Source organism: Stenotrophomonas sp. ATCM1_4 (assembly GCF_004348115.1).
In the GTDB taxonomy this organism is placed as follows: Bacteria; Pseudomonadota; Gammaproteobacteria; order Xanthomonadales; family Xanthomonadaceae; genus Stenotrophomonas; species Stenotrophomonas capsici.
In genome coordinates, this window is sequence record NZ_QPFB01000001.1 from 586,670 (window position 1) to 696,496 (window position 109,827).

The following is a 109,827-nucleotide window of genomic DNA, read 5'->3' on the forward strand; positions in this document are numbered from 1 at the left end:
TGGACAAGATGGAGGCGCTGCTGGAAACCCTGCTGGCGCTGGATTCGATCACCAAGAAGAACGGTTTCCTCGAATCCACCGTCTGATAGCTGCTTGAACCGATGGCCCGTGTTTCACGGGCCATCGGCGTTTCAGGGCCCGGCAGCGGGCCGCTTTCACCCGAAAGCAACGCCTCGCGCCGGCCTTCCCATCGTTTAAACTGCCCCGCAGTTTTACGAAACCCGTCGAATTCAGACTCAACCAACGAGCCTATCCCCCAGATCATGACCACTATCGCCAAGATCCACGCCCGTGAAATCCTCGACAGCCGTGGCAACCCCACGCTGGAAGCCGAAGTCACCCTGGCCGACGGCTCCTTCGGCCGTGCTGCCGTGCCCTCGGGTGCCTCCACCGGCACCAAGGAAGCCGTGGAACTGCGCGATGGTGACAAGACCCGTTACCTGGGCAAGGGCGTGCGCAACGCGGTGGCCAACATCAACGGCACCATCGCCACGGCACTGGCCGGCTTCGATGCCGACGACCAGCAGGGCCTTGACCGTCGTCTGATCGATCTGGACGGTACCGAGAACAAGGGCCGCCTGGGTGCCAACGCGCTGCTGGGTGTTTCGATGGCCGCCGCGCATGCCGCCGCCGCCTCGAAGAAGCAGGCGCTGTGGCAGTACCTGGCCGGCAAGACCGGCGCCACGCCGTCGCTGCCGGTGCCGATGATGAACATCATCAACGGCGGTGCGCATGCCGACAACAACGTGGACTTCCAGGAGTTCATGGTGCTGCCGGTCGGCTTCAGCTCGTTCAGCGAGTCGTTGCGCGCCGGCACCGAAATCTTCCATGCACTGAAGTCGGTGCTGAAGGGCCATGGCCTGAGCACGGCAGTCGGCGATGAAGGCGGTTTCGCACCGGATTTCCGCAGCAACGTCGAGGCACTGGACACCATCCTGGAAGCCATCGGCAAGGCCGGCTACACCGCCGGCGAAGACATCCTGCTGGGTCTGGACGTGGCGTCCAGCGAGTTCTACGAGAACGGCAAGTACAATCTGGTCGGCGAGAACAAGCGCCTGACCTCCGAGCAGTTCGTCGACTTCCTGGCCGACTGGACCAGCCAGTACCCGATCATCACCATCGAGGACGGCCTGGCCGAGAACGACTGGGCAGGCTGGAAGCTGCTGACCCAGCGCATCGGCAACAAGGTGCAGCTGGTCGGTGACGACCTGTTCGTGACCAACCCTAAGATCTTCGCCGAAGGCATCGAGTCGGGCACCGCCAACGCCATCCTGATCAAGGTCAACCAGATCGGCACCCTGACCGAGACCCTGGAAGCCATCGCGATGGCCGACAAGGCGCATTACGCCGCCATCGTCTCGCATCGCTCGGGCGAAACCGAAGACACCACCATCGCCGACATCGCCGTGGCCACCACTGCCACCCAGATCAAGACCGGCTCGCTGTGCCGCAGCGATCGCGTGGCCAAGTACAACCAGCTGCTGCGCATCGAGGAAGCCCTCGGTGCCGGCGCGCGTTACGCCGGCCGTGACGCGTTCGTGTCGCTGAAGCGCTGACGCTGATGCGCAACTGGCGCTGGCTGCTGCTGGTGCTCGCGGTACTGCTGGGTTTGCTGCAGTACCGCTTCTGGTTCGGCCCGGGCAATTCGGGTGAAGTAATGATGCTCGAAGCCCAGGTCGCCAACCAGAAGCGGGACAACGACGGCCTGCAGCAGCGCAACGATGCGCTTGCTGCCGAGGTCAAGGACCTGAAGGAAGGCGAGGCGGCCATCGAAGAGCGCGCGCGTAGCGAGCTGGGCATGATCAAGCCCGGCGAGAAGTTCTACCGCGTGGTGGAGGACGCCCCCGTGGCCGCGCCGGTCGCACCGGCTGCGCCGCCCCCGGCGGCGACCGCGGTCGAGCATGGAACGGAGCCGGTGCCATGATGACCCAGGTCTGGGCGGTGGTTCCGGCAGCCGGCCGTGGCACCCGCTTCGGCGGCCCGGTGCCCAAGCAGTACCTGCTGGCCGACGGCGAGCCGTTGTTGGCGCATACGCTGCATGCCCTGCTGTCCCATCCCGGGGTGGCCGGGGTGATGGTGGCCATTGCCGAGAACGATGTCGATTGGCCGGGCTGGACCTCCTTTGCCGACAAACCGGTGCTCACCTGCGTCGGCGGCGATACCCGCGCCGCGTCGGTGCTGGCGGGGCTGCAGGCCTTGCCGGACAGCGTGCGCGCCGATGACTTCGTGCTGGTGCATGACGCCGCGCGTCCCAACCTGGACGCGGTGGATCTGACCCGCCTGCTGGAAGTCGGCCGTGCCGATCCGGTGGGTGCCATCCTCGCCGCACCGGTGCGCGACACCCTCAAGCGGGCCGGCGACGATGGCGGCATCGACCGTACCGAGCCGCGCGAACGCCTGTGGCGCGCGCTGACCCCGCAGTTGTTCCGACGCCACCAGTTGAGCCGGGCGTTGATCGACGCCGCCACTGCCGGCATCGACGTCACCGATGAGGCGATGGCGATGGAACGGCAGGGTGTGCGTCCGTTGCTGGTGGAAGGGGCCGAGGGCAACTTCAAGGTCACCACGCCGGCCGATCTGGCCCGCTTCGAGTTCGAGCTGTCGCGTCGCGGCAGCTGATATCCCCGCTCGGCGCGCTGCGCCGGCACAGTTCTGACGTACGGTATTGCCATGAATGCTTCCACTCCGTTTCCGCCCATCCGCATTGGACAGGGCTACGACGTCCATGCCTTCGGCCAAGGCGACCACATCATGCTGGGCGGCGTGCGCGTGCCGCACCGTTGCGGCGTGCTCGCCCACAGCGATGGCGACGTGATCCTGCACGCGCTGTGCGATGCCATGCTGGGCGCGCTGGCGCTGGGCGATATCGGCGTGCACTTCCCGCCGTCGGATGACCGTTGGAAGGGCGCGGACAGCAGCCGCTTCGTCAGCCACTGCAATGCGCTGCTGGCCGAACGTGGCTGGCAGGTCGGCAACGCCGACATCACCGTGATCTGCGAACGGCCCAAGGTCGGGCCGCATGCGCTGGCCATGCGCGAGATGGTGGCGCAGCTGCTGGGCATCACGCTGGACCGGGTCAGCATCAAGGCCACCACCAGCGAGAAGCTGGGCTTCACTGGTCGTGAGGAAGGCATCGCCGCGCAGGCGACGGTGCTGTTGGTGGCGCTGTGACCGCGCTGCCGCTGGCGTTCGGTGCGCCGCTGTTGACGGCCTCGATCCGCAGCACGCCGGAGGATTTCCAGGTGGACGAGCTGCCGGCGTTCGAAGCCACCGGCGAGGGGGAACACCTGCTGCTCGACATCCGCAAGCGCGGCGCCAATACCGTTGCCGTCGCCAAGCAGCTGGCGCAGTGGGCCGGCCTGCCGGAAATGGCGGTCAGCTATGCCGGGCAGAAGGATCGCCACGCGGTGACCACGCAGCGCTTCAGCGTGCACCTGCCCAAGCGGGTCGCCCCCGATCTGGCGGCATTGGCGTCCGACGACGTGCAGGTGTTGGCCTCGACCTGGCACAACCGCAAGCTGCAGCGCGGCGCGTTGGCGGGCAACCGGTTCAAGCTGGTGCTGCGTGACCTGCAGGGTGATGCGGCGGCCATCGATGAGCGCCTGCGACTGATCGCCGCACGTGGCTTGCCCAACTGGTTCGGTGAACAGCGCTTCGGTCGCGATGGCGGCAACGTGCCGGCCGCGCTGCAGATGTTTGCCGGACGTCGCGTGCGCAAGGACCAGCGTTCGATGCTGCTGTCGGCCGCGCGCTCGGCCTTGTTCAACCGCGTCCTGGCCGCGCGCGTGGAGCAGGGTAACTGGGACACGCCGTTGGACGGTGAGGTATGGATGCTGGACGGCAGCCGCTCGGTGTTCGGCCCGGAACCGATGAGTGATGTATTGGCCGAGCGCCTGGCGCGTTTCGATATCCATCCCAGCGCGCCGCTGTGGGGCGTCGGCGAGCTGCGTTCCACCGATGCCGCGCGTGCCCTGGAAGAACAGGCGCTGTCCGACGACCAGGCGCTGGCATTGCGGGCCGGGCTTGAAGAAGCCGGCTTGAAACAGGAACGTCGTGCCCTGCGCTTGCGTCCGGCATTGATGCAGCACCAGTGGCTGGCCGCGGACGTGCTCGAACTGTCGTTCGCGCTGCCGCCGGGCTGCTACGCCACAGCGGTGCTGCACGAACTGGGCCAGACCAACGACGCCAGCCGCGCGGAATAACCCCGCCGGTAGCAGCGGCCTCGGCCGCGAAGCCGATGAAAGCGCCGTCGCTCGGATTGCCGGTACCTGTCAGCGATGGGCCAACAACACCAACACCGCCCCGGTGCCGCCCTGTGCCGCCGGGGCGGAATGGAAGGCCAGCACGTCGTTGCGCTGGCGCAGCAGGCGGTCCACCAGGTTCTTCAGCACCGGCGCGCCGCCATCGGCCTGAAGGCCCTTGCCGTGGATGATGCGCACGCAGCCGTGTTCATGGTCGCGCGCTTCGCCCAGGAACTGACGCAACAACCCTTCGGCCTGGGCGGCAGTGGCTCCGTGCAGGTCCAGTTCGTCCTGCACCGAGTACTGGCCGCGCTTGAGTCGCTGGAACATCCGCGCCGGCAGGTTGTCACGCCGGTAGCTGGCGGTGTCGCCGGCTTCCAGGGGCGCGCTGGAGCGCAGCAGCCGGGCGAACTCGCCCAACGCCTCCGATTCATCCTGTTCAGCCATGCGTGCGCGCGGCTTCGGGCGCGGCTTGCCGGTGGCCGGTGTCTCCACTGGCCGCATCGGCGTCACTTCGCCGATGGCCGAGCGGAACAGGGCGCTGTCATCTTCATCTTCGGGGTACGACATGCGCACAGCGTAACCTGCGGCATGTATCCGGCAAATGGCAGGGTAAGTGGCCGGGCGCATTCCGGTATCATGGCCCTTCAGGTCGGCCAGCCTGGCGCCAGGCGCAGGATGGTCCGGCGGTTGCGGCGCGCAGGGGGCGCCGCGTGTTGATCCAGTGATCCAGGTCTTTAATGCGCGTACTTGTAAGCAATGACGACGGTGTGGACGCCCCCGGCATCAAGATGCTCGCCGAGGAGCTCCGCAATGCAGGGCATGAAGTCACCGTGGTGGCCCCGGACCGTGACCGTTCCGGCGCCTCCAACTCGCTCACCCTCGACCAGCCGGTACGGCTGCGTCGCATCGACCATTACACCTGCGCGGTGGCCGGCACGCCGACCGACTGCGTCCACCTTGCGCTGACCGGCATGCTCGAATACGAGCCGGACATCGTCGTGTCGGGCATCAACAATGCCGCCAACCTCGGCGACGACGTGATCTATTCCGGGACCGTGTCCGCGGCGATGGAGGGGCGCTTCCTCGGCCTGCCGTCGGTGGCCGTCTCGCTGGTCACCCACAAGCACGAGGCCAAGCACTTCCGCAGCGCGGCACGTGCGGCGGTGGAGATCGTGGCGCGGTTGATCGCTGATCCATTGCCGGCCGACACCATCCTCAACGTCAACGTGCCGGACCTGGCCTGGGAAGATATCCGTGGCTTCGAGGTCACTCGCTTGGGCAACCGCCATCGTGCCGAGGCCTGCGTGCCGGCGACCGACCCGCGCGGCAACACCGTGTACTGGATCGGCCCGGCGGGCAGCGAGCAGGATGCCGGGCCCGGCACCGATTTCCACGCCGTGCGCACCGGGCATATCTCGATCACCCCGATCCAGGTGGACCTGACCCGCTACGAGGCACTGGAGAAGGTCGCCGGCTGGGTGGGCGGGCTCACCGAATCGCTGGGGAAGGCGGAATGACCCCGCGCCTGCGCCTGCAGCCGGAGGCAGTCGGGATCGGCATGACCTCCCAGCGCGTGCGCGACCGCCTGGTCGACCGCCTGCGCGAAGCCGGCATCGTCAACGAAGCTGCCCTCAACGCGGTGCGCGTCGTGCCCCGTCATCTGTTCATCGATGAAGCGCTGGCCTCACGCGCCTATGAGGACACCGCACTGCCGATCGGCCATGGCCAGACCATCTCCCAGCCCTGGGTCGTGGCGCGCATGACCGAGGCGGTGCTGGCGGTGGAGCCCAGGACCGTTCTGGAGGTCGGCACCGGTTCGGGTTACCAGGCCGCCATCCTGGCCGCGCTGGGGCTGGAGGTGTTCACCGTGGAGCGTATTGGCGACCTGCTGCGGCAGGCCCGCAAGCGCTTCCGCCAGCTGGGCATGAACGTGCGCAGCAAGCATGATGACGGCCGTATCGGGTGGCCCGAGCATGGTCCGTATGACGCCATCGTGGTGACCGCCGCCGCGCCGGCGCTGGTGGACGCGCTGATCGACCAGTTGGCCGTGGGTGGCCGGTTGGTCGCGCCGGTGGGCGGTGCGGGCGGACAGGTGTTGTTGCAGTTGACCCGGCAGGCCGATGGCACCATCGCCCAGGAAGAACTGGCGCCGGTGAGCTTCGTGCCCCTGCTGTCGGGCATGTTGGATTGAACCGGGAACAAGGACTGCAATGAAGATCTTCGGGCCGTTGTACGACCGCGCGATGCGCTGGGCCAACCACGAGCGCGCGCCGACCTACCTGACGGTGCTCAGCTTCGTCGAGGCGATCATCTTCCCGGTGATGCCGGAGGTGATGCTGATGCCGATGTGCGTGGCGCAGCCGCGCAAGGGCTGGTGGTTCGCCACGCTGAGCCTGATCGGCTCGATGGCCGGTGCCCTGGTCGGTTACGCGCTGGGCCATTACGCCTTCGAGGTGCTCAAGCCGGTCTTCGAGTGGATGGGCATGCTGCCGGCGATCGAGTCGGGCATCGCCACGCTGCAGGAAAAGATGATCGAATCGCCATGGGCGGTGTTCACTTTCCTGGTGCTGGGTGGTTTCATGCCCATTCCGATGAAGGTCTTCACATGGGCCTCGGGTATCGTGGGCGTACCGCTGCCGCAGTACGTGTTGAGCATGCTGGTCGGGCGCGGCAAGCGCGTGTACCTGTTGGCGGCGGTAATCCGCTTCGGTGGCGCGCGCGCGGTCGAGGCGCTGCGTCGTTGGATCGAACCATTGGGCTGGATTGCCACCGTGCTGGTGGTGGGCCTGGTGGGCTGGCTGGTCTGGAGAGCGAAATTCGCATGAATGCAAAGAAGTTGGGCAAGGGGATCCGCGGTGCGGCGGCAGTGGCGATGGTCATCGCGCTGGCGGCCTGCGGTACGGCCACGGTGGTCAAGAAGCCGGCAGGTGGCTCGTCCGCGGGCGCCGCGTCGACCACGCCGCGTACCTCGGTGCCGCGGCCGGGACAGACGGTGACGGTACGCCGCGGCGATACGTTGTTCGGCCTGGCCCGCATCAACAACATCACCCCGAGTGACCTGGCTGCGTGGAACGGCCTGTCCAATCCCAACACGATCTACCCCGGGCAGACCCTGAAGCTGTATCCGCAGGGCAGCGGCACCGCCGCCACGCGGCCGTCCGGCAGCGGTTCGGCCACGACCACGACGCGCCCGCCGACCCCGACGGCGCCGGTCACGGCGCCGGTCAACAGCGGCATCAGCTGGCGTTGGCCGGCCGACGGCGCGCTGGTCGGGCGTTTCGTGGCCGGCGAGACCACCAAGCAGGGCGTTGATATCGCCGGTTCCAGCGGGCAGGCCGTGCGTGCGGCCGGTCCGGGCGTGGTGGTGTACTCCGGCGCCGGGCTGGTCGGTTACGGCGAGCTGATCATCATCAAGCACAACGACCAGTGGCTGTCGGCTTATGGTCACAACCGCAAGCGCCTGGTCAACGAAGGGCAGAGCGTGAAGGCCGGCGACCAGATCGCCGAGATGGGCCGCACCGGCACCTCGCGCGACATGCTGCACTTCGAAATCCGCTACAACGGCAAGCCGGTCGACCCGCTGCAGTACCTGCCCAGCCGCTGATGCATCGCCGTCGGCCGGGATGAAGTGCAGAACGCTCCCGGCTGTTTGGTATCGACGCGATCAAACAAAAAGCCCGATGCGATGCATCGGGCTTTTTGCGTTGGGCGAGCGCTGGGCGATGGGCGAACGCTCAGGCGGCGGGTTCCAGGATGAACGCGACCACGACCTTGCGGTTCTCGCCGGCCAGCACATTGAAGGTGCGGGCGGCGGAGGCATTGTTCATCACCTCGATGCCGATGCCGCGGGTCAGGCAAGCCGCCATCACCGCCGGGGCGGGGAACACTTGCTTCTCGCCGGTGGCCAGGATCACCAGCTCCGGGTCCTGCGCCAGCGCGGCATCCAGGTGCTCGGGCGTCAGTGTTCTGGCGGAGGTGACCGGCCAGTTCTCGATCAGCTGGTTGGGGGCCAGCACGAAGCTGTGCTGCAGGGTCTGGTCGTTTACCCGGGCCTGGTGGCCATCGGCCGATCGCAGGGAGTAGGTGTAGTCCGGCAGTTCACGGCTGAGCAACATGTGGGCAATCCTCGGCGGTCAGCCGCGGGGCAGCACGATCTGGCGCTTTTCCTTGGCCGGGCGGTACAGCACGGCGACGAAGCCGATGCGCTGCACCAGCGCGCTGCCGCTGGCCTGGACCAGTTCGGCGACGATGGCTTCACGGGCTTCGCGGTCCTCGGCGCCCACCTTTACCTTGATCAGCTCGTGGCGTTCCAGCACTTCGTCCAGCTCCGCCAGGAAGGCGGGAGTAACCCCCTTGCCGCCGATCTGCAGTAGTGCTTTCAGATCGTGCGCCACGCCGCGCAGGAATCGGTTTTGGGCCGGGGTCAGGACAATGGACATGCAGGAATACGGGTTATCAAGGGGGTTCAGGGTATCATGACCACCCCTGTAAGCCCCATTCTCGATGCCTTCCCATAGCAAGAGCAGCCAGCGCTGGCTGAAAGAACACTTTTCCGATCCCTTTGTGAAAAAGGCACAAAAGGAGGGGATGCGCTCGCGTGCGGCCTACAAGCTGGAAGAGCTGCTGGAGCGCGACCGCCTGCTCAAGCCGAACATGGTGGTGGTCGACCTCGGTGCCGCCCCGGGTGGTTGGTCTCAGCAGGTGCGGAGACAGATGGGCGACACCGGCCGGGTCCTGGCCCTGGACATCCTGGAGATGCCGCCGCTGGCCGGGGTTGAGTTCCTTCACGGTGACTTCAGGGAAGAAACCGTCCTATCCCAGTTTGAAGCCATGCTGGGGAATCAGCCGGTAGACCTTGTGCTGTCGGATATGGCCCCCAATAAGAGTGGCATGGATGCGGTCGACCAGCCGCGGATGATGCACCTGGCCGAGTTGGCGATGGATTTCGCCGACAACCACCTCAAGCGGGGTGGGGCGTTCCTGATCAAGCTGTTCCAGGGCGTTGGCTTTGATGACTACGTGCGCGAGATGCGCCGGCGTTATGACAAGGTGTCCATCCGCAAGCCGGAGGCCTCGCGCAAGCGTTCGCCCGAGGTGTATGCCCTGGGCCAAGGCAAGCGCAAGCAGATCAAGTAAGCTCAACCATACGACCGCGTTAAGAAATTAGAGGGACATCGGAGCCGATGAGGATGAACGACCTGACCAAGAACCTCCTGCTTTGGGTGGTTGTCGCCGTCGTGCTGATGGTGGTGTTCCAGAGCTTCGCCCCGCGCGGCGGAGCCGTTGCTGCAGGCGATGCGCGCAATTACACGCAGTTCCTGCAGGAAGTGGACTCGGGCCGGATCAAGTCGGTCGAGTACACCGACAAGACCACGCTCACCACCAACCACCTGCGTTTCAAGCGCTCCGACGGCTCGGAGGGCCAGCTGTTCGCACCGGCCGACCCGAAGCTGCTGGACCAGCTGTATTCCAAGAACGTCGAAGTGGCACGCCAGGAGCCGGCCACCGGCCCGGGCTTCTGGGGTCTGGTGCTGCAGTTCCTGCCGGTGCTGCTGTTGATCGGCTTCTGGATCTTCATGATGCGCCAGATGCAGGGCGGTGGCGGTGGTGCCAAGGGCGCGATGTCCTTCGGCAAGTCGCGCGCCAAGCTGCAGGGCGAGGACCAGATCAAGGTCACCTTCGCCGACGTCGCCGGTTGCGACGAGGCCAAGGAGGAAGTCGGCGAGCTGGTCGAGTTCCTGCGTGACCCGACCAAGTTCACCAAGCTGGGCGGCAAGATCCCGCGCGGCGTGCTGATGGTGGGCCCGCCGGGTACCGGCAAGACGCTGCTGGCCAAGGCCATCGCCGGCGAGGCCAAGGTGCCGTTCTTCGCGATCTCCGGTTCGGACTTCGTCGAGATGTTCGTTGGCGTCGGCGCCAGCCGCGTGCGTGACATGTTCGAGCAGGCCAAGAAGCATGCGCCGTGCATCATCTTCATCGACGAAATCGATGCCGTCGGCCGCCATCGCGGCTCCGGTATGGGCGGTGGCCACGATGAGCGCGAGCAGACCCTGAACCAGATGCTGGTCGAGATGGACGGCTTCGAGGGCGGTGAGGGTGTGATCGTGATCGCCGCCACCAACCGTCCGGACGTGCTGGACAAGGCGCTGCTGCGCCCGGGCCGCTTCGATCGCCAGGTCATGGTTGGCCTGCCCGACATCAAAGGCCGCGAGCAGATCCTGCGCGTGCACCTGCGCAAGGTGCCGGCCGCCGATGACGTGCGTCCGGAAGTGCTGGCACGGGGTACCCCGGGCTTCTCCGGTGCGGACCTGGCCAACCTGATCAATGAAGGCGCCCTGTTTGCGGCTCGTCGCAACAAGCAGGAAGTCGACATGAAGGACTTCGAGGACGCCAAGGACAAGATCTACATGGGTCCGGAGCGTCGCAGCATGGTCATGCGCGAGGATGAGCGTCGCAACACCGCTTATCACGAGTCCGGCCACGCCGTGGTGGCGATGTCGCTGCCCAAGGCCGACCCGGTCCACAAGGTGACGATCATGCCGCGCGGCTGGGCATTGGGCGTGACCTGGCAGCTGCCGGAGCACGACCACATCAGCAAGTACAAGGACCGCATGCTGGAAGAGCTGGCGATCCTGTTTGGTGGCCGCATTGCCGAGGAGATCTTCGTCGGCCAGATGTCCACCGGCGCGTCCAACGACTTCGAGCGTGCGACCAAGCTGGCCCGCGGCATGGTCACCAAGTACGGCATGTCCGATGTGCTGGGCACCATGGTCTACGCCGATGACGAAGGCGGCTATGGCATGCACAACAAGACCATTTCCGAGGCCACTCAGCAGAAGGTGGACGCGGAGATCCGTCGCATCCTCGACGAGCAGTACGCCGTTGCCTACAAGATCCTGGAAGAAAAGCGCGACGTGGTCGAGGCCATGACCGCGGCGCTGCTGGAATGGGAAACCATCGACGCCGAGCAGGTGAAGGCGCTGATGGAAGGCCGCGAGCCGTCGCCGCCGGCCGGTTGGGTGGCCAAGGGTGGCAACAACGACCGCACCGGTGACGGCAAGGGCGGCGACGACCAGCGCCCGGTGACGCCGATCACCGACCCGGCCGGCCAGCACTGACCGTCCAGCGATGAGCGTGACGAAACGGGCCGGCCTTCCGGCCCGTTTCCGTTTGCGGCCGCCCCGCGCTGGGCGAGAATAGGCGCGACTCCTGTTATCCCGGTACCGACATGAACACCCCCAAGCCGCAGCAGCCACCACCGCTCAACATGCCGGAAATGGTCATCGCGACCGTGGCCGGCGTTGCCTTCGGGGTGAAGACCGGCAACTACCTGACCGGCATCTTCGTCGGCGTGGTGCTGGGCGTGGTGTTGAGCCTGATCGGCAACAGGATCCGTTCGAGGAACAAGCGCTGATGTTCGATATCGCCCCCATGCTCGATTGCGCCGGCCGCAAGCTGCGGTTGGACCGCCCGCAGGTGATGGGCATCGTCAACGTCACCCCGGATTCGTTCTCTGATGGCGGCCAGCACTTCAGCGTGGACGCCGCGGTCGAACACGCGCTGGCGCTGGTGGAGCAGGGTGCGGACCTGCTCGATATCGGGGGAGAGTCGACCCGCCCGGGTGCCACGCCGGTATCGGTGCAGGAGGAAATCGATCGCGTCGCGCCGGTGATCGCCGCGCTGTACGAACGTACCGGGGTGCCGCTGAGCGTGGATACCTTCAAGCCGGAGGTGATGCGGGCGGCGCTGGCGGTCGGTGCCGGGATGGTCAATGACGTGCAGGCGCTGCAGCAGCCCAGGGCGATGGATGCAGTGGCCGGCGCCGGCGCAGCGGTGGTGCTGATGCATGCGGTGGGTGGGCCGTACGCGGCGGGGCAGGCGCAGGCCTATGACGACATCGCCGGTGACGTCCAGCGCTTCCTTGCCGAGCGCGTGTTCGCCGCGGAGATGGCGGGGGTTGCCCGTAACCGGCTGGTGGTCGATCCGGGCTATGGCTTCAACAAGGACACCGCGCAGAATTTCGCGCTGCTGGCGGCCCAGGAACGCCTGCTGACGCTCGGCGTGCCGGTGCTGGCAGGCTTCTCGCGCAAGCGCTGCATCGGCGATGTGACCGGGCGTGCGCTGGCGGCCGAGCGGGTTGCCGGTTCGTTGGCGGCGCACCTGCTGGCGGTCCAGCGCGGCGCAAAGATCGTGCGCGTGCATGACGTCGCCGCGACCGTGGATGCATTGAAAGTACTGGCTGCAGTCGATGCGGTGCCGGTGTCGCGAGCCGACACGCCGGCGATGCCGCGTTGGCCGGACGAGGATTGATGGCCGTCGACCAGCGGCCCTTGGCCATCGCCCTGATGGGCCCGACCGCCTCTGGCAAGACCGCGGCGGCGATCGCCCTGGCCAAGGCGAATGGCGGCGAGATCGTCAGCGTCGACTCGGCGCTGGTCTACCGTGGCCTGGAGATCGGCGCAGCCAAGCCGGATGCCGCAGAGCAGGCGGGCATTCCCCATCACCTGCTGGACCTGCGCGATCCGTGGCAGACGTACTCGGCGGCGGAGTTCGCCGCCGATGCCGCGGCCGCGGTGCGTGACATTGTCGCGCGCGGCAAGCTGCCGATCCTCGCCGGTGGAACGGGGTTGTACTTCCGGGCGTTGCTGCAGGGGTTGTCGCCGATGCCCGAGGCGGATCCGGCCATGCGCGCGCAGATCACCGCCGAGGCCGGGGAAGCGGGGTGGGCAGCCTTGCACGCGCAACTGGCGGGGATCGACCCGGTGGCCGCGCGACGCATCCATGCCACCGACCCGCAGCGCATCCAGCGGGCACTGGAGGTCTATCGCCTGACCGGCAAGCCGATCAGCTACTGGCAGGCCCAGCCCGGCATCGCCCGCTTGCCGGTGCGGGTGCTCAAGCTGGTGCTGTCACCGGCGGACCGCTCGGTGCTGCACCAACGCATCGAGCAGCGCTTCGACCTGATGCTCCAGCACGGTTTCCTTGACGAGGTGCGTGGGCTGCGGGCCTTGCCACAGATGGCGCAGGTGCCCTTGCCGCTGGACCTGCCGGCCATTCGCGCGGTCGGCTATCGCCAGGCCTGGCAGTTCCTGGACGGGCAGGGCAGCGTGGCCGAGTTCCGTGACAAGGGGGTCTTCGCCACCCGCCAACTGGCCAAGCGCCAGTTGACCTGGTTGCGTGGCGAACTGGATGCCCGCTGGTTTGACCCGCAACACGAAATGGACCGCCTGCGGAACGCGGTTTCGCTGTTTTTGGGAAACTGAGAGGCCCCCGGCCGGTGTTACCATCGAGGTTCCGGATCGGCAGGGGAGTGCCGGCCATCCGGCCCATAAGAACAATAACGAGGAGTAGACGATGTCCAAGGGGCAGTCTTTGCAGGATCCGTTTCTGAACGCATTGCGCCGCGAGCGCGTGCCGGTTTCGGTGTACCTGGTCAATGGCATCAAGTTGCAGGGCACGATCGAATCGTTCGATCAGTTCGTGGTGCTGCTGCGCAATACCGTCAGCCAGATGGTCTACAAGCACGCCATCTCCACCGTGGTGCCGGCGCGCAACGTCAAGGTTGGCCCGGGCGGTGGTTACGTGCAGTCCGCCGACAGCAGTTCCCAGGCAGGCGATGACGACAACGAATAAGCAGGTGGCGGCGCATGTTTGACCGCTCGAAACGGGGCGAACATGCGTTGCTGATCCAGCCGCATGCAGGGCGGCTGGAAGAGGATGTGCTGGAGGAATTCACCGATCTGGCCCGCTCCGCCGGCGCCAGCATCGCGGCGACCATCGCCGCGCGCATGGATCGGCCCAACCCCTCCACGCTGATCGGCAGCGGCAAACTGGACGAGGTGAAGGCTGCGGCCGACGCCACCGGCGCCGACCTGGTGCTGGTGAACCATCAGCTCACCCCCGTGCAGGAGCGCAATCTGGAGCGGTTCCTGGAACGGCGCGTGATCGATCGTACCGGCCTGATCCTGGACATCTTCGCCCAGCGTGCGCACAGCCATGAAGGCAAGCTGCAGGTCGAGCTGGCGCAGTTGCGTCATCTGGCCACCCGGCTGGTCCGCGGCTGGACCCACCTGGAGCGCCAGCGTGGCGGTTCCATCGGTCTGCGTGGCCCGGGCGAAACCCAGCTGGAAACCGACCGCCGCCTGCTGCAGAAGCGGGTGGAGCAACTGCAGAAGCGCCTGGAAAAGGTCGAAGTGCAGCGCACCCAGATGCGTCGCGCGCGCGTGCGCAGCGAAATGCCGCGCGTGGCGCTGGTGGGCTACACCAACGCCGGCAAGTCCACGCTGTTCAATGCACTGACCGGTGCGGGTGCGTATGCGGCGGACCAGTTGTTCGCCACGCTCGACCCGACCGTGCGGCGCATCGCGCTGCCCGGCGGCAAGGCGATGCTGGCCGACACCGTGGGTTTCGTCCGCGATCTGCCGCACGAACTGGTCGCGGCCTTCCGTTCGACCCTGTCCGAGGCGCGCGAAGCGGACTTCCTGCTGCACCTGGTCGATGCGGCCGATCCGCTGCGCGAGGAGCGCATCGCGCAGGTCGACGAGGTGCTGCAGGCGGTGGGTGCCGGCGAGCTGCCGCAGTTGCTGGTATTCAACAAGATCGACCGGATCGAAGGTGCCGAGGTGCGTCATGACGCGCAGGACGGCGTGCCGGATGAGTCTCGCCGCGAGCGCGTCTGGATTTCGGCGCGCGACGGACGCGGGCTGGAATTGCTGCAATCCGTGCTGGGCCGCCGGCTCGGCCTGCAGCACGTGACCGGCACGATCCGGCTGCCGCCCAGTGCAGGCCGCCTGCGTTCGCGCCTGCATCAGCTGGAGGTGATCCGCAGCGAGCAGGCCGACGATGAGGGCTGGTTGATCGAAGTAGACCTGCCCATTGCGGAGGCGGAGAAACTGGCGGCCGGCGCCGACGGTGCGGTGATCCGCGCATTGTTGCCGGAGCCGGAACCGGAGTGGTGACATCGAAGGGCCGCCAAGTGGCCCTTCTGCCATCCAGGGCTCGGCAAAGGGGCGCATCCGGCGATGATTTGCGTTACAACGCTGTCATCCCCCACGGACGTTCCCATGAGCATTCCCACCGACTTCGACCTGGACCAGCTGGCCGCCCAGCTAGGTGAGCGCCTGCGCGCGGCGCGTGATCACGTGGTCACCGCCGAGAGCTGCACCGGTGGCTGGATCGCCAAGGCCATGACCGGCGTTGCGGGCTCGTCGGACTGGTTCGACAGCGGCATGGTCGTCTACAGCTACGAGGCCAAGCAGGCACTGTTGGGCGTCAGTCCGCAGACGCTGGAAAGCCATGGCGCGGTCAGTCGCGAAACCGTGATCGAGATGGTTTCCGGCGCACTGGTGCGCTCGGGTGCAAGCGTGGCCGTGGCGGTGACCGGCATCGCGGGGCCGGGTGGCGGCAGCGAGGACAAGCCGGTTGGCACCGTGTGGATCGGCTGGAAGCGTCGTGGGGGCTACACCCGCGCCGAGTTGTTCCATTTCGAGGGTGACCGCGAAGCCGTGCGACGGCAGACCGTGGGCGCCGCGCTGCGCGGCCTGGAAACCCTGTGAGGGTATTCAGGCAGGGATGAAGTCCTGGCCGGCCGGAACGTCGTGGCGGTTCAGCCAACTGAACTCCTGCCCTGTTGACGGCGGCTTTTGTTAGTAGCAATACTACTAACCATGAACCTGACCGATACCCAGCAGGCCATCCTCGACCTGATCGCCGAGCGCATCGAAGCCGAGGGCGTGCCCCCATCGCAGACCGAGATCGCACGTGCCTTTGGCTTCAAGGGCGTGCGCTCGGCCCAATATCACCTGGATGCCCTGGAAGCGGCCGGCGCCATCGAGCGCGTGCCGGGTCGGGCGCGTGGTATCCGCGTGGTACGCCCCTCGGCCGGGACAGACGCCGCCGTGCCGGCCCTGCCTGCCGCCAACGACCAGATCCTGCGCTTGCCGGTGCTGGGGCGCGTGGCCGCGGGTCTGCCGATCGGCGCGGACATCGGCTCGGATGACTTCGTGGTGCTGGACAAGGTGTTCTTCTCGCCGGCGCCGGACTACCTGCTCAAGGTGCAGGGCGATTCGATGATCGACGAGGGCATCTTCGATGGCGACCTGATCGGCGTGCACCGCACCCGTGACGCGCGCTCGGGCCAGATCGTGGTGGCGCGGATCGATGAGGAGATCACGGTCAAGCTGCTCAAGATCGCCAAGGACCGCATCCGCCTGCTGCCCCGCAATCCCGACTACGCGCCGATCGAAGTGCTGCCCGACCAGGACTTCTCGATCGAAGGCCTGTATTGCGGCCTGCTCCGGCCGAACCGCTGATGGGGACGGATTGCGCAGCCATAACCACCTGTTTTTCTTACGTTAGAGGGCTGGTTGTGCTGCTGCCGGTATCCTTGCCGGCCCAATAATTTTGTCGTCTCGCCGCCAGTCTCAGCCTTTGCGATACGACACCCCTACAGTGGACCCCATGACGAAATCTACGAAATCAACGACGAGGACGAACCCGATGGACGAGAACAAGAAGCGCGCGCTCGCCGCTGCACTGGGCCAGATCGAAAAGCAGTTCGGCAAGGGTTCGGTGATGCGCATGGGTGACCGTGTGGTCGAGCCCGTCGAGGCCATCCCGACCGGCTCGCTGATGCTGGATATCGCGCTGGGCATTGGTGGCCTGCCGAAGGGCCGCGTCGTTGAGATCTACGGCCCGGAGTCCTCCGGCAAGACCACCCTGACCCTGCAGGCCATCGCCGAGTGCCAGAAGCTGGGCGGCACCGCCGCCTTCATCGACGCCGAGCACGCGCTGGACCCCATCTACGCCGCCAAGCTGGGCGTGAACGTGGATGACCTGCTGCTGTCCCAGCCCGATACCGGTGAACAGGCACTTGAAATCGCCGACATGCTGGTGCGTTCGGGCTCGGTGGACATCCTGGTGATCGACTCGGTGGCTGCACTGACCCCGAAGGCGGAAATCGAAGGCGAGATGGGCGACCAGCTGCCGGGCCTGCAGGCCCGCCTGATGAGCCAGGCGCTGCGCAAGCTGACCGGCAATATCAAGCGTTCCAACACGCTGGTGATCTTCATCAACCAGCTGCGCATGAAGATCGGCGTGATGATGCCGGGCCAGAGCCCGGAAACCACCACCGGCGGCAATGCGTTGAAGTTCTACGCCTCGGTGCGCCTGGATATCCGTCGCATCGGCGCGATCAAGAAGGGTGACGAGATCATCGGCAACCAGACCAAGATCAAGGTGGTCAAGAACAAGCTGGCCCCGCCGTTCAAGCAGGTCATCACCGAGATCCTCTATGGCGAGGGCATTTCGCGCGAAGGCGAGCTGATCGACATGGGCGTGGACGCCAAGCTCGTCGAGAAGGCGGGTGCCTGGTACAGCTACGGCGACGAGCGCATCGGCCAGGGCAAGGACAACGCCCGTGGTTACCTGCGCGACAACCCGCAGGTCGCCGCGCGCCTGGAAGCCGAGCTGCGCGAGAAGTTCCAGCCGTCCGAAGCTGCGCGTGAAGAAGGCGACGACGAGCAGGACGAGGAATGAGTTTCCCGTGGGGGCGGGCGGCGCATCGTCAGTGACGTCGTCCCGCTCCCGCGGCATTTTATCCAGGAGCCGTTGTGCCAGGGATGGCGCCATCCTGGAGGGTGATGGACGCAATGAGCGAGTTTGAGGAGCCAGCGGCCGGCAAGGGCAAGCGCCGCCGTGAGCAGACCCCCTTGCAGCGGGCGCTGGGCCTGCTGGTGCGCCGCGAGCATTCGCGCAAGGAGCTTGGCCGCAAGCTGAAGGCCCGGGGCATCGAGGCCGAAGCGGTGGACGCCGCCGTGAACCGGCTGGCCGAGGAGGGCTGGCAGGACGATACCCGCTTCGCCGAAGCGCTGGTCCGCAACCGGGCCAATACCGGCTATGGGCCGTTGCATATCCGGGCCGAACTGGGCACCCATGGGTTGAGCGGGGAGCAGATCGAGGCCGCGATGGCCACGTTCGAGGGCGATTGGGCGGAGAACGCCCGTGAGCTGGTATGCCGCCGTTTTGGCGAGGACGGCCCGCAGGAACTGCCGCAACGGCGCAAGGCCGCCGATCTGTTGGCCCGGCGCGGGTTTGACGGCAGCTGTATCCGCAGCGCTACCCGATACGATCCAGAGGACTGAGAGGGCTGGGCCTGATACCCTTTCAGGGTTTCGGTTGTCCCGAATTCCCGTGCCCGCCAGGGTGGTCGGGACCCGTCTGCCAGCTTATTGCCAGTCCCCATGAATACACCTGTCAAATTCACTACCTCCCAGATCCGCAGCGATTTCCTCGAATTCTTCAAGAGCAAGGGCCACACCATCGTGCCGTCGGCGCCGCTGGTGCCGGGCAATGACCCGACCCTGCTGTTCACCAACTCCGGCATGGTGCAGTTCAAGGACGTGTTCCTGGGGGCGGAAAAGCGCAGCTACGTGCGCGCGGCCGACGTCCAGCGCTGCCTGCGTGCCGGTGGCAAGCACAACGACCTCGACTCGGTGGGCTACACCGCCCGTCACCACACGTTCTTCGAGATGCTGGGCAACTGGTCCTTCGGTGACTACTTCAAGAAGGAAGCCATCGCTTGGGCGTGGGAACTGCTGACCCAGGTCTGGAAGCTGCCGGCCGAGCGCCTGCTGGTCACCGTCTATCACACCGACGACGAAGCCCATGCGCTGTGGCGTGACATGGTGGGCATCCCGGAAGAGCGCATCGTGCGCATCGGCGACAACAAGGGTGCACCGTACGCGTCGGACAACTTCTGGCAGATGGCCGACACCGGCCCGTGTGGCCCCTGCACCGAGATCTTCTACGACCACGGTGCGCATATCGCCGGTGGTCCCCCGGGCTCGCCGGACGAGGATGGCGACCGCTTCATCGAGATCTGGAACCTGGTGTTCATGCAGTTCGACCGCCAGCCTGACGGCTCGCTGCAGCCATTGCCGGCGCCGTGCGTGGATACCGGCATGGGCCTGGAGCGCCTGGCGGCGATCCTGCAGCATGTGCATACCAATTATGAAATCGACCTGTTCCAGGCGTTGATCCGCAAGGCCGCCGAGCTGACCGGCACGGCCGACCTGGAGAACAAGTCGTTGCGCGTGATCGCCGATCACATCCGCGCCTGTTCGTTCCTGATCGTCGATGGCGTGCTGCCGTCGAACGAAGGCCGTGGTTACGTCCTGCGCCGCATCATCCGTCGCGCATTGCGCCATGGGTGGATGCTGGGCGTGCGCCAGCCGTTCTTCAGCAAACTGGTGCCGACCCTGGTCGAGCAGATGGGCGAGGCCTATCCGGAGCTGCCGGCACAGGTCGATACGGTCGTGCGTGCCCTGCAGGCCGAGGAGGAGCGCTTTGCCGAAACCCTCGACGCCGGCATGAAGATCTTCGACGACGTCGCCGCCAAGGTGAGCGATGGGGTGATCCCGGGCGTGGATGCGTTCCGCCTGTACGACACGTACGGCTTCCCGCTTGACCTCACCCAGGACATCGCGCGCGAGCGTGACCTGACCGTGGACACCGACGGCTTCGACGCCGCAATGGAAGACCAGCGCCGCAAGGGCCGTGAAGCCGGCAAGTTCGGCGGTGGCGTGACGCTGTCCGCCGAACTGGTCGCTACGCTGAAGCCGACCGTGTTCCTGGGGTACGACCGCCTGCAGGCTGATGGCCTGACCGTGGTCGCGCTGCTCAAGGATGGCCGTCCGGTGGAGAGCGTCCAGGCCGGTGATGAGGTCATCGTGCTGACTGACCAGACCCCGTTCTACGCCGAGTCCGGTGGCCAGGTCGGTGATACCGGCACGCTGGTGGGCAACGGCTTGCAGATCGCCGTCGGCGACACGCAGAAGTTCGCGGGCCAGTTCCACGGCCATGTCGGTACGTTGAAGCAGGGTGCCCTGAAGATCGGCGACGTGCTGGCCGGGCAGGTGGATGCCCAGCGTCGTGGCGCCACCATTCTCAATCACTCCGCTACCCACCTGTTGCATGCGGCCCTGCGCGAAGTGCTGGGTACCCATGTGCAGCAGAAGGGCTCGCTGGTGGCGCCGGATCGCCTGCGCTTCGACTTCTCGCACTTCCAGCCGATCACGGCCGAAGAGCTGGCTGTCATCGAGCGCAAGGTCAACGAGCAGGTGCGTGCCAACAATGCGGCCGAAGTGCACAACATGGGCATGCAGGAAGCGTTGGATTTCGGTGCGATGGCGCTGTTCGGCGAGAAGTACGGCGAGCACGTGCGTGTCCTGAAGATGGGCGAGTACTCGACCGAACTGTGCGGCGGCACGCACGTGTCGCGCACCGGTGACATCGGCCTGTTCAAGATCACCTCCGAAGGCGGTGTGTCCTCGGGCGTGCGCCGCATCGAGGCGGTGACCGGGCAGGGCGCGCTGGACTACGTGGCCGACGAGGAGCAGCGCCTGCATGATGCGGCCCAGTTGCTGGGCGGCAGTGCAGGGGACGTGGTGGACAAGATCCGCCAGCTGGGCGAGCGCCAGAAGAAGCTGGAGCGCGAGCTGGAAGCACTCAAGGCCAAGGTGGCCTCCGGTGCGACCGAGGACCTGGGCGCCTCGGCCATCGAGGTTGGCGGCGTGAAGGTGCTTGCCGCCCGCCTGGAAGGCTTTGACGCCAAGGCCCTGCGCGACGCCATGGACCGCCTCAAGCAGCAGTTGGGCGACGCGGTGATCCTGCTGGCGGGCGTGCAGGACGGCAAGGCGGCGCTGGTCGCCGGTGTGAACGGCGCCGCACTGGGCAAGGTCAAGGCCGGGGAACTGCTCTCCCATGTCGCCGGTCAGATCGGAGGCAAGGGCGGCGGCCGTCCAGACATGGCCCAGGGTGGCGGTGAGGATGGTCCGAAGCTCGTGTCGGCCCTTGACGGTGTGCTGGCGTGGATAAAGCCGCATTTGACCTGAACATGAACAGAAATCTGCCTTGAAGGTCTTTGCGCCCTGCCGTTAACATTGGGAGTCTTTTCCCTTTGTCGTGGGGCGCATCGCTTCAAAGCGCGCCAATGCCGGCGGGAAGCCCCCCGGTTCCATGGAGATTCGCAAAAATGTTGATCCTGACTCGCCGTGTAGGCGAAACCCTGATGATTGGCGACTCGGTCAGCGTGACCGTGCTCGGTGTCAAGGGCAACCAGGTACGTATCGGTATCACCGCGCCGAAGGATGTGGCAGTGCATCGCGAGGAGATTTTCCAGCGCATCCAGCGTGGCGATGATGCGGGTGCATCGGGAAGTGAAGAAACTTCCGAATAAGGGTTTACCTTTCACCTCGTTTAACGTTATTCTTCGCGCCCCGCTACGGAATACGCAGCGGGCAAGAAAAACGGAGTGATGCCCGAGAGGCCGAAGGGGCTCCCCTGCTAAGGGAGTATAGGGTCAAAAGCTCTATCGAGGGTTCGAATCCCTCTCACTCCGCCAAGTGTTGAACTAAGCCGCTGATTACAGCGGCTTTTTTCATGCCGCGAGATCCTGCCCCATGTTTTGCCCCATGTTCGGCGACCAGGCGTTTCCTGCTGCAACTGCGAGGATGAAGGCGTCGATTTCGGGCTGGAACCACAGCGACTTCGTGCCGATCTTGCGCGGCTTGGGGAACTCGCCGCGGGCCATCATGCGGTAGATGGTGGCCGTGCTGATGCCGACCTTCTGCTTCACTTCCTTCAGTGGCAGCAGCGCGATCTCGTCAGCCATGTTGCTCTCCTTCCAGCGCCGCGCGGGCGCTCTTGATTCGGTCTTCGTTGGCCAGCGCCTGGGCGCGCAGCCGGATGATCTCGTCGGCGGCCGTGGCCAGCTGCTCGCGCAGCAGGTCCTTGGGCGGCTGCTTCATCCGCTTGGCCGGCTTGGGGAATAGCTGCTGGGTGGTCACCGTGGCTTCCTCGCAAATGGCCGCATGATCTTCTTCGCCTCTTCCAGGTCGCCGCGGGCGAGCGCGATCACGGCCAAGCCGCGCGCCTCCCACATGCGGCGGGTACGTGGCCGGGCCTTGTCCAGGTTGACCCCGGCCTTGCGGGCCAGGTCGTGACCGATGGCAATGTGGTCGATCGCTTCAGCGGCGCTCATACGGCATACCTCGGCATTGGCCGCACAGGCCCGAACCACATGCGCATGCAGTTGTTCAGCTCAACCTGCACCGGGTCGGGGTGGACCGGCGGCAGGGGAGCGCGGAGCCGGCGCTGGTCGTTGATGCAGACGGCACAGGTGCGCGCGCGGCCCTGGCGCCCCTTGCTCGGGAAGGCCAGATCGGGGAGCAGGCGTTGGCATGCGTTGCAGTTACGCATTCGCAGCCCCCTTCGCGCCCGTCGCCATGGCCCGGGACAGCATCCGCACCAGCCGGTCATAGACCAGGGCGAGGCGGGGATCCTCGGACCAATGCCAGTGATGCCATCCATCTGTCTCGTCTCCACGTTCAGTCGGATACTTGCGCTCCATCAGCGCCCGGGCTTCGGCGCGGACAGCAGCACGCTTGGACAGGTAGCGACGCCCTGCGGTAGGTGCGCGATAGACGGTCACCTTGATCGGCTCAACTCGCATCCTTCACCCCCTGCGGGCGGGCGGCGAGCAGCGTTGCCCACAGCGCCCTGAGTTCAGCCCTGCCGAGGCCGGTTTGCCTGTTCGCGTTTCGCAGCTGCTCGTCAGTCAACTCAACCGGAACCGCCGTCCATGCTGCCGGCGCGGTAGCGGAACCGTCACAGTTCTGGCGTACACCGGAGGCATGCTCCAGTGCATCCGCTGCCACGAGACGTTCACCGGCTTCTCCGAGGTCGAGCCCAACATCGACAGCTTCGGGATGCACTTCATGTGCCCCGAGTGCGGGCGACGGAACAACCTGCGGACTGTCGGCCACGATGGCGACACGGTGCTGATTGAGCAGTGCGGCCCGGCAATCATTCCAACCCCGGTTGTAGATCGCTGAATCGGCCTGCTCCTGCCGCGACTCGTCTGCGCGCAATGGCTCAGTGACCCGAGCTGCAGGCACCTCCGGCGCGGCGCGCAGGGCGGCGGCGGCCTCGCGTAGCAGTGTCGGCAGTTCCTTTTCGCCTAGCATTCCGTAGGCCGAGGCGGTCGTATCAAGGCGGGATGCCAACTCCCTGGCGCGCTGCTGGTCATTCACGGGACACCTCCCATCCAGTTGTCCGCAGGTATGCGGCCATCAGCTTCTCGATGCATGCTCGGCATGCGAGTGGCTTCTGCGGCCCGTAAGGGATTTTCAGCTTCCAACTTGCGTCCAGGGTCGTGGGGCCAACGTCGCGATATCCGCCGTTCACAGTGATGGACATATCGCCCTCGTTTGCATCGCACTCCTGCTGACACAGGTCACAGGTGCAGACAGTGACGGTCTTCGTTTCAATCGCCATCCGACACCCCCGCGCCGTGGCTGGTGGGCTGCTTGTTGCGCTGTGCATGTGGACGTGGGTCCGTCCAACCATGTCGCATTGCAACTGCGGAAATTCCCTCAGCCTTCTGGATAGTCACGGCGTCTGCACCTTGGCGTGCAAGATCGGACGCCAGCCTGTCAGCACGTCGTGCAATGTCGCGGAAGCCCGCGTGCGTCCAGCCGCTCACGACCCCACCTCGGCGCTGGTGGCCTGCTTGGCGGCTTGCCATGCGTCCCATGCGGTATCCGTGACTTGGATGCAGTAGGCACCGGAAAGAGCGTGGCGTGCGAGGTAGCCCGGGCAGCTGAGGCGGCGATGCTTCTCTGCCCATGACTCAAAACGCGCCCGCTCGTCGCTGCCGCCCTTGGGGCTGGCGTCGATCACTGCAGCAGCAAGCATGTGCAGCCGGTCGTCCGGCTCTGCTATCCAGGTGTTGCCGTTCGGCGCTGAAATCACGATCACGTCAGCCCCGGAAGGGCGCTCAAATGCCCAACCCTCCAGGTCGTTCCCCGGCGCTGCGGGGGCGCTTGCCTTCAGCTTGGCGATGGCTGCAAGGATCGGCTCAGCGCCACCCTGTTCCGGATCTACGCCGAGTTCCCGAGACACTTCCGCAAGAGCCGAACATGCGTCGATGAACATGCGCTTGTAGCTCGCGCCATCAAAGTCTCCATCAACCGGCGCTGCGGCGACGGGGGCATGCTCTTGCATGGCGGCGATCGCAGCCTGTGCAATCTCGGCCACATGGTCGCCATCATCCGCGACCGGGTGGAAGTCGCCCGGCCCCATGGTTCCGTAGCTCCATGCCGACCATGTGCGGTTGCAGTAGTAGACGCCGGAACCGATGGCAGCGGCCACCGCGTCCAGAACAGACTCGGGGATTTCACCCTGCGCTGCCGCGGGCTTGTTGTCGTGGCTCATGCTGCTTGCTCCTCCAGGGCGGTCAGGTCGATCTCGTCCACGCGGTCGCGCAGGTCGCGCTTTGCCTGGCGCAGGACCTTGGCGATGTGTGCGGGCTCGGCGTCGGTGAAGAACGCGCGCTCGATCTGGTGCGGCTTGCGCCGGTGGTCGCGGCGCCAGAGCCGGTAGATCACTGCCGAGCCGTCGACAGTCGGGAAGCGCGCCCAGGTCAGGCCATGGCCCTTGCCGGGCGCGCGGCGGGTGAATCGGTTGCGGTCAGCCATTGCTCTGCTCCTTCAGCCGCGCAATGAGCGCATTGACGTTCCTGTGGCCGTAGACCATCCGTGGTGGCCTGCCGCTGCCCTTGACGAACAACTGAGCCTTGCCGCCGCTCGGCCACCAATCGACGCGGGTCTTGCCGAACTGACGGCGGTAGTGCCATTCGGTCAGTTGCTCCCAGCCCGAGGTATCGGCCTGTTCAAGCATTTCAGCGCGGTGTTGCTTGGTCGCAGCCTTCATCGTTGCGAAGGTTTCGCCCATGTCACCCATTGCTCTGCTCCAGCAAGAATTGCGGATCGATCGACCAACCGGCCTCGCGTGCAGCACGCAGGCGGAGCTCGTTGGCGTCGAATTCGTCCAGGGAGAGGGCGGTGATTGCGCCCTCGACGTGATGCGGCTGCAGCGGCCGCTCGGTGCGCTGGAAGATGCGCCACACGCTGAACCGCTTGCAGTTCCATGCAGTGGCCAGCGAGTCCAGCGTCCGGCCGGCGTCGTGCAGATGGCGGCGCAGGATGTCTCGCGCCGTGATGTGCGCGGGCTGCGGCTGACGCAGTGCGGCGAGCGTGCCGGCGGTTCGGTAGGTGGCGCGCTGCATGATCAGGCGGCCTCCTGCTTCAACTGTTGCTCGAATCCATCGACTATCGACCTGAAGATGGCCAGGTCGTCCTGCAGCTTCTCGATGTAGGCGTCGTCGCGCTCGAACCGGCGCCACCACAGCTGCCGGCCCACGGAGGCCAGGGCGGGGCAGTACAGGCCGATGTGCCACCACTTGCGGCCGGTGAGCCACATGCAGCCCTGGGCCTGCTCGAACACCTCGCTGGCATCGTTGTCGATGTGGAAGGCGCGCAGCTTCTCGGGGTTGATGAAGCACTTGTATTCGGAGCCGCCGTCCTCGCCGATGAATCCGTCGGCGGAGCAGCCATAGGCGCCGTCGTCACTGAGGACGAAGCCGGCACGCTGGACGATCAGGCCCGACTGCACCTCATGCTCGGCGCGAGCGGCCGGTTCCAGCTCGTGGCCGCGGCGCATGGCGAACGTCTCGAAGCCCTCGTCCAGCGGCTCCCCGCTGATGCGTTCGATGGCCAGGCGGAAGGCGTAGTTCTTGGCCACCTCGCCGAAGTCGCCGACGGGCTCGCCGGCCAGGGCGCGTTCGATGATCGCGGACTTGGGCAGCACCTTGTAGCCCGCGCGCTCTGCTGCGATCTTCTCCGACACGCCAGACAGCACCGCTTCTACGTAGGCCTTCTGGCGGTCGTCCAGCTCGCCCACACGCGTGCGAGCCGTGGCGAACATGCTGGCGGTGATCACGCCGGCGCGCGCGCGGTGCCACGCCTCGCTACCCTGGTCGCAGTTGACGAGGATCACAGCGGCACCTCTTCGGCGGCAATGCCACCACCCGCGACGCCTTCGGCACCGGCATTCATCGCGATGGCCTTCAGCGCCTCGTGGCCACTGGTGCCGATCATGGCGCGCTGCTCTTTCGAGAGCCGGCCCCATGCGCCCTGGTACTCGTCCAGGCCGGCTTTGGCGAAGGCCTGCAGGCTTGCATAGAGCTTGCGGCGCTCTTCGGTGTCTTCCGGCTCGGCCGGCGCTTGGCGGGCGATGGCACCGGCAGTGGGTGGGCGGCGCTCAGCGCGGATCGTCTCGCCCTCGATGATGTCCTTGCCTTCCATTTCCTCGGCAGTTGGCTGGGAGCCGACCGCTTCGGGGAACGCCTTACGCAACGCCTGCGCCTCGGCGCATTTGGCCAGCTGCCCGAACGCGCGCTTCTCCCACATGGCGTTGGGGGTGCCATCGCTCTTTGAGGCGTAGTTCTCCAGCCAGTATTCCTTGACCGAAAACTCGACAACCTGGCTTCCCAGCAGCTTGCGCACGGTGACGCGGCACCACTCCGGGTACTGCAGCTGGAACGGCTTCAGCGTCTTCTGCCGGCGACCGTTGGCACCATCCACCCAGACCTCGCGATCCATCTCCATCGTGCGGATCGGGCCGAACTCGGGCTCACTGCAGCCGGCGTATTGGCCAGTGCGCGCGGCGTTGATCCGGTAAAGACCGATACCCGGCATGACAACATCGCGGTCTTCCTTGATGTCCCAGCCATCCGCATTCTTGCGGCCGGTCGAAACCTTCATCGGCACGATGTGTACCGGCTTGGTCATGGGGTCCAGCCCTGCAGCTTGGCAATAGCTCAGGACCATCTCGATGGAGTCATCGCTGGCGCCCGGGTAGAGGCTGGATTTCAGTGCGCGGCGGATTGCTTCGGCCTGCTCGCCGGTGATCAGTGCGCCACCATTGGCGCGGGTGGTCATCTGGTTCATGGCGACCTCAGTAGCGGATGGCAACGGCCGGGACCTTGCCCTGCACGATGGCGGTGATAGCGGTGGCGGCTGCCTCTTCGGACAGGCCTGCAGCGACCAGCGCGGCGACGGCGGCGCGGTTGATGGTCCGGCGGTGCTCAACATCAGCGGCGCGGGCTTCGTCAGCCTTGCGCTGCGCCTCGGCTGCGGCCTGGCGCTCGCGCTCGGCACGGTCGGCTTCTTCCTGGGTGCGGCGCTCGGCAGCGGCGACGGCTTCCGCCTTCTCGCGCTCCGCGCGCTCCGCCGCATCCTTGGCGCGCTGTTCGGCCTCGGCAGCCTCACGGATTGCACGTTCCTTCGCTTCGCTGGCCTCGCGCTCGGCGCGCTCCACCGCTTCGGCCGCTTCGCGCTTTGCCTTCTCGGCGGCTTCGGCCTGCAGGCGAGTCTCGCGTTCCACGCGCTCACGCTCGGCCTGTTCGGCGGCGACACGCTTCCGCTCAGCCTCTTCAGCGGCGCGGACAGCTTCCTCACGGGCGCGAATCTCATCTTCCTTGCGGGCGATTTCGGCCAGGCGCGCAGCCTCTGCTTCGGCGCGGGCGCGCTCTTCAGCGTCCTTGCGCTCCTGCTCGATGCGCTCCTGATCCGCCTCCCAGTCGGTCAGCGGCTTGCGAACCTCGTCGCGCAGTGCGTCCAGAGTGTCGCGGGCCTTCTTCCGGGCTGCGTCGATTTCGCCGGTCTGCTTCTTCAGGTCGGCCACCAGGGCCTTGCCGGCGTCGTCAATGGCAGTCTTCGAGCGTGCGACCTTGTAGGCGACAGACGCGATTTCCCTGCGGCTGGCAACGGTGCTGAGATCAGGAACCAGAGTCACGGCCTCGGCGCGGATGCGCGCCAGCAGGTCATCGAGCTTGCCGCCGGTGAACACTTCGATGGCGTTGACGGATTCCAGGGGAATGAGGGATTCGGACATGGCAGTTCCTTCGCGGATGACGGCCGGCACTGCCGGCGCGTTGGGAATGAGGTGCCGGCATTGCCCGGCCGGCGCGGGTGCGGAACTGGAGGGGAGGCCAGTTGCCGCGGTACCGCCCGAAGGGGGCGGGCGGATTCAGAGATCAGGCGGCCAGGTCGGTCTGCTGTGCAGCAGCCTTCGGCGGGGTCAGGGTCAGGAGCACGTCCTCGCGGATCAGTGCTTCGGACAGCTCGGCCAGCTCGTCGGGCGTAACGTTCGCGGAAGCGGTGAACGACAGGCCGACGCTGCCGCCTTCCTTGGGCTCGATCACAAAGCGCTTCAGCTTCACGTCGACCAGCACGATGGGATCCACGCCTTCCAGCAGGCCGTCGATCTGCAGCTCGTAGCCGGTGAACTCGTGCGCCAGCTTCAGCGGCTCCAGGCTCGGGAACTTCACTGCCGACAGCGGCGTGTCACCGATGGGCAGGTCCTGCTGCTCGCCCTTGCCGGGCTTGCGGAACAGGGCTTCCTTCAACCCCTTCTCGATGCTGTCCAGCAGGCCGTTGCCGGCGCTCGTGGTGAACTTGATGTCGACCGCCAGCTCGCGTTCCTCGCCATGGCGCTCGATGCGCTGGTTGACGTTGGCGATGGCCGAGTCGTGCTTTTCCAGTTGGAACATGGGTATTGCCTCGGTAGGGCCGGCCGCGCCGGCGGGGATCAGCGGATGTCGCGCTTGCGCTGGGCCGGGAAGCCACCGCGCGGGCGGATGAAGGAGGTCTGGTGCGGGCGAATGCGACGCCACTGCTTGCGGGTGTGCTTGATGACCAGGAACAGGAACACCAGCACCACCACAGCGATCGGCAGCAGCAACGAGTCGGCGTGGACCTTCACCGCGCGACGCAACATGTCGGCGAAGAAGGTCATCAACGCGGCGTAGAGGCAGAGCCGGATCACTGGTCGTCCTCCTGCGCGCACACGCCTTCAGCGGCTTCGAGCACGTCCAGCGGGTCGGGCGCCTTGATCGGCGGCAGGCCGCGCTGCATGGCGGCGATGAAGTCCATGTCGTCCATCACGCGGCACCCCCCACGCGGACCAGCAGCGCCACCAGCGCGCCCAGCACCAGCGCAGCGGCGCCGGCGAACAGGGCCAGGTCGAACATCACGCGCCGGCAGCTCATGCAGCACCGCCCGGGCCAACGGGGCCAGGCCGGTAGCTGTTGCGGACTTCCCAAGCCTTGCGGCGCAGCGCACCAGCGATGTCGTTGCCGTCGCGGCCCTCGGCCTGCTCGTGGACGATGCTGCGGATGACCAGCTTGTCGTCCCAGCCAACCTTGCGGGCAGCGTCACGGGCGGTCTGGAAAGGACGGAGCGAGAGGATGACGGCGCTCATTCGGCACCTCGCACGCGGGAGAGGGCGGAGCGCAGGCGATCAACGTCTGAATTGAATACAGACGATGTGAGGCGTGCCTGCTCAATGGCTTTGCGTTCGAGCCTGCCGGCCGCCTCAATCAGCTCGGCGACGGCTGCGCGGGCTTCCTTTGATTCACGGAAAGCCTGCTGCGATTCCGGCTTGGCGCGACCATTCCAGCTCAGCGCAAGCTCTGCATCACGATCCATCACCTCCAGCACATCCACCGCGCTCATGCGTAGACCCTCGCCAGCTGTTCGGCAGCAGCGCCGCGCGACAGCCACGGCTGGTCTTCAACCCGGGCATCGATCAGCGCGTCGGCGAAGTTCTCGCGGGCCTCAGTGAACAGCCGGGCGAACTCGATGGCGTCGCCGGAATCCAGCGCGGCGGCCAGAGCTTCGTGATCGGAGGTGGTCAGGTCGCCCAGTAGCTCCGAGAACAGGGCAGGGCTGGCCAGCAGGGGAGCCTTGGCCTTCTGCAGGCATTCGGCAGCTTCCCGGCGCGCAATGGCCGGGTCTTCCTGGAACTCGAACTGGCGAGCCGCTGAGTGCTGGCGGTCGCTGTAGGTCTGGTGGAGAGCCATGTCTCTTGCCCCGTGGATGGCCCGGGTGGGCCGACGGGGTAAGACTATGGCATCCCATAATTACGTGTCAATGGGATTCCATAGATATTTTTCAAAAAGAAACCCGGCTTAGCCGGGCAGGGGTCAGGTGAAGCGATGAATCCAGTATCGCCATTGCCTTGGCAGAGCCTGCTGGAGCTGCATGCAGACGACGAATACAACGATGGCTGTCGTCAGGCCCGCCGCCCACCCAACCCACATGCGTCCGCTTACCCGGGCTGCCCATTGGCCCGCCCATATCCCTGACACTACCGGAATCACAAAGGCAGCGCTCACCAGCAGGACTGCGGTGAATGAGGGCATGACGCTGTCGATTCCGTCCCGCATGGAACCCGCTATAGAGCCAACAAGGATCAGGGCAATCCACGCCAATCCGAGGGTTGCCCATACCTTCCAATGCCCATGGCGACTCATCCTTCCCAGCTCCCGATCCACCGGACACGGCCAATGACCTCAATGGGATGTCGCGGGCTGTCCATGCGCTTGGGTTTCTTCCAGTTGTGATCGCCGCGCGGGTTATCCGACTTGAAAAACACCAAGTCATCAATGATCTCGCATCGTTTCACCTGGTACTCCTTCGCCGCACCGCCGCCGTCCACCATGACGACGTAGAGCTGCCCATCACGCGGCCGGGTGTCGCTGGTGTCGAACAGGATGGCGTCGCCGCTGTGGATCCGCGGCTCCATTGAATCGCCACGGCCGTACATGACTGCCAAAGCGTTGGGGCGCAGCCGTTTACGGGCCAGTGAGTCGGCGCGGAACTTCAGCTTGTGGGTTTCGGCGTACTCCTGCGCCTCCGGGCCGCCACCCAGGCCAATGGCTTGGGCGTAGCCGCGGATATCGGACCAGTCGCCATCGTCGGGTGCGCCGGTATCGCCCGCGTCCTTCTGGCCCTTCCCGGTCTGTAGCCAGCGAATGGAAACGCCTAGCGCGTCCGCGATCTGCGGCAACTGGGTGGTGCCTGCCTGGTCGTTGTTCTCGATGCCGGCAAGGGTGGGGTACTTGATGTTGGCAGCCTCCGCCAACTGCGGGCGGCTCATGCCGCGCAGCTTGCGCGCTTCCTTAATACGGTCGCCTATGGTCATAGCGGCGAGCATTACGGAAAACCATTATGGGATGCCGTTGACATGCATCTATGGGATGCCAGAGAATGCCGGCAACCCATAGGACACCCCACATGGAAATCACCTGGGCAGATCGCATCAAGGCATTGGAGGGGCGTGGTTGGTCCCTGACCGACATTGGCCGAGCCATCGGCAAGTCGCCGCAGACCGTCAGTGACATCAAGCAGGGCCGCACCCGCGAGCCGGGCGGCATGGCTGCTGTGCAGTTGCATCACCTCTACTCCACCGGGGCAAAGCCGCCGGTCAAAGACGTTGCCGCCTGACATGGCCACCTCAGCGCCCCGGGAACGGCACAACGTCGCCGGGCACGGTGGGGCGCTCCCGTTTGCGCGGCTCGACCAGACGCGCATGCACCCGATCACCACGGCGGCTGATCACGTAGATCCGGCCGCACATCCGCTGCAGCGTCACGACGTTGGCTCCTGCTCTCTGAACTGATTTACGCACCGGCTCAATCCTTTGGGGTTGGGCCCTTATTCCGCCCCACGGGGCTTGGCAACGATAGGCAACACATGGCAACCACTGGAAACCAAACGGAATTGAGGCTGGCCTTCGGCGTGCACCACGCCCCGAAGAACGCCCCATCGCAGATCGTCCGGCAAATCGAATCGGCAGCCCACGCGCTGGCCGTGATGATCCGCGCCGGCCACCACAAGCTCGACTACGTGGCTGCCTGCATCGGCAAGTCACGGTCCTACGTCTCGCGGATGCAGAACGGCGCCCGCCCGATCCCCGACAAGCTGGTAGGCCCGCTGTGTGCCGCCACCGGCTCCAACCTCCTGCGCCAGTTCCTCAACCTGCAGGCCGCCCTGGACGGCATCTGCGAGGTAGAGCGCCTGGCCGACCTGATGAGGGCCGCCAATGAAGAACCGAGCCGAGTACGTGAGCCGGCTGGCCGAGTGCGCGCGTCTGGCGCAGTCCGGCAAGCCGCTTACCCCCGCGGAACTGAGCGAGCACCTGTCCCGCTGCGCGGCCGAGCAAGCCCGGGCGGAAGTCCGGCGCTCGGCTACTACGCAGCCTGACCTGCTGAGGAATCACTGATGGCGCGTATCCGATCCATCAAACCCGAGTTCTGGTCCAGTGAGCAGGTGATGGAATGCTCGCCGATGGCTCGGCTGATGTTCATCGGCCTGTGGAATTTCTGCGATGACGCCGGCAACCACGTTGCCAGTGCCAAGACCATCAAGGCCGAAATCTTCCCCGGCGACGACATTCCCTCGTCGGATGTTCAGGGACTACTCGACGAGCTATCGTCGAATGGCCTGATCGTCTTCTACACCAACGATTCCAAGGAATTGCTGCACGTCACCGGATGGAAGAAGCACCAGAAAATCGACAAGCCGACCTACAGGCATCCACCTTTCTCTCTTGATGCTCGGCGAGCCCTCGACGAGCCCTCACCCCCGGAGTGGAGTGGAGTGGAGGGGAATGGAGAGGAAGGGAAAGATCTATCCTCGCTTCGCTCGGATTCGTCCGACGCCGACGGCGTGGACCTGCTTGGCGACGGGCCAGGGCAGGGCGATAAGCCGGACCTGAAAACCCGCAAGGCCGACCGCATCCGCCAGATCGCCGAGGACGCCCAAGCTGAGTTCAACGCGATCCTGGCCAAGCCGCACGGCCTGCTGTCCAAGTGCACGGTGCTGAACAAGCCACGGCTGAAGGCCGTCGAGAACTCGTTGCCGACCGTGCGCCAGCTCTGCCTGCGGCTGTTCGGCAGCGAGCGGGTGACGCGGCAGTTCTGGAAGCTCTACTTCGAGACCGCGGCGGACGATGAGTTCTATTCCGGGCGCGTCAAGGGCGGCCCTGGTCACGAGAACTACGAGCCCGACTTCGAGTTGCTCATGCGCGAGAAGACCATCGCCAAGCTCGCCGACCGCGCTCTGTCCGAGGTGACCGCATGAGCGCCGCCCGTGACGAGGTGAGCCGTCTGTCGGCCCTGTACGGCGACCAGCAGCAGCTGCGCCTGCCACCGCAGAGCATCGAGGCCGAGCAATCCGTGCTGGGCAGCCTGCTGACCGGTGCGAAGGTGCTGGAACGGGTAGCCGATGTGGTCAAGCCGGAGGACTTCTACCGCCGCGACCACCAGCAGATTTTCCGCGCAGTGCTGGATTTGGTGGAGAAGGGGCAGCCGCACGATGCGGTGACCGTAGGCGAATGGTTCGAGTCACGCGGCAAGTTGGAGCTGGTGGGGGATGGCGCGTATCTACTGGAGCTGACCGCAACCCAACACTCCACCGCCAACGTGCGGGCCTATGCCGAGATCGTGGCCGAGAAGGCCAAGATGCGCGCCCTGATCGACGCCGGCCACGACCTGATCGATGCCGCCTACAGCCCCGAGGGCCGCAGCGCCTTGGATCTCGTAGGGCAGGCGCAGTCCCGCATCGGTGGCCTGCTGGACAACGAGCCGTGCGACCTGGAGCCAGTGGCGCCGGTGATGGCCCGGGTGTTCGAGCAGCTGTCGAACGCTTCTGCCAACGGCGAGGGCATCACCGGGCTGTCGACCGGCTTGGAGGACCTCGATGGGCTGCTGGACGGTCTGCTGGGCGGGCGCCTGTACGTGTTGGCAGCCCGGCCGAAGATGGGCAAGACCACGCTGGCGCAGAACATTTCTGAGGTGATCGCGCTGGTCGCCAAGCGGTCGGTGGCGTTCTTCAGCTTCGAGATGAAGCCCGAGGAGCTGGGCAAGCGAATGCTGGCCAACCTCGCCGGTGTGAGCGGCGGCAAACTGCGCTCGGGCAAGCTGGACGACGTCGACTGGTCGAACGTCACCCAGTGGACGCGCAAGATTGGCGAGGCCAACCTGCGCATCAGCCGCCCGCGCATCGCCAAAGTGCAGCACGTCTGCGCCCAGGTGCGGCGCATGAAGGCACAGGACCCGGCGTTGTCACTGGTGGTGATCGACTACCTGCAGCTGATGCACGTCTCCGGCGACAACCGTGCCGCCGGCATCGGAGACATCACCCGGGCGCTGAAGCTGCTGGCCAGCGAGCTCGACATCGCGGTGCTGCTGCTGAGCCAGTTGAACCGCGACGTGGAGAAGCGCAACGGTGACAAGCGTCCCATCGTGGCCGACCTGCGCGACTCTGGCTCGATCGAGCAGGATGCGGATGCGGTGATCTTCATCTACCGCGACGAGGTCTATCACAAGGACAGCCGGTGGGAAGGCACGGCCGAGCTGATCGTGGCCATCCAGCGCGACGGCGCGCCGGGCATGGCCCGCGCGGCCTACGCCCCGGAGTACTTCCGCTTCTCGAACCTGCCGGAATGGTGGGAACCCAAGCAGTCGAGTGCTACGGCAGCAGTCGGCGGACCCGCGCCGAGGGCTCGCCGAGGCCTCGCCGCTGCACTGCATCGTGGAGACGAGGAATGACCCTCACCCCTGCAGCAAAGAAGATCCGCGCCAAGCGCGCCCGGCGGCCGGTGTACTCGGTCCTGCTACGCGCCGTGATCCTGGAAACCGGCGAGGAACGCGCGGGCTGGTTTGCGGCGCATCCGATGGACCAGCGCCTGTGCAAGGACCGCGGGTATCGGGTGGGCAATGAGTACCGCCTGGATATCAAGGAAGGCCGGGCCGGTTGGCAGCATCGCCTCATCCACAAGATTGGCGGCCTGATGGTCGACAACGTCGAGGGGTGGGAGCAGCTGGATTGCCACAGTGCAGTGAAGCAGCTGCAGCTCGAATCAGGCGTCTGCTGCGAAATGGTGGAAATGGACGCCACGCCGGTGATCGCCGCGGTGCTGGATGCCTGCGAGCAGCTACTGGGGGCCGGGGCCAAGAAGGTGCTGTCCGCCGTGCTGCCGGTCATCAAGACCATCCCGGTGAAGCGGGCCGAAAGCCTGGCCTTCGATGAGATGGAGCAGGACCGCTTTCAGCTCCTGTTCGATGGCATCACCGAGCACATCGGCAAGCGCTACAGCCACGTGATGCTCGACGCGGTGCGCGCCGAGTTCTGGAAGATGGCCGGGACCAACAGGAGGGCCGTCGCGTGATGGAATCCCCAGACGAAAGGCAGAAGCGCCTGCAGGGCTACGATCCGAGCACGCCTCGGTGTGCCACTTGCCTGTACTTCCGCCGCGAGCCGCACACCCTGTACCGCATGGTGGAGAAGCTCACGCGGAACGGCAAGATCCGCATCCGTAAGGAACCGGTGCGCAAGCACCCAGTGCACAACCCGGTGGTGGACCGCTGCTCCTTCGGCAACTTCATCACCCGCCCGCAGGCTGCCTGCGATGAGTGGCGGAACAGCGAAGGCGAGTGCATCGCCAAGGCTGGCGAGTGATGCGCACCAAGAACGCCAAGGCCATCAGCCCGGCAGAGCGCACGCACCTAGAGGCCGTGAAGGGGCTGCCGTGCAGCATCTGCGATGCGCCGCCGCCCAGTGACGCCCACCACATCAACCAGGGCCAGCACTTCACGACCGTGGCCCTGTGCAAGGACTGCCACCAGGGCAGCTTCAACGGCTGGCATGGCCAGAAGCGCATGTGGACGGTCATGAAGATGGACGAACTTGCCGCGCTGGACGTGACCCTGCGCCGGCTCAACCAGAGGAATGCAGCATGATCCAGCGACACCAGTTGTTCCGGCACGAGCCGCACAACGATATCTTCGGCGACTGCCACCGGACAGCACTTGGCTGCCTGCTGGATCTGGAGCCATGGCAGGTTCCTCACTTCGCCCAGCTCGCAAACACGGTGCCGGGATACGAATGGGAGGCTGGGCAGGCTGAGTTTCTGGCGTCAATGGGGCTTTGCTCCGCCGATGTCCTGTTCGGCGGGGATGGTCCTATTGAAGGGGTCTTCGACTTCATGCAGTCGCGTAACCCCAAGGCCTATTACCTGCTTGGCGGGCGCAGTCCACGCGGCACCAACCACACCGTCGTTTGCTGCGGCGGTGGCTACGCATGGGATCCGCATCCGGATGGAGGCTTCCTCGTCGGCCCCTTGTCCAACGGGTTCTACGAAATCACGTTCCTGATGCCATTGGCGATGCAGCTACAGGAGGCGGCATGAGCGCCTTGCGCCTGACTTTCGGAATCGACCCGGGCCTGACCGGCGCCATCGTGACCCTGCTGGACGGCGTGGCCGGCCCGATGATCGACATGCCGACCCGCCGCGTGGATGGTTGGGGCGAGATCGACGCCCGGGCCCTGGCCGTCTTCATTCGCGAGCAGCGCACCGCGCACCCCGGGGCCTACGTCTCGGCCTGCGTCGAGAAGGTCGGCGCCATGCCGGGTGACGGCGGCACCAGCGCCTTCCGGTTCGGCGAGACCAGCGGCGGCATCCGCTTCACGCTGGACGTGCTGGGCGTGCCGTACACCCGCGCCATCCCGGCGGTATGGAAGCGGCAGTTTGCCTTGATCGGCAAGGACAAGGATGCCGCCCGGCAGCTATGCCTGCAGCGGTTCCCCGAGGTCGCGCACATGCTGACCCGGAAGAAGGACAACGGCCGGGCCGATGCACTGCTGATCGCGCTGTATGGGGAGCAGCAGGTTGGAGGGCGGGAGTCTGCCGCGGCTCTGCAGCCTCGCGCGTGCGCGCGCGTTTGCGGCGAGGAAGCGGCCTGACATGCGGAGGCTGGCGACCGACCCCGACCGCGTCGACTGGTTCCAGGTCTTGGTAGACCTGGGCCGGTGTGGCGTCCCTGCGTCCTCGGCTGCCGCCGCCATTGGCATATCGAAGACGACGGTATGGGGCTGGAAGCAGGGGGCCGAGCCCAAGTTTGCTGACGGCGAGAAGCTGGTGGCGCTTTGGGCGGGGATCACCGGCAAGCCGGCTGAGGCAGTGCCACGGCTGGGGCAGGTGTAGGGGGAAATGTTCGGGAACCCGTACCCGGCTGGCGGCAACACTCGCCGCGTCCCTTCGGAGATTCCCCAATGCCCGCACCCGCAGACCTTCAGCCGCAGACCCCGGGCGAATCCCCGGCCACTCCAGCGATCGAGCAGGGCGCAGCCCAGCAGCCCGCAGAACAGTCCCCGCCGCCGGCTGCCGAGTCGCAACCCACGCACGAGCAGGAGGCCGAGCGCCTTGCCCGCGGCGAGATGATGACCCTGATCAACGGCAACCTGCCCGAGTTGATCGCCTCGCTGGGCAAGTGGACGCCGGACCAGCTACAGCAACTGCGCGAGCTGGAGGCCCTGGCCAAAAACCGCAGCACGGCACTCAACGCCATCGATGCAGAGCTGGCCAAGCACAACGGCCAGCCGCCGGCTGCCGAGGAAGCGGCCGCTCCCGCGGTCAGTGGCCCTGTCCGCACCGATACCCAGCCTGCGCCGGTGCTGACCGATGCCGGCTGGGTCGTTCCCGAGCCCACCCCGAAGGCCTGAAGCCCATGTGCGGATCCCGCAAAGCCCCCAAGGTGGTCGAGCGCGATGTGGAAGCCGAGCAGCGCCAGGCTGAGGCGAAAGCCGCCACCGAGTCCAATCTGGAACTGGCCGCGCGCCGGAAGCGCCGCCGCGAATCCTCGCTCATGACCCTCGGTGCCGCCGGCATGTCGCGTAGCGCCGGCACTCCGTCGCTGCTGGCCGGAGCCGTCGGCAAGTCCTCCCTGGGCGGTGGCTGATGAGTTCCGGTGCCCGCATCTGTAAGCGCCTCAACGAGCTGAGGTCCAAGCGCCAGATCCATGAGCGGGTCTGGCGCGAGTGCTTCGAGCTGACCTATCCGCTGCGTGCTGATGGCTTCGACGGCCAACAGCTGGACGCCCAGCAGGGGCTGCGCAAGCGCGGCGAGATCCTGGACAGCACCGGTACCGACGGCTGCCGCATCTTGGCCTCGGGGATCATGTCGGGCCTGACCCCGGCCAACTCGCGTTGGTTCGAGCTGGACGTGGACGGCTCGGAGCAGGAGGACCAGCGCTGGCTCGGCGAGTCTGCCGACACCATCTGGCTGAACATCCACCAGTCCAACTTCGACGCCGAGGGCTTCGAGGGATGCCTGGATGCTGTAGCCGCGGGCTGGTTCGTGCTGTACATCGATGAGGCGCCGGAGGGTGGATATGCCTTCCAGCAGTGGGCCATCTCGGGCTGCTTCGTCAGCAGCACCCGTGCAGACGGCCTGGTCGACACCATCTACCGCGAGCACAAGCTGACCGCCGAGGCAGTGGTGGCGCAGTTCGGCGAGGACAACGTCAGCGAGCGCACGCGCAAGCTGGCCAAGGACAAGCCGCAGGAGATGGTGCGGCTGGTCCACGCCATCGAGCCGCGGGCCGTGCATGTGGTTGGCGCCCGCCTGGCCAAGAACCTGCCGTTCGCCTCGACCGTCGTGGAGGCTGAGACCGGCCAGGTCATCCGCGAGTCCGGTTATCACGAGTTCCCATGCGTGGTTCCGCGCTGGATGCGCATCCCAAACAGCTGCTACGGCGTGGGGCCGGCGTTCGACGCGCTGCCCGACCTGAAGATGCTCAACGAGCTGAAGGCTATGCAACTCGCCGCCGCGGATATTGCCGTCGCCGGCATGTGGATCGCCGAGGACGATGGCGTCCTGAACCCGCGCACGGTGAAGGTGGGGCCGCGCAAGATCATCGTGGCCAACTCCGTCGACTCGATGAAGCCGCTGCAGACCGGCAGCAACTTCGAGTTGGCCGAGTTCATGGTGAGCCAGCTGCAGGCCGCCATCCGCAAGATCCTGATGGCCGACCAGCTGCAGCCGCAGGACGGCCCGGCCATGACGGCCACGGAGGTGCACGTCCGGGTGGAGCTGATCCGCCAGCTGCTGGGGCCGATCTACGGTCGGCTGCAGGCCGAGTACCTGAAACCGCTGGTCACCCGCTGCTTCGGCATCGCTTACCGGGCCGGGGTGCTGGGCCAGGCGCCACAGTCGCTGCAGGACCGCGAGTTCTCGGTGAAATACGTCAGCCCTTTGGCGCGCGCGCAGCGGCTGGAGGAAGTGACCGCCATCGAACGGCTGTACCTGAACCTCGGGGCCATCGCCCAGGCAGCGCAGGACCCCAGCGTGTTCGACCAGGTGAACACCCCTGAAGCGGTACGTATCACCGCCGACGGGCTTGGGGTGCCGAAAGCCGTCATGCGCACGCCGGATGAAGTGCTGGAGGTCCAGCAGCGCAAGCAGGAGGCCGCCCAGCAGGCCCGGCAACAGCAGGGGATGGAGCAGGTGGCCATGGCTGCCGCGCAACAGGCCACTGGTCAGCAGGCCGCAGCATGACCGACCGCGAGCGCGTCGACCCGCACATGTATGCCCGGGTGTTCGAGAGCCATGCAGAGGGCGCGCTGATCCTCGAAGACCTGGTGCGCCGATTCCATCGGCCCGCCCAACTGGAGGGCGGCATTGATGCAGTCCTCAAAACCTACCACCGCGAGGGCGCCCGCTCTGTGGTGGACCACATCGTCAGCATGATCAACCGAGCCAACGGAGTAGACCCCAATGAACATGATGAGCAACAGCCATGAAAACGACGGCGCGGCCGCCGGTGGTGGTGCCGATGCCGCAGCCGCAGCTGCCGCCGCAGCGCAGGCCGCGGGAAACAATGCCTCGCTACTCGAACAAGGGGCGGGAAAGGAAACCGACTGGCTTCCGTCGAAGTTCCGGGTGAACGTGGCGGGTAGCGACCAGCTCGACCTGGACGCATCTGCCCGCAAGCTGGCCACCAGTTACGCCGAGTTGGAGAAGACCCGCCCCAGCGGCACCGTGCCGGCCACCGCAGGTGAGTACAAGCTGGAAGTGCCGAAGGACGCCGAGGGCAAGGAACTGGTGCAGGGCGTTGACCTGGAAGACTTCATGGCTGACCCGCTGTTCAAGGGCTTGTCCGAGAAGGCGCACGCCTTGGGTATCAGCAACGAGACCATGCAGTTCTTCGTCGGCGAGTACCTGCAGTTCATGCCGGCGCTGCTGGAGGCCAACGGCCAGATCAGCAGTGAGGACGCAGCCAAGGCGCTGCGCGCAGTGTGGACCGACGACGCCGAGTTCAATTCTGGCCTGCAGCGAGCCGCCCGCGCGGCGCAGGGCTTCGGCGCCGAGCCGGGCAAGCCGGGCAGCTTCGACAACCTGATGGCGAAGTTTGGTAACGATCCTGACTTCCTGGCGTTCGCCGCTCGCATCGGTGCCGAAATGGGCGAGGACAAGCCTATCAACGCCGACCCGGCCGCCGAGCAGGACTGGCAGGCGCAGGTGGATGAGATCCGCGCCAACCCGGCGTACATGGATGCCAAGCACCCGCAGCACAAGCAGCTGTCGCAGAAGATGGAGCAGCTGTACCAGCGGCGCTACGGCACGCGGCAGCAGCAGCTGGGTGCATCCGCGACCCGCTGACCATCGGACAAGGAAGGCCGGAGCCCCGCCAAGTGCGGGGCTTTTTCATGCCAGCAAATAGTCGGGAATCCGAACGCAGCCCCCACGCATGCTGCCGCCATCGGCCCGGGGTGGCACCCGGACAACCGCACAAGCCCGCGCACGTCGCCAGCGAACGCACGGCCCTGAAAGGGACAACCGGGCAGGCACGAGACCCATTCACCCCTTCGGAGCCCATATGAGCCAGCAGATCACCGAAGCCTTCGTGCAGCAGTTCGCGGACAATTTCCGGCACGTCGCGCAGCAGATGCCGTCCCGCCTTGAATCGTGCGTCACCATCGAATCGGGCATCGTCGGCATGTCCAAGTCCATCAACCTCCTGGGTCAGCGCACCGCCCAGCGCCGCCTGGTTCGCCACGGCGATACCCCGATCAACGACCAGATCCACGGCACGCGCTTTGTCGACCTGTACGACTGGGAAGACGGCGACATGATCGATGACCTGGACAAGGTCCGCATGCTGATCGACCCGACCAGCGACTATGTGCGCGCCATGGTCTCGGCCTTCAACCGCTCGAAGGACGATGTGGTCATCTCGGCGATGCGCGGCGCCTCGCGCGCCACCAGTGGCAGCATCATCCTGCCGGCGTCGCAGAAGGTGGCGGTGAACGCCTCGGGTCTGACCAAGGCCAAGATCATCCAGGCCAAGAAGATGTTCCGCCAGAACGAGGCGGACGAAGAGAACGGCGAAGAGCTGTACTTCGCCTACACCGCGCAGATGATGGCGGATGTGCTGTCCGACACCACCCTGACCAGCGCCGACTTCCTGGCCGTCCAGATGCTCCAGAACGGCACCATGAAGGGCAAGTGGATGGGCTTCAACTGGGTACCGACCGAACGCCTGCACAAGGAAAGCACCACCCGCTACGGCCTGGCGTGGGCGAAGTCCGGCGTGACCCTCGGCATCGGCAAGGACACCACCACCGAAGTCGGAAAGGACCCGGGCAAGGGTTTCAACACCCGCGTGTACGGCAAGCAGGCCATCGGCGCCGTGCGCTCCGAGGAAGTGAAGGTGGTTGAGGTCGCCTGCCAGGAGACCTGATCCATCTGGGGCGGCTTCGGCCGCCTCGCTTTCTCGCTTCCAGCCAACCCCAAATTTCAAGAGGTCCATACCATGGCCGTAGTGAACAAGCTGGCCGCCGCACTCGCGCAGCGCGACGGCATCCCCTCCCAGACCAACTCCACCCAGGCGTCCACGAAGGTCGCCACCGGTCGCGTCAAGGAATCCATCGGCGTCATTGCTGTGGCCAACGGTGACAGCGCAGCCAGCGTCCTGCGTCTGTTCTCGGTGCATTCGAGCTGGCGTGTCAGTGCTCTGCTGCTGTCCTCCACCGCGATCACCGGTGCCGCCGCTGATATCGGCCTGTACGACCTGCCGACCCGCAACGCTGGCGCGGTCGTGGATGCCGATCTGTTTGCCTCGGCGGCCGACCTGGCCACCGCGCAGAACAGCACGAACGTCCTGATCGAATCGGGCACCGTCACCCCGGACAAGCTGGAATGGCCGCTGTGGCGTGTGTTGGGCCTGGCCGCCGATCCGGGCGTCTACTACGACGTGGCCGCCACCTTGACCGCAGGTGCAACCGCCGCCGGCAGCATTGCCCTGAAGGGCCACCTGATCGACGGCAACTGACCCCGGAGCAGAACCCGGACAGCACCGTTCCACCATCCGGGCGCCGCGTGCGCCCGGTTTTGTTTGAGGCCAACCGATGACCAACCCCGTCGAAATCTGTTCCAACGCGCTGATGATCCTTGGCGCCAAGCCGATCGCGTCCTTCAACGAGGCGGAGGGTATGGGGTCGAACCTCGACCGGGCAAAGCTGGCTTCCAACCTGTACCCGCAGGTACGTAAGGCCATCCTGCGCGGGCACTACTGGAATTGCACCGCCCGTCGTGTCCTGCTGTCCCCCGACTCCGCGGCGCCGGCGTTCGGCTACGCCAACCGCTTCATGCTCCCCGGTGACTGGCTGCGCACCTGGGCCGTGGGCGACGAGCGCAACCGCCAGCGTGTCGCCTACCGCACAGAAGGTCGCTACCTGCTGTCGGATGAGGTGGTTATGCCGTTGCTGTACGGCGCCGACACGTCCGAGGAACAGTGGGACCCGCTGCTGGTGGACGTGATGACTGCGGCGATGGCTGCCCGGATGGCCTATCCGATCACGGCCAGCACCAGCGTGGAGGAAATGCGCCAAGGCGAGCTGCAGGCGCTGCTGCGCGAGGCAAGGGCCGTCGATGGCATGGACGATCCGCCAGAGACGCTGGGCGACTTCCCGCTGCTGCGCAGCCGCGTGCTGGGGTGACCGATGAAGATCACCCCCATTCAAACGAACTTCACCGCCGGCGAGCTGACGCCGAAGCTCTACGGTCGCGGCGACATCGACCGCTACCACAACGGCGCCGAGGCGCTGGAGAACGTAATCATCCTGGTGCAGGGCGGTGTTCGCTCCCGCTATGGCCTGCGCTTCACCGCGCAGGCCAAGCACCACGACAAGGACGCGGAGCTGATCCCCTACGTATTCAATCGCCAGCAGCGCTACATGCTGGAACTGGGCGACGCCTACCTGCGCGTTTACTTAGACAACGGTGCGCAGGTGCAGCAGGAAACCTCACCGGGCGTGTTCGTCCCCTACGAAGTCCAGACCGACTACGCCGAAGCGGACCTGTCCACCATCGAGTTCGTGCAGCGCGGTGACACCATGTTCCTGTTCCACGAGGCGTACCCGACACGGCGCCTGCGCCGGTTCGGCGATGCTTCGTGGGTGCTGGACGACGTGCCGTGGGTAGCCCAGCCATTCGCCGAGATCGGAGTCCGGCCGACTGCAGACATCGCCATCAGCGACTCCTCTGTGGGCACCGGGCGCACCATCACCGCCGCCAGTTCGGTGTTCCTGGCCGCCGACGTGGGCCGCGACATCGAAGCGGTGGGTGGATTGGGGCGCATCACGGCTGTCGCCGGCACCACCGCCACAGTCGACGTGCTGGCACCGTTCGCTACGACCAGCTATGCCGCGGGGGAATGGCTGATCTCCGGCAGCCCCATGGCCACCATCACCCCAAGCGCCGAGAAGCCCGTGGGGCAGGCGATTACCCTCACGCTGGACAAAGCCGGGTTCCGTGCCAGTGATGTGGGCAGCTGGATCGACATGAGCAGCGGGTTGGTGCGCATCACCGGCGTGACCAGTGCGACGAGCGCCACCGGCGTCATCCACCGCGAGATGGCCGCTCCGGTCGCTGTTCCGCCGCTGGCGTGGCTGCTGCAGGCGCAGGTGTGGGGTGGGGCCAACGGCTACCCGCGAACCGGCACGTTCTTTGAGCAGCGGCTGTGGCTGGGCGGTTCTCCCGGCTTCCCGCAGACCGTGTGGGGCTCGCGCATCGGTGAGTATCTCGACTTCGAGCTGGGCACCAACGACGATGACGCGGTTTCGTTCATCTTGGCCAGCGACCAGCAGAACCAAATCCTGCACCTGTCGCAGCTGCGCATCCTCCTGGCGCTGACCAATGGCGGCGAGTTCACCCTGCAGGGGAGCTTGGACAAGCCGATCACCCCGACCAACGTGCAGATCCGCAGCCAGTCGGCCTTCGGCTCCAGCGTGATCTCGCCCGAGCGCGTGGGCAATGAGCTGCTGTTCGTGCAGCGCGCCGGCCGAAAGATCCGCGCCCTGTCGGCCGACCGCATCGATTCCGACCAGTACGGCGCCCCGGAGCTGACGGTGCTGGCCGACCACATGACTGCCGCCGGCATCCGCGGCACTGCCTACGCAGCCGAACCGGATTCCCTCCTGCACTGCGTGCGCACCGATGGCCAGCTGGCGACCTGCACGGTCGACCGGGATCAGGAGGTTGTCGGCTGGTCGCGGCAGATCACAGCCGGCAGGTTCCTGGCAGCGGCCACGCTCCCAGGCGATGACGCCGACCAGGTGTGGGCCATCGTGGAACGGCAGGTGGGCGGACAGCCGCGCCGCTACATCGAGAGGTTCGACGCCGATCTCCTGACCGACTGCGCGGTGACCGCCACCAGCGACGCTGGCGACACGGTATGGCTGGGTCTGGACCACCTGGAAGGCCTGACGGTGAAGGTGAAGGCTGACGGCGTGGAGCTGACCGACCAGGTAGTGAGCGGTGGGCAGATCACCATCGAGCGGCCGGCGCGCGCCATCGAGATCGGCCTGGACTTCACTCCGCGCGTGAAGATGCTGCGGCCAGAGGCCATAGGGGCTACCGGCAGCATCCAGTCAAGCAACGTGCGGATCTCGGAGATCACCCTTCGCTTCCTCGAATCAGCGGGCGCCAAGGTCAATGGCCAGACCATCTTCGCGCGCCAGACCGGGCTGGGCGTGCTGGACAGGCCGCCGCCACTACTGACCGGCGACGAGCGCATCGAGCAACTGGGCTGGAGGCTGGGCGACTTCAATGTGGAGATCGTCCAGCCGCACCCATACCCGTTCCACCTACAGGCAGTCATCACGACCATGACGGTGAACCAATGATCCGAGAAGCAACGCACGCCGACATCCCACGGCTGCTGATCCTGGGCGAGCAGATGCACGCCGAATCCCGCTACTGCGGCCTGCCGTACAGCGCGGAGAAGATGGCCGGCCTGTTCGCCAGCCTGATCGACGGCGCCGATGGCTGCCTGCTGGTGGCCGAGAAGGCGGAGCAGGCGGTGGGCGTGTTCGCCGGCTGGTGCGCGCCGCACTACTTCACGGACGCGCGCGTGGCCAGCGACTTCGGCCTGTTCGTGGAGCCGGCGCACCGCGGCGGCGCGCTGGCGGCGCTGCTGCTGCGCAGGTTCGTGAACTGGGCCGGCGACCGTGGCGCGGTGCTGATCGACGCGGGCATCACCACCGGCGTCCATCTGGAGGCCACCACGCGCATGTACTGCAGCCTCGGCTTCGTGCCGGTGGGCACCGTGTTCGAATTCAAGGGAGGTTGATCATGTGCACTGGCGTCGAGATCGTCATGCTGGGCGGCGCGCTACTGGGGGCTGGCGCGGCCGTCCACCAGGGGCAGACCCAGAAGAACTACAACAACTACCTGGCCGCGCAGTCAGAGGCCGACGCGCGCGCCGAGCAGGGCGCGGCCCGCGTGGAGGCCGAGCGCATCCGCAAGGCCGGAAAGCAACAGAAGTCGGAGGCCATCGCCGCGTTGGCGGCGTCGGGCGTCGATGTGGCCAGCGGCACCGCGCTGAAGATCGACCAAGAGATCGGCCGGGCATCCAGCGAGGATGCTTTCCTGACGCTGGCCGGTGGCCGTGACCGCGCAGCCCGGCTCAACGCCGAGGCACAGGGCTCGCGGATGGCCGGCAGCCGAGCACAGACCGCCGGCTATCTCAGCGCCGCAAACACGCTGCTGGTCGCTGGTACCAACTCCGGCAAGGGCTGGAAGAAGGCGGGAGGTCGCTGATGGCGAAGATTCCGATGGGCAACTTCGGGCAGGGAGCCACTACGGCCCCTGTGGCGCATACGCGAGTGAGCGGACAGGGACTGGATGCCGTGTCCCGAGCGGTCGGCGACCTGGCCAATACCGGCATGCAGCTCGCCAGCCGCTACCAGCACCAGCAGGACGAGGAAGCCGAGGGCTTGGCGCGCGCGAAGGCGGCCAACGCCCAGTTGGACTATGAGCTGCAGGTGGACAACGCCACGCGCACGATGGAGGACGACGTAGCCACCGGCGCCGTCCCCTATGGGGAGGCCATGGGGCGTTACCGAGACGCCGTCGGCAAGATCGAAGTGCCCGTGATTGAAGGGCTGGCCGAGCCCCTGCAGCTGGCATATACCCGCGGGATCGAGCGGACGCAGGCCGGCGGGGCGCAGTCGATGGAGCGAGTGGTGCGCACCGCTCGCCGTGCAGACTTCAAAGGGCAGTTCGACGCTGCCCTGGACAAGCTGGGCAAGATCTCCGGCATGCCCGGCGCCGACATTTCCGCAGTGATTGATCGAGCCCGAGCGTTCGCGCCGCTCGCGCAGCAGGCAGGGCTGGATCAGGCCGTGGTCAGCAAGCGCCTGCAGGACTTCTCCGACGCGGCGTGGACGACGCAGGCCACCCAGCGCGCAATCTTCGGGCGGGAGGACGCCGGGCAGTTGAAGCAGCTGGAGCTGGATCTGTCCGCCGCCGATGGCTACTACGCCGACAAGCTGGACCCGGAGAAGCGTAACGCGCTGCTCTCGCAGGTCATGACCCGACAGCAGACTTTGGCCGACCGAGCAGAGCGCGCAGCGGATCGCGCCGACGCCAAGGGCCAGCGGGTTCTGGATCAGATCGACCGCCAGATCGCCAGTGGCGTCCCGGGAACGCCGGAAATGTGGACCAGTTGGGCGGGCGTGTTCACCGATGCCTCGCCGGAGTTGAAGGCGCAGTTCAACGAGCGCGTGCAGTCCGAGCGGGAGGTACAGGAGGTGCTGCGCATGCCTGCCGACAAGCAGGCCGCCTACCTGCAGGCAGCTGACGCCGAGCTGATGGCCAAGGGCGGAACAGTCACCCGCAAGCAGAACCTGGACCGGACCCGTACCGCCATCGAGGCGGCGCAGAAGCAGATGCAGGAAACGCCGCTGCTGTTCAATGCAAGCCGCGAGGGCGGAGAGGTCGAGCCGTTGAAGCTGGAGACGCTGGCCAGTCCCGCGGATGCCTGGGAGCTTGGCGCGCAGCTGCAGGAGCGCGCCGCGACCATCGACGCTATGCGCAAGCGGTACGGTCAGAGCGTGCAGATGGCTGTGCTGCTGCCACAGGAGGTGAAGGTGCTGGGCGACACCATGAAGCAGTCCACGTCCAAGCAGCAGGCCGAGATGTTGGGGCAGCTTCGCACTGCCGTGCAGGACGACACGGTGTTCAATGCGGTGATGCAGCAGCTGGCGCCTGAGCAGCCGGTTACTGCCTATGCAGGCATGCTGGCCACGAAGGAGCGGGCATCCGTGACGCTGCAGAAGCACACCTTCTCGGCCAATCTCACAGCTGGAGCGCGGGACGTGGCGGCCACCATGTTGGAGGGAAACCGGCTTCTCCAAGGCAAGGGCGACAACAAGTTCCCGCTGCCCCCGGAGCGAGATTTCCGTGAGGCGTTCACCAGTGCTACGGGCGCCCTGTTCGCTGGTCGGGCTGGTGCCGCCGATGTAGCAATGCAGGCAGTTCGCGCCTACTACACGGGGCAGTCTGCGGCCGAGGGCGACCATTCCGGGGAGGTTGACCCCAAGCGCCTACAGCAGGCGATAACGGCATCCCTGGGCGAGGTGGCGGACGTGAACGGAAACGGCGAGGTACTGGCACCCTGGGGGATGAGTGCCGACACCTTCGAAGACGAGGCCGAGGCGGCGTTCCTGCAGGCTGCGCGCTCTGCCCAGCTACCCGATTCTGTCACCGACAACTTCGGCGCTTACGGCCTGCGCCAGATCAGCGAGCGCAACTTCTATGTCACGCGCGGGCGCGAGTTCCTGAGCGACAAAGAAGGCAAGCCGCTGATCATCACCATCACCGGGAGCGGCCCATGAGCGTCTTCGATCTGGATCAGCAGGGGCGCAAGGCGCTGGACGAGCAGGCGGTAACGAACCCGCTGGACCTCTCGGCGGTGAAGCCGGGATTCTTCGAAGGCCTCGGCGCGGCTGTCGGCCGAGGGGTGCTTCGGGGTGGTGCGCGGGCAGGCACCGCGCTTTCGGTGGCCGGCGCTGCGGCGCCCATTGCCACGGACAGCTACCTGTCCTCCTTCGCCACGGATGACGTGGCCGACTTTCTGGAGAAGCAGGGCATCGCCAGCCCGCGGCGCGGCGCCACGACGGCGATGCAGGACCGCTACTTCCAGAGCGTGGTGGAGGACACTGGCCAGGCGGCCGTGGACTACTGGGCGCCCAGCGCCACCGAGACCGGCACGGCCGGCCGGGTGTTGGGTGGGCTGGCCGAAATCGTGCTGCCGCTGGCGGCCGGCGGCGGTAACCCATCGCTGCTGGCGGCAACCGAGGGCCTGGAGCGCCCGGCGGCGCTGGTGAAGGAGGGCGTGGCGCCCAGCACCGCGGCGGCAGTGGGCACCATCGGCGCGGTGTCCACGCTGGCCGGATTCAAGCTGCCGGCGGCGTTCGGCACCACGCTGGCGCAGCGGCTGGCCACCGGCGCTGGCGCGAACCTTGCCCTTGGCGCCGCGTCCTCTGGCGCTCAGTACGCGGCGCTGAAGGCGGCTGGCAACGACAAGCAGGCCGAGGCGTTCAATCCGGCGGACGTGGAGGCGCGCAGCATCGACCTGCTCACCGGCCTGGTGTTCGGCGGCCTGGCTCACGTCTCCGCCCCGAAGGCACCGCTTCCGCAGCGCGACGCGGTGCTGACCGGCCGGAACGCGGAGAGCTTCCAGCGCAAGGCCATGCCGGCGGCGCCGGTGAACGATGCCGCGGCGGTGCGCGGCCAGCAGGCGCTGGAGCAGGCCTTCGACCAGATGGCACGCGGCGAGTCGGTGAACGTGGTCGACACCATCAGCCCGGCCGACTTCCTGCTGCCGGTGGAGTCGAGGCCGCCGGCGGTGGCGCCGAACTACGCGGCCTACCGCCACGCGCTGGAGTCGGGTGGCAGGGCGGATGCAGCCAATCCGGCATCCTCGGCCTTCGGAATCGACCAGTTCACGGCCGGCACGTGGCGCCGGATCGTCGCCAGCGAGAAGCCGGCCTGGGCGCAGGGCATGTCCGACGCGGAGCTGCTGGCCGCCCGCGGCGACCCGGCGAAGTCGGCGGAGATGGTCGCGGCGCTGGATGCGCAGAACACCGCGATGCTGGAGCAGGCAGGGCTGCCGGTGAACCATCACACCCTGTACGCCGCGCACCACTTCGGGCCGGCATCCGCGCGCCGATTTGCCCGCGCAGCCGACGACGCGCCGATGGAGCGGCTGATCACCGCCGAGCAGCTGGCGGCCAATCCGTACCTGAAGGGCAAGACGAAGGGCGAGGCCATCGCTAACTGGGACGATCGGGCGCGCCGCGTCGGCGTGGAGGTGGCCGAGCAGGCCCGGCCGCCGAAGCCGCTACCCGAGCCGGAACCGTTCGAGGTGTTCGCCGAGCGCACCGGCCGCACCGCGGAGGTCGACACCGCCGGCCAGCCGACCTATGCGCCCGGCACCGCCTACGACTTCGACCAGACCCTGGCGTTCTACGACCGCGTGGTGGCGCCGCTGGGCAAGGGCGACAAGGCGCCCATGCCGGACGTGCTGTTCCGTGTGGGCCGCATGGATGACTACACCGCCGCCGGCCTGGCGCAGTACCTGCCGGACTTCCACGACGGCCTGCGGGATGTGCGGGTGTCCGCGCGCGCCCTGAAACACATCCACGATAGCCGGCCGGACATAGCCAGGCCGATGATCGAGCGGCTGCAGGACGGCACGCTACGCGCCGACGAAGTGTTGCCCAACCCGACCAACCCGAAGCGGGCATGGCTGGTGTTGGGTGATGCCCCCAGCGGCTCCACGCGCGGCAAGGACGGCGTGTCCGTGGTGGAGATCGCGGCGAACGGGAAGGGTGTGGATGTGGTCACGTCGATGACGGTGCGCGAGAGCGCGGTGACCAAGGCGCGGGCGAAAGCGCAGGAGATTGAAGCAACCCGGCCGGAGGGGCGGCAGAACCCTCATCCTCATCACCGGCCGGAGCCGGCTCACGCAGCAGCCGAATTTCTGCAGGTCGGCCGGGATGCTTCGGGCGGAAGCGTACCACGCCCCGCCGCTTCAAGCAGGCCGGGGGCTGAAGGCGGCAATTCCGCGGATGCCAGCCCGATCGACTCCGCCCGCCAGATCGCTGCCGACGTGCCCGACGCCCGGGTGACCACCGGCGCCGACGCGGACGGTGCGCCGGTGTTTCGCAGTGCCGCCGATGAACTGGCGGCCATTGAGGCAGAACTGAATGAGGCATCAACGGATGCCAAGGCCTATGACGCAGCGGTCAGCTGCTTTTTGAGGAAGGGATGATGCAGCCAGCATGCATTGAGGAAGTTGCAGCTGCCATCGGCCGGGTGCCGAGCGAGCGGCAGGTGGCCAAGATCGACGCCGATATCCGCCGGCACATGCGGCAGCTGGCCAGGACGGATCCCGAATGGCGCGGCCTGTCGCTGGATCAGCGACTGCGGCGGGCAGCGGATGCGGCGAAGTTCGAGGCCCTGGCCGACGCCAAGAAGGCGGCAGAACGTAAGGCCTCGCGGCTGGTTGCCCAGGTTCGGGAAACCGAAAGGATGAAGGCCAGGGCAAAGCAACTGGCCGCCCAGGGCAACAAGAATCCCCATCACGCCGCACTGTTCGAGCGCATGCGGCAGTCGGACGATTACGTCAGTGGCGTGCGCAACGAGTACATGAGCGAGCTGGCAGACGCCATTCATGCGGTTGAGCCGCGCTTCTTCGGGCTGATGGATGACCCCACGAACGTCCGCGCCTTTGCGCGCGCGGTTGTGGATGCGGACACCAGCAACCCGATCATGGCCAAGGCCGCGCAGACCTACGTGGCAGCCCTAGAGGATATGCGCCTGCGCTCCAATGCCGCTGGCACCGACATCGGACAGCTGGATTATGGGTATCTGCCGCAGGCGCATGACGTGGGCCGAGTGGCCCGGGCCGGCAAGGCCGCTTGGATGGACTTCGTGTTTCCGCGCCTGAAGCGTGACCGGTATGTCACAGAGGATGGCAGTGCCATGGGCGACGCCGAGGTGTTGCGGCTGCTGGACGGAGCCTATGACACGATCAGCACGGAAGGACGCAACAAGCGGGAACCGGGCACGGCCGGGCAGGGCTCGCGTGCAAGCAGGTTCGATGACGCGCACCGCGTCCTTCACTTCAAGGACGCCGACAGCCACATGGACTACATCGACCAGTTCGGCCGAGGCTCGCTGCTGGAGTCGATCAGCGGCCACGTCGGCGGGATGGCCAAGAACATCGGCCTCATGGAAGAGTTCGGCGCCAACCCGAACAGCACCTATCGGCTCCTGAAGGACACCGCCGAGAAGCTGGACAACACCACTGGTGCCCGTGCGGCCTGGCACGAGTTGGCCACTCTGGATATGACTTGGGACACCCTGACGGGCGTGACGGCCCAACCCGTGAGCCCCGGAATGGCTCAGGCATTTCAAGGGGTTCGAAACTTCACGACGGCAGTGAAGCTGCAGGGGGTGATGCTGTCCTCGATCACGGACGCGCCACTGCAGGTGCTGGTGGCCAGGTCCTCGGGCATCCCGATGGGGGAGGCGATGAAGTCGCTGGTCCGTGGGTTCGGCAAGCATGCAAAGGCCTCTGCAGAGGATCTGGCCCTGGGCATGGACGAGATAGCCGGCGAGATGGCGCGCTGGCACCAGAGCAATCTCGCGCAGGGCTGGACCAGCAAGCTGGCCAACACCACGATGAAGCTCACCCTGGTGGAAGCATGGACGAATGGCCTGCGTCGGGGCTTTGCCCTCACGCTTTCCCGGGCGCTGGACAGGCACCGCGAAACCGCCTGGGGGGCGCTCGATGAGATGAGCCGCCGGCGGATGGAGTCGGCCGGCGTCACCGAGGCCGATTGGCGCATCTGGCAGAAGGCGCCTTCACAGGATGGCATGCTCACCAAAAATGGCCTGCGCGCGATCCCTGGCCTGTCCTCGGCAGAATTGAACCGCGCCACGGCGCGCCTGCTTGGCTACATCGACAGTGAGGCCAGAACGGCCGTGCTGGCGCCGGACCTAACTACTAGGGCAACCATTCAGCAGGGCACCAAAGCGGGCACTTTCGGGGGCGAGATGTTGCGCTCGCTGATGCTCTTCAAGTCCTTCCCTGCGGCCATCGTGGACAAGCACTTGCGCAGGCTGCGCACGATTCCAACCACGCAAGGGAAGGTCGCCTACAGCGTAGCCATGATGGCCAGCCTGCAGTTGTTCGGCGCAGTGTCCATGCAGATGAAGGATCTCGTGAACGGGAAAGACCCGCGCGACATGACCACTCCAAAATTCTGGCTCGCAGCAGCAGCTCAGGGCGGAGGCATGGGCATCTTTGGCGACATCCTGTACACCGGCATGGGCGGCGACACGAGGGGCGGGCAGGCCAACTGGACGAGCATGTTGGGGCCGGTGTTCGGCAACGTGATGGATGCATTCAACATTGCGCGCAAGGGCGCTGGGTGGGTTCTTGCGGATGAGGGTAAGGCCGACGACGCCCGCAAGAACTTTGGAGCAGAGGTGCTGCGGTTCGCCAAGGGCAACATGCCGTTCGTGAATCTGTGGTATCTACGCGGCGCTGTCGACCACATGCTGATGCATGACCTGCAGGAGCAGCTTTCCCCGGGATATCTGCGCAGAATGCGGCGACGGGCGCAGAAGGAGTGGGGGCAGTCCTACTGGTGGGAGCCGGGAGAGGCGCTGCCCAACCGGGCTCCGAACATCGAAGCTGCAGCGGGAGAATGACATGCGTGAAGATCAATACCGCCGGCTGCAGGACCTGGAGGAAAAACTTACCGACGAGGTGCTACGGGAGGCAGACCCAGACACCTGGACAGCGCCAGGCGTCCAAGCCAAGGATCTGACCCAGCAGGACCGCGGCGACCGCTACTGGTGCAAGAAGAACGCGGTGGCCACGATAAGCCTAGCCATCCGCATCGGCTCGCTGATCGGCATGGTCCAGCGCAACGGGCCGACCGGCGGCGCTGATCCGGAAGAAGAAGGCGAGAACCCGATGGAAGCCGAGATCCGCGAGGCCGAGGCCGAGGCGAAGAAGCTGTTGGCGAAGATGCAGAAGGCCGGCCGGGTGCGCAGTGGAACGTGAAGTCGACTTCCTCACGTTCTTCCTGATCTGGGCGCGGCGCCAACGGTGGGCGGTGCCCGTGCTGCACGTTCGCATCTGCGTGTGGCTGGACAACTGCCGAGCGCCCAACCGGCTCCTGATGGTGTTTCGCGGCGCAGCCAAGTCCACCATCTACGCCGTATGGAAGGCCTACGGCCTCTACCGGAACCGGGCGTCGCGCTCGTTGATCTGGGCGGCGGACGACCCTTTGGCCACGAAGCTGACCCGTGACACGCTGAACGTTCTGCGGCATCACCCGCTCTGCGCCGGCATGCTGCCGCGCAAGCCAGGCGCGCAGCAGTTCTGGGTGAACGGTGCCACCGACGCGCGCAACCCCTCCATGCAGGCGGTGGGTGTCAACTCCAACGCCACCGGCAGCCGCGCTGACGCCATCGACTTCGATGACGTGGAGGTGCCGAAGAACATCAAGACGGTGGAGGCGCGGCAGAACCTGCGTCTGAAGATCGATGACTCCGCGCACATCGCCGTGCCGGGCGCCCAGTCCACCTACATCGGCACGCCGCACACCCACGACTCGATCTACACCGAGTTGGAGGAAGGTGGCGCCGCGGTGCTGAAGATTCCGCTCTTTGCCCACCAGCAGCGGTTCACCGACACCGGCGAGCGCACGCGCTACCCGCTGCGTATCCCATTGGCCGAGGATGGCCTGTACGTATTCCTTGGCATCGGCAAGCAGGCGCGCCTGCTGGTGGAAGGTCGGGACTATCGGGTCGAAGCCGGTGAAGTGGTGTTCGAACGGCCGCCGGCGGCGCTGATGGACTTCTACAGTGGAAACGCCTGGCCGGAGCGGTTCACGCGCGAAGACGTGGAGAACCGCCGGAAGCGGACCAGGACCATCAACGGCTGGGATTCGCAGTACCAGCTGGAGGCAAAGCCCATCGAGGAGGTGCGCTTGGACCCCGTGAACATGACCCCCTACGAAATGGAGCCAGTGATCCGGCGCGCGAACGGCGCTACCGCCATGTTCCTGGGCAGCGTCCAGATCGCCAGTGCCGCGGTGCGCTGGGACCCGGCCAGCGGCAAGCTGCGCTCGGACGTGTCCGCCGTGGCGGTGATCCTGCAGGACCTGTTCGGCCGGCGATATTGGCACCGCGCCGAGCAGTTGGTAGGGCAGCTGGCCGAGTTCGACGCCAGTGGCAAGCGGATCATCGGCGGGCAGGTCTGGCAGCTGTGCGACCTGGTGGAGCGTTTCAACCTTCCGCGCGTGGTGGTGGAGACCAACGGAATCGGAACCTTCGCGCCGGCGGTGCTGAAGGCCGCGCTGAAGCAGCGGCGCCTGCTGTGTGGGGTCTCCGAGCAACAAGCCGTGGCCAACAAGAACACCCGCATTCTCGAAGCGTTCGAGCCGTTGCTGACCACCCGCGGCCAACTCTGGGCGCACATGAGCGTTCTGCAGGGGCCGGTCTGGGACCAGATGAAGGACTGGAACCCAGCGGTGAAGGAGCAGCCGGACGATTTCATCGACGCCGGCGCGGGCGCGCTGACGGACACGCCGGAGCGCGTGGGGCAGATAGTCGGGAATCCGAACATCACCGCGCGGGACGATTGGCGCCACAGCGCAGGGGAGCATGAGGTCGTGTTCGAGCGCTGAACGTCCACCCGTTCGGAGCCTCGATGAAAGAGCAGATCACCCAAGACCTTGCCGTGGCCGCGGCGAAGATTGCCCCGGCCGCCGGCGTCACGGTCGGCACGTACAACCCCGGGTACACGCTCAGCGACGTGGCCGTGGCCTGCACCATCATCTTCACCCTGGTGCAGACGTTCGCTGTGGTGGTGAAGAACTGGGGCGATTGGAGTGCATGGTGGGTTGCCCGCTGGGCGACCATTCGCCGGGCGATTGCCAAGGTGGCTCGCCGTGGCTGACCAGGCGCCGAGCGGCAAGGGCCGCAAGTTTGGGTTTGCCGCTGCGCCGGCCGCGCTGATTCTTGCGTTGGTCGCCGCGCTCGGCCAGGACAACTCCGCGCACGAGGGGCGGAAGTACGTCCCCTACCGGGACTCGGGCGGCATCTGGACCGTGTGCGCCGGCATCACCGGGCCGGCCGTTGTGCCTGGCCGGCGGTACACCCACGCCGAGTGCGGGAAGCTCGAGCAGGACTATGTGCAGGCCATGCTGCACAACATGGGCCGCTGCGTCCGCGGAGAGTTCGAATTTCACGAGGTGAAGGCCTGGGGCCACTTCGCCTACAACGTCGGCACCAGCGGTTTCTGTTCGAGCACCGCGGCCAAACGCCTGAACGCCGGCGAGCGCGCCGCCGCCTGCGATGAAATCTGGAAGTGGCGCTTCGTCACCATCGACGGCGCCAAGCGCGACTGCTCGCTGCCGCAGTGGCGTTCGAAGTGCGGCGGCATCATCGACCGCCGGCAGTGGGAAATGGCCACCTGCAGAGGATCCCAGTGATGACCCCGCGACAGGCAATCACCATGGCAATGGTGGTGGTGCTGCTATCGATCGGCGGCTGCTACTACCTGAAGGGGCGAACGGACGCCAGCACCTCAGCCGAGAACAAGGCACTGCAAGCCCAGGCCCGAGCCACCAGCACCAGCGTCCAGATCAGCCGCGACACCGCCGCCGCCGTCGACCTGGAAGCCCACGAAACCCGCGAGCGCACCGCCAAGGCGGTGGAGGCCATCCATGCGACTTCTTCCGACCCTGATCCTGCCGCTGCTGCTGACATCCTGCGCATTGCTCGGGAGGCGCACGACCGAGCCATACGTGCCGCCTGCAGGGTGCAGCGAACGAGCGATTGCACAGCGACCACCCGCACCGCCGATCGACCGTGACTGGGTGAAGTGGGCCGCGGCCTACGTGGGTGCCGTTGGGGCGTTCGAGGACAGCGAGAACAAGCGCGCCTACACGGCCGACTGCCTGGACGAACACCGGGGCAAATAGTCGGGAACCGGAACCCCCCGCACGCTGAGAATTTTGGGCAGTCCTCCATGGCGCTGCCTCATGACCGTTCCCGCATACTCCGGCCCGAACACCTCCATCGCCAATGGCGTGACGACGGTGTTCCCGTACAGCTTCAAGATCCTGCATCCCTCGCACCTGCTGGTGACCGTCGATGGCTTGGTTCGGCAGCTGGGCGTGCATTACACCGTCGAGGGCTCGGGCAACCCCGGCGGCGGGAACGTCGTGTTCATCGATGCCCCGGCCTTGAACGCCAAGGTGGACCGCCGGCTACGCATGCCGTTCGTGCGCATGACCGACTATCAGAATCTGGGCGACCTGCTGGCCAATACGCTCAATGATGACCAGGACTCGCCGGTACTTATGATCCAGCAGCTGGCTGCGGGTGCCATGCTCGAAGCTCTGGACCCGGACTCTGGCGAATTCGTATGGGACGCCAAGGGGCAGAGGATCATCCGGGTCGGCGACGCCGTGGCTGATGCTGATGCGATGAACAAGCGCAGCACGCTCACCCTGGTTGAAGAGATCCAATCAGGTGGTGGTGGGGTGGGAATCAAGCCGGTGACCTACCTGTTCCAGGACGACGACGGAGAGGGGCTGGCCGATGGCGTGGCCACGGACTTCCCGATTCCCCAGGCCACCGTCGATGACCCGGGGATGTACGACGTTTACTTCGAGCGGACGCTGGGTGCGCTCGACTTCGTTGGCATGCGCCCGGGGCTGGACTACCGAGTGAACATCGGTCTGGACCCGGCTGACTCGGTGATGAGCTTTGCAGTGGCTCCTGCCGCCGGCCTGCGAGGCTTTGCGGTGCTGCGAGGCTACGCCCGGCCTTGGACCGGCGGCACCCCCCTGACCACAGCCGCGATGCAGCGCGTGGTGCTGGATGATGAAACCCTGCTGATCGACGGGACGTTCGAGAATGCCCTGATCGTCTGCACCTCGAACCAGCCGGTCACGCTTACCATCCGGGCCAACACCGGCAGCGCGGACGCAGACTGGCGCAAAGGCGACCGCGCGCCGTTCTTCATGGTCCAGCAGCTCGGCCTTGGAAAGGTCGCCATCGTTGCGGAAGCCGGGGCTACCGTTGCGCCCCCCACGGGCTTCCTGCTGGAGAGCCGCGCACAGGGGGCAACCTTCACCGCGATTGCATCCAAGGACGACACTTGGACGGCGGCCGGCGACCTGCTGCGGGTCACCACTGAGCCGGCAAAGCAGCTGTTCCGGCTGGTCGACCGTTCGGTGCTGATGGGCACCAACATCGCCGTCGGCACCACGAAAGACAGCTTCATCATGCCGTACGACTTCATGCTGGATGAGGTCAGCTCCAACGGACTGTACGCGGGCCTGACCGTGGCACAGGCGGCCGGCGTTCTGCTTACCGTCGATGTGAATGTGGACGGGGTGAGCATCTTCGCCACCCGGCTCACCTTCGACAATGCGGAGAAGACCACCATCACCGCGGCCACCCCAGCGGTCTACAGCGCGGCATTTGTCACGGCCAACCGCATCATCCCCGCCGGCGCCGAGGTGACCATCGATGTGGACCAGATCGGCACCGCGCTGGCCAAGGGCCTGGCGGTCTACCTGCGCGGCATGAGGGCGAACTGATGAGTTCCATCCTGTCGCTGAGGCCTGACCTCGATCAGAACGTCGATGCGCTACCACTGTTCATTGCGGGGGCGTTGCCCAGCACCCGGCCGGCGATTGCGTATGAAGGCCGTCTGTCGATTCGAAACCCCGCTGGCCCTTGCACGGTCGAGCAGGTTGGCGGTGACAGCCTCCCCCCCGGTTCATCGTTGTCCGTCGACAACGCCACAAAGCAGGTGGTGCTGGCGTGGCCGGCCTACAGCGAGTACGTCACCCCACTGGAGAACCCGGGCTTTGAAACCGGCGACACCAGCGGCTGGAGCTTCACCCCGCGAGGGGGTGGCGGGGTTCCTGTTGTCGATAGCGCATACCGGTACGAGGGCGCGCACTCGCTGCGGTGGCCGGGTGGGCGCGGGATGGGCAGCGAGGGCGGCATCGAGGTCGAGGCCTGGAACAACACAATCGCTCCCTGCCTGCCCGGCCGGCGCGTCACCATCCACACCCGGTGCATGTACAACCCAGCCGGGCACCACTTTGGCAGCCGCTACCAGGGGCTGATCCGCTTCCTGGACAGCATGGGCAACCCCATCGGCTCCCCGGCGCGGGGGAAGCAGTTCAAAGGGCGCGGCAACAACGGGCGCTGGAACGATGCCTCGGCCACCGCAGTCGGGCCGGCCGGAACCGCCGGCGTCCAGCTGGGCGCGTGGCTCACAGGGTCCGAGGCCGCCACATGGCTCGACGCGGCGAGCTGGGATGTGCCTTCCGCCTTCGGTATCAATGCGCCCGCCACTATCCAGCTCGTGCTTCGGGTCCGCGACAGCGCTGGACGTACGGCACTGTGGTCGGGTTCGGTGACCGTCAGCGCTGCGGATCCGATCGCAGTATCGATTTTGGCGAAGCTGACCTGCTTCTGGCCGTTCGAGTCCACGTCAGGGGCGACGATGTCCACAACCCAGGCGGATGTGCTTGGAACTGGCCCGGAAAACGCCGTACTTCGATACGGGAGCGCCCCTGCAGTGGGGGCTGGCCGCACAGGCAGCCGCTCCGCACCTATGATGGCCAACTGTGGGTACGCCACTACCAGTGAAACGAGCAAGCTGGCGGCCGGTGCAGGCGACTATTGCATGTTTGGCTGGGTTCGCGTTGCCGCAAACCCGACCAACGACACCGGCATTATGTGCAGGTATGACTCCGCCCTCACGGGCAGTTCTGCCGGCGCAGGGATGAGGTTCAAATCATCTGGCGCTGTTCAGGGGTGGTTCTCAAACGGGACTGCCGATAGAGCTGCAAATGTTGCAGGGCCATTCCCCCTCAACCAATGGGCTTTCGTCCTCAGCCAGCGGCGCAACAATCTTCTGAAAACAAGCGTGAATAACTCTGCATTCAGCAGCGAAATCAGCGTTGTTGGAGATGTTCCGAGAGTTGGAAATCTTCTCTACTTCGGATGCAGCGGCGACTACTTCAAGATCAATGGAAGGGTTCAGGACTTCGGCTGGATCAAAGGGGAGTCCCTGACCGACGAAGAGATCGCATGGCTGTATAACGCGGGAGCTGGTCGGACCATTGAAGAGATTCAAGCCGCTGCTGGATAGGGCCATTGGCGCAGGCTAGGCGTGGGCAGGTTCAGATCCTGAGACGGCAGGGTTCAGGCCAAGGAAGGCCTGCCATTCTTCCATCAGCGTCCGCCGGCGATCGAGCAGCGCGCCGCGGCGGTAGGCCGCCTCGGCCTTGTTCCGAATCGCGTGGGCCAGTGCCATCTCCACAACTTCATTGGGCGTCTCGGTTTCTTCGGCAGCCCAGTCGCGGAAGCTGGACCGGAAGCCGTGGACGGTGAAGGGTAGGCCCAGCCCCTTGGGCGCCGGCTTCTGGACCAGGTACAGCATGGAGTTCTCGGACAGCTTGAACGGCGGCTCCTTCCGGCTGAGGGGTTCGAGGATGGCCATGGCCGCGGCGGTCAGCGGCACCGAGTGCTCCCGACCTCCCTTCATGCGGCCGGCCGGGATGGTCCAGACACGCGCCTCCAGGTCGAACTCGGACCAATCGGCTCCAACCACCTCATCGGTGCGAGCAGCTGTGAGGATGGTGAAACGCAAGGCGCGGCGGGATCGGCCGTCCCGTTCAGCCAGGGTGGCCATGAAGGCGGGCACCTCCGGGTACGGCATGGCCGCGTGATGCCGGCCTTTGGTGACCTTGGAAGGCTTCGGCAGCAGGTTCTGCAGGTGTCCCCGCCACCTGGCCGGATTCTCGCCTTCCCGCATGCCATGGACCTTGGCCCAGTCCAGCACCCGCTCGATCCGGCCGCGGACGCGGGTGGCCGTCACGGTCTTGTTCTCCCATATCGGGCGCAGGCATGCCATCACCATGGGGGTATCCACCTCGGCCACGGGTGTCGCGCGGGCAGGACCGTAGTCCTTCAGGGACTGGGTCCACTGCTCGGCCTGGGCATCGTTCTTCCATCCGGCCCGGTGCGTAGCGATGTAGGCGTCGGCGGCTTCCCCGAAGGTGGCGCCAGCCGATTTGGCAGCCCGCCTGGTGGCGATAGGGTCGCCCCCGGCCACCAGCAGCTTGTGCTGGGCGATGGCTGCCTGCCTGGCTTCGGCAAGCGAGACCACGGCGGCTGAGCCCAACCCCATCTCCCGGCGGCGTCCGGCGCGCTGGTACCGCAGCACCCAGGACTTGGCGCCAGTCGGTCCGATCAGCAGGTACAGGCCGGCGCCGTCGGCGTGATAGCCTTGCTTGGTGAGAGTTTGGACCGCCCGAGCGCTCAGGCGGTGGATAGGTCGAGCCATCGTATCTGCCCCATCATCTGCCCCATGTTTGGGGTGGCGATTGTATGAGAAGGCAGGATAAGGGTGTGGAGTCTCAACCGTTGATACGCAAGGGTTTTGAGAGGCCGAGAGAACGCTGGAGATGGTCAAATCGGCCTCTCACTCCGCCAGTCTAAAAAAGCCCCTTTTCAGGGGCTTTTTTATTGCCCGTGATATTGCCTCGGCGTGCGACGCATGCGCGTATGTTCGAAGCCTGCCGGCTTCGTTGTCATCAGTGCCGCGAGTGGGTTGAGGTGATGTCGTGGTGAATTGCATGCGTTGCTTCGGGCATGTCCTTGAGGGCGTTCTCAGCCGGGAGCCTGCATGCGTGGTGCGCACGGCGAAGCATGAAGCGGCAGGGTGCCGTGGTGGCGAGTGGTGCGTGGTCCTGTTGCCTTGCTTGGTGCGCGCCAGTGTGTGCACGCCTGCCGGGGTGATGCAGGCGGCCTGGGGTGGCGGCGGAGCTGTATGTTGCGCGTGGCGCTGTGATCGCGCGCGTCTGAGGGTTGCTTCGTGCCGGGTGCGTGCGCGGCTACCTTGTGGCGGCGTGAGCGCATGCGAGGGAGGGGGGGGGAGGTGGGGTTGCCTAGATGACGGGCATAAAAAAAGCAGGCTGCGCCTGCTGTTTTTTATTGAAATGGTGCGCCCGGAGAGATTCGAACTCCCGACCGCCTGGTTCGTAGCCAGGTACTCTATCCAACTGAGCTACGGGCGCATATTTCATTAGGTTTTGGAGCATGCAGAATTGAATTCTGCTTTCTGACGTGGTGCGCCCGGAGAGATTCGAACTCCCGACCGCCTGGTTCGTAGCCAGGTACTCTATCCAACTGAGCTACGGGCGCGTCGTCAGGAGCGAGATTATGCGGATATGCCGCGGCTGCGTCAACGCTTTTGTGAAATTTTCTTAATCATCGTGATGAAGCAATGCCGAGGCGACGGACTGCGGAGATTTCATCCAGTGGAAGTGATCTGCACGGACGTTGAGCTGGGCCGAAGACAGTAATTGCAGCGTGCTCGGAGCGGCCGGCATCTTCGCCAACAGGGCGCGCATGGAGCTGGCCGGTGCAAGCCAGTCCGCATCGAACACAACGGCCGCGACCGGCGCCTGGATGCGGCGCAGCCCTGCCTCCAGGTCAGCATCCAGTCCTGCGGCGGCGTAGTGGTTGCTGAGGCCGACGCGCGCCCAATCGCGGATCAGGCCGCGGGCCTCGGTGCCGCCGAAACCCACGCGACGTCCGGGCAGGGTGCCATTGCGATCGGCGAGCCAGGGCAGGAAGCGATAGGCCAAGGGCAGCAGGTAGCCACGGGGCGGGGGAAAGCTGCGCCACCATGGCGTGCCGCTGGCGACCAGGTAGAGCGCATCCAGTTCGTCGGTCCGTTGGCCGGCGTAACAGCTGCCGAGCTGTCCGCCGAGGCTGTGCCCGCCCAGGCGCATCGGCAGGCCCGGCAGCGCAGCGTGCAGCGCGGCTTCGGCGGCAGGCAGGTCGTGCTGCAGCAGCTCGCGGTAGCCCCAGTCCTGGTGGCGGCCCGGACGCAGGCTGCTGCTGCCGTTGCCACGCCACTCATGCAGGAGCACGGCGATGTTGCGTGCCGCCAATGCTTCGGCGAAAGGAAGGTAGTGGCGGGCGGCGACGCCCAGGGCGGGCAGCCACAGCAGGCTGGCAATGGGGCGGTCAGGCAACTGCGCCAGCAGTTCGAAGCGGTGCCCATCGGTCGTGGTGACGTCCAAGCGGGCCTCGCCGATCATGCGGAAGGTGCCGCGCCAAAGTGATCCAGCACCATGGCCTCGCTGCGGCCGGGCAGGTAGCCGCCGCGCAGGCCGCGTGCGACGTAGTCGATCGCCGCTTCGCAGGCGTTGGCCGCGCTCAGGCCGCGGCACAACTGGGCGGCGATGGCCGAGGCAAGCGTGCAGCCGGTGCCATGCGCGTCCACCGGCAGTCGTGCGTGGCTGAACTCCTCGCTGCTGACACCGTCGAAATAGCGGTCGATGACGCGGCTGCCTTCGTGCAGGTGGCCGCCCTTGAGCAGGACGGCGCCGGCCCCGAGTTGGATCAATGCGGCGGCGGCGTCCTCGGCGTCACCGGCATGGGTGATGCGTCGGCCGAGCAGCAACTCGGCCTCGGGTGTGTTGGGGGTGAGCAGCGTAGCCAGCGGTACCAGGCGCTCGCGCATGGCCTGCAAGGCGCTGTCTTCGAGCAGCTTGGCGCCGCTGGTGGCGACCATCACCGGGTCCAGCACCACGTGGGCGGGACGGCGTTGCTCAAGTACATCGGCGACGAGATGGATCACCTCGGCATTGGCCAGCATGCCCAGCTTGACGGCATGGATGTCGAAGTCGTCGAAGCAGGCGTCGATCTGCGCGCGCAGGAAGCCCAGCGGTGGAACATGCACGGCGGTGACGCCGCGGGTGTTCTGCGCGGTCAGCGCGGCGACGGCCGACAGCCCGTGCACGCGATGGGCGGCAAAGGCCTTGAGGTCGGCCTGGATGCCGGCGCCGCCGCCGCTGTCGGAGCCGGCGATGGTCAAGGCGGAAACGGGCGTGGAAGGGGTCATGCGCCGATTGTGCAGTGTTTGCGCGATGCCTGCCTCAGTGATGCCGGAACAGCGCCCATTGGCGATACAGCACGTAGCCCAGGCCGGTCAGGCCGGTCAGCAGGGCCGGGACCAGCAGCGCGTCGTACTGCCAGCGCATGAACAGCCAGGCGCCGGTCACGCCGCCGGCGAGGAAGCCGCTGATGATCAGGCCGCTGAGGGTCAGTCGTCGCAATTGCAGCGGCAGGCCGCGCAGCAGATGCCCGAGGCCGATGCCCAGGTCGGTGAACATGCCGCTGAGGTGGGTGGTGCGCACCACCGCGCCACTGAAGGTGGTGGCCAGCGCGTTCTGCAGGCCGCAGGCCATGGCCGCGGACATCGCGCCCCACACCTGGTGCTGCTTGAACAGGGGGATGGCCAGCAACAGCAGCATCGATTCCAGCGCAAGGGCCACGCCGTAGCGGCGCCCCAGTTGCAGGGTGCTGTCCTGGATGAGCAGCCCGCTGAGCATGGCGCCCAGCGAGAAGGCGATCAGCAGGCCCCAGAGGTGGCCGACGCTGCGCCAGTCGCGCTGGGCCAGTGCCATGCCCAGCTGGCTGGTGCTGCCGGTCAGGTGGCTGACGGCCTGATGCTCGAAGCCGAGAAAGCCGACCACGTTGACCATGCCGGCAACGCACGACAGTGCGACGGCACCAATCCAGACCCAGGTGGGCAGGCGTATTCCCACGTCCCTCGCACTCAGGGCGTCGCGGGCGGGCCGTTGAACTGCACGTCGGAGAAGCTGCCGGCCTGCGGGTCGTAGACCGCGCCCCAGAACTGGCGACCGCCATCGCAGACGCGGATGGCTTCACGGGCGGGGTTGATCTCGCTGTGGTCCGGCAGCGGGAAAGCGTTGACGTAGATCAGGCGCCTGCCTTCGGATTCGAAGCCGACGTACTGGCGGTTGGACTGCGCAGCATCCGGCACCGAGGCGGACAGCTGCGGCAGGTGGCTTTCCAGCGCATCGACATCGCTGCGGCTGGGGGCCCAGTAGCCGGTTACCGCGCCGGCATGGCGGGCCGGGCTGTCGCGCGAGCAGGTGTCCAGCACTTGCGCGGCGACAACCGGACGCGTGACCACCCAGGATTGCCCGGCCTTGATCGCGGTCGGCACGAGGGCGCCGGGCTTGACGTTGGACGGGGTGCAGGCGGCCAGCGCGAGGATCGCGCCGGCCGACAGCAGGACATGCAGGTGTTTCACAGGACCTCCGAGGCGTAATCGGCCAGGCGCGAACGCTCGCCCCGGCGCAACGTGATGTGCGCACTGTGCGGCCAATTCTTGAAACGGTCCACCGCGTAGGTGAGGCCGGAGGTGGTTTCGGTCAGGTACGGCGTGTCGATCTGCTCCACGTTGCCCAGGCAGACGATCTTGGTGCCCGGGCCGGCGCGGGTGATCAGCGTCTTCATCTGCTTGGGGGTGAGGTTCTGCGCCTCGTCCAGGATCAGGTAGCGCGACAGGAAGGTGCGCCCGCGCATGAAGTTCAGCGAGCGGATCTTGATGCGGCTGGCGAGCAGGTCGTTGGTGGCCGCGCGGCCCCAGGCGCCACCCTCCTGGTTGTGGGTGAGTACTTCCAGGTTGTCGGTGAGCGCGCCCATCCACGGCGTCATCTTCTCTTCCTCGGTGCCGGGCAGGAAGCCGATGTCTTCGCCGACGCTGACCGTCGCGCGGGTCATGATGATCTCGCGGTAGCGCTGGGTATCCATGGTCTGGGCCAGGCCGGCAGCCAGCGCCAGCAGGGTCTTGCCGGTGCCGGCGGTGCCGAGCAGGGTGACGAAGTCGATCTCCGGGTCCATCAGTGCGTTGAGCGCGAAGTTCTGCTCGCGGTTGCGCGCGGTGATGCCCCAGACCGAATGCGAGCCATGGCGGAAATCATCCACCAGGCTGAGCACGACGCGGCCATCGCCCTCGACCTTGGCGACCTTCAGTTCCACCTCGTCGTCACCGGGCAGGTAGACGTACTGGTTGGGATGCCAGTCCTCGTCGTCGGTGGCGCGGATCTCGTAGCTGGTGCGGCCCTTGTCGCTCCAGCTGCGCAGGTCGTCGGTGTGCTTCTTCCAGAAGTCTTCCGGCAGCGCGTTGGCGCCGGTATAGAGCAGGCTGAAGTCGTCCAGCGCGCGGTCGTTCTCGTAGTCCTCCGAGTCGATGCCGGCGATGGCCGCCTTGATGCGCAGGTTGATGTCCTTGGAAATGAACACCACCGGTGTTTCCGGGTGCTGTTCCTTCAGCGCCAGGATCGCGCCGAGGATGGCGTTGTCCGGGATAACCTTGCCAAAGCTCTTGCCAGCGTCGAAATGGCTGGTCTGGAAGTACAGGCGGCCGGCACTCTGCGCGCCGCGCAGCTGTAGGCCCTGCGGACGTTGCAGCGGCACGCCCTCGTTGACGCTGTTGATGCCGGCCGCCTCGATCAGCTCGTTGAGGAAGCGGCTCACCTGGCGGGCGTTGCGACTCGCTTCGGTGGTGCCCTTCTTGCCGTTGTCCAGCTCCTCGATCACCTGCATGGGCAGGTAGACATCGTGTTCCTCGAATTTGAACAGCGCGGTCGGATCGTGCATCAGCACGTTGGTATCCAGTACGTAGATGCGCTTGCCTCGGGTCATCGTCGATTCCTGGTGGCGGGACAGGGTCACGCCACCGCGCCTGCGGGGCAGGGCGGTGGCGTGGGTTGGTACGGGAGGTGGGTCACTTGGCTTGGGCGGCCTTCTGGGCGGCCTTCAGGGCGTCCAGCACGGCGTCGGCATGGCCGGCAACCTTGACCTTGCGCCATTCCTGCACGAGCGTGCCGTCGGGCGAGATCAGGAAGGTGCTGCGCTCGATGCCGCGCACCTGCTTGCCGTACATGTTCTTGAGCTTGATCACGTCGAAGGCGGTGCACAGGGCCTCGTCGGCGTCGCTGATCAGCGGGAACTTGAATCCCTGCTTGCCGCAGAAGTTGTCGTGCGACTTGACCGAGTCGCGGGAGACGCCGAACACCTGCGCGCCGGCACGCTTGAACCTGGGCAGCAGGGCGTTGAAGTCCAGTCCCTCGGTGGTGCAGCCCGGGGTGCTGTCCTTCGGGTAGAAGTACAGCACCAGCCAGTGGCCGGCCTGTTCGGCGAGGGTGGTGGTGGCGCCGCCGGACAGGGCCAGCGGGAGGTCGAGGGTCGTGCGGTCCAGGGTGTCGCCGATGTTCATTGGATCCTTTCCGGAGCCTGGGGTAATTCGATTGCAATCACATGAAACGCCGCGCGCCTGTGACGGGCGCGCGAATGTCAGAACTTCATCGGGTCCATGATCGCGTCCAGGTTGAGGTGGTCGCAGAATTCGAGGAAGTCGTCACGCAATGCCGCGATGTGCATGTTGGAAGGCACGCCGATGGTGATCTGCGCGGAGAACATCTCCGCACCGGTCTGCATGGCCTGGTAGCGCGTGCTCTGCAGGTTCTCGATGGTGATGCCCTGGCGGTCGAAGAAGTCGGCCAGCTGGAACAGGATGCCCGGCTTGTCGGCGGCGATCACTTCGACGATGTACGGCAGCAGGTTGGACTGCACCTGCTTGGCGGCGGTGCGGTACCACACCAGCTTCAGGCCTTCCTCGCGCTCCAGGCGCGACAGCATGGCTTCCAGCTTGGCCACGGCATCCCATGAGCCGGTGGCCAGGGTGGTGACCGAGACATCACGGCCGACGGTGGAGAGGCGGGCGTCGACCAGATTGCAGCCGCTGTCGGCGATGCGACGGGTGACGGACAGCAGGGGGGACTCCGGATGCGTCGTGTAGGCGTTGATCAGGAGGTGGTTTTCAGTCGGCAGCGGCCGCGGCGTGGTGTCGGTCAAGGTGGTTCCGGAATGCTGGAGAGTCTGAACGGCGCCGCTGGCGGCCCGTTCACTGGCGTCCAGCATACTTGCCCCTGCTTTCGACCGGCAAGTAACATGCTTTTGGTCACGAACCCGCCGTCTGGCGGGCTTCTTTACCCCCACGAAGAGCGACGATTCCTTGTCCATTACTGGTCTCATCACCGCGCTGGCCACCCCGTTCAGGGAAGACGGCGCATTGGATCCTGACGCCTGGCAGCGGCTGCTTGCATTGCAGCGCCAGGCCGGCGTGCAGGGCGTGGTCGTCGCCGGTTCCACCGGCGAGGCCGCTACGTTGTCCGACGAGGAGTACGACAGCCTGCTGCGCAGCGCGGTGTCGGCCTTCGGCGGCAAAATTCCGGTGATGGCCGGCACCGGCCTGTCCGGTACCGCGAAAACCATCGCGCTGACCCGGCGTGCCGCCGCCAATGGCGCGACCCACGCGCTGGTGGTCACCCCGCCGTACGTGCGGCCGACCCAGGAAGGGCTGCGCCAGCACTACCTGGCGGTGGCCGAGCAGGGCGGGCTGCCGGTGGTGCTGTACAACGTGCCGGGCCGCACCGGCTGCGACCTGCTGCCGGAGACGGTGGCCCAGCTGGCCACGCACCCGAACATCGTCGGCATCAAGGAAGCGGTGGGCGACATGGCGCGCCTGAAGGCGCTGCTGGAGCTGCGCAGCGACACGTTCGCCCTGCTCAGTGGCGATGACGGCACCGCCGCGCGCTCGATCCTGGCCGGTGCCGATGGCCTGGTCTCGGTCGGCTCCAATGTCCTGCCGGGCGCTTACCGGACCCTGTGCGACCTGGCCCGTGCCGGCCGGCACGAGGCGGCCGAGTCCTGGGATGCCCGCCTGCAGCCGTACCACGATTTCTGTGGCGTCGAGTCCAACCCGATCCCGGTCAAGGCGCTGCTGCAGCGCATTGGCATCGGCCACGGGCTGCGCCTGCCGCTGCTCCCGCTTTCCGCGCCGCATCACGCTGCTGCCGACCATCTGGCCGCCGACGTGGGTGCGCTGGAAGAACTATCCAGCCGCTGATCGCAGCGGCCTGAACCTCGGAGATTCACCCATGCGTCAAACCTCTACTGTTCGCGTGCTTTCGCTGGCGTTGCTGGCCGTTGCGACCATTGCCGCCACCGGCTGCCACCGCGGTGCGCGCGGCGATTACGCCCTGGCGCCGGAAGCCCGCCCGCTGGAAGTCCCGCCGGATCTGAACCTGCCCAACACCTCCGGTGCCGCGGCCATCCCGGCGCTGGCCTCGGCCAACAAGCCGGTGGCCGCTTCGCAGGCGAGCGTGGCCTCCTCGCAGAGCGGCTTTACCGCCGCCGGCAGCCGCGACGAGGTGTTCGGCAAGGTGGGTGACGCCCTCGGCGGCATCGAAGGGGTGACCATCGCCAGCCGCGCGCAGCTGCTGGGCTCCTATGATGTCGGCTACGAAGGCAGCAACTTCCTGGTGCGCGTGGTGGCCGTGGATGCCGGTGCCTACGTGTCGGCGGTGGACCCGCGCGGCATGCCGGCGACGGACGCGGCCGCGGTCAAGCTGATCGCCGCGCTCAAGGCCAAGCTGGCCGGCTGAGGCCGGACCGCTGCCAGCAACGAAAACGGGCGCCCAGGGCGCCCGTTTTCATAGGGGGAGCTGCGGCGCGATCAGCGCTCGAGCAGTTTCAACTTGTCCGGCTTGCCGTCCCAGTCGGCGGCGTCGGCCGGCGGGTCCTTGCGCACCGTCAGGACCGGCCACTCCTTGGCGAGCTCGGCGTTGAGGCCGACGAAGACCTCCTGGCCGGCCGGCACGTCGTCTTCCGGGAAGATGGCGTTGACCGGGCATTCCGGCTCGCACAGGGTGCAGTCGATGCATTCATCCGGGTCGATGACCAGGAAGTTCGGGCCTTCATGGAAGCAATCCACCGGGCAGACTTCAACGCAATCGGTGTGTTTGCACTTGATGCAGTTTTCGGTAACGACGAAAGGCATGGCGGGGTCCGGCTTTGAGCCCGGCAATTCTAGTGCAGGATGCCGTGGCAGGGCGGGGGGATGTTCGTTCGCGGCAGGCCGCGGGGCCTGGCAGGGGGCTGGGCCGCAAAACAAAAAACCCCGCAGGGCGGGGCTCTTGATGTATCGCAGACGGAGTTGGCGCTCCCTAGGGGACTCGAACCCCTGTTTTAGCCTTGAGAGGGCCACGTCCTAACCACTAGACGAAGGGAGCGTTTGGTCGCGTCTGGCGAGCGCGCTAGTATATGCACCTGGTTGCCGTTCGGCAATCCCGTAAACCCAATTGGAAGCGCCACCATCAATTCCCCAGTTACAACACCATTCACGCTGCATGTCATCCCGCGCGACCAGCACACCATTTCGCGCAAGGACATCAGCCCCAATGCGCTGCGGGTGCTGTACCGCCTGCGCGAGTCCGGCTTTGGTGCCTACCTGGTAGGTGGCGCCGTGCGCGACCTGCTGGTGGACGGGCGGCCCAAGGACTTCGACGTGGCCACCGACGCCACCCCCGAGCAGGTCAAGCAGTTGTTCCGCAACTGCCGGCTGATCGGGCGGCGGTTCCGCCTGGCCCATGTCGTGTTCGGCCGCGAGATCATCGAAGTGGCCACCTTCCGTGCCAACAGCGATGACGGCAGCGGCGACCGCGAGGTCGAGAACGGCATGCTGGTGCGCGACAACGTGTACGGCAGCATCGAGGACGATGCGGTCCGCCGTGACTTCACCTGCAACGCGCTTTATTACGCCATCGAGGATTTCTCGGTCCGCGACTACGTCGGCGGCTTCGAGGACGTGATGGCCCGGCGCATGCGCCTGATCGGCGACCCCGAGCAGCGCTACCGCGAGGACCCGGTGCGCATGCTGCGCGCGGTGCGGCTGGCCGCCAAGCTGGGCTTCGAGATCGACGGGCCGACCGCCGAGCCGATCCCGCGCCTGGCCACGCTATTGAATGAGGCCGCGCCGGCACGACTGTTCGAGGAAGTGCTCAAGCTGTTCCTGGCTGGCCACGGCGTGGCCAGCTTCGAGGGGCTGGAGCGCTACGGCCTGCTGCAGGTGCTGTTCCCGGAGAGCGCCGCCGCGCTGAAGAGCAACCGTACCGGTGCGTTGCGCCGGATGGTCATCGCCGGCCTGCGCAGCACCGACGAGCGGGTGGCCAACGACGAGCCGGTCTCGCCGGCCTTCCTGTTCGCGCTGCTGCTGTGGCCGGCGTTCTGCCGGACCCTGATCGGCCTGCAGAAGCAGGGCCTGGCCCCGGAAGAGGCGCAGCGTCGCGCCGCCGACCGGGTGACCCTGCACCAGTTGAGCACGATCGCCCTGCCGCGCCGCTTCTCGCTGCCGATGCAGGAGATCTGGCTGCTGCAGTCGCGTTTCGCCTCGCGCCAGCGCAAGCGCGTGTTCCGCACCCTGACCCATCCGCGCTTCCGGGCCGCGTTCGACTTCCTGGTGTTGCGCCAGGTGGCCTCGCCGGAGCATGAGCAGGACATCGCGTTCTGGCAGGAAGCACAGCAGCAGAACGGCCGCGAGCTGGAATCGAGTCTGGAGTCGATCCACGCCGAGGTCGATGCCGAGCAGGACGGCGAGGCGCCGCGTCGCCGCCGCCGTCGCCGCCGGCGCCCCGGCGGCGCGGTATCGGGCGAGTAAGCCACGATGGTGATGGCCTGCATCGGGCTCGGCGCCAATCTCGGCGACGCGCCCGGCACGGTGCGCGCCGCGATCCAGGCGCTGGGCCGGCTGCCGCAGACGCGGCTGCTGGCGGCCTCGCGCCTGTACCGCACCCCGGCCTGGGGCAAGCAGGACCAGCCGGACTTCATCAATGCCGCCGCCGCGGTGGAGACCAGCCTGCCGGCGCCGGAGTTGCTGGCCGAGCTGCTCTCCACCGAACAGGCCTTCGGGCGGGTCCGCAACCCGGGCGAGCAGTGGGGGCCGCGGACGCTGGACCTGGACCTGCTGCTCTATGGCGAGCAGGTCATCGACCTGCCGCAACTCAAAGTGCCCCATCCCTACCTGCACGAGCGTGCCTTCGCCCTGCTGCCGCTGGCCGACGTGGCACCGCTGGCGCTTATCCCGGGCCATGGAACGGTGCGGGACACACTTGCTGTCATCAAAACCTGCGACATCGCGCCGATAGGGGGATAATGCTCGGCTTATCACCAAGCGTTACCCCCATATGAGCACACACGCAGACAGCAAACCCTGGACCGTCCCGGCCCTGGCCGACGCCAAGCGCAACGGCCAGAAGCTGGTGATGTTGACCGCCTACGACGCCGGCTTCGCCCGCGCCTTCGATGCCAACGGCGTGGACCTGATCCTGATCGGTGATTCGCTGGGCATGGTCGTGCAGGGGCACGATTCCACCTTGCCGGTGACCGTGGCCGACATGGTCTACCACACCCGCGCGGTGTCGCGCGTGCTGCAGCGTGCGCTGCTGGTGGCCGACCTGCCGTTCGGTGCGGATGCGACCCCCGAGCGCGCGCTGGAGGCCTCGCTGCAGCTGCTGCAGGCCGGCGCGGAGATGGTCAAGATCGAAGGTGCCGGCTTCAAGCTGGACATCATCCGCCACCTGGTCGAGCGTGAAATCCCGGTGTGCTCGCACCTGGGCCTGACCCCGCAGTCGGTGCTGCGCCTGGGTGGCTACCGCGTGCAGGGCCGAGGTGATGCCGCCCAGCAACTGGTCGATGACGCCAAGGCCGTGGTCGCCGCCGGCGCCAGCCTGCTGGTGCTCGAATGCGTGCCCAGCCCGGTCGCCGCGCGCGTCACCGCCGCGGTCAGCGCGCCGACCATCGGCATTGGTGCCGGCCCGGACTGCGATGGCCAGGTGCTGGTGCTGCACGACTTCCTCGGCCTGGACAGCGGCCATCGCCGGCCCAAGTTCGTCAAGGACTTCCTGGCCGAAGGCGGCTCGGTCGCCGGTGCCGTACAGGCCTACGCCGACGCCGTGCGCGCCGGTACCTTCCCCGACGCGGAGCATGCGTACGCATCATGATCGAGACCGTTACCGACCTTGCCCGGCTGCGTGCCATCGTTGCCGGCTGGAAGCGCGATGGGCTGCGCGTGGGCTTCGTGCCGACCATGGGCAACCTGCATCCCGGCCATTATTCGCTGGTAAAGCTGGCGCGCCAGCACGCTGACCGGATCGTCTCCAGCGTCTTCGTCAACCCGACCCAGTTCGGTCCGAACGAGGATTTCACCCGTTACCCGCGTACCCCGGAGGCCGATACCACCGGCCTTGAGCAGGCCGGTTGTGACGTGTTGTGGCTGCCGACGGTCGAATCGATGTACCCGTTTGGCGTGGGTCTGGCCGCCAATGTCCATGTGCCGGGCGTGAGTGCCCTGCTGGAAGGGGCTTTCCGCCCAGGCCACTTCGACGGGGTCTGCACGGTGGTGAGCCGCCTGTTCAACCAGGTGCAGCCCGACGTGGCCGCGTTTGGCCGCAAGGACTACCAGCAGCTGGCGGTGATCCGTCAGATGGTGACCGACCTGGCATTCCCGATCGAGATCCTCGGCGGCGAGATCGTCCGTGAAGGCGATGGCCTGGCGATGAGTTCGCGCAACCAGTACCTGACCGCGGAGATCCGTCCGCAGGCGACGGTGATCCGGCGCGTGCTGCTGGCCATGCGTGAGGCCTACCTGGCGGGCGCGACGCGCGAGCAGGTCGAGGCCGACGGCGCCGCACAGCTGGAAGCGGCCGGTTTCCAGGTGGACTACGCGGTGGTGCGGCTGCCGGATCTGGGCGAGCCGGGGGACAGTCATGACGGTGCCCGCGTGGCGCTGGTGGCCGCCAAGCTGGGCAGCACCCGCCTGATCGACAACGTCGAGTTCTGAATGGGGCAGCAAGGGGACTTCGCCTGTCCCGCCGATGCCTGTTCCTGACTGCCGATGGCGCCCTCGTGGCGCCATCGGCGTCTTCGGGCCCCGTCCCCGGGAACACGCTTGTTGCAGTGCGGGCAAGCCGCCATGCGGGTGCTAGACTGCGCGCTTTCACACGCAGTTTTCGGCATTGCCATGCAACTTTCCCTGCTCAAGACCAAGATCCACCGCGCCACCGTCACGCACTCGGAGCTGAACTACGAAGGCTCCATCGCCATCGATGACAACCTGCTCCAGGCCACCGGCATCCGCGAGTTCGAACAGGTGCACATCTGGGACGTGACCAACGGTGCGCGCTTCACCACCTACGCCCTGCGTGCCGAAGCCGGCAGCGGCATCATCTCGCTCAACGGCGGCGCCGCGCGCCACGTGCAGGTGGGCGACATCATCATCATCGCCGCCTTCGCCAGCATGAGCGAGGAAGAAGCCAGCCGCTTCAAGCCGAAGCTGGTCTACGTCGACGGCGACAACCGCATTTCCCACACCAACGACAGCATCCCTGCACAGGCCGCATGACCACGTACAACGGATTCGACGTATTGCGCACCCACGCCCAGCGCTTGCAGGGCACGGGTATCCCCACGCTGCTGGCCGCCGAGCCGGACCGGGTGAAACGCCTGGCGCTCAAGGTCGGTCCGTTGTATGTGAACTTCGCACGACAGAAGTACGACGCCGCCGCCCTGCAGGCGTTGCTGGAGCTGGCCGCCGCGCGCGATGTCACCGGCGGCTTCCAGCGCCTGTTCGGCGGTGAGCGGATCAACATCACCGAGGACCGCGCGGTGCTGCACAGCGCCCTGCGCGGCAACGCCAGCCAGGCGCCGGTCGCAGTTGCGGCCAACGCCGAGGCGGTGGCGGTGCAGCAGCGCATGGGTGCGCTGATCCAGCAGCTGGAAGCGAGCAATGTCACCGACATCGTCAGCGTCGGCATTGGCGGTTCGGACCTGGGCCCGCGATTGGTGGCCGATGCGCTGCGTCCGGCAAGCGGCGCGCGCTTCCGCGTGCATTTCGTTTCCAACGTCGATGGCGCGGCGATGCAGCGCACGCTGGCCACGCTGGACCCGGCGACCACCGCCGGCATCCTGATCTCCAAGACCTTCGGTACCCAGGAGACGCTGCTCAACGGCGCGATCCTGCGTGACTGGCTGGGTGGCAGTGCGCGCCTGTACGCGGTCAGCGCCAATCCGGAGCGTGCGGCCAAGGCGTTCGAGATCGCCGCCGAGCGCGTGCTGCCGATGTGGGATTGGGTGGGGGGGCGCTATTCGCTGTGGTCGGCGGTCGGCTTCCCGATCGCGCTGGCCATCGGCTTCGAGCGCTTCGGCCAGTTGCTGGCCGGTGCGGCGGAAATGGATGCCCACGCCGCCAGTGCGCCGCTGGACCGCAACCTGCCGGTGCTGCATGCCTTGACCGACATCTGGAACCGCAACGTGCTCGGCTACGCCACGCACGCGGTGATGACCTACGACCAGCGCCTGGCGCTGCTGCCGGCCTACCTGCAGCAGCTGGTGATGGAAAGCCTGGGCAAGCGGGTCAAGCTCGACGGCAGCCCGGTCGACGTGGACACCGTGCCGGTGTGGTGGGGCGGTGCCGGCACCGACGTGCAGCACAGCTTCTTCCAGGCCCTGCACCAGGGCACCAGCATCGTGCCGGCCGACTTCATCGGTTGCGTGCGCAATGATGATCCGTACACGGTCAACCACCAGGCACTGTTGGCCAACCTGCTGGCGCAGACCGAGGCATTGGCCAACGGCCAGGACAGCGAAGACCCGCACCGGCAGTACCCGGGCGGCCGTCCGAGCACCTTGATCCTGCTGGATTCGCTGACCCCGCAGTCGCTGGGGGCGCTGATCGCGATGTACGAACATGCGGTGTACGTGCAGTCGCTGGTCTGGGGCATCAATGCGTTCGACCAGTTCGGCGTGGAGCTGGGCAAGCAGTTGGCCAAGCAGCTGTTGCCGGCGTTGCAGGGGCAGGCGGTGGAGATCGCCGATCCGGTGACGCGCGAGGCGCTGGCGCTGCTGCGCTGATTGTCGCGCGCAGGTTGATGCAAAAACGCCGTGCAGCGATGCACGGCGTTTTTGTTTGCGCCCCCTCCCTTTCGCGCAGCGAAGGGGAGGGCTGGGGAGAGGGCTTTGGGGGCTCGCCAGCGACGCTTGCTCCGCGGCTGAAGTCGCTGCTGCCGGGCCTATCGGTTCGGGTCGCGTTCCGGGCTTGGGCGCTTGGTCAGTTTGCGCTGCAGCGAGCGGCGGTGCATGCCGAGCAGGCGTGCGGCGGCCGAGACGTTGCCGCCGGTTTCATGCAGGGCCTGCTGGATGTGTTCCCACTGCAGGCGGCTGATCGGGGTCATCGAGTCCGGCGGCTCGACGTCGTCCGGCTCTTCGCCGCCCTCGTCGTCCTCGCCCAGCGCACGCAGGATCATCTGCACGGTCGCCGGTTTGGGCAGGTAGTCATCGGCACCGAGCTTGATCGCTTCCACCGCGGTGGCGATCGAGGCATAGCCGGTCACCAGCAGGATGCGCATGTCCTGGCGCAGTTCGCGCAGCGGCTGGATCAGGTTCAAGCCGGATTCGGTGCCCAGCTTCAGGTCGATCAGGGCGAATGCCGGTGGCGTCTGGGTGGCCAGCTGCAGCGCGCTGACGGTGTCGGTGGCGGTCACGGTCTGGATGTCGCGCCGCGCCAGCGTGCGTTGCAGGGTACGCAGGTACAGCGGGTCATCATCGACCAGCAGGCCGTGGGAAGCGGGAGCAGTCATGCATTTACCTCGGTGGTGTTCAACGGCAGGCGGAAGCCGACGCGTGCTCCCTGGCCTTCGGCCGGACGCATCCACAACTCGCCATGCAGGCGCTCCATGGTGGCATGGGACAGGGCCAATCCCACGCCCATGCCATCGGTTTTTCCGCTGTTGAACAGTGTGCCCGGCAACGCCGCATCGTTGGCATTGAAACCGGGACCGTAATCGCGCACTTCACCGTAGAGCTGGCCGTCACGCACGCGGATGTCCAGGTCCACCTGCGCCCGTCCACTGCGCTCGCCGGCATCGGCGGCATTGTTGAGCAGCACCTGCAGCAGGTGGCCCACGCCCGGGTCCAGCTTCAGCTCGAGCGGGGCATTGGCATTGCGGCGCAGCTGGATGGTCGGGCGCACCAGCCGCCATTGTTCGAGGACATGGCCGATGGAGACGTCGGCGCGGCTGCGCGCGCCTTCGGCCGGGGCGGCCAGCGCCAGGACGCGCTCGCGGCATTGCACCAGCAGGCCGCGCAGGGTCTCCAGGTCCTCGCGCATTTCCAGGTTGTCGTTTCCCTGTTCGGCGATGTCATCGACCAGCAGTGTCATCGTCGCCAGCGGCGTGTTCAATTCATGCGCGACCGAGGCCGCATGCGTGGCCAGCGCGACGATGCCCTCGTTGCGGACGAAGCGCTCGCGCAGCAACGCGAGCTGGTTCTCGCGCTCGCGCAGCGCGGCGGCCAGCCGGGTGGAGAACACCAGCACCACCACGCTGGAGAGCAGGAAGTTGGCCGCCGCCCCCCACAGGTGCAGGTCCATCGAGTTGAAGTAGCCACCCTGCAGCGGCAGGCCGAACACCGCGCTCAGCGCATAGCCGCCGACGCAGGCGGCGGCCACCGCGTGGGTCCAGCGCAGGGGCAGGGCCAGCGCGGCCAGCGCGATCAGGATCAGGAACAGCGAACCGAACGGGTTGGCGATGCCGCCGCTCCAGCCCACCATCCAAGTCAGCACCGTCACGTCGACCAGGATATGGCCGAAGGCGGTGACCGGGGCCGGGTTGGAGTCGTGCACGCGCAGCTGGACGTACAGGTTGAACAGGGCCAGTACGAACACGCCCGCCCACAGCTGCTGTTGCGGCAGTTCCAGGCCCAGCAGCCAGGTGGCGACGAGGATGGTGGCGGCCTGGCCCGCGCAGGCCAGCCAGCGCAGGCTGCACAGGGTGCGGAGGAAGGAGGTGTCCTGGGATTCCATGGGCGCCATCGTATGCTGTCGGGCCGGTTGTCGTGCAATGGAGGGTTCATGCCCGCGAGGCGGCCGGCGCGCTAAAATGCCGCCTATGTACGACGCCGTCACTCGCCCAACCCCGCCCACCGACGCCACCGCGTGGCCCCGCCGCATCACCCAGGCCGTGACCATCGGCGGTGTGAAGGTGGGCGGTGGCAATCCCGTGGTCGTCCAGTCGATGACCAACACCGATACCGCCGACGTGGCGGCCAGCGTCAAGCAGGTCGCCGACCTGTGGCGCGCCGGCTCGGAGATGGTGCGGCTGACCGTCAACAACCCCGAATCGGCCGCCGCCATCCCGCGCATCGTCGAGAAGCTGCGGATGATGGGCATCGAAGTGCCGCTGATCGGCGACTTCCATTACAACGGCCACCAGCTGCTGACCAATGAACCGGCCTGTGCCGAGGCGCTGGCCAAGTACCGCATCAACCCGGGCAACGTCGGCTTCGGCAAGAAGAAGGACACCCAGTTCGCGCAGCTGATCGAGTTCGCGATCAGGTACGACAAGCCGGTGCGCATCGGCGCCAACTGGGGGTCGCTGGACCAGGCACTTGCCGCGAAGCTGATGGACGAGAACAGCCAGCGCGAGCAGCCCTGGGATGCCGGCCGCGTGCTGCGCGAGGCGTTGATCCGCTCGGCGCTGGATTCGGCGCAGACCGCCGTGGAGCTGGGCCTGCCGCGCGATCGCATCGTGCTCTCGGCCAAGGTCAGTGGCGTGCAGGAACTGATCGCGGTCTACCGCGACCTGGCCAATCGCTCCGATTTCGCCCTGCACCTGGGCCTGACCGAGGCGGGCATCGGCAGCAAGGGCATCGTTGCCTCGTCGGCGGCGCTGGCGGTGCTGCTGCAGGAAGGCATCGGCGATACCATCCGCATCTCGCTGACCCCGGAACCGGGCCAGGCGCGCACGCAGGAAGTCATCGTCGCCCAGGAACTACTGCAGACCACCGGCCAACGTGCGTTCACGCCGATGGTCACCGCCTGCCCGGGCTGTGGTCGCACCACCTCCGAGTTCTTCCAGGAGCTGGCCAAGGTGGTGCAGAACCATGTGCGCGAGAAGATGCCGGTGTGGCGGGTCAGCCACCCCGGGGCGGAGAACATGACCCTGGCGGTGATGGGGTGCATCGTCAACGGGCCGGGTGAGTCACGCCACGCCAACATCGGCATCTCGTTGCCGGGTACCGGCGAGACGCCGGCCGCGCCGGTGTTCGTCGATGGCGAGAAGAAGGTGACACTGCGTGGTGAGAACATCGCCCAGGAATTCGTCGCGCTGATCGACGACTACGTCGAGACCCGGTATGCGCGAAGCTTCGGCTGAGTCCCGGAGCGAAGCCGCCGGTGTGCGGCGCTGGCTGGCCCACAATGCGTGGCGGCTGGTGCTGTTGTTCGTCGGCGTGCTGTTGCCGTTGGCGGGGTTCGTCACCCTCGCCGACGACATTCATGAGGCCGAAGCCTTCCATTTCGACGATGCGCTGCTGTTGCACCTGCATGGGCTGGCCACGCCCGGGCTCAACACGTTCTTCGTGGTGCTGTCCAAGCTGGGCTACGAATGGGGCGTCATCCCGCTGGATGTGCTGATCGTGGCGGTGCTGCTGCTGCGCCGGCGCTGGCGCAAGGCAGCATTCGCGGCCACCGCGTTCGTGGGGTCGGCGCTGCTGAACCTGGGCAGCAAGCAGCTGTTCCAGCGCGAACGCCCGAGCCTGTGGGAATCGATCGCCCCGGAGAGCACGTTCAGCTTTCCCAGCGGGCACGCCATGGGCTCGATGACCCTGGCCGTCGCGGCGGTGCTGCTGACCTGGCACACCCGCTGGCGTTGGCCGGTGCTGCTGGCCGCCATCACCTTCGCGGGGCTGGTCAGCCTGTCACGGGTGTACCTAGGCGTGCACTATCCCTCCGATATCCTGGGGGGCTGGTGTGCCGCGCTGGTCTGGGTGATCGGCGTCCACACGGTGATGTTCCGGCGCCGCTGGTCGCTTCCGGCACCATGATTTGCTGTCAGATTGTCAGCGATTTTTACTAAGAAAAATCTTAAATGCGCGGGGGAAAAGGGCTGATGGATCAGCTCCGCGCATCACGCGATAGTAGCTCCAACGGCGTCGTTGCAGTGTTTCAGCGTCGTGACGGCACGGGATGCAGGTCATGCGCCGCGTGATCCGGTCAGCGAAGCGCTGACCCGGTTGCAGAGTGTTCTGACGGGTTCTGGTCGATAATACGCAAGGCCTTGGTCTTGGGTGGCGGTGGGGACCGTCGCCTCGTGTGCCCCCGGCGGGCAATGGCTCTGGCTTCAACTATCACCTCGGTACGAGGACTGCGGTATGACCATCAGCGTTTTTCTCATCGATGACCATGCGCTTGTGCGCACGGGCATCCGGATGATCCTCTCCGGCCAGGCCGACATCGAGGTCGTCGGTGAAGCGGACAGCGGCGAGGCCGCGTTGCCGCAGATCCGTCGGCTGCGCCCCGACGTGGTGCTGTGCGACCTGCACCTTCCCGGGTTGAGCGGGCTGGAGATCACCGAGCGCATCGTCAAGGGCGACCATGGCACGCGGGTGATCATCGTGTCGGTGCTGGAGGATGGGCCGATGCCGAAGCGGTTGCTGGAGGCCGGTGCGTCGGGGTACGTGGGCAAGGCCGGCGATTCGCGCGAGCTGATCCGCGCGGTGCATGACGTTGCCACCGGCAAGCGTTACCTGGCCAACAGCATTGCCCAGAACCTGGCGCTGTCGAACCTGGAGGGTGAGTTGTCGCCATTTGATTCCCTGTCCCCGCGTGAGCTGGAGGTGGCGTTGCTGCTGATCCAGGGTCATCGCCAGGAAGAGATCGCGCGGCGCTTGAGCCTCAGTGCCAAGACGGTCAATACGCACAAGGCGCGGCTGTTCCAGAAGATGGGGGTACAGGACAACATCGCCCTGGCGCGGTTGGCCACGCAGTACGGCGTGGGTGATCCGGCCCGCGCGCTCTGAGCCAATTCAAATCGCATGGAAGGCAGGGTGGTCGCGAGGCCGCCCTTTCTTTTTGCCCGCGGATGGAAGGGCAGGGCCGGTGATGCAGGAGGCATGCACGAACGGTGGTGGGTGTTGCAGGCTGCGGCGGTGAGGCGGGTAGCCTGCATGCATGAAAAAGGGCGGCCAGTGGCCGCCCTTTTGGCTACAGCGATGAGACGAGGGGATCAGCCGTTGCGCGGCTGGTCGGACTCGGCTTCCACCTTGTCGCTTTCCTCGACCTTGACCGGTTCGACGTGGGCAACGGCTTCCGGCTTCCGGGTTTCCGGGGCGTCGGTGACTTCGACCGTGGCCGGTGCTGCTTCGAACAGCTGGCCGTTTTCCGGTGCGACCGCGCTGCTTGTCGGTGCTTCGACAGCGGCGGGGGCTACTGGCGCGGGCGCGTCAACCACCGGTGCTGCAGCGGCTTCCACCTTGGGAGCGGCTTCGGCGGCGAGCGGCGCTGCTTCCACGACGGGCGTTTCGACGGCCGGTGCGTCAACCGTCACCGGCGCCTCCGCCCCTGCCTTGGGAGCTGCCGTAGCCGGGACCTCGGCGAGGACCGGTGCTGCCTCGGCTTCCGGCTTCGCGGGCTCGATCACGACCGGGGCCGGTTCGACGACTGGCGTCACCGTCGCCGGTGCGGCCGGGGTGGCCTGCTCAGCCACCGGGCGGGTGACCGCCACCGGCTCGGTGACCACGGTTGCGGATGCGGCTTCTGCCTTCGGTGCCGGTGCGGAAACGGTGTCCTTGGCCGGAGCTGCAGCCTGAGCAGACTTCACGGCAGCGGCTTCACCCGGCTCGTCATCGAACTCGAACTCCGGCTGGGCGGCCGCTGACTTATGGGGGGCAACGTCCGCCACCTCGCCATCGTCGATTTCATCGATGCTGTCCTCGTCGGATTCATTGCCCAGCACCTCGCCGGCGGCGGCGCCTTCGGCGTTGCCACGACGACGACGACGGCCGCCACGACGGCCGCGGCGACGGCGGCTGCCGGCTTCACCGGCGGCTTCGTCACCGGCAGCGGCGGCCGGGTTGGCATCGTCGCTGGCAACCGTGCTGTCCACGACCGGTGGGGCGTCGCTGACGGCGACCGGCTTGGCGACTTCAGCGGCAAACACCTTTTCCTTGGGCGCCACGTCCGTCGAGACGGTGTCAGTGGCAACCACGGCGGCGGCAGTCACGGCAGCAGCGCGGGGTGCTTCGGCCTGCGGCTGGCGTGCCGGCTTCTCGGCAGCGGGCTGCTGCTGGACGGCCTTGTCGGCGTCCTGCGGCTTGGCTTGCTTGGGCTGCTTCGGCTGCTTGGGCTGCTGCTCGTTGCGGGGCTGCTTGGGCTGCTGTTGCTGCTGTTCGTTGCGCTGCTTGGGCTGCTGCTGGCCGTTGTTCTGGTTCTGGGCCTGCTGCTGCGGCGCGTTGCCGTTCTGGCGGCGCTCTTCACGACGGTCCTCGCGGCGTTCGTCACGACGCTGGTCCTCGCGGCGGTTGCCGTTGCCGGCCTTCTGGGCGTTGTTGCCGTTGCGGTTGTCGCGGCGCTGGTTGCGATCATTGCGGTTGTTGCGACCGCCTTCGTGCTGGCGCTGCGGCTGGGCCGGCTGCGCGGTGGCTGCCGTGCCTTCGCCACCGAAGATGCGCTTGAGCCAGCCCATCACGCCGCCCGCGGCCGGGGCTGCTGCGGGAGCGACCGGTGCCGGCGTCGGTGCGGCCTCGACCACTTCGCGGACCGGTGCCGGCTGGCTGTGCTTGACGTGGGTCACCGCCGGTGCCGGCGGGATGTTCAGCTGGGCCTTGGTCAGGGCATGCACCGGCAGCTTGCGCGGGGTGCCACGCTGGTAGCTGGGCTTGCCTGATTCTTCGCCCAGCTCGTTCTCGCGCAGGCGGGTGACTTCGTAGTGCGGGGTGTGCAGCTGCTCATCGGCGACGATGATGATCGGCGCGTCGTGGCGACGCTCGATCTCACGCAGCGCGCCGCGCTTCTCGTTGAGCAGGAAGTTGGCGATCTCGACCGGGGCCTGGACCAGCACCTGCCCGGTGTTTTCCTTCATGGCGTGTTCTTCGGCCACGCGGATGATCGACAGCGACAGCGACTCGACGCTGCGCATGCGGCCCTGGCCATCGCAACGCGGGCAGACGATCTGGCTGGACTCGCCCAGGCTCGGACGCAGGCGCTGGCGGCTCATTTCCATGAGGCCGAAGCGCGAGATGCGGCCCAGCTGGACGCGGGCGCGGTCGTACTTCAGGGCGTTCTGCAGGCGGTTCTCGACCTCGCGTTGGTGCTTGTTCGAGGACATGTCGATGAAGTCGATCACCACCAGGCCACCCAGGTCGCGCAGGCGCAGCTGGCGGGCGACCTCTTCGGCGGCCTCCAGGTTGGTCTGGAACGCGGTGTCCTCGATGTCGGTGCCCTTGGTGGCACGGGCCGAGTTCACGTCGATGGCGGTCAGGGCTTCGGTCTGGTCAACCACGATCGAGCCGCCCGAGGGCAGGCGCACGTTGCGCTCGTAGATCGCCTCGATCTGCGATTCGATCTGGAAGCGGTTGAACAGCGGGATGTCGTCCTTGTAATGCTTGAGCTTGCGCAGGGTCTGCGGCATCACCTGCTGCATGAACTCGCGCGCGGTCTCGTACAGCTCTTCGGTGTCGACCAGGATCTCGCCGATGTCCGAGCGCAGGTAGTCGCGCAGGGCGCGCACGATCAGGCGCGACTCCTGGTAGATCAGGAACGGGGCCGGCTTGGTCAGCGCGGCTTCGGCGATCGAGCGCCAGACCTGCAGCAGGTAGTCCAGGTCCCACTGCAGCTCCTCGGCATCGCGGCCGACGCCAGCGGTGCGGATGATCACGCCCATGTCGTCGGGGATGTTGAGCTTGTCCAGCGCTTCCTTCAGGGCAGCGCGGTCTTCACCCTCGATGCGACGCGAGACGCCGCCGGCGGAGGGCGAGTTCGGCATCAGCACCATGTAGCGGCCGGCCAGGGAAATGAACGTGGTCAGGGCAGCGCCCTTGTTGCCACGCTCTTCCTTGTCCACCTGCACGACCACTTCCTGGCCTTCGCGCAGCAGTTCCTTCAGGCCGGCCTTGTGCGGGTCGACGCCAGCCTGGAAATAGTCGCGGGAGATTTCCTTCAGCGGCAGGAAGCCGTGGCGGTCCCCGCCGTACTCGACAAAGGCGGCCTCGAGCGAGGGCTCCAGGCGGGTGATGCGGCCCTTGTAGATGTTGGACTTCTTCTGTTCCTTCGACGGTTGCTCGATGTCGATGTCGTACAGGTTCTGCCCGTCGACGATGGCCACGCGCAGTTCTTCTGCCTGCGTGGCGTTGATCAGCATTCGCTTCATTGTGCGTTCCTCGCGCGCTGCTACCGCGCGGAACGCCATGGGGTTTCGCCTCTGGTCACGGGTCGCCGCCCATTCGCGCAGGCGCGGACAGGGCGGCTTGGGCTTCCAGCGCTACGACACCACGGCAGGCCGCGGGAGCGCTTCTCATTTTTGTTTTAGGTGTTTCAGGGCCGGCGGCCGCATCCGGCCATGGCCGGGGCGTCGCACGGGACATTTGTTTCGTCCAGCTCAGGTGCTTTTGACACCCGGCGATGGCCGGGAACGCCGACGAGCCGCTAACATGGCCGCCCCGGGGGCGGTGGCCGCGCACTGTGCCGGATTCGTAGGGAGCGGGGCTTCTGGCCCTGACCAACTTCCAACGAAATCAAACCCTTATATCGCCCCCCGAGTGTAGCAGAATAAATAGGCAGATGACTGACTCCGAACACCGCCAAGCACCGCCCGCGGGCAAGACCAGCGTGCGCATGATCAAGGTCCCCGAGGACCGGGCAGGCCAACGCCTGGACAACTTCCTGCTCGGCCAGCTCAGGGGTGCCCCGCGCAGCCTGGTCTACAAGCTGGTCCGCAGCGGCCAGGTACGGGTCAACGGTGGTCGCGCCAAGGCCGACCGCAAGCTGGAGGCCGGCGAAGAGGTGCGGGTGCCACCCGTCAATCTCAGTGAAGTCGGAGACAAGGCGCCGCCGCCGGCCAGCTTCCTGCAGCGCATGGAGCTGGCCATCGTCTTCGAGGATGCCAAGCTGCTGGTGATCAACAAGCCCTCGGGGGTGGCCAGCCACGGCGGCAGTGGCATCAGCCATGGCGCCATCGAGACCATGCGTGCGCTGCGCCCGAACCTGAACCTGGAACTGGTCCACCGGCTGGACCGGGACACCTCCGGCCTGCTGATCCTGGCCAAGAAGCGTTCGGCCCTGAGCGAGCTGCAGGCGATGCTGCGCGAGGACCATGGCGGCATCCAGAAGCGCTACCTGACCCTGCTGGTCGGGCGCATGCCCGATGGCGTGATGAGCGTGGATGCCCCCTTGCTGGTGGGGCTGCGCCAGGGTGGGGAGCGCCATGTCCAGGTCAACCAGGGCGGCAAGCCGTCGTTGAGCCACTTCCGGGTGCTGGAACGGCGGGGCGGGCATTCGTACTGCGAGGTGCGGATCGAAACCGGGCGTACCCACCAGATCCGCGTGCATGCCCAGCACATTGGTCACCCGGTCGCCGGGGATGACAAGTACGGCGATCCGGCGGTTAACAAGCGGCTTCGTGAGCAGATCGGGCTGAAACGCCTGTTCCTGCATGCCGCTTCGCTGGAGTTCGCGCTGGACGCTGGCAAGACACCTTATGTATTGAATGCGCCGCTGGCGCCGGAGCTGGCCGAAGCGTTGGACCGGCTGTGAGGCGCAGGGAAGGGGGCGGGCATCGCCCCCTTCTTCATCTCACCACTTGAACAGCACCAGGCTGATGGCGATGGTGGCCATGCCGATCACCAGTCCGTAGACGGTTTCGTGCCCCTTGGCATAGCGCTTGGCGGCCGGTAGCAGCTCGTCCAGTGCCAGGAACACCATGATGCCGGCGATCAGCCCGAACACCGCGCCGAAGGTGGCGTTGGACAGGGAGCCGGCCAGGGCGAAGAAGCCGATCGCCGCACCCACCGGTTCGGCCAGCCCGGACAACAGGCTGGCGCCGAAGGCGTAGGACTTGCGGCCCGTGGCGAAGTACACCGGTACCGCGATGGCAATGCCCTCGGGAATGTTGTGGATGGCGATGGCGAAGGCCAGCGGCAACCCGACGGATGGGCTTTCCAGCGTGGCAAAGAACGTGGCCAGGCCTTCAGGGAAGTTGTGGGCGGTGATCGCCACCGCGCTGAGCAGGCCTACCCGGCGGATGCTGCTGCGGTTCTTTTCCTTGAACGCGGGGTCCTGCTTGTCCAGCGTTTCATGGGGGTTGGGGACGAAGTGGTCGATCAGCACCACCAGGATCACGCCGGCCAGGAACCAGAGCGTGCCGTAGGTGAAGCCCAGGCGCTCGCCATAGGCCAGCGCGAAGGAGGCCACCGACTTGTTGAGGATCTCCGACAGCGACACGTACACCATCGCGCCGCCGGCGAAGGCCAGCCCGAACGCCAGCAGTCGCGGGTTGGGCCGCTTGGAGAACAGCACCAACAGGCTGCCGATGGCCGTGGCCAGGCCGGCAGCGAAGGTCAGCCCGAATGCGACCCAGAGATTGTCGAGGGAAACGGCGTGCATGGAGGAGGCGCCGGGCAGGGGCAATCAGCCGCCGCGACGCGCACGCTCCTCGATCGCGAAGCACTCGTCCGGCTTGGGCTGGGGCGGGTTGAAGCTGACCGGGACCTGGATGGTGGTCGGCACGGCCTGGCCATTGCGGGTGGCGGCCTTGAACTTCCATTCACGCACGCGGGCGATGGCCGAGTCATCCAGCTGGCTGTTGCCGCTGGTGGTGACCAGGGTGACATCGGTCGGCGTGCCCTGCGGGCCGACGACGACGCGCAGCACGCTCTTGCCGCCCACGCCGGCGCAGGCCAGCTCGGCCGGGTAGTCCGGTGGCGGGGTCTGCACGGCGGCTACTTCGGTGGGGGCGACGGCCGGTGCGGCCGGTTGGTCGGAGCCGTTGCAGGCGGCGAGGGCGGTGGCGGTGGCCAGCGCGCCCAACAGCAGACGCAGGTTCATGTCATTGCTCCGTAAGTGCGGATGCCTTGGCGGCACAGATGAAGTCGTTCTCACTCAGGCCGCCGACATCGTGGGTGGAGAAGCGCACCACCGCGCGGTCGTAATGCACGCCCAGGTCGGGGTGGTGGTCTTCCTGGTGGGCGATCCAGGCCAGCGCGTTCACGAATGCCATCGTGGCGTGGTAGTTGTCGAAGCGGAAGGTGCGCAGCAGGGCCTGGCCGTTCTCCGCCAGTTCCCAGCCGGGGACCTGTGGCAGCAGCTCCGCCAGGCGCGCCTGGCCCAGTCGGTTTTCGTGGCCGCGGCGGGGAATGCAATGTGCCTGGACGAGCGGGATCAGATCTGGGGCCATGGGAGCCTCCTTCAAGGCAAGGGACTGATGAACGGTATCGCGCCTGGAATCAGTGTCCCATCAGCGTCAACCAAGACACGGCTAGAATACCCGGATGATCCAGATCTCAGATACCGCCCAAAGCTATTTCCGCAAGTTGATCGAACGCGAGGCCGTGCCCGGCATGGGCGTGCGCCTGAGCGCGGTCGAGCCGGGAACGCCGCGTGCCGATGCGCGCCTGGAGTTCGCCGAGCCGACCGAACTGCTCGGTGACGAGTGGGCGGTGGATTGCGATGGTTTCACCTTGTACGTGGCCGCCACCAGCGTGGCATGGCTGGACGGGGCGGAGATCGACTTCGTCACCCAGTCCGCCGGTACCCAGCAGCTGACCATCAAGGCACCCAAGATCAAGGGAGAGGCACCCGGCGACGCTGCGTCGATGGTGGAGTGCGTGCATTGGGTGGTCGAGAACGAGATCAACCCGCAGCTGGCCTCGCACGGTGGCCGCGTGGCGGTGCAGGAAGTCTCCGCCGATGGCGTGGTGCTGCTGCGTTTCGGCGGTGGCTGCCATGGCTGCGGCATGGCCGACGTGACCTTGAAGCAGGGGATCGAGAAGACCTTGATGGGCCGTGTGCCGGGCGTGACCGCCGTGCGCGATGCGACCGACCACGGCAGTGGCCAGGCGCCTTACATTCCGCGCGGCAGCGCGGGCTGAGTTGAGCGCCGCATGCCGGTGACGTCAGTTGCCGAGTTGATCGACCTGCTGGCCAGCCGCCGGCAGGCCAGCATTCTGCATGATCGCCGCACCGGCATGCCGTACAGCTGGAGTAACTGGCTGCGCACGCGTGCATCGCGTGGTGGCAGCCAATTCAATGACCAAGAGGTGCGCGCGCTGATGGGCGCGCGCGCTGCGCCCGCGCGTGGCACGGTGCCGGCATTGATGCCGTTGTGGCAGGCCATCGCGCTGATGTTGTGGCACGGTGGCGACGATCCGCCGCCGCGCGACCAGCGCAGGCTGCGCTGGTTCTCCGGCTTCTTCAGCGCGGGCCTGCACCTGTTGTTCGCGGTGTTGCTGTTGTGGGTGGCCATGATCCGCAGCAATGCGCCGGATGCGAGCGCCGAGGAAGGCGAGCGCGTGCAGGTCGAATACATCGGGCGCGGCACTCCCGACACGGAAGGCGGCGGTGCGCCACAGGCACAGGGGGAACCGGGTGCACCGGCTGCACCGGCGGCGTCGGGCGATGCCGCGTCCATGGCAGCTGCCGCGCAGCCGCAACGCGGGCAGGACGTGCCAGTCGACGCGGCGGCCGATGTGGCTTCCGAGCCATCGCCTGCGCCGGCGGAGGAGAGCCCCACCCGCACGCCTGCGCCTCCCGTCGCGCAACCGCTGCAGGTCACCGAGACCGCGCAACCAACCACGGATTTCGTGCTGACCCCGCCCACGGTGCAGGTGCCGGCGGTGAGCCAGCCCAGCGTGACCACGCCGGAAGTGCGCGTGCGCGAACGGACGGTGGAAACGGTGACCGAGCGACCGCTGGTGACCTCGCAGGTGCGCCAGCCGACGGAAGTCCAGGCACAGGTGCGCGCACCCGACATGCAGGTGCGTGAGCGCCAGGTGGAGGTCGCGCCACGGCAGCAGGTGCAGATGGCGGCCGTGCAGGCGCGCGGCGCCGAGGTACAGGTGCGCTCGCGCGAGATCGCGGTACGCGAGCGACAGGTAGAGGCGGCGCCCCGCCAAGCGGTATCGATGGCGCAGGTGCGCTCGAATGCGCCCGAGGTGCAGGTGAAGTCACCGGGCATGGCCGTGCGCGAGCGGCAGATACCGGGTGCTGCGGAGGCACCGGCGGCCCGCAGTGCCGAGGGGGCTGCGCAGGCGACGTCGACGGCTGCCACGGGTGCGACGACGGCAGCGACCGCCTCCAGCGCGCCCTCCGCCGGCAACCCGGCGGCGAACGCGGCATCGTCGCGCTCCGGCAGCAGTGCCGGTGCCGGTCCCGCCGCGCAGGACCGCTCCGGCGGTTGGGCCGCGGCCACGCGCGGGGATGATTGGGGGGCTTCCCGACGGCAGGTGGAAGGCAGCGCCGGCGGACAGTCGGACCAGGGCCGCGGCTTGTTCAACGCCGACGGCAGCGTGCGCCTGGCCGGGGACGGCGAGAAGGGCCAGGAGCCGAAGCGGGGCGCACCGGGCGGTGATTCGGACAGCTGGACGCGTGAGCGTATCGCCGAGTCCGGTACCTGGCTCAAGCGGCCGCCCTATGAGTTCACTCCGACCTCGTTCGACAAGTATTGGGTGCCCAACGAGTCGCTGCTGGCCGAATGGGTGCGCAAGGGCATCAAGAGCATCGAGATTCCGATTCCCGGCAGCAGCAGCAAGATTTCCTGCGTGGTGTCGATGCTGCAGTTCGGCGGTGGCTGTGGCCTGACCAACCCAAACATGCAGGAGCAGCCGGCCGAAGCGCGGCCGCCACCGGACATCCCGTTCAAGAAGGAACTGCAGGAAGACAACGGCAGCCGCTGAGGTGGTTGCCTGCGGCTGGTGCGGCTTGAGGCGTAAACCCAACCGCTCACCAGTCCCTCGCATGTTGGCGGGAGAGAGGCTCAAGCAGGCGGGATCAAACACGCCAGCACGCAAAAAAGCCGCCCCTGGGCGGCATTTTTGCGTCTGTCAGAGTGGTTCGGTTGCCGGGCCGGCTCAGTTCACGCCGTGCAGATCACGCAACTGGGTGGGACGCGAGCCGAAGTAGGCGGCAAGGTCGGCGATGTCCTGGTCGCTGAGGCTGGCGGCCTGCGGGGTCATCAGCATGTGGTCGCGGTCGCCGCGTCGATAGGCCTGCAGCGCATGGGCGAGGTAATCGCCGTACTGGCCCCCCAGGCGCGGGTAGGTGGGGTCGATCGGGGCGTTGCCGTCCGCGCCGTGGCAATCGATGCAGCTCTGGCCGGTGGCCTTGCCCTTGGCGTTGGCCAACTGTTCGCCGATGGCGATGCGGCCCTGTGGCAGGCCGGCGGAGGAGCTCGAACCGTGTTCGCCGCTGGCATGGCCGGGATCGCCGGCGGAGGTGCTGGCCGATTCCACTTCCGATTGTGTACACGCTGCCAGCGCCAGGGCAGCGAGCAGGACGATGGACAAGCGCGTTGCGTGCGTTGCTTTCGACATGGGCGATGCCTATTTGACGGTGGACAGGTAAGTGGCGAGGTCAGCGATTTCCTGCGCGCTGAAACTCATCGACTGGGCCTGCATGGTCGGGTGCTTGCGCTTGCCTTCGCGGTATTCGGTCAGCGCCTGGGAAAGGTACTGCGCCGACTGGCCGCCGATCTTGGGCACGCGGTAGCTGGGATAGGCATTCTTGTAGCCGGTGATGCCGTGGCAGCCCTGGCAGGTATAGGCCAGGGTGCGTCCGGCTTCGGGGTTCCCCACGGGAGCTGCAGGCGCGGCGGCTGCGGGCGCAGGGGGCGGTGCGGCGGGTGGATCAGACGGCGGTTCTGCGAGGGCGGCCCCGGTGGTCAGGGCGAAAGCCAGAACGAAACAAGCGGCGAGCGGCTGCGGGCGCATGGTTTCCTTGTCCGGTAAGCGGGTCTGTTGTTCCGCCGTGGGGGACACGGAACGGGCCGAGTATAGCCCGCGTATTTACCGGTCCGGTACCCGGTCCGATGCTGCGGCGCGTCAGTATTTGTGGGCAGGAAGGGGACGGGCATGACCTTTGGGGCATGGTGTCCCTGTGGGGTGGTGCAATACTTTGCTACAACACCCCGCCAATGCATCCCCAGGGACCTGACGATGTCGCGATTCTTCTCTCAGCACGGCCGCACCGGAAGCTGCGCCGCTGCACTTCTCATTACCACCTCGCTGCTGCTGGGCGGATGCAAGGCAGGCGGCGAAGAGGCCAAGGCCAAGGCTCCGGAGGAGCAGAAGGCGTCCGACGCGGTTCCGGTCGAGGTGGCCAAGGCTGTCCATCGCGCGATTGCCGCCAGCTATGCCGGTACCGCCGCGCTCGAGGCCCGGGCCGAATCACAGGTGGTGGCCAAGACGTCGGGCGTTGCACTGGCAGTGCTGGTCGAGGAAGGACAGCAGGTCAGTGCCGGCCAGGCGCTGGTGCGGCTGGATCCGGACCGCGCGCGCCTGAGCGTGGCGCAGAGCGAGGCACAGATGCGCAAGCTGGAGAACAGCTACCACCGCGCCGAAAAGCTGGTGCAGCAGCAGCTGGTCAGCGCCGCCGACGTGGACCAGCTGCGCTACGACCTTGAGAACGCACGTGCCCAGTACCGCATGGCGACGCTGGAGCTGTCCTACACCACGGTGGTGGCACCCATTGCCGGCGTGGTGGCTTCGCGTGACATCAAGCCGGGCAACTTCGTGCAGATCAACTCGCCGATCATCCGCATCGTCGACAGCTCCCGGTTGGAGGCGACCTTGAATGTGCCCGAGCGCGAGATCGCCAAGCTCAAGCCGGGCCAGGCGGTCGGGCTGGCGGTGGACGCGCTGCCGGGCAAGCCGTTCACCGGCACGGTGGACCGCGTTGCGCCAGTGGTGGACAACGGCACCGGCACCTTCCGCGTGGTCGCCTCGTTCTCCGGCGAAGGGGACCTGCAGCCGGGCATGTTCGGTCGCCTGAGCATCAACTACGACCAGCGTGCCGACGCGTTGGTGGTGCCGCGCAGCGCGCTGTTGGAGGATGGCGGTGAGCCGGCCGTGTACGTCGTGCGCGACGGCAAGGCACAACGCGCCACGCTGAAGCTGGGCTACGACGATGCCGGCTGGATCGAAGTGCGCGAAGGCCTGAAGAGCGGCGATGAGGTGGTGATCGCCGGCAAGGCGGCGCTGCGCGAAGGCAGTGCCGTGCAGGTCATCGGGCAGGAGAAGAAGGTGGCCGCGGCCGCCCAGGCACCGGCCGCGGGGGCGACCAAGCAATGAGTGCGCACGGACCATCGGCGTCCGGCGGTGGCTTCGACCTGATCGAGTTCGCCACGCGCCGCCGCGTCACCATCGCGATGATGACGCTTACCCTGGTGTTGTTCGGCCTGATCTCGCTGTCCAGCCTGAAGGTCGAGCTGCTGCCGGACCTGAGTTACCCGACGCTGACGGTGCGCACCGACTATGAGGGCGCGGCACCGGCGGAAGTGGAAACACTGATCTCGCAGCCGGCCGAAGAAGCGTTGGGCATCGTCAAGGGCCTGCGCAAGCTGAAGTCGATCTCGCGTACCGGGCAGAGCGATGTGGTGCTCGAGTTCGCCTGGGGCACGGACATGCAGCAGGCGGGCCTGGACGTCCGCGACAAGATGGAGACGCTGCAGCTGCCACTGGAGGCCAAGGCCCCGGTGCTGCTGCGCTTCAACCCGTCGACCCAGCCGATCATGCGCCTTGCACTGTCCTCCCGGCAGGACGCCGGCAACGAGGCCGATGCGATCCGTCGCCTGATGGAACTGCGCCGTTATGCCGACGAGGACCTCAAGCGCAAGCTCGAACCGGTCTCCGGCGTGGCGGCGGTGAAGGTGGGCGGTGGCCTGGAGGATGAGATCCAGGTCGACATCGACCAGCGCAAGCTGGCCCAGTTGGGCCTGTCGCTGGACAACGTGATCCAGCGCCTGCAGCAGGAGAACGTGAACCTGTCCGGCGGACGCCTGGAGGAAGGTTCGCAGCGTTACCTGGTGCGTACGGTCAACCAGTTCGCCACGGTCGAGCAGATGCGCGAGATGCTGCTGACCACCACGGCGGGTGCCTCGTCCAGCAGCTCGACCGGCACCAACCCGCAGCTGATGACGGCGATCCTGGGCAGCAGCGATCCGAACGTGATCGCCGCGCTGCGCAGCGACACCAGCAACGGTGCGCCGAGCGTGCGCCTGAAGGACGTCGCCGACGTGCGGCAGGGGTACAAGGAGCGCGAGGCAGTCATCCGCAGCGCCGGCCACGAGGCAGTGGAGCTGGCCATCTACAAGGAAGGCGACGCCAATACGGTGTCCACGGCCGACGCGCTCGAGAAACGCCTGGAGACGATCCGCAAGGAGCTGCCCAAGGACATCGAGATGACGATGGTGGAGGACCAGTCGGTCTTCATCCGCCACGCCATCAAGGACGTGAAGATCGATGCGGTCATCGGTGGCATCCTGTCGATCCTGATCATCTTCCTGTTCCTGCGCGACGGCTGGAGCACCTTCGTCATCTCGCTGTCGCTGCCGATCTCGATCATCGCCACGTTCTTCTTCATGGGCCAGCTGGGCCTGAGCCTGAACGTGATGTCGCTGGGCGGCCTGGCACTGGCCACCGGCCTGGTGGTGGACGACTCGATCGTGGTGCTGGAATCCATCGCCAAGGCGCGCGAGCGTGGCATGGGCATCCTGGAAGCGGCGATCAAGGGCACGCGCGAAGTGTTCATGGCGGTGGTCGCCTCCACGCTCACCACGATCGCGGTGTTCCTGCCGCTGGTGTTCGTGGAAGGCATCGCCGGCCAGTTGTTCCGCGACCAGGCGCTGACCGTGTCGATCGCCATCGCGGTGTCGCTGGTGGTGTCGATGACGCTGATCCCGATGCTGAGCGCGCTCAAGGGGCGCCCGCCGCTGGAGTTCCCGTCCGAGGCGGTGCGTGAGCCGTGGCGTCCGGAAAGCCGCTGGAAGAAACCGGCGGCCTACGCCGGGCGTGGCGTGGGTGCGCTGTTCCGCTACGGCTTCTTCTCGCTGGCGTGGCTGGTGGTGCGGATCTTCCGCGGCATCGCCGCGGTGGTGGGTCCGGTGATGCGCAAGGCCAGTGACCTGGCGATGGCGCCGTACGGCCGCGCCGAGGCCGGTTACCTGCGGATCCTGCCGGCGGCGCTGAAGCGCCCCTGGCCGGTGCTCGGTGGGGCCGCGCTGGCATTCGCGCTGACCATGGCCGCGCTGCCGCTGCTGGGCGTGGACCTCATCCCGCAGCTGGCGCAGGACCGCTTCGACATGACCGCCAAGCTGCCGCCGGGTACGCCGTTGGCCAGGACCGATGCGCTGGTGCGCGAAGTGCAGCGCCAGCATGCCGGCGAAGAAGGCGTGCGCCTGCTGTACGGCGTGTCCGGTACCGGTACCCGCCTGGACGCCAGCCCGACCGAAAGCGGCGAGAACATCGGCAAGCTCTCGGTGGTAATGAGCGACACCCGGCGTGAGCCGGCGCTGATCGAAAGCCTGCGCCAGACCATGAAGCAGTGGCCGGAAGCGCAGGTGGACTTCGCGCGGCCGGAATTGTTCGCATTGGCCGCGCCGCTGGAGATCGAGATCGAAGGCAACAACCTCGAATCGATCCGCGTGGCCGGCAACCGCTTGGCCGCGATGTTGCGGCAGAGCCCGCACTACGCCGACGTGAAGTCGACGGTGGAGCAGGGCTTCCCGGAGATCCAGATCGTGTTCGACCAGGACCGCGCCGCCGCGCTGGGCCTGACCACGCGCCAGATCGCCGATGCGGTGGTCAACAAGGTGCGCGGCAACGTCGCCACCCGCTACAGCTTCCGTGACCGCAAGATCGACGTGCTGGTGCGCGTGCAGGAATCCGAGCGTGCCTCGGTGGATGACATCCGCCGGCTGATCGTCAACCCCAGCGGCAACAAGCCGGTGGAGCTGATCTCGGTGGCCGACGTCATCGCCACCACCGGCCCGAGCGAGATCCACCGCGCCGACCAGCGTCGCGTGGCGATCGTCTCGGCCAACCTGCGTGACATCGACCTGGGCAAGGCCATCACCGAAGTGCAGAGCATGGTCGCCAAGAATCCGCTGGGCACCGATGTCGGCATGCGCATCGGTGGCCAGGGCGAGGAACTGGGCGAATCGATCCGCTCGCTGCTGTTCGCCTTCGGGCTGGCGATCTTCCTGGTCTACCTGGTGATGGCATCGCAGTTCGAATCGCTGCTGCACCCGTTCGTCATCCTGTTCACCATCCCGTTGGCGCTGGTCGGTGCGGTGGCGGCATTGCTGCTGTCGCGTTCGCCGGTATCGGTGGTGGTGTTCATCGGCCTGATCCTGCTGGTGGGCCTGGTGGTGAAGAACGCGATTATCCTGATCGACAAGGTCAACCAGTTGCGCGAGGACGGCGTGGCCAAGCGCCAGGCATTGGTGGAGGGTGCGCGCTCGCGCCTGCGCCCGATCATGATGACCACCTTGTGCGCGGTGTTCGGCTTCCTGCCGCTGGCGCTGGCCTTCGGCCAGGGCGCCGAGGTGCGCTCGCCGATGGCGATCACCGTGATCGGCGGCCTGCTGGTCTCCACGCTGCTGACGCTGGTGGTGATCCCGGTGGTGTACGACCTGCTGGACCGCAAGCCGGATGAGTTCTATGCCGAGCGTGGCCGTCGTGCACGCTTGGCCGCCGCGCAGGCCGAGCAGGTGATCGCGCACGAAGACGATGCCATCGGCGGCGCCAGGGACTGAACCGGATGAACATCACCGAGCTGTCCATCCGCCGTCCCGTCACCACCATCATGCTGTTCGTGTCGATGGTGGTGATCGGCCTGATCGCCTCGTTCCGGCTGCCGCTGGAGTCCGAACCGGAAGCCACCATCCCGTTCTTCTTCGTCTCGCTGCCCTATCCAGGCTCGACGCCGGAGGAAGTCGAGCGCAACCTGCTGCGCCCGGTGGAAGAGGCCATTGCCACGATGCCGGGCATCAAGACGATGAACTCGCGTGCCAATGCCGAAGGCGGCCAGATCCAGGTCGAGTTCAGCGACTGGAGCCGCGACATCGCCATGGCCGCGTCCGAAGCGCGCGAGCGCATCGACGCGGTGCGCGACCAGCTGCCGGATGACTTCCGCCGCTACTACGTGCAGCGCTGGAGCACCAGCGACCAGGAGGCGATCAGCCTGCGCTTGAACAGCAACGAGGACCTGACCGCGCGCGCGGACATGATCGAGCGCAGCATCAAGCAGCACCTGGAGCGCCTGCCGGGCGTGGCGCGCGTGGAAGTGGAAGGCGTGGCCAAGCAGGAAGTGCTGGTGGCGCTGGACAAGGACCGCATCAGCGCGCATGGCATCGCCCTGAATGAACTGGTCGAGAAGCTGCAGGCGGCCAATTTCTCGGTGTCCGCAGGGCAGATCACCGAGGATGGACGGCGCCTGCGCGTGCAGCCCCGCGGCGAGCTGCTGGAGCTGCAGGCCCTGCGCAACCTGCCGGTCAACAACCGTGGCACGCGCTTGTCCGATGTCGCCGATGTCAGCCTGCAGCCGCAGCGCATGAGCTACGTGCGGCAGATGGAAGGCAAGCCCAGCGTCGGCGTGGACATCTACAAGGAGCGTTCGGCCAACCTGGTGGACCTGTCGCGTGCGGTGGGCCAGGAGATCAAGGTGCTCGAGCAGGACCCGGCGATGCGCGGGGTCGACGTCGAGGTGGCCTACGACTCGGGCAAGGCGGTGACCAGTTCGTTGCTCGCGCTGGCGGAGGCCGGTGCGATCGGCCTGCTGCTGTCGGTGATCGTGCTGTACGCGTTCCTGCGGCATTGGCCGTCGACGCTGATGGTGTCGATGGCGATCCCGATCTGCTTCATCATGACGCTGGGCTTCATGTACTTCACCGGCATCAGCCTGAACATCATCTCGATGATGGGCCTGCTGCTGGCGGTCGGCATGCTGGTCGACAATGCCGTGGTGGTGGTGGAGAGCATCTACCAGGAGCGGGAGAAGTTTCCCAACCAGCCGGAGCTGGCCTCGATCATCGGTACCCGGCACGTCGCCATCGCGCTGTCGGCCGGTACGCTGTGCCATTGCGTGGTGTTCCTGCCGATGATGTTCGGCGAGAAGAACATCATCACCATCTACCTGTCGCAGCTGGCGGTGACCATCTCCTTCTCGCTGCTTGCATCGTGGCTGGTGGCGGTGAGCCTGATCCCGATGCTGTCGGCACGCATGAAGACGCCGCCGGCGGTGAAGTCACCGTTGATCAGCAGGCTGCAGACCCGCTATGCACGCGTGCTGCGCTGGACGCTGGAGCACCGTGGCTGGAGCGTGGCCGGCATCGTGCTGATCTCGGCGATCAGCGTGTTCCCGATGATGAACACGGCCGGTGGCGGTGACGACAACGACCCGGACGAGATCAATATCTTCTACCAGTGGAAGGGCTCCTACTCGAAGGAGGAGATGGGCAAGGAAGTGCAGCGGGTGGAGGACTTCGTCAACGCCAACCGCGAGGAATTCCACGTCAAGCGGGTGTACAGCCGCTATTCCGAGCAGGGCTGGGCGCAGACGCGCCTGTACCTGAACATCGACGACCGCGAGATCAGCAAGAAGATCGAGGAGGAGGTCCGCAAGGGCCTGCCGCAGTCGGCGCGGGCCAAGATCGGCATCGGCTGGCCCGGTGGCATGGGCAGCGAAGGGCAGGGCGTGCGCTTCAGCCTGGTGGGTGATTCCAGCCAGACGCTGCGCGAGCTGGCCGACGACATCATGCCGATCCTGTCACGCAACCCGAAGCTACGCGACGTGCGCGTGGACATCGGTGATGCCAACTCCGAGCTGGCGGTGCAGGTGAACCGCGAGCGCGCGGCGGCCTACGGCTTCAGCGCACAGCAGGTGGCGCAGTTCGTCGGCATGGCGTTGCGCGGCTCGTCGCTGCGGGATTTCCACCGTGACGATGTGGAGATCCCGGTCAACGTGCGCTTCGCCGGCTCGGACCACTACAGCATCGAGGACTTGTCTTCGTTCATGGTGCGCAGCGCGTCCGGCAAGGAGATCCCGTTGCTGGCAATGGTCGACGTCAACGTCAACCCGGCCGCCAATGCGATTCAGCGCCTGAACCGGCAGACCATGCTGCGAATCGAGGCCGGCTTGGCCAAGGACGTGTCGATGGAGGACGCGCGCAAGTCGGTGGAGGCCACGCTGGGCGACATGGAGTTCCCGCCGGGTTACGGCTACACGTTCAATGGCGCCGGCTTCAACATCAACTTCGATGGCATGGACCAGATGCTGCGCGCCATCGTGATCGCGTTGGTGTTGATGATGGTGATCATGGCGGCGGTGTTCGAATCGTTGCTGTTCCCGGCCGCGATCATGTCCTGCGTGCTGTTCTCCATCTTCGGTGTGTACTGGCTGTTCTGGCTGACCGGCACCGAGATGAACATCATGGCGGTGATCGGCATCCTGGTGCTGATGGGCGTGGTGGTGAACAATGGCATCGTCATGATCGAGCACATCAATAACCTGCGACGGCGTGGCATGGCGCGCACCGATGCGTTGGTGGAAGGCAGTCGCGAGCGCCTGCGCCCGATCATGATGACGATGGGTACCGCGATCCTGGCGATGATCCCGATTGCCCTGAACACGCAGACCGCCGACGGCATGCCGCCGTACTACCCGATGGCCCGCGCGATTGCTGGCGGGCTGGCGTTCTCGACGGTGGTCAGCCTGCTGTTCCTGCCGACCATCTACGCACTGCTGGACGACCTGCGCCGGGGCACCGCACGTTCAGTACGTCGCGCGCGCGGTCTGCCGGCCGAGCGCGAGGTGGCGCTGGAGAGTTGATCCCGCCCGAAGTTGAAATTGAAAAGGCCCGCAGCGATGCGGGCCTTTTCATTGCGACGAAGTGAATGCTGCGGTCGCTTGAAGCTGCTCAGTGCCCCTCTCCCGCATGCGGGAGAGGGGTTGGGGTGAGGGCAGGGTCTGGATAATCCAACCGAAAGGCCAAAGCTCCCTCATCCGGCGCTCCGCACCACCTTCTCCCGCATGCGGGAGAAGGAAGCGCCTGCTGGCTTGGCGTGGAGTTGGATGGCAGGCTAGGCCGCTCAAAGCCCCTCTCCCGCATGCGGGAGAGGGGTTGGGGTGAGGGCAGGCTTTGAGTAATCCATGCCGAAAGGCCAAAGCACCTTCATCCGCTGCCCTGCACAGCCTTCGCGCGCGTGGGAGAAGGGGGCCGCTCAGCCAGCCAACTTTCCATAAACGCTGAAACCCGTCAGCCACAGCCCCAGCATGCTGCCGAGGTTGGTCAGCATGAAGGTCAACGTGATGCGGGTGACGCGGTTGCGGTACCAGCCCTTCAGGGTCTGCGCGTCGTCGCGCAGTTGCAGGAAGTCCTGGTAGGTCGGCTTGCGCAGCCGGGTTTCCACCAGTGCGGCGAATGCACCGGTCGGGATGCTCAGGCGGAACGGCTTGAAGGGGGCCACCGCGATGGCGGTGAGGATGCTCAGCGGGTGACTGCCGGCGAGCAGGGCGCCCAGGCCGGCCAGGCCGCCGGTGTACAGCGCCCAGATCGCCAGCATCTGCGCGCCCATGTTCATGCCGCCCTTCCAGAAACCGATGCCGATGCCGGCCAGCACCACGGCCAGGATGGTCAGCGTGATCCACGGGACGTTGCGCTTCCTGGGAACCGATTCGAGCTGCTCGCGCACCTGCGCCGGCGGCTCGTTGTCGGTTTCCAGATAGCGGGCCAGGCCGGCCAGATGGCCGGCGCCCACCACGGCGAGCACGTTGCGCTGCGCGCTGTCGTGCTCCTGGCGCAGGCGGGTGGCCATGTAGCGGTCGCGCTCGCCGATGATGGTTTCGTACAGCGCCGGGCTTTCCTTGGCGAACTCGCCGAAGCTCGACTCGAGCATGTCGCCCTGCTTGAGCTTCTCGATCTCGTCCTCGCCGACGTCCTCGGACGAGAACAACCCGGCCCCCAGGCCGGCGATCAGCTTGATCTTGCCAAAGAAGCCCAGCCGCTGCGAAACACGGCGGAAGGTCAGCCCGACGTCGCGGTCGATCAGGTGCACCGGCAGGTCGTTTTCCCTGGCCAGTGTCACCGCACGCTTGAGCTCGGCGCCCGGTTCGATGCCCAGCTGGTCGGCGAGGCGGCGCTGGTAGGCGGCCAGGGCGAGGTTGGCCGCGAACAGGGCCACGCGGCCCTTGCGGATGACTTCGACCAGGTCCAGCTGCGCCATTGCATTCGGGTTGGTCAGTGCGACCAGGCGTTGCGGATCCAGTTCGACCGCGACCGCATCGAACTGGCCGCTGCCGATGGCTTCTTCCACTGCCTGTACGCTGGCCAGCGAGACGTGGGCCGTGCCGAGCAGGGTGTAGCGCACGCCGTCGCGTTCGACGATGCGGACCGGCTGGCCGGCAAGCAGTTCAGTGCCGGCGTGTTGCGAGGAGTCGTTCATTGCGTCATTCATTGGAGGGGGCGCTGTCGGTGCCGTCGCCGAGGGCGCGTTGCATCTGCACCGTGTCCAGCCAGCGGCCATGCTTGCGGCCGAGCCCGCGGAAGATACCGACCAGGTGGAAGCCGAAACGTTCGTGCAGCTTGATCGAGGCGGTGTTGCTGGGTTCACCGATCACCGCCACCATCTGCCGGTAGCCGCGCGCGGTGCAGGCATCGATCAACGCCTGCATCAGCGCGCTGCCCACGCCCTTGCCCTGGAAGCGACCATCGACGTAGACCGAGTTTTCCACCGTCCACTGGTAGGCAATGCGGGCACGGTAGCTGTTGGCATAGGCATAGCCGGCGACCTGGTCGTCGATGGTGGCGACCAGGTAGGGGAAGCCGCGCGCGGTGATGTCGGCCATGCGCCGTGCCATCTCCACTTCGTCCGGCACCTCGTATTCGTAGGTGTTGACCAGTTCTTCCACCTCCACCGCGTAGATGGCGGTGATGGCGGGGATGTCGGCCGGGGTGGCCGGACGCAGCTGCAGGCTCACGGGCACCCTTGGGTCAGTCGATGTAGCGCTTGAGCAGGTCGCCGTAGGCATCGATGCGGCGGTCGCGCAGGAACGGCCAGATGCGGCGGACGTGTTCGCTGCGCTGCAGGTCGACGTCGCAGACCAGCAGGGTCGGTTCGGTGCCGGCTTCGGCCAGGAACTCGCCCTGCGGGCCGAGGATGTGGCTGTTGCCCCAGAAGTCGATGCCCGAGGCGCCCAGTGGCGAGCGCTCGTGGCCGACGCGGTTGCAGCTCAGCACCGGCAGGCCATTGGCCACGGCGTGGCCGCGATGGCTCAGCACCCACGCATCGCGCTGGCGGTTCTTCTCGTCCTGCACGTCGTCCGGGTCCCAGCCGATGGCGGTGGGGTAGAGCAGCAGGTCGGCGCCGGCCAGCGCCATCAGGCGCGCGGCTTCCGGATACCACTGGTCCCAGCACACCAGCACGCCGAGGCGACCGACCGAGGTGTCGATCGGCTTGAAGCCGAGGTCGCCCGGGGTGAAGTAGAACTTCTCGTAGAAGCCCGGGTCGTCGGGGATGTGCATCTTGCGGTACTTGCCCAGCAGGGTGCCGTCCTTCTCGAAGACCACCGCGGTGTTGTGGTACAGGCCGGCGGCGCGGCGTTCGAACAGCGAACCGACGATCACCACGCCATGCTTCTTCGCCAGCGCGCCTAGGCGTTCGGTGCTCGGGCCGGGGATCGGCTCGGCCAGGTCGAACTCGTCCACCGATTCGTGCTGGCAGAAGTACGGGCCGTTATGCAGCTCCTGCAGCAGCACCAGCTTCGCACCCTGCGCGGCGGCCTCGGCCACGCGTGCTTCGATCACTGCCAGGTTGGCAGCGGCATCGCCGTGGTTGCGCTCCTGGACCAGGGCGACGGTAAGGGGGCTGCGCGCGTTCATGTGATGCGGATCCTGCGGTGGAAAACGCGCATGTTAGCGCGGATGCGCTGGCGCGACGTGGTGGGGGCTGAACGACTTCGGGCATCGTGCGGCCGGGTGTTGTCCGGCGGCTTTCCGCATGTTCAAGGTGATCGGAGGAGCCGGGCATGGCCGGGCTCCTCCGCGGCCGGCTCAGTGCTTGAGCAGGCCGGCCGGCAACTGCATGGTGATGCAATGCAGGCTGCCGTTCTGCCAGATCAGCGAGCGGCAGGGGACCTGCACGATCTCGCGACCCGGGAACGCCTGCACTAGCACGTCGCGCGCGGCATCGTCGGCCGCGTCGCCATAGGCTGGCATCAGTACCGCGCCGTCGATGATCAGGAAGTTGGCGTAGGAGGCCGCCAGGCGGCGACCTTCGTCCAGCACCGGTTGTGCCCACGGCAGCGGGAACAGGCGGTAGGGCTGTCCATCGGCGGTGCGCAGTGCGGCCAGCTCGGCACCCATGGCCTGCAGTTCGGCGTAATGCGAGTCCTGCGGGTCATCGCAGTTCTGGTAGACGATGCTGTCGGCTGAGGCGAAACGGGCGAGAGTATCGACGTGGGCGTCGGTGTCGTCGCCTTCCAGGTAGCCGTGGTCCAGCCACAGCACGCGGTCCTGCTGCATCCACTGCGCCATGTCCGCGCCCAGCGAGGCACGGTCACGCTCCGGGTGGCGCTCATGCAGGCACTGCCAGGTGGTCAGCAGGGTGCCGGCACCGTCGGTGTCGATCGCGCCGCCTTCCAGGGCGAACGGAATGCTGCGGACATCAGCCTTCGCGTTGAACACACCGGCGCCGTGCAACACGCCGACCAGCTGGTCGTCGAGGCTGGCGTCGAACTTGCCGCCCCAGCCGGTGAAGCGGAAGTCCAGCAGCTGGAAGCTGCCGTCGGCGCGGGTGAGGGTGATCGGGCCGGAGTCACGCAGCCAGGTGTCGTCGTACGGCGCGGTGACGAACTGCACGCGCGCCATGTCGATCCGGTTAGAGCGCAGGCGCATTTCGGCGTAGGTCTCGACGTCGTCATCGGCCACGCAGATCAGTACCGGCTGGAAGCGGGTGATGGCGGCAACCAGCGCGATATAGGTTTCTTCGACCTCGGCCAGGCGCTCGGCCCAATCGGTGTCGGCGTGTGGCCAGGCGATGAGGACGCCGGACTGGGATTCCCATTCGGCCGGGAAGCGGAGCGTGTCGTTCATTTCTTCCTGCAGTTTCAGGGCCCGGCGCACTGGCGCGGGCGTAGGCGGTGACCGATGACCGGCACCGGCCGCCGGGACAAGGGTCAGCGGATCGGCGGCTTGGGCCCGACTTCACCGGGACTGGCCTGGTTGGCCACCACGTCGATGACGCGCTGCCGTTCGAAATACACGGTGAACGCCGGGTAGACCCAGCGGTTGATGGTCGGCCACTGGCGCTTCTGGCCGCCACGCGGCTCCAGCCGCTCCTGCGGCGCGCCGAAGCGGGCTTCCACCTGCTGCGCGGTGTCGCCGCGTGCCGGCAGGGCGCCGGCCGGCTTTTCCTGGGCGCGGTCGATGAGCAGGGTGTCGGCCATCGCGGCCGGTGCCCCGCCCAGCAGGGCGGTCAGGGTCAGTGCTTGGAACAATTGCTTCATGGTCGCTTCTCCCCAGAGGACAAGTGGCGATTACAGCAAAAAACGGCGACGAAAAACCGGCTTGGCGTCGTTTGGTTGCGCTGGAACACGTCTGTGCCGGAAGCTGGATGCAAAAAACCGCCCGAAGGCGGCTTTTTGCGGATTCCGGCGGCCTTGCGGCGACCGGTGCTGGCCTAGGCCAGTTGGCTCAACGCTGGCGAGCCTTGAAGCGCGGGTTCGACTTGCAGATCACGAAGATCTTGCCGCGACGGCGAACGACCTTGCAATCGCGGTGACGAGCCTTCGCCGACTTCAGGGAGGACAGGACTTTCATGGCATACCTCGGCGGATAACTGTTGGGAATCTCAGGAGCGCGGCCGCGGATATGCAGGATGACGCTCGTTCAAGCCCGCCATTCTACCGGGCATTTCCATGCGCGTTCAAGTGGTTGCGGCAAATCGGGCGGCGGGGCGTCCGCGCGGGGCGTTAGAATAGCGCGATTCCCGTTCAGACTCAGGCAGCCACATGAGCCAGCTCCCCCCCGTTCTCACCATCGATGGCCCGTCCGGGGCCGGCAAGGGCACGGTCAGCCGCATCGTCGCGCGCCGCCTGGGCTGGCACTACCTAGATTCGGGCGCGCTGTACCGGGCGGTGGGCGTGGCGGCGAGCTGGGCCGATATCGACACCTCCGATGCCTCGGCGCTGGTGCGTTGCACCTTCGATACCCGGGTTCAGTTCGCTGAACAGGGCGAAAGCCTGCGCGTGCTGGTCAATGGCACCGACGCCACCGATGAGTTGCGGCTGGAGACCACGGGCGCGCTGGCCTCTGCGATCGCGGCCATCCCGGAGGTGCGTGCGGCGCTGAAGGAGCGCCAGCGCGCATTCAGGGTCGAGCCGGGTCTGGTGGCTGACGGGCGCGACATGGGAACGGTGATCTTCCCGGATGCCCCATTCAAGGTCTTCCTGACCGCTAGCGCCGAGGAACGTGCCAATCGCCGGCATAAGCAGTTGAAAGAAAAAGGGGTTTCGGTTAACTTTGATGACCTCCTGCGCGAGATCATGGCCCGCGACGCCCGTGATGCACAGCGCGCAGTGGCGCCCCTGAAGCCGGCCGAAGACGCCGTTTTCATCGACACCAGCGGAATTGGCATCGACGACGTCGTTGCCAAGGTGCTGGATCTGGTCCCCGCAACGGGCCCGTGATCCACGCAGTGTTGAGTGTGGCCAGTGCACCGGCCGCAGTCGCGAAGAGAAGTTGCAACAACCCCGCTGCGCAATGGTGCGTGGTGGGCTTTTCCATTCACACGGCCGCCTGCATGGGGTCGTACAACAGGCTGGACAGTCCGGGTTTCCGCAACGAATCCGCTGTCCGTGTGTTCAACTGAGTAAATCCAATGACCGAATCATTTGCAGAACTGTTTGAAGCCAGCCAGGCCAACCTGGCCAAGCTGAAGCCCGGCGCCATCGTTGTCGGTACCGTCGTTGACGTCCGCGGCGACGTGGTCGTGATCAACGCCGGCCTGAAGTCCGAAGGCATCGTGCCGATCGAACAGTTCCGTAACGACGCTGGCGAGATCGATGTGGGCGTGGGCGACCAGGTGAAGGTCGCGCTGGACTCCATCGAGAACGGCTTCGGCGAAACCGTCCTGTCGCGCGAGAAGGCCAAGCGCGCCATGGTGTGGGACGAGCTGGAAGAAGCGTTGGAAAAGAACGAAACCATCACCGGCCGCATCAGCGGCAAGGTCAAGGGTGGTTTCACCGTGGACATCAAGGATGTCCGCGCGTTCCTGCCCGGTTCGCTGGTCGATGTGCGCCCGGTGCGCGACCCGGCCTACCTGGAAGGCAAGGAGCTGGAGTTCAAGCTCATCAAGCTCGACCGCAAGCGTAACAACGTGGTCGTTTCCCGCCGTGCAGTCGTCGAGAGCGAGCATTCGGAAGAGCGCGAGCAGCTGATGGACAAGCTGCAGGAAGGCGCGATCCTGAAGGGTGTCGTCAAGAACCTGACCGACTACGGCGCGTTCGTGGACCTGGGCGGCATCGACGGCCTGCTGCACATCACCGACATGGCATGGAAGCGCGTGCGCCATCCGTCCGAAGTCGTGAACGTCGGCGACGAGCTGGACGTGCGCGTGCTGAAGTTCGACCGCGAGCGCAACCGCGTTTCGCTGGGCCTGAAGCAGCTGGGCGAGGATCCGTGGGACAACATCTCGCGTCGTTACCCGGCCAACAGCCGCGTGTTCGGCAAGGTCTCCAACGTGACCGATTACGGCGCGTTCGTCGAGATCGAGCCGGGCGTCGAAGGCCTGGTGCACGTGTCCGAGATGGATTGGACCAACAAGAACGTCAACCCGTCCAAGGTCGTGCAGGTCGGTGACGAAGTCGAAGTGATGGTGCTGGACGTGGACGAAGAGCGTCGCCGCATCTCGCTGGGCATGAAGCAGGTTGCCGCCAATCCGTGGGAAACCTTCGCTGCCATCCACAAGAAGGGCGACAAGGTGTCGGGCCAGATCAAGTCGATCACCGACTTCGGCATCTTCATCGGCCTGGACGGCGGTATCGACGGCCTGGTGCACCTGTCCGACATCAGCTGGAACACCACCGGCGAAGACGTGGTCCGCAACTTCAAGAAGGGCGACACCCTGGATGCCGTCGTGCTGGCGGTTGATCCGGAGCGTGAGCGCATCTCGCTGGGCGTCAAGCAGCTGGAGCAGGATCCGTTCGGCCAGTACATGGCTGCCAACCCGAAGGGTTCGAAGGTCGAAGGCGTCGTGAAGGAAGTTGACGCCAAGGGCGCGACCATCGAGCTGGCTGACGGCATCGAAGGCTACGTGTCGGCACGTGACGTCGCCAACGAGCGCGTCGACGACGCCACCCAGTTCCTGAAGGTCGGCGACAAGGTCGAAGCCAAGTTCGTGGGCATGGACCGCAAGGGCCGCACCCTGCAGCTGTCGATCAAGGCCAAGGACGATGCTGAAATGCGCGAAGTGCTGGAGGAATACCAGTCCTCTTCGGGCGGCACCACCCAGCTGGGTGCCCTGCTGCGCGCGCAGTTGAATGGCAACAAGTCCGAGTAATAATCGGACATCCTTGTTGTAGATGTATCTGGGCGGCCCGGACGATCAGTCCGGGCCGCTTCAGGCTAGAGAACCAGCCATTGGCGAGTACGCAATGACCAAATCCGAACTGATCGAAATCCTCGCGCGCCACCAGGCGCACCTGAAGGCCGATGATGTCGATCTGGCGGTGAAGTCCTTGCTGGAAATGATGGGGGGTTCGCTGTCCTCCGGGGATCGCATCGAGATCCGCGGTTTCGGGAGTTTTTCCCTGCATTACCGCCCGCCGCGCCTGGGCCGCAACCCGAAGACGGGTGACTCGGTCGCACTGCCGGGCAAGCACGTGCCGCACTTCAAGCCAGGCAAGGAATTGCGCGAGCGCGTCAGTTCCGTCATCCCGCTGGAAAGCGATCCCGCCTGAGCCTGCCCGGTTCCTGCTGCGAATTCATGCGCTGATTCGGTAAGCTACCGGCTCTTGTTATCGGAGCAGACGGCGCCATGAAGATTTTTCGTTTAGTGCTCCTGCTGGCCGTCCTCGTCGGAGGACTGGTGATTGGTTCGCTCAACTCGCAACCCATCCAGATCAGCCTGGCCTTCTGGATGCTCAAGACCACCTCCGGGGTGGCAATCATCGCCTCGCTGTTGCTCGGCGCCCTGGTGGGCGGTGGCATGGTGATGGCAGGCCTGGTCGTGCCGATGTACGCCAAGCTGCGCCGTGCCAACAAAGTGGTGGCTGCAGCCAACGCGGCGGCAGCACCGGCCGAAACGACGCAATCCCCTTCTCCTTTCGACGGGCGCTGATCGCAGATGGAATTCATCAGTGAGTGGTTCTGGTTCTTCCTGTTCCTGCCGCTTGCCGCGCTCAGCGGCTGGGTCGTGGGCCGCCGTGGGGGGCAACGGCATAGCGAGAACCAGGTCAGCCGGCTTTCCAGTACCTATTTCCGCGGCTTGAATTACCTGCTCAACGAGCAGCCGGACAAGGCCATCGAGCTGTTCCTGCATATCGCCGAGCTGGACAAGGAAACCTTCGAGACGCAGGTGGCGCTGGGGCATCTGTTCCGCCGCCGCGGCGAAGTCGATCGCGCCATCCGCCTGCATCAGGGCCTGGTCAACCGCAATGACCTGAGTGATGCGCAGCGCGTGCAGGCATTGCTCGCCTTGGGCGAGGACTACATGAAGTCCGGCCTGCTTGACCGCGCCGAAACCGTGTTCACCGACCTGGCCAAGCTGGACCAGCGTGCGCCGCAGGCGCTCAAGCACCTGATCAGCATCTACCAGGCCGAGCGCGACTGGGAAAAGGCGATCGAGAACGCCACCCGTTACGAGCAGGTCACCGACGAACCGATGGGCAAGCTGATCGGGCAGTTCGAATGCGAGCTGGCCGAGCGCTATCGCGCCGCGGGCCGTCTGGAGGATGCGCGCGCGGCGATCAACCGCGCCAATGCGGCGGATGCGATGAGCGTGCGTGCCGGCATCATCGAGGGACGCCTGGAGAGCGACTTTGGCAATGACGAAGCCGCGGTGCGTGCGTTCGAGCGTGCGGCCCGCAATGACCCGGACTACTTGCCGGAGATCCTGCCGCAGCTGTTGAAGAACTACCGGAATGTCGGTGATCTGGCTGGCGCGCGCGCATTCCTGGCCGAGATGACCGAGCACTACCGCGGCATCGCGCCGGTGCTGGCGTTGACCCGTCTGATGGAGGAGCAGGAAGGCACTGCGCCTGCACGCGCCTATCTGGGACGACAGCTGAAGGATCGTCCTTCGGTGCGCGGTGAATCGGCGCTGATCGACCTGACCCTGGCCGAGGGCGCCGACCCGGTCGCCACGCTGCAGGACCTCAAGCACATCACCGACCAGTTGCTGGTCCGCAATCCGGCCTATCGCTGCACGCGTTGTGGCTTCGGTGCCAGGACGCACCACTGGCAATGCCCGAGCTGCAAGGAGTGGGGCACGGTCAAGCCGCTGCTGAACTTCGCGGTGCTCTGAACCGTGCCGATGCCGTTCGTACTTCTGCCGCTGGCGACGCTGGCGCTGGCGGCATGGGTGACCTGGCTGGCCATCCACTACGCGATCCGTCGTCGATTGGTCGATCTTCCCGGCGAGCGGCGCAGCCACCAGGTCACCACGCCACGCGGTGGCGGGATCGGGATCGTTGCATCGCAGGTGTTTGCCTGTTCCGTTCTGGCTTTCCTGTACCCCGCTTACGCGTTCGCGCTGCTGGTCTTCGCGGTAGGGTTGCTGTTGGTGGCGGGAATCGGGTGGTGGGACGACCATCGGCCACTTCCCGCGCTACCACGGTTGGGTGTTCACCTGCTTGCATCGCTGATGCTGGGCGGGGTAGTGCTGGGGGCGACCGGCGACCCGTTGAAAGCGGCGTTCTGTGCCTTCCTCGCGGTGTCGCTGATCAACATCTGGAACTTCATGGATGGCATCAACGGCTTGGCCGCCAGTCAGGCGGCGCTGGTCGGCATCGGGGTGGCAGTGCTCTTGCCCTGGCCCCTGGGAATCGCGGGCGCAGTGTTGGCGGCCGGTTGCCTGGGGTTTCTCCCGTTCAACTTCCCGCGTGCCCGGATCTTCATGGGGGATGTGGGCAGTGGCGCGCTGGGCTACCTCGTAGCCGGACTGCTGGCACTGGGCATGTGCACGACAGTGCTGGCCCCGCCGTTGTGGCTGGTATTGCCGTCGGTGTTCCTCGTTGATGCGGGGTTCACCTTGTTGGCGCGGATACTCAAGGGTGAGCGCTGGATGCAGCCGCATACCCAACATCTGTATCAGCGGTTCGTGAAACGTGGCCGAAGTCACGCCATTGTCACGGTCATGTACGCCAGTCTTACGCTGTCAGGAGTGGCATTTACGGTATTCTTTTCAAGCCTTCCCCTAGTTTGGGGATGGGCAGGGGGATTGGGCTGGGGGGCTGCGCTTGCAGCCGCCTGGGGTTTCCTGCGCATCGGGCTTTTCAATAAGGACGGCGACTGAATGGCATCCTGGCATGATCGATTTCCCGGTAGTGGTCTGCGCTATGCGGTGATGCTCCACGATCTGGTCATGGTCTGGCTGGGGTGGCAGCTGCTGTTTGCCGCGCGTTACGCAATGCTGGACAACGCGCCTGACCAGCCGCTGTTCTCGCTGGACGTGCTGGCCGTGGTGGCGATACAAGGGATCGCGTTCTGGAAGGTCGGCCTTTATCAAGGCCTGTGGCGTTTCGCCAGCGTTGCCGACCTGATCAATATCTTCAAGGCGAGCTTCATTGGCCTGCTGGCCATCGTTGTGCTGTTCACCTACCGGCGGCTTCACGGCATTCCGATCTCCGTTTTGGTGGTCTATCCGTTTGCGCTTTCAGCGCTGCTGGGCACGCCGCGGTTGCTGTACCGGGCTTGGAAGGACTATCAGTCCGTGCATTCGGATGCGCGGGCACGCCGCGTGCTGGTCATCGGTGCAGGGCAGGCGGCGGAAGGGTTGATCAAGGACCTGCGTCGCTCAGGCGACTATGAGCCGGTCGGGCTGGTTGATGACTCGATTCATCTGAAGGGCGCGAAGCTGCATGGCGTGCCGATCCTGGGCAAGATCGACGATCTGGTCTCGGTTGCCCGGGAGACCAGCAGCAAACTGCTCGTGATTGCCATTCCAACCATCGATGCCGCGGGCATGCAGCGTATCGTGGGCTTGTGCGAGCGGACCGGGTTGCCGTTCCGGACCGTGCCGCGGTTGACCGATATCCTGGAGGGCAGCTCGCTCCCCGGTGAACTCAAGGAAGTGGCCATCGAGGACCTGCTGGGCCGCAAGCCGATCCTGCCCGACTGGGAACTGATCCGCGGTTGGCTGCGGGGACGCACGGTGCTGGTGACCGGTGGCGGTGGTTCGATTGGTTCGGAGCTGTGCCGGCAGTGCGCACGGCACGGTGTTACCCGTGTCGTCGTGCTGGAAATCAGCGAACTGCTGATGATCAACATCCAGGCCGAGCTGCGGCGCAATTTCCCGGACCTGGATGTGCAGGGGGTGTTGGGCGATTGTGGCGATCCGGCCGTGATCCGCCATGCCTTGCGTACCTTCCGTCCCGATACCGTGTTCCATGCGGCTGCCTACAAGCAGGTGCCGTTGCTCGAGGATCAGCTGCGCGAGGCGGTGCGCAACAACACACTGGCAACCGAGTGCGTGGCTTCGGCCTGTGCGGAAGCCGGGATCGAGAATTTCGTGTTGATCTCCACCGACAAGGCGGTGGATCCGGTCAACGCCCTCGGCGCGAGCAAGCGCTACGCCGAAATGATCTGCCAGAGCCTGAACAAGCGCGCGCCATCGACCCGCTTCGTCACCGTACGCTTCGGCAACGTGCTGGGTTCGGTCGGCAGCGTGGTGCCGTTCTTCCGCGAGCAGATCCGCAAGGGTGGGCCGGTGACGGTCACCCATCCGGACGTCAGCCGCTATTTCATGACGATCCCGGAAGCCTGCCTGTTGATCCTGCAGGCGGCCGCCTCGTCCTCGCGTGGCGCCATCTACATGCTGGACATGGGCGAGCCGGTACTGATCCGTGACCTGGCCGAGCAGATGATCCGGCTGGCCGGCAAGG

At 66.4% G+C, this 109,827-nt stretch carries 122 protein-coding genes and 4 tRNA genes (2 of these 126 only partly in view); 78 read left to right on the plus strand and 48 right to left on the minus strand.

The genetic code is table 11. From position 1 onward, the window contains the following. The 6 genes from kdsA to truD all read left to right on the plus strand — a co-directional run. Window positions 1-86, plus strand: the end of a protein-coding gene (kdsA, locus tag ATCM_RS02695) for a 3-deoxy-8-phosphooctulonate synthase (RefSeq protein WP_132862718.1). Its footprint begins 748 nt before the window's first position; the window shows 86 of its 834 coding nt (coding positions 749-834); its start codon lies off the left edge, out of view; its stop codon occupies window positions 84-86. Window positions 87-263: 177 nt separating this feature from the next. Beyond that, window positions 264-1,556, plus strand: coding sequence for a phosphopyruvate hydratase (gene eno, locus ATCM_RS02700; RefSeq protein ID WP_132862719.1), 1,293 nt, complete (start codon window positions 264-266; stop codon window positions 1,554-1,556). A 5-nt stretch (window positions 1,557-1,561) separates the two neighbouring features. Next, complete coding sequence (gene ftsB / locus ATCM_RS02705) at window positions 1,562-1,924, plus strand: cell division protein FtsB (RefSeq protein WP_132862720.1); 363 nt, start codon at window positions 1,562-1,564, stop codon at window positions 1,922-1,924. After that, window positions 1,921-2,619, plus strand: coding sequence for a 2-C-methyl-D-erythritol 4-phosphate cytidylyltransferase (gene ispD / locus ATCM_RS02710; protein ID WP_132862721.1), 699 nt, complete (start codon window positions 1,921-1,923; stop codon window positions 2,617-2,619). The genes ftsB and ispD overlap by 4 nt, the downstream gene beginning before the upstream one ends. A 51-nt stretch (window positions 2,620-2,670) precedes the next feature. Next, a complete protein-coding gene (gene ispF / locus ATCM_RS02715) occupies window positions 2,671-3,171 on the plus strand; it encodes a 2-C-methyl-D-erythritol 2,4-cyclodiphosphate synthase (protein ID WP_132862722.1) in 501 nt (166 codons plus the stop codon). Next, window positions 3,168-4,202: a tRNA pseudouridine(13) synthase TruD gene (gene truD, locus ATCM_RS02720; RefSeq protein WP_132862723.1), complete on the plus strand. Its 1,035-nt coding sequence runs from the start codon at window positions 3,168-3,170 to the stop codon at window positions 4,200-4,202. Before ispF ends, truD begins: the two co-directional genes overlap by 4 nt. A gap of 69 nt (window positions 4,203-4,271) precedes the next feature. Here the strand turns inward: truD and ATCM_RS02725 are convergent, their stop codons facing one another. Beyond that, entirely contained in the window at window positions 4,272-4,811 is a 540-nt protein-coding gene (locus ATCM_RS02725; RefSeq protein ID WP_132862724.1) for a Smr/MutS family protein, read from the minus strand. Window positions 4,812-4,981: 170 nt separating this feature from the next. Between ATCM_RS02725 and surE the strand changes: the two genes are divergently transcribed. The 4 genes from surE to ATCM_RS02745 are packed head-to-tail and all read left to right on the plus strand — an operon-like array spanning window position 4,982 to window position 7,848. Continuing rightward, window positions 4,982-5,761 carry a 5'/3'-nucleotidase SurE gene (surE, locus tag ATCM_RS02730; protein WP_132862725.1) on the plus strand — a complete coding sequence of 260 codons (780 nt, stop codon included), beginning with the start codon at window positions 4,982-4,984 and terminating at the stop codon, window positions 5,759-5,761. Continuing rightward, window positions 5,758-6,435: a protein-L-isoaspartate(D-aspartate) O-methyltransferase gene (locus tag ATCM_RS02735; RefSeq protein WP_132862726.1), complete on the plus strand. Its 678-nt coding sequence runs from the start codon at window positions 5,758-5,760 to the stop codon at window positions 6,433-6,435. Before surE ends, ATCM_RS02735 begins: the two co-directional genes overlap by 4 nt. A gap of 19 nt (window positions 6,436-6,454) precedes the next feature. Then, on the plus strand, window positions 6,455-7,069 hold the full coding sequence (locus tag ATCM_RS02740; protein ID WP_132862727.1) for a YqaA family protein: 615 nt from the start codon (window positions 6,455-6,457) through the stop codon (window positions 7,067-7,069). Continuing rightward, window positions 7,066-7,848 carry a peptidoglycan DD-metalloendopeptidase family protein gene (locus tag ATCM_RS02745; protein WP_132862728.1) on the plus strand — a complete coding sequence of 261 codons (783 nt, stop codon included), beginning with the start codon at window positions 7,066-7,068 and terminating at the stop codon, window positions 7,846-7,848. Before ATCM_RS02740 ends, ATCM_RS02745 begins: the two co-directional genes overlap by 4 nt. 130 nt (window positions 7,849-7,978) lie before the next feature. On the opposite strand, the gene ATCM_RS02750 is transcribed toward ATCM_RS02745, so the two are convergent. Next, entirely contained in the window at window positions 7,979-8,359 is a 381-nt protein-coding gene (locus tag ATCM_RS02750; protein WP_132862729.1) for an Mth938-like domain-containing protein, read from the minus strand. A gap of 18 nt (window positions 8,360-8,377) precedes the next feature. Next, window positions 8,378-8,683, minus strand: a complete 306-nt coding sequence (yhbY, locus tag ATCM_RS02755) for a ribosome assembly RNA-binding protein YhbY (protein WP_132862730.1) — start codon at window positions 8,681-8,683, stop codon at window positions 8,378-8,380. Between the two features lie 64 nt (window positions 8,684-8,747). On the opposite strand from yhbY, the gene rlmE reads away from it, so the two are divergent. From rlmE to ATCM_RS02825, 14 genes are all read left to right on the plus strand, one after another. Then, entirely contained in the window at window positions 8,748-9,380 is a 633-nt protein-coding gene (gene rlmE, locus ATCM_RS02760) for a 23S rRNA (uridine(2552)-2'-O)-methyltransferase RlmE (RefSeq protein ID WP_132862731.1), read from the plus strand. A 53-nt stretch (window positions 9,381-9,433) separates the two neighbouring features. Next, window positions 9,434-11,362 carry an ATP-dependent zinc metalloprotease FtsH gene (gene ftsH / locus ATCM_RS02765; protein ID WP_132862732.1) on the plus strand — a complete coding sequence of 643 codons (1,929 nt, stop codon included), beginning with the start codon at window positions 9,434-9,436 and terminating at the stop codon, window positions 11,360-11,362. A 110-nt stretch (window positions 11,363-11,472) separates the two neighbouring features. After that, entirely contained in the window at window positions 11,473-11,658 is a 186-nt protein-coding gene (locus tag ATCM_RS02770; RefSeq protein ID WP_132862733.1) for a hypothetical protein, read from the plus strand. Beyond that, window positions 11,658-12,554 carry a dihydropteroate synthase gene (gene folP / locus ATCM_RS02775; protein ID WP_132862734.1) on the plus strand — a complete coding sequence of 299 codons (897 nt, stop codon included), beginning with the start codon at window positions 11,658-11,660 and terminating at the stop codon, window positions 12,552-12,554. The genes ATCM_RS02770 and folP overlap by 1 nt, the downstream gene beginning before the upstream one ends. After that, window positions 12,554-13,507, plus strand: a complete 954-nt coding sequence (miaA, locus tag ATCM_RS02780) for a tRNA (adenosine(37)-N6)-dimethylallyltransferase MiaA (RefSeq protein ID WP_132862735.1) — start codon at window positions 12,554-12,556, stop codon at window positions 13,505-13,507. The genes folP and miaA overlap by 1 nt, the downstream gene beginning before the upstream one ends. 91 nt (window positions 13,508-13,598) lie before the next feature. Continuing rightward, entirely contained in the window at window positions 13,599-13,877 is a 279-nt protein-coding gene (gene hfq, locus ATCM_RS02785; RefSeq protein WP_132862736.1) for an RNA chaperone Hfq, read from the plus strand. Between the two features lie 14 nt (window positions 13,878-13,891). Beyond that, a complete protein-coding gene (gene hflX / locus ATCM_RS02790) occupies window positions 13,892-15,202 on the plus strand; it encodes a ribosome rescue GTPase HflX (RefSeq protein ID WP_132862737.1) in 1,311 nt (436 codons plus the stop codon). A gap of 105 nt (window positions 15,203-15,307) precedes the next feature. Beyond that, window positions 15,308-15,799: a CinA family protein gene (locus ATCM_RS02795; RefSeq protein ID WP_165931105.1), complete on the plus strand. Its 492-nt coding sequence runs from the start codon at window positions 15,308-15,310 to the stop codon at window positions 15,797-15,799. A 111-nt stretch (window positions 15,800-15,910) separates the two neighbouring features. After that, a complete protein-coding gene (gene lexA / locus ATCM_RS02800) occupies window positions 15,911-16,555 on the plus strand; it encodes a transcriptional repressor LexA (RefSeq protein ID WP_132862738.1) in 645 nt (214 codons plus the stop codon). Window positions 16,556-16,742: 187 nt separating this feature from the next. Then, window positions 16,743-17,780, plus strand: a complete 1,038-nt coding sequence (gene recA / locus ATCM_RS02805; RefSeq protein ID WP_132862739.1) for a recombinase RecA — start codon at window positions 16,743-16,745, stop codon at window positions 17,778-17,780. A 113-nt stretch (window positions 17,781-17,893) separates the two neighbouring features. Beyond that, the gene (gene recX / locus ATCM_RS02810; RefSeq protein ID WP_132862740.1) at window positions 17,894-18,385 is read left to right on the plus strand and encodes a recombination regulator RecX; all 492 of its coding nucleotides are present in this window, start codon (window positions 17,894-17,896) and stop codon (window positions 18,383-18,385) included. Between the two features lie 99 nt (window positions 18,386-18,484). Continuing rightward, window positions 18,485-21,136: an alanine--tRNA ligase gene (gene alaS / locus ATCM_RS02815; protein WP_132862741.1), complete on the plus strand. Its 2,652-nt coding sequence runs from the start codon at window positions 18,485-18,487 to the stop codon at window positions 21,134-21,136. 140 nt (window positions 21,137-21,276) lie between these two features. Further along, window positions 21,277-21,480 (plus strand): carbon storage regulator CsrA, encoded by a 204-nt coding sequence (csrA, locus tag ATCM_RS02820; protein ID WP_132862742.1) that lies wholly within the window; start codon window positions 21,277-21,279, stop codon window positions 21,478-21,480. Between the two features lie 72 nt (window positions 21,481-21,552). Continuing rightward, window positions 21,553-21,645 (plus strand) — tRNA-Ser (locus tag ATCM_RS02825). Window positions 21,646-21,681: 36 nt separating this feature from the next. On the opposite strand, the gene ATCM_RS02830 is transcribed toward ATCM_RS02825, so the two are convergent. From ATCM_RS02830 to ATCM_RS02915, 18 genes are all read right to left on the minus strand, one after another. Further along, window positions 21,682-21,915 carry an AlpA family phage regulatory protein gene (locus ATCM_RS02830; RefSeq protein WP_132862743.1) on the minus strand — a complete coding sequence of 78 codons (234 nt, stop codon included), beginning with the start codon at window positions 21,913-21,915 and terminating at the stop codon, window positions 21,682-21,684. Continuing rightward, window positions 21,908-22,090 (minus strand): hypothetical protein, encoded by a 183-nt coding sequence (locus tag ATCM_RS02835; protein ID WP_132862744.1) that lies wholly within the window; start codon window positions 22,088-22,090, stop codon window positions 21,908-21,910. The genes ATCM_RS02830 and ATCM_RS02835 overlap by 8 nt, the downstream gene beginning before the upstream one ends. Continuing rightward, on the minus strand, window positions 22,087-22,284 hold the full coding sequence (locus tag ATCM_RS02840) for a hypothetical protein (RefSeq protein ID WP_132862745.1): 198 nt from the start codon (window positions 22,282-22,284) through the stop codon (window positions 22,087-22,089). The genes ATCM_RS02835 and ATCM_RS02840 overlap by 4 nt, the downstream gene beginning before the upstream one ends. A gap of 210 nt (window positions 22,285-22,494) precedes the next feature. Next, window positions 22,495-22,734, minus strand: coding sequence for a hypothetical protein (locus ATCM_RS02845; protein WP_132862746.1), 240 nt, complete (start codon window positions 22,732-22,734; stop codon window positions 22,495-22,497). A gap of 10 nt (window positions 22,735-22,744) precedes the next feature. Further along, entirely contained in the window at window positions 22,745-23,335 is a 591-nt protein-coding gene (locus ATCM_RS19050; RefSeq protein WP_165931106.1) for a hypothetical protein, read from the minus strand. 448 nt (window positions 23,336-23,783) lie between these two features. Beyond that, entirely contained in the window at window positions 23,784-24,518 is a 735-nt protein-coding gene (locus ATCM_RS02855; protein ID WP_132862748.1) for a hypothetical protein, read from the minus strand. Beyond that, window positions 24,515-24,781 carry a hypothetical protein gene (locus ATCM_RS02860; protein WP_132862749.1) on the minus strand — a complete coding sequence of 89 codons (267 nt, stop codon included), beginning with the start codon at window positions 24,779-24,781 and terminating at the stop codon, window positions 24,515-24,517. The genes ATCM_RS02855 and ATCM_RS02860 overlap by 4 nt, the downstream gene beginning before the upstream one ends. Continuing rightward, entirely contained in the window at window positions 24,774-25,046 is a 273-nt protein-coding gene (locus ATCM_RS02865; RefSeq protein ID WP_132862750.1) for a hypothetical protein, read from the minus strand. The genes ATCM_RS02860 and ATCM_RS02865 overlap by 8 nt, the downstream gene beginning before the upstream one ends. Then, on the minus strand, window positions 25,039-25,371 hold the full coding sequence (locus ATCM_RS19305) for a hypothetical protein (RefSeq protein ID WP_243693944.1): 333 nt from the start codon (window positions 25,369-25,371) through the stop codon (window positions 25,039-25,041). The genes ATCM_RS02865 and ATCM_RS19305 overlap by 8 nt, the downstream gene beginning before the upstream one ends. Window positions 25,372-25,373: 2 nt before the next feature. Then, window positions 25,374-26,141, minus strand: coding sequence for a lambda exonuclease family protein (locus ATCM_RS02875; protein WP_132862751.1), 768 nt, complete (start codon window positions 26,139-26,141; stop codon window positions 25,374-25,376). Continuing rightward, window positions 26,138-27,094 carry a phage recombination protein Bet gene (gene bet, locus ATCM_RS02880; RefSeq protein ID WP_165931107.1) on the minus strand — a complete coding sequence of 319 codons (957 nt, stop codon included), beginning with the start codon at window positions 27,092-27,094 and terminating at the stop codon, window positions 26,138-26,140. The genes ATCM_RS02875 and bet overlap by 4 nt, the downstream gene beginning before the upstream one ends. Before the next feature lie 7 nt (window positions 27,095-27,101). Beyond that, window positions 27,102-28,040 (minus strand): hypothetical protein, encoded by a 939-nt coding sequence (locus tag ATCM_RS02885; RefSeq protein ID WP_132862752.1) that lies wholly within the window; start codon window positions 28,038-28,040, stop codon window positions 27,102-27,104. A gap of 142 nt (window positions 28,041-28,182) precedes the next feature. After that, window positions 28,183-28,698, minus strand: coding sequence for a hypothetical protein (locus ATCM_RS02890; RefSeq protein ID WP_132862753.1), 516 nt, complete (start codon window positions 28,696-28,698; stop codon window positions 28,183-28,185). A gap of 38 nt (window positions 28,699-28,736) precedes the next feature. Further along, window positions 28,737-28,973 (minus strand): hypothetical protein, encoded by a 237-nt coding sequence (locus tag ATCM_RS02895; protein ID WP_132862754.1) that lies wholly within the window; start codon window positions 28,971-28,973, stop codon window positions 28,737-28,739. A 219-nt stretch (window positions 28,974-29,192) separates the two neighbouring features. Continuing rightward, window positions 29,193-29,408: a hypothetical protein gene (locus ATCM_RS02900; RefSeq protein WP_132862755.1), complete on the minus strand. Its 216-nt coding sequence runs from the start codon at window positions 29,406-29,408 to the stop codon at window positions 29,193-29,195. Beyond that, window positions 29,405-29,662, minus strand: a complete 258-nt coding sequence (locus ATCM_RS02905; protein ID WP_132862756.1) for a hypothetical protein — start codon at window positions 29,660-29,662, stop codon at window positions 29,405-29,407. Before ATCM_RS02905 ends, ATCM_RS02900 begins: the two co-directional genes overlap by 4 nt. Beyond that, a complete protein-coding gene (locus ATCM_RS02910) occupies window positions 29,659-30,009 on the minus strand; it encodes a hypothetical protein (RefSeq protein ID WP_132862757.1) in 351 nt (116 codons plus the stop codon). The genes ATCM_RS02905 and ATCM_RS02910 overlap by 4 nt, the downstream gene beginning before the upstream one ends. Before the next feature lie 449 nt (window positions 30,010-30,458). Beyond that, complete coding sequence (locus tag ATCM_RS02915; protein WP_132862758.1) at window positions 30,459-31,145, minus strand: S24 family peptidase; 687 nt, start codon at window positions 31,143-31,145, stop codon at window positions 30,459-30,461. Between the two features lie 80 nt (window positions 31,146-31,225). Between ATCM_RS02915 and ATCM_RS02920 the strand changes: the two genes are divergently transcribed. Continuing rightward, complete coding sequence (locus ATCM_RS02920; protein ID WP_132862759.1) at window positions 31,226-31,435, plus strand: helix-turn-helix transcriptional regulator; 210 nt, start codon at window positions 31,226-31,228, stop codon at window positions 31,433-31,435. Between the two features lie 10 nt (window positions 31,436-31,445). Here the strand turns inward: ATCM_RS02920 and ATCM_RS19055 are convergent, their stop codons facing one another. Beyond that, on the minus strand, window positions 31,446-31,583 hold the full coding sequence (locus ATCM_RS19055; protein WP_165931108.1) for a hypothetical protein: 138 nt from the start codon (window positions 31,581-31,583) through the stop codon (window positions 31,446-31,448). Between the two features lie 101 nt (window positions 31,584-31,684). On the opposite strand from ATCM_RS19055, the gene ATCM_RS02925 reads away from it, so the two are divergent. From ATCM_RS02925 to ATCM_RS03065, 29 genes are all read left to right on the plus strand, one after another. Beyond that, window positions 31,685-32,194: a hypothetical protein gene (locus tag ATCM_RS02925; RefSeq protein ID WP_132862760.1), complete on the plus strand. Its 510-nt coding sequence runs from the start codon at window positions 31,685-31,687 to the stop codon at window positions 32,192-32,194. An 18-nt stretch (window positions 32,195-32,212) separates the two neighbouring features. After that, window positions 32,213-33,073 (plus strand): hypothetical protein, encoded by an 861-nt coding sequence (locus ATCM_RS19215; protein ID WP_207911769.1) that lies wholly within the window; start codon window positions 32,213-32,215, stop codon window positions 33,071-33,073. After that, complete coding sequence (gene dnaB, locus ATCM_RS02935) at window positions 33,070-34,542, plus strand: replicative DNA helicase (RefSeq protein WP_132862761.1); 1,473 nt, start codon at window positions 33,070-33,072, stop codon at window positions 34,540-34,542. The genes ATCM_RS19215 and dnaB overlap by 4 nt, the downstream gene beginning before the upstream one ends. After that, window positions 34,539-35,162: a hypothetical protein gene (locus ATCM_RS02940; RefSeq protein ID WP_132862762.1), complete on the plus strand. Its 624-nt coding sequence runs from the start codon at window positions 34,539-34,541 to the stop codon at window positions 35,160-35,162. Before dnaB ends, ATCM_RS02940 begins: the two co-directional genes overlap by 4 nt. Further along, window positions 35,162-35,452: a hypothetical protein gene (locus ATCM_RS02945; protein ID WP_165931109.1), complete on the plus strand. Its 291-nt coding sequence runs from the start codon at window positions 35,162-35,164 to the stop codon at window positions 35,450-35,452. The genes ATCM_RS02940 and ATCM_RS02945 overlap by 1 nt, the downstream gene beginning before the upstream one ends. Beyond that, window positions 35,452-35,733 carry a hypothetical protein gene (locus tag ATCM_RS02950; RefSeq protein ID WP_132862764.1) on the plus strand — a complete coding sequence of 94 codons (282 nt, stop codon included), beginning with the start codon at window positions 35,452-35,454 and terminating at the stop codon, window positions 35,731-35,733. The genes ATCM_RS02945 and ATCM_RS02950 overlap by 1 nt, the downstream gene beginning before the upstream one ends. Beyond that, complete coding sequence (locus ATCM_RS02955) at window positions 35,730-36,182, plus strand: hypothetical protein (RefSeq protein WP_132862765.1); 453 nt, start codon at window positions 35,730-35,732, stop codon at window positions 36,180-36,182. Before ATCM_RS02950 ends, ATCM_RS02955 begins: the two co-directional genes overlap by 4 nt. After that, a complete protein-coding gene (locus tag ATCM_RS02960; protein WP_132862766.1) occupies window positions 36,179-36,736 on the plus strand; it encodes a hypothetical protein in 558 nt (185 codons plus the stop codon). The genes ATCM_RS02955 and ATCM_RS02960 overlap by 4 nt, the downstream gene beginning before the upstream one ends. A 309-nt stretch (window positions 36,737-37,045) precedes the next feature. After that, entirely contained in the window at window positions 37,046-37,495 is a 450-nt protein-coding gene (locus ATCM_RS02965) for a hypothetical protein (protein WP_132862767.1), read from the plus strand. A 5-nt stretch (window positions 37,496-37,500) separates the two neighbouring features. Further along, window positions 37,501-37,731, plus strand: coding sequence for a hypothetical protein (locus ATCM_RS02970; RefSeq protein WP_132862768.1), 231 nt, complete (start codon window positions 37,501-37,503; stop codon window positions 37,729-37,731). Further along, the gene (locus ATCM_RS02975; RefSeq protein WP_132862769.1) at window positions 37,731-39,329 is read left to right on the plus strand and encodes a portal protein; all 1,599 of its coding nucleotides are present in this window, start codon (window positions 37,731-37,733) and stop codon (window positions 39,327-39,329) included. Before ATCM_RS02970 ends, ATCM_RS02975 begins: the two co-directional genes overlap by 1 nt. Further along, entirely contained in the window at window positions 39,326-39,574 is a 249-nt protein-coding gene (locus ATCM_RS02980) for a hypothetical protein (RefSeq protein ID WP_132862770.1), read from the plus strand. The genes ATCM_RS02975 and ATCM_RS02980 overlap by 4 nt, the downstream gene beginning before the upstream one ends. Next, window positions 39,549-40,433 carry a hypothetical protein gene (locus ATCM_RS02985; protein ID WP_132862771.1) on the plus strand — a complete coding sequence of 295 codons (885 nt, stop codon included), beginning with the start codon at window positions 39,549-39,551 and terminating at the stop codon, window positions 40,431-40,433. The genes ATCM_RS02980 and ATCM_RS02985 overlap by 26 nt, the downstream gene beginning before the upstream one ends. A 217-nt stretch (window positions 40,434-40,650) precedes the next feature. Beyond that, complete coding sequence (locus ATCM_RS02990; RefSeq protein WP_132862772.1) at window positions 40,651-41,514, plus strand: phage capsid protein; 864 nt, start codon at window positions 40,651-40,653, stop codon at window positions 41,512-41,514. A 72-nt stretch (window positions 41,515-41,586) separates the two neighbouring features. Beyond that, a complete protein-coding gene (locus tag ATCM_RS02995; RefSeq protein ID WP_132862773.1) occupies window positions 41,587-42,105 on the plus strand; it encodes a hypothetical protein in 519 nt (172 codons plus the stop codon). 76 nt (window positions 42,106-42,181) lie between these two features. Continuing rightward, on the plus strand, window positions 42,182-42,772 hold the full coding sequence (locus ATCM_RS03000) for a hypothetical protein (RefSeq protein ID WP_132862774.1): 591 nt from the start codon (window positions 42,182-42,184) through the stop codon (window positions 42,770-42,772). A gap of 3 nt (window positions 42,773-42,775) precedes the next feature. Next, window positions 42,776-44,959 carry a hypothetical protein gene (locus tag ATCM_RS03005; protein ID WP_132862775.1) on the plus strand — a complete coding sequence of 728 codons (2,184 nt, stop codon included), beginning with the start codon at window positions 42,776-42,778 and terminating at the stop codon, window positions 44,957-44,959. Next, on the plus strand, window positions 44,956-45,405 hold the full coding sequence (locus ATCM_RS03010; protein WP_132862776.1) for a GNAT family N-acetyltransferase: 450 nt from the start codon (window positions 44,956-44,958) through the stop codon (window positions 45,403-45,405). The genes ATCM_RS03005 and ATCM_RS03010 overlap by 4 nt, the downstream gene beginning before the upstream one ends. Before the next feature lie 2 nt (window positions 45,406-45,407). After that, a complete protein-coding gene (locus tag ATCM_RS03015) occupies window positions 45,408-45,875 on the plus strand; it encodes a hypothetical protein (RefSeq protein ID WP_132862777.1) in 468 nt (155 codons plus the stop codon). After that, window positions 45,875-47,953: a hypothetical protein gene (locus tag ATCM_RS03020; protein WP_132862778.1), complete on the plus strand. Its 2,079-nt coding sequence runs from the start codon at window positions 45,875-45,877 to the stop codon at window positions 47,951-47,953. Before ATCM_RS03015 ends, ATCM_RS03020 begins: the two co-directional genes overlap by 1 nt. Beyond that, window positions 47,950-50,394, plus strand: a complete 2,445-nt coding sequence (locus ATCM_RS03025; protein WP_132862779.1) for a hypothetical protein — start codon at window positions 47,950-47,952, stop codon at window positions 50,392-50,394. Before ATCM_RS03020 ends, ATCM_RS03025 begins: the two co-directional genes overlap by 4 nt. Next, window positions 50,394-52,844 carry a hypothetical protein gene (locus ATCM_RS03030; RefSeq protein ID WP_132862780.1) on the plus strand — a complete coding sequence of 817 codons (2,451 nt, stop codon included), beginning with the start codon at window positions 50,394-50,396 and terminating at the stop codon, window positions 52,842-52,844. Before ATCM_RS03025 ends, ATCM_RS03030 begins: the two co-directional genes overlap by 1 nt. 1 nt (window position 52,845) lies before the next feature. Beyond that, complete coding sequence (locus ATCM_RS03035; RefSeq protein ID WP_132862781.1) at window positions 52,846-53,202, plus strand: hypothetical protein; 357 nt, start codon at window positions 52,846-52,848, stop codon at window positions 53,200-53,202. Then, window positions 53,192-54,832: a phage terminase large subunit gene (gene terL / locus ATCM_RS03040; RefSeq protein ID WP_132862782.1), complete on the plus strand. Its 1,641-nt coding sequence runs from the start codon at window positions 53,192-53,194 to the stop codon at window positions 54,830-54,832. The genes ATCM_RS03035 and terL overlap by 11 nt, the downstream gene beginning before the upstream one ends. Before the next feature lie 23 nt (window positions 54,833-54,855). Next, on the plus strand, window positions 54,856-55,104 hold the full coding sequence (locus ATCM_RS03045) for a hypothetical protein (protein WP_132862783.1): 249 nt from the start codon (window positions 54,856-54,858) through the stop codon (window positions 55,102-55,104). Further along, a complete protein-coding gene (locus ATCM_RS03050) occupies window positions 55,097-55,639 on the plus strand; it encodes a lysozyme (protein WP_132862784.1) in 543 nt (180 codons plus the stop codon). Before ATCM_RS03045 ends, ATCM_RS03050 begins: the two co-directional genes overlap by 8 nt. After that, window positions 55,639-56,022, plus strand: coding sequence for a hypothetical protein (locus ATCM_RS03055; protein WP_132862785.1), 384 nt, complete (start codon window positions 55,639-55,641; stop codon window positions 56,020-56,022). The genes ATCM_RS03050 and ATCM_RS03055 overlap by 1 nt, the downstream gene beginning before the upstream one ends. 169 nt (window positions 56,023-56,191) lie before the next feature. Next, complete coding sequence (locus ATCM_RS03060; RefSeq protein WP_132862786.1) at window positions 56,192-57,760, plus strand: hypothetical protein; 1,569 nt, start codon at window positions 56,192-56,194, stop codon at window positions 57,758-57,760. Then, a complete protein-coding gene (locus ATCM_RS03065; RefSeq protein ID WP_132862787.1) occupies window positions 57,760-59,331 on the plus strand; it encodes a LamG-like jellyroll fold domain-containing protein in 1,572 nt (523 codons plus the stop codon). Before ATCM_RS03060 ends, ATCM_RS03065 begins: the two co-directional genes overlap by 1 nt. 15 nt (window positions 59,332-59,346) lie before the next feature. Here ATCM_RS03065 and ATCM_RS03070 read toward each other — a convergent pair whose 3' ends face one another. From ATCM_RS03070 to ATCM_RS03115, 10 genes are all read right to left on the minus strand, one after another. After that, on the minus strand, window positions 59,347-60,528 hold the full coding sequence (locus tag ATCM_RS03070) for a site-specific integrase (protein WP_132862788.1): 1,182 nt from the start codon (window positions 60,526-60,528) through the stop codon (window positions 59,347-59,349). 656 nt (window positions 60,529-61,184) lie between these two features. Further along, window positions 61,185-61,261: transfer RNA gene (locus tag ATCM_RS03075), tRNA-Arg, on the minus strand. 50 nt (window positions 61,262-61,311) lie between these two features. Continuing rightward, window positions 61,312-61,388 (minus strand) — tRNA-Arg (locus ATCM_RS03080). Window positions 61,389-61,450: 62 nt separating this feature from the next. Continuing rightward, a complete protein-coding gene (locus tag ATCM_RS03085; protein WP_132862789.1) occupies window positions 61,451-62,293 on the minus strand; it encodes an alpha/beta fold hydrolase in 843 nt (280 codons plus the stop codon). Next, the gene (gene thiD / locus ATCM_RS03090) at window positions 62,290-63,099 is read right to left on the minus strand and encodes a bifunctional hydroxymethylpyrimidine kinase/phosphomethylpyrimidine kinase (RefSeq protein WP_132862790.1); all 810 of its coding nucleotides are present in this window, start codon (window positions 63,097-63,099) and stop codon (window positions 62,290-62,292) included. Before thiD ends, ATCM_RS03085 begins: the two co-directional genes overlap by 4 nt. A 34-nt stretch (window positions 63,100-63,133) precedes the next feature. Further along, a complete protein-coding gene (locus ATCM_RS03095; protein ID WP_132862791.1) occupies window positions 63,134-63,805 on the minus strand; it encodes a YoaK family protein in 672 nt (223 codons plus the stop codon). Window positions 63,806-63,816: 11 nt separating this feature from the next. Further along, a complete protein-coding gene (locus ATCM_RS03100; RefSeq protein ID WP_225591920.1) occupies window positions 63,817-64,296 on the minus strand; it encodes a hypothetical protein in 480 nt (159 codons plus the stop codon). 17 nt (window positions 64,297-64,313) lie between these two features. Then, entirely contained in the window at window positions 64,314-65,714 is a 1,401-nt protein-coding gene (locus ATCM_RS03105; RefSeq protein ID WP_132862792.1) for a PhoH family protein, read from the minus strand. 82 nt (window positions 65,715-65,796) lie between these two features. Continuing rightward, the gene (locus ATCM_RS03110) at window positions 65,797-66,288 is read right to left on the minus strand and encodes a peroxiredoxin (protein WP_132862793.1); all 492 of its coding nucleotides are present in this window, start codon (window positions 66,286-66,288) and stop codon (window positions 65,797-65,799) included. A gap of 77 nt (window positions 66,289-66,365) precedes the next feature. Further along, a complete protein-coding gene (locus tag ATCM_RS03115; protein ID WP_132862794.1) occupies window positions 66,366-66,926 on the minus strand; it encodes a glycine cleavage system protein R in 561 nt (186 codons plus the stop codon). A gap of 160 nt (window positions 66,927-67,086) precedes the next feature. On the opposite strand from ATCM_RS03115, the gene dapA reads away from it, so the two are divergent. Then, window positions 67,087-67,980 (plus strand): 4-hydroxy-tetrahydrodipicolinate synthase, encoded by an 894-nt coding sequence (gene dapA, locus ATCM_RS03120; RefSeq protein WP_132862795.1) that lies wholly within the window; start codon window positions 67,087-67,089, stop codon window positions 67,978-67,980. A gap of 31 nt (window positions 67,981-68,011) precedes the next feature. Next, window positions 68,012-68,518 carry a hypothetical protein gene (locus ATCM_RS03125; RefSeq protein WP_132862796.1) on the plus strand — a complete coding sequence of 169 codons (507 nt, stop codon included), beginning with the start codon at window positions 68,012-68,014 and terminating at the stop codon, window positions 68,516-68,518. A gap of 71 nt (window positions 68,519-68,589) precedes the next feature. On the opposite strand, the gene fdxA is transcribed toward ATCM_RS03125, so the two are convergent. Together fdxA and ATCM_RS03135 are read right to left on the minus strand one after the other, a co-directional pair. Continuing rightward, window positions 68,590-68,913: a ferredoxin FdxA gene (fdxA, locus tag ATCM_RS03130; protein WP_132862797.1), complete on the minus strand. Its 324-nt coding sequence runs from the start codon at window positions 68,911-68,913 to the stop codon at window positions 68,590-68,592. 157 nt (window positions 68,914-69,070) lie between these two features. Further along, window positions 69,071-69,145 (minus strand) — tRNA-Glu (locus ATCM_RS03135). A gap of 68 nt (window positions 69,146-69,213) precedes the next feature. Between ATCM_RS03135 and pcnB the strand changes: the two genes are divergently transcribed. From pcnB to pgi, 6 genes are all read left to right on the plus strand, one after another. Further along, the gene (pcnB, locus tag ATCM_RS03140; protein ID WP_132866052.1) at window positions 69,214-70,569 is read left to right on the plus strand and encodes a polynucleotide adenylyltransferase PcnB; all 1,356 of its coding nucleotides are present in this window, start codon (window positions 69,214-69,216) and stop codon (window positions 70,567-70,569) included. A 6-nt stretch (window positions 70,570-70,575) separates the two neighbouring features. Further along, window positions 70,576-71,064, plus strand: a complete 489-nt coding sequence (gene folK / locus ATCM_RS03145; protein ID WP_132862798.1) for a 2-amino-4-hydroxy-6-hydroxymethyldihydropteridine diphosphokinase — start codon at window positions 70,576-70,578, stop codon at window positions 71,062-71,064. Window positions 71,065-71,095: 31 nt separating this feature from the next. After that, window positions 71,096-71,911: a 3-methyl-2-oxobutanoate hydroxymethyltransferase gene (gene panB / locus ATCM_RS03150; protein WP_132862799.1), complete on the plus strand. Its 816-nt coding sequence runs from the start codon at window positions 71,096-71,098 to the stop codon at window positions 71,909-71,911. Further along, a complete protein-coding gene (gene panC / locus ATCM_RS03155) occupies window positions 71,908-72,750 on the plus strand; it encodes a pantoate--beta-alanine ligase (RefSeq protein ID WP_132862800.1) in 843 nt (280 codons plus the stop codon). The genes panB and panC overlap by 4 nt, the downstream gene beginning before the upstream one ends. A gap of 180 nt (window positions 72,751-72,930) precedes the next feature. Then, window positions 72,931-73,311, plus strand: coding sequence for an aspartate 1-decarboxylase (gene panD / locus ATCM_RS03160; protein WP_132862801.1), 381 nt, complete (start codon window positions 72,931-72,933; stop codon window positions 73,309-73,311). After that, window positions 73,308-74,819, plus strand: a complete 1,512-nt coding sequence (gene pgi, locus ATCM_RS03165) for a glucose-6-phosphate isomerase (RefSeq protein ID WP_132862802.1) — start codon at window positions 73,308-73,310, stop codon at window positions 74,817-74,819. The genes panD and pgi overlap by 4 nt, the downstream gene beginning before the upstream one ends. Before the next feature lie 158 nt (window positions 74,820-74,977). Here the strand turns inward: pgi and ATCM_RS03170 are convergent, their stop codons facing one another. Both ATCM_RS03170 and ATCM_RS03175 read right to left on the minus strand, forming a co-directional pair. Beyond that, a complete protein-coding gene (locus ATCM_RS03170) occupies window positions 74,978-75,544 on the minus strand; it encodes a response regulator transcription factor (protein ID WP_132862803.1) in 567 nt (188 codons plus the stop codon). After that, window positions 75,541-76,767, minus strand: a complete 1,227-nt coding sequence (locus ATCM_RS03175) for an ATP-binding protein (RefSeq protein ID WP_132862804.1) — start codon at window positions 76,765-76,767, stop codon at window positions 75,541-75,543. Before ATCM_RS03175 ends, ATCM_RS03170 begins: the two co-directional genes overlap by 4 nt. An 85-nt stretch (window positions 76,768-76,852) precedes the next feature. On the opposite strand from ATCM_RS03175, the gene ispG reads away from it, so the two are divergent. From ispG to ATCM_RS03190, 3 genes are all read left to right on the plus strand, one after another. Further along, on the plus strand, window positions 76,853-78,118 hold the full coding sequence (gene ispG, locus ATCM_RS03180; RefSeq protein ID WP_132862805.1) for a flavodoxin-dependent (E)-4-hydroxy-3-methylbut-2-enyl-diphosphate synthase: 1,266 nt from the start codon (window positions 76,853-76,855) through the stop codon (window positions 78,116-78,118). Beyond that, window positions 78,099-78,788, plus strand: coding sequence for a phosphatase PAP2 family protein (locus ATCM_RS03185; RefSeq protein ID WP_132862806.1), 690 nt, complete (start codon window positions 78,099-78,101; stop codon window positions 78,786-78,788). Before ispG ends, ATCM_RS03185 begins: the two co-directional genes overlap by 20 nt. A 327-nt stretch (window positions 78,789-79,115) precedes the next feature. Next, window positions 79,116-79,763 carry a response regulator gene (locus ATCM_RS03190; protein WP_132862807.1) on the plus strand — a complete coding sequence of 216 codons (648 nt, stop codon included), beginning with the start codon at window positions 79,116-79,118 and terminating at the stop codon, window positions 79,761-79,763. 206 nt (window positions 79,764-79,969) lie between these two features. Here the strand turns inward: ATCM_RS03190 and rne are convergent, their stop codons facing one another. Then, on the minus strand, window positions 79,970-83,110 hold the full coding sequence (rne, locus tag ATCM_RS03195) for a ribonuclease E (RefSeq protein WP_132862808.1): 3,141 nt from the start codon (window positions 83,108-83,110) through the stop codon (window positions 79,970-79,972). Window positions 83,111-83,520: 410 nt separating this feature from the next. Between rne and ATCM_RS03200 the strand changes: the two genes are divergently transcribed. Next, window positions 83,521-84,492, plus strand: coding sequence for an RluA family pseudouridine synthase (locus ATCM_RS03200; RefSeq protein WP_132862809.1), 972 nt, complete (start codon window positions 83,521-83,523; stop codon window positions 84,490-84,492). Window positions 84,493-84,531: 39 nt separating this feature from the next. On the opposite strand, the gene zupT is transcribed toward ATCM_RS03200, so the two are convergent. Genes zupT through ATCM_RS03215 form a run of 3 tightly spaced genes read right to left on the minus strand, consistent with a single transcriptional unit; the run spans window position 84,532 to window position 86,131 of the window. Beyond that, window positions 84,532-85,341 carry a zinc transporter ZupT gene (zupT, locus tag ATCM_RS03205; RefSeq protein WP_132862810.1) on the minus strand — a complete coding sequence of 270 codons (810 nt, stop codon included), beginning with the start codon at window positions 85,339-85,341 and terminating at the stop codon, window positions 84,532-84,534. Window positions 85,342-85,365: 24 nt separating this feature from the next. Next, window positions 85,366-85,782, minus strand: coding sequence for an energy transducer TonB (locus tag ATCM_RS03210; RefSeq protein ID WP_132862811.1), 417 nt, complete (start codon window positions 85,780-85,782; stop codon window positions 85,366-85,368). A gap of 1 nt (window position 85,783) precedes the next feature. After that, complete coding sequence (locus ATCM_RS03215) at window positions 85,784-86,131, minus strand: 4a-hydroxytetrahydrobiopterin dehydratase (protein ID WP_132862812.1); 348 nt, start codon at window positions 86,129-86,131, stop codon at window positions 85,784-85,786. A gap of 94 nt (window positions 86,132-86,225) precedes the next feature. Between ATCM_RS03215 and ATCM_RS03220 the strand changes: the two genes are divergently transcribed. Beyond that, window positions 86,226-86,825 (plus strand): NfuA family Fe-S biogenesis protein, encoded by a 600-nt coding sequence (locus ATCM_RS03220; protein WP_132862813.1) that lies wholly within the window; start codon window positions 86,226-86,228, stop codon window positions 86,823-86,825. Between the two features lie 12 nt (window positions 86,826-86,837). After that, window positions 86,838-88,628 (plus strand): hypothetical protein, encoded by a 1,791-nt coding sequence (locus tag ATCM_RS03225; protein WP_132862814.1) that lies wholly within the window; start codon window positions 86,838-86,840, stop codon window positions 88,626-88,628. A gap of 174 nt (window positions 88,629-88,802) precedes the next feature. On the opposite strand, the gene ATCM_RS03230 is transcribed toward ATCM_RS03225, so the two are convergent. Both ATCM_RS03230 and ATCM_RS03235 read right to left on the minus strand, forming a co-directional pair. Beyond that, window positions 88,803-89,264 carry a cytochrome c gene (locus ATCM_RS03230; RefSeq protein ID WP_132862815.1) on the minus strand — a complete coding sequence of 154 codons (462 nt, stop codon included), beginning with the start codon at window positions 89,262-89,264 and terminating at the stop codon, window positions 88,803-88,805. Between the two features lie 9 nt (window positions 89,265-89,273). Continuing rightward, window positions 89,274-89,660: a c-type cytochrome gene (locus ATCM_RS03235; protein ID WP_132862816.1), complete on the minus strand. Its 387-nt coding sequence runs from the start codon at window positions 89,658-89,660 to the stop codon at window positions 89,274-89,276. A gap of 225 nt (window positions 89,661-89,885) precedes the next feature. Here ATCM_RS03235 and ATCM_RS03240 point away from each other — a divergent pair, with 225 nt between their 5' ends. The 3 genes from ATCM_RS03240 to ATCM_RS03250 are packed head-to-tail and all read left to right on the plus strand — an operon-like array spanning window position 89,886 to window position 97,557. After that, on the plus strand, window positions 89,886-91,019 hold the full coding sequence (locus ATCM_RS03240) for an efflux RND transporter periplasmic adaptor subunit (protein ID WP_132862817.1): 1,134 nt from the start codon (window positions 89,886-89,888) through the stop codon (window positions 91,017-91,019). After that, window positions 91,016-94,483, plus strand: coding sequence for an efflux RND transporter permease subunit (locus ATCM_RS03245; RefSeq protein WP_132862818.1), 3,468 nt, complete (start codon window positions 91,016-91,018; stop codon window positions 94,481-94,483). The genes ATCM_RS03240 and ATCM_RS03245 overlap by 4 nt, the downstream gene beginning before the upstream one ends. A gap of 5 nt (window positions 94,484-94,488) precedes the next feature. Further along, entirely contained in the window at window positions 94,489-97,557 is a 3,069-nt protein-coding gene (locus tag ATCM_RS03250; RefSeq protein ID WP_132862819.1) for an efflux RND transporter permease subunit, read from the plus strand. A gap of 392 nt (window positions 97,558-97,949) precedes the next feature. Here ATCM_RS03250 and ATCM_RS03255 read toward each other — a convergent pair whose 3' ends face one another. The 6 genes from ATCM_RS03255 to ykgO all read right to left on the minus strand — a co-directional run bounded on the left by ATCM_RS03255 (window position 97,950) and on the right by ykgO (window position 102,544). Further along, window positions 97,950-99,182, minus strand: a complete 1,233-nt coding sequence (locus ATCM_RS03255) for a TraB/GumN family protein (protein WP_132862820.1) — start codon at window positions 99,180-99,182, stop codon at window positions 97,950-97,952. Continuing rightward, window positions 99,175-99,705: a GNAT family N-acetyltransferase gene (locus tag ATCM_RS03260; RefSeq protein ID WP_132862821.1), complete on the minus strand. Its 531-nt coding sequence runs from the start codon at window positions 99,703-99,705 to the stop codon at window positions 99,175-99,177. Before ATCM_RS03260 ends, ATCM_RS03255 begins: the two co-directional genes overlap by 8 nt. A 13-nt stretch (window positions 99,706-99,718) precedes the next feature. After that, entirely contained in the window at window positions 99,719-100,606 is an 888-nt protein-coding gene (locus tag ATCM_RS03265; protein WP_132862822.1) for a carbon-nitrogen hydrolase, read from the minus strand. 171 nt (window positions 100,607-100,777) lie between these two features. Beyond that, a complete protein-coding gene (locus ATCM_RS03270) occupies window positions 100,778-101,818 on the minus strand; it encodes an agmatine deiminase family protein (RefSeq protein WP_132862823.1) in 1,041 nt (346 codons plus the stop codon). An 83-nt stretch (window positions 101,819-101,901) separates the two neighbouring features. Further along, complete coding sequence (locus tag ATCM_RS03275) at window positions 101,902-102,231, minus strand: hypothetical protein (protein WP_132862824.1); 330 nt, start codon at window positions 102,229-102,231, stop codon at window positions 101,902-101,904. A gap of 187 nt (window positions 102,232-102,418) precedes the next feature. Further along, window positions 102,419-102,544, minus strand: coding sequence for a type B 50S ribosomal protein L36 (ykgO, locus tag ATCM_RS03280; protein ID WP_005409283.1), 126 nt, complete (start codon window positions 102,542-102,544; stop codon window positions 102,419-102,421). A 191-nt stretch (window positions 102,545-102,735) separates the two neighbouring features. Here ykgO and cmk point away from each other — a divergent pair, with 191 nt between their 5' ends. The 7 genes from cmk to ATCM_RS03315 all read left to right on the plus strand — a co-directional run. Further along, complete coding sequence (gene cmk / locus ATCM_RS03285) at window positions 102,736-103,413, plus strand: (d)CMP kinase (RefSeq protein ID WP_132862825.1); 678 nt, start codon at window positions 102,736-102,738, stop codon at window positions 103,411-103,413. Window positions 103,414-103,604: 191 nt separating this feature from the next. Continuing rightward, window positions 103,605-105,284: a 30S ribosomal protein S1 gene (gene rpsA / locus ATCM_RS03290; protein WP_132862826.1), complete on the plus strand. Its 1,680-nt coding sequence runs from the start codon at window positions 103,605-103,607 to the stop codon at window positions 105,282-105,284. Between the two features lie 94 nt (window positions 105,285-105,378). Continuing rightward, a complete protein-coding gene (locus tag ATCM_RS03295; RefSeq protein ID WP_132866053.1) occupies window positions 105,379-105,684 on the plus strand; it encodes an integration host factor subunit beta in 306 nt (101 codons plus the stop codon). A gap of 77 nt (window positions 105,685-105,761) precedes the next feature. Then, on the plus strand, window positions 105,762-106,064 hold the full coding sequence (locus ATCM_RS03300) for a lipopolysaccharide assembly protein LapA domain-containing protein (protein ID WP_132862827.1): 303 nt from the start codon (window positions 105,762-105,764) through the stop codon (window positions 106,062-106,064). A 6-nt stretch (window positions 106,065-106,070) separates the two neighbouring features. Continuing rightward, window positions 106,071-107,249, plus strand: coding sequence for a lipopolysaccharide assembly protein LapB (lapB, locus tag ATCM_RS03305; RefSeq protein ID WP_132862828.1), 1,179 nt, complete (start codon window positions 106,071-106,073; stop codon window positions 107,247-107,249). A 9-nt stretch (window positions 107,250-107,258) separates the two neighbouring features. Next, a complete protein-coding gene (locus ATCM_RS03310) occupies window positions 107,259-108,239 on the plus strand; it encodes a glycosyltransferase family 4 protein (protein WP_132862829.1) in 981 nt (326 codons plus the stop codon). After that, a protein-coding gene (locus ATCM_RS03315) for a nucleoside-diphosphate sugar epimerase/dehydratase (RefSeq protein WP_165931110.1) crosses the window boundary here: on the plus strand, window positions 108,240-109,827 show its 5' portion. The gene runs 326 nt beyond the window's last position; 1,588 of the gene's 1,914 nt are visible here — the first part of the coding sequence; its start codon is at window positions 108,240-108,242; its stop codon lies off the right edge, out of view.

Bases quoted from the DNA above. Each gene is read 5' to 3' on its own strand.
- eno (WP_132862719.1), top strand. From the start codon at position 264: ATGACCACTATCGCCAAGATCCACGCCCGTGAAATCCTCGACAGCCGT.
- ftsB (WP_132862720.1), top strand. From the start codon at position 1,562: ATGCGCAACTGGCGCTGGCTGCTGCTGGTGCTCGCGGTACTGCTGGGT.
- ispD (WP_132862721.1), top strand. From the start codon at position 1,921: ATGATGACCCAGGTCTGGGCGGTGGTTCCGGCAGCCGGCCGTGGCACC.
- ispF (WP_132862722.1), top strand. From the start codon at position 2,671: ATGAATGCTTCCACTCCGTTTCCGCCCATCCGCATTGGACAGGGCTAC.
- ATCM_RS02725 (WP_132862724.1), bottom strand. From the start codon at position 4,811: ATGTCGTACCCCGAAGATGAAGATGACAGCGCCCTGTTCCGCTCGGCC.
- surE (WP_132862725.1), top strand. From the start codon at position 4,982: ATGCGCGTACTTGTAAGCAATGACGACGGTGTGGACGCCCCCGGCATC.
- ATCM_RS02735 (WP_132862726.1), top strand. From the start codon at position 5,758: ATGACCCCGCGCCTGCGCCTGCAGCCGGAGGCAGTCGGGATCGGCATG.
- ATCM_RS02740 (WP_132862727.1), top strand. From the start codon at position 6,455: ATGAAGATCTTCGGGCCGTTGTACGACCGCGCGATGCGCTGGGCCAAC.
- ATCM_RS02745 (WP_132862728.1), top strand. From the start codon at position 7,066: ATGAATGCAAAGAAGTTGGGCAAGGGGATCCGCGGTGCGGCGGCAGTG.
- ATCM_RS02750 (WP_132862729.1), bottom strand. From the start codon at position 8,359: ATGTTGCTCAGCCGTGAACTGCCGGACTACACCTACTCCCTGCGATCG.
- yhbY (WP_132862730.1), bottom strand. From the start codon at position 8,683: ATGTCCATTGTCCTGACCCCGGCCCAAAACCGATTCCTGCGCGGCGTG.
- rlmE (WP_132862731.1), top strand. From the start codon at position 8,748: ATGCCTTCCCATAGCAAGAGCAGCCAGCGCTGGCTGAAAGAACACTTT.
- ftsH (WP_132862732.1), top strand. From the start codon at position 9,434: ATGAACGACCTGACCAAGAACCTCCTGCTTTGGGTGGTTGTCGCCGTC.
- ATCM_RS02770 (WP_132862733.1), top strand. From the start codon at position 11,473: ATGAACACCCCCAAGCCGCAGCAGCCACCACCGCTCAACATGCCGGAA.
- folP (WP_132862734.1), top strand. From the start codon at position 11,658: ATGTTCGATATCGCCCCCATGCTCGATTGCGCCGGCCGCAAGCTGCGG.
- miaA (WP_132862735.1), top strand. From the start codon at position 12,554: ATGGCCGTCGACCAGCGGCCCTTGGCCATCGCCCTGATGGGCCCGACC.
- hfq (WP_132862736.1), top strand. From the start codon at position 13,599: ATGTCCAAGGGGCAGTCTTTGCAGGATCCGTTTCTGAACGCATTGCGC.
- hflX (WP_132862737.1), top strand. From the start codon at position 13,892: ATGTTTGACCGCTCGAAACGGGGCGAACATGCGTTGCTGATCCAGCCG.
- ATCM_RS02795 (WP_165931105.1), top strand. From the start codon at position 15,308: ATGAGCATTCCCACCGACTTCGACCTGGACCAGCTGGCCGCCCAGCTA.
- lexA (WP_132862738.1), top strand. From the start codon at position 15,911: ATGAACCTGACCGATACCCAGCAGGCCATCCTCGACCTGATCGCCGAG.
- recA (WP_132862739.1), top strand. From the start codon at position 16,743: ATGGACGAGAACAAGAAGCGCGCGCTCGCCGCTGCACTGGGCCAGATC.
- recX (WP_132862740.1), top strand. From the start codon at position 17,894: ATGAGCGAGTTTGAGGAGCCAGCGGCCGGCAAGGGCAAGCGCCGCCGT.
- alaS (WP_132862741.1), top strand. From the start codon at position 18,485: ATGAATACACCTGTCAAATTCACTACCTCCCAGATCCGCAGCGATTTC.
- csrA (WP_132862742.1), top strand. From the start codon at position 21,277: ATGTTGATCCTGACTCGCCGTGTAGGCGAAACCCTGATGATTGGCGAC.
- ATCM_RS02830 (WP_132862743.1), bottom strand. From the start codon at position 21,915: ATGGCTGACGAGATCGCGCTGCTGCCACTGAAGGAAGTGAAGCAGAAG.
- ATCM_RS02840 (WP_132862745.1), bottom strand. From the start codon at position 22,284: ATGAGCGCCGCTGAAGCGATCGACCACATTGCCATCGGTCACGACCTG.
- ATCM_RS02855 (WP_132862748.1), bottom strand. From the start codon at position 24,518: ATGAGCCACGACAACAAGCCCGCGGCAGCGCAGGGTGAAATCCCCGAG.
- ATCM_RS02860 (WP_132862749.1), bottom strand. From the start codon at position 24,781: ATGGCTGACCGCAACCGATTCACCCGCCGCGCGCCCGGCAAGGGCCAT.
- ATCM_RS02865 (WP_132862750.1), bottom strand. From the start codon at position 25,046: ATGGGTGACATGGGCGAAACCTTCGCAACGATGAAGGCTGCGACCAAG.
- ATCM_RS19305 (WP_243693944.1), bottom strand. From the start codon at position 25,371: ATGCAGCGCGCCACCTACCGAACCGCCGGCACGCTCGCCGCACTGCGT.
- bet (WP_165931107.1), bottom strand. From the start codon at position 27,094: ATGAACCAGATGACCACCCGCGCCAATGGTGGCGCACTGATCACCGGC.
- ATCM_RS02885 (WP_132862752.1), bottom strand. From the start codon at position 28,040: ATGTCCGAATCCCTCATTCCCCTGGAATCCGTCAACGCCATCGAAGTG.
- ATCM_RS02890 (WP_132862753.1), bottom strand. From the start codon at position 28,698: ATGTTCCAACTGGAAAAGCACGACTCGGCCATCGCCAACGTCAACCAG.
- ATCM_RS02900 (WP_132862755.1), bottom strand. From the start codon at position 29,408: ATGAGCGCCGTCATCCTCTCGCTCCGTCCTTTCCAGACCGCCCGTGAC.
- ATCM_RS02905 (WP_132862756.1), bottom strand. From the start codon at position 29,662: ATGAGCGCGGTGGATGTGCTGGAGGTGATGGATCGTGATGCAGAGCTT.
- ATCM_RS02910 (WP_132862757.1), bottom strand. From the start codon at position 30,009: ATGGCTCTCCACCAGACCTACAGCGACCGCCAGCACTCAGCGGCTCGC.
- ATCM_RS02915 (WP_132862758.1), bottom strand. From the start codon at position 31,145: ATGCTCGCCGCTATGACCATAGGCGACCGTATTAAGGAAGCGCGCAAG.
- ATCM_RS02920 (WP_132862759.1), top strand. From the start codon at position 31,226: ATGGAAATCACCTGGGCAGATCGCATCAAGGCATTGGAGGGGCGTGGT.
- ATCM_RS02925 (WP_132862760.1), top strand. From the start codon at position 31,685: ATGGCAACCACTGGAAACCAAACGGAATTGAGGCTGGCCTTCGGCGTG.
- ATCM_RS19215 (WP_207911769.1), top strand. From the start codon at position 32,213: ATGGCGCGTATCCGATCCATCAAACCCGAGTTCTGGTCCAGTGAGCAG.
- dnaB (WP_132862761.1), top strand. From the start codon at position 33,070: ATGAGCGCCGCCCGTGACGAGGTGAGCCGTCTGTCGGCCCTGTACGGC.
- ATCM_RS02940 (WP_132862762.1), top strand. From the start codon at position 34,539: ATGACCCTCACCCCTGCAGCAAAGAAGATCCGCGCCAAGCGCGCCCGG.
- ATCM_RS02945 (WP_165931109.1), top strand. From the start codon at position 35,162: ATGGAATCCCCAGACGAAAGGCAGAAGCGCCTGCAGGGCTACGATCCG.
- ATCM_RS02950 (WP_132862764.1), top strand. From the start codon at position 35,452: ATGCGCACCAAGAACGCCAAGGCCATCAGCCCGGCAGAGCGCACGCAC.
- ATCM_RS02955 (WP_132862765.1), top strand. From the start codon at position 35,730: ATGATCCAGCGACACCAGTTGTTCCGGCACGAGCCGCACAACGATATC.
- ATCM_RS02960 (WP_132862766.1), top strand. From the start codon at position 36,179: ATGAGCGCCTTGCGCCTGACTTTCGGAATCGACCCGGGCCTGACCGGC.
- ATCM_RS02965 (WP_132862767.1), top strand. From the start codon at position 37,046: ATGCCCGCACCCGCAGACCTTCAGCCGCAGACCCCGGGCGAATCCCCG.
- ATCM_RS02970 (WP_132862768.1), top strand. From the start codon at position 37,501: ATGTGCGGATCCCGCAAAGCCCCCAAGGTGGTCGAGCGCGATGTGGAA.
- ATCM_RS02975 (WP_132862769.1), top strand. From the start codon at position 37,731: ATGAGTTCCGGTGCCCGCATCTGTAAGCGCCTCAACGAGCTGAGGTCC.
- ATCM_RS02980 (WP_132862770.1), top strand. From the start codon at position 39,326: ATGACCGACCGCGAGCGCGTCGACCCGCACATGTATGCCCGGGTGTTC.
- ATCM_RS02985 (WP_132862771.1), top strand. From the start codon at position 39,549: ATGAACATGATGAGCAACAGCCATGAAAACGACGGCGCGGCCGCCGGT.
- ATCM_RS02990 (WP_132862772.1), top strand. From the start codon at position 40,651: ATGAGCCAGCAGATCACCGAAGCCTTCGTGCAGCAGTTCGCGGACAAT.
- ATCM_RS02995 (WP_132862773.1), top strand. From the start codon at position 41,587: ATGGCCGTAGTGAACAAGCTGGCCGCCGCACTCGCGCAGCGCGACGGC.
- ATCM_RS03000 (WP_132862774.1), top strand. From the start codon at position 42,182: ATGACCAACCCCGTCGAAATCTGTTCCAACGCGCTGATGATCCTTGGC.
- ATCM_RS03005 (WP_132862775.1), top strand. From the start codon at position 42,776: ATGAAGATCACCCCCATTCAAACGAACTTCACCGCCGGCGAGCTGACG.
- ATCM_RS03010 (WP_132862776.1), top strand. From the start codon at position 44,956: ATGATCCGAGAAGCAACGCACGCCGACATCCCACGGCTGCTGATCCTG.
- ATCM_RS03015 (WP_132862777.1), top strand. From the start codon at position 45,408: ATGTGCACTGGCGTCGAGATCGTCATGCTGGGCGGCGCGCTACTGGGG.
- ATCM_RS03020 (WP_132862778.1), top strand. From the start codon at position 45,875: ATGGCGAAGATTCCGATGGGCAACTTCGGGCAGGGAGCCACTACGGCC.
- ATCM_RS03025 (WP_132862779.1), top strand. From the start codon at position 47,950: ATGAGCGTCTTCGATCTGGATCAGCAGGGGCGCAAGGCGCTGGACGAG.
- ATCM_RS03030 (WP_132862780.1), top strand. From the start codon at position 50,394: ATGCAGCCAGCATGCATTGAGGAAGTTGCAGCTGCCATCGGCCGGGTG.
- ATCM_RS03035 (WP_132862781.1), top strand. From the start codon at position 52,846: ATGCGTGAAGATCAATACCGCCGGCTGCAGGACCTGGAGGAAAAACTT.
- ATCM_RS03045 (WP_132862783.1), top strand. From the start codon at position 54,856: ATGAAAGAGCAGATCACCCAAGACCTTGCCGTGGCCGCGGCGAAGATT.
- ATCM_RS03055 (WP_132862785.1), top strand. From the start codon at position 55,639: ATGACCCCGCGACAGGCAATCACCATGGCAATGGTGGTGGTGCTGCTA.
- ATCM_RS03060 (WP_132862786.1), top strand. From the start codon at position 56,192: ATGACCGTTCCCGCATACTCCGGCCCGAACACCTCCATCGCCAATGGC.
- ATCM_RS03065 (WP_132862787.1), top strand. From the start codon at position 57,760: ATGAGTTCCATCCTGTCGCTGAGGCCTGACCTCGATCAGAACGTCGAT.
- ATCM_RS03070 (WP_132862788.1), bottom strand. From the start codon at position 60,528: ATGGCTCGACCTATCCACCGCCTGAGCGCTCGGGCGGTCCAAACTCTC.
- ATCM_RS03085 (WP_132862789.1), bottom strand. From the start codon at position 62,293: ATGATCGGCGAGGCCCGCTTGGACGTCACCACGACCGATGGGCACCGC.
- thiD (WP_132862790.1), bottom strand. From the start codon at position 63,099: ATGACCCCTTCCACGCCCGTTTCCGCCTTGACCATCGCCGGCTCCGAC.
- ATCM_RS03105 (WP_132862792.1), bottom strand. From the start codon at position 65,714: ATGACCCGAGGCAAGCGCATCTACGTACTGGATACCAACGTGCTGATG.
- ATCM_RS03110 (WP_132862793.1), bottom strand. From the start codon at position 66,288: ATGAACATCGGCGACACCCTGGACCGCACGACCCTCGACCTCCCGCTG.
- ATCM_RS03125 (WP_132862796.1), top strand. From the start codon at position 68,012: ATGCGTCAAACCTCTACTGTTCGCGTGCTTTCGCTGGCGTTGCTGGCC.
- fdxA (WP_132862797.1), bottom strand. From the start codon at position 68,913: ATGCCTTTCGTCGTTACCGAAAACTGCATCAAGTGCAAACACACCGAT.
- folK (WP_132862798.1), top strand. From the start codon at position 70,576: ATGGTGATGGCCTGCATCGGGCTCGGCGCCAATCTCGGCGACGCGCCC.
- panB (WP_132862799.1), top strand. From the start codon at position 71,096: ATGAGCACACACGCAGACAGCAAACCCTGGACCGTCCCGGCCCTGGCC.
- panC (WP_132862800.1), top strand. From the start codon at position 71,908: ATGATCGAGACCGTTACCGACCTTGCCCGGCTGCGTGCCATCGTTGCC.
- panD (WP_132862801.1), top strand. From the start codon at position 72,931: ATGCAACTTTCCCTGCTCAAGACCAAGATCCACCGCGCCACCGTCACG.
- pgi (WP_132862802.1), top strand. From the start codon at position 73,308: ATGACCACGTACAACGGATTCGACGTATTGCGCACCCACGCCCAGCGC.
- ATCM_RS03170 (WP_132862803.1), bottom strand. From the start codon at position 75,544: ATGACTGCTCCCGCTTCCCACGGCCTGCTGGTCGATGATGACCCGCTG.
- ATCM_RS03175 (WP_132862804.1), bottom strand. From the start codon at position 76,767: ATGGAATCCCAGGACACCTCCTTCCTCCGCACCCTGTGCAGCCTGCGC.
- ispG (WP_132862805.1), top strand. From the start codon at position 76,853: ATGTACGACGCCGTCACTCGCCCAACCCCGCCCACCGACGCCACCGCG.
- ATCM_RS03185 (WP_132862806.1), top strand. From the start codon at position 78,099: ATGCGCGAAGCTTCGGCTGAGTCCCGGAGCGAAGCCGCCGGTGTGCGG.
- ATCM_RS03190 (WP_132862807.1), top strand. From the start codon at position 79,116: ATGACCATCAGCGTTTTTCTCATCGATGACCATGCGCTTGTGCGCACG.
- rne (WP_132862808.1), bottom strand. From the start codon at position 83,110: ATGAAGCGAATGCTGATCAACGCCACGCAGGCAGAAGAACTGCGCGTG.
- ATCM_RS03200 (WP_132862809.1), top strand. From the start codon at position 83,521: ATGACTGACTCCGAACACCGCCAAGCACCGCCCGCGGGCAAGACCAGC.
- zupT (WP_132862810.1), bottom strand. From the start codon at position 85,341: ATGCACGCCGTTTCCCTCGACAATCTCTGGGTCGCATTCGGGCTGACC.
- ATCM_RS03210 (WP_132862811.1), bottom strand. From the start codon at position 85,782: ATGAACCTGCGTCTGCTGTTGGGCGCGCTGGCCACCGCCACCGCCCTC.
- ATCM_RS03215 (WP_132862812.1), bottom strand. From the start codon at position 86,131: ATGGCCCCAGATCTGATCCCGCTCGTCCAGGCACATTGCATTCCCCGC.
- ATCM_RS03220 (WP_132862813.1), top strand. From the start codon at position 86,226: ATGATCCAGATCTCAGATACCGCCCAAAGCTATTTCCGCAAGTTGATC.
- ATCM_RS03225 (WP_132862814.1), top strand. From the start codon at position 86,838: ATGCCGGTGACGTCAGTTGCCGAGTTGATCGACCTGCTGGCCAGCCGC.
- ATCM_RS03230 (WP_132862815.1), bottom strand. From the start codon at position 89,264: ATGTCGAAAGCAACGCACGCAACGCGCTTGTCCATCGTCCTGCTCGCT.
- ATCM_RS03235 (WP_132862816.1), bottom strand. From the start codon at position 89,660: ATGCGCCCGCAGCCGCTCGCCGCTTGTTTCGTTCTGGCTTTCGCCCTG.
- ATCM_RS03240 (WP_132862817.1), top strand. From the start codon at position 89,886: ATGTCGCGATTCTTCTCTCAGCACGGCCGCACCGGAAGCTGCGCCGCT.
- ATCM_RS03245 (WP_132862818.1), top strand. From the start codon at position 91,016: ATGAGTGCGCACGGACCATCGGCGTCCGGCGGTGGCTTCGACCTGATC.
- ATCM_RS03250 (WP_132862819.1), top strand. From the start codon at position 94,489: ATGAACATCACCGAGCTGTCCATCCGCCGTCCCGTCACCACCATCATG.
- ATCM_RS03255 (WP_132862820.1), bottom strand. From the start codon at position 99,182: ATGAATGACGCAATGAACGACTCCTCGCAACACGCCGGCACTGAACTG.
- ATCM_RS03265 (WP_132862822.1), bottom strand. From the start codon at position 100,606: ATGAACGCGCGCAGCCCCCTTACCGTCGCCCTGGTCCAGGAGCGCAAC.
- ATCM_RS03270 (WP_132862823.1), bottom strand. From the start codon at position 101,818: ATGAACGACACGCTCCGCTTCCCGGCCGAATGGGAATCCCAGTCCGGC.
- ATCM_RS03275 (WP_132862824.1), bottom strand. From the start codon at position 102,231: ATGAAGCAATTGTTCCAAGCACTGACCCTGACCGCCCTGCTGGGCGGG.
- ykgO (WP_005409283.1), bottom strand. From the start codon at position 102,544: ATGAAAGTCCTGTCCTCCCTGAAGTCGGCGAAGGCTCGTCACCGCGAT.
- cmk (WP_132862825.1), top strand. From the start codon at position 102,736: ATGAGCCAGCTCCCCCCCGTTCTCACCATCGATGGCCCGTCCGGGGCC.
- rpsA (WP_132862826.1), top strand. From the start codon at position 103,605: ATGACCGAATCATTTGCAGAACTGTTTGAAGCCAGCCAGGCCAACCTG.
- ATCM_RS03295 (WP_132866053.1), top strand. From the start codon at position 105,379: ATGACCAAATCCGAACTGATCGAAATCCTCGCGCGCCACCAGGCGCAC.
- ATCM_RS03300 (WP_132862827.1), top strand. From the start codon at position 105,762: ATGAAGATTTTTCGTTTAGTGCTCCTGCTGGCCGTCCTCGTCGGAGGA.
- lapB (WP_132862828.1), top strand. From the start codon at position 106,071: ATGGAATTCATCAGTGAGTGGTTCTGGTTCTTCCTGTTCCTGCCGCTT.
- ATCM_RS03310 (WP_132862829.1), top strand. From the start codon at position 107,259: ATGCCGTTCGTACTTCTGCCGCTGGCGACGCTGGCGCTGGCGGCATGG.